This is a genomic window from Micromonospora sp. NPDC049645, from assembly GCF_040675155.1.
Classification (GTDB): Bacteria; Actinomycetota; Actinomycetes; order Mycobacteriales; family Micromonosporaceae; genus Micromonospora.
The window spans coordinates 173,014-286,851 of sequence record NZ_JBFAOI010000006.1; the positions used below are offsets into that span (position 1 = coordinate 173,014).

Here is a 113,838-nt window from a genome sequence, read left to right on the forward strand (position 1 = left end):
GTTGGTGCGGGGCTGGCCAGCGTGCTCGCCTCCGCGGCGCCCACGGTTCCGGCCGGCTGGTTGGCGCACGCCACCAGGGCGGCGGCGGTGAGCGCGGCAACGCCGGCGGCCAGGGCCGCCAGCGCGCCGCGGTTGCGCACCGTCACCTGCGGCCGGTCCGCGCGGTCGCCATCCGCACCCCACCACCCAGCAGCAGGAGTACGCCGGCGCCGGTGAGCACGTACCACCAGGTGTGTACGCCCGTGCCGGCCTGGCCACCGTCGCCGCTGGGCACACCGCCCGGCGCCGAGTGCAGGCCGGTGATGGTCTGGGCCACCACGTCCAGGGTCTTGCCCTCGGCGGAGCCGATCGCGTACACGATCGTGGCGGTGCCCTCCTTCAGGTTGAGGTCCGCCGGGCCGACGGCCACGGTGTCGGTGCCGGCGAGCACCACGTCCGCCTTCACGGTTCCCGCGTCGACGTCGCCCTTCGCCTCGTTCGGGTTGGTGAGGTCCTCGAAGACCGGGGTACCACCGGCGCGCACGTCGACCGCCGGTGCGGCGGCGGTGTGCCGGACGATCAGCCGGGCCTTGCCGGCGTCGACCTTCGAGACGTCGTTCACGAACGGAGTGATCTTCGGCTTGCCGGCGGCGTCGAGGTGCGCGGCGATGCTGATGTTCGCCCCGCCCGGCACCGCCGCGTTGTCGACCTTGAGGATCGCGCTGCCGATCGGCTCGCCCGGCTTGGTGAGCGCGATGTCGTAGTCGCCCTCGGCCAGGTTGAGTGGGCCGGCGACGTCGCCGGGCTTGAAGTTGTCGAGCGTCTTCTTGCCGTTGACGTAGACGTCGACCGGGGTGTCCGGGATGCCGTGCACGACGGAGACCTTCGAGGTGGCGGCGTACGCGGGGCTGGCGGTGAACGCGCCGACGCCGGCGAAGGCCAGTGCGGCGACCGCGCCGCCCGCGGCGACCCGACGGAGGTACGAGAGCTGCATGTCTGCCTCCTGGTGTTTGGTGTTGATTCGTCAGGCTGGCTTGCAGAACGGGTTACGCCGGCTCTCGGACGGGTGGATGCGCACCGGAGGCACTTTTCTTTTCCGGCCCACTCCGCATCCGCAGCGGGCCCCGGCGACGAAGAGCTGGTGAGATGACATCGACCGGGGAAGTGGGGCGGAGACTGTGGCAGCTACAGTCGGGCATGCCCCATCGAAGGCGAGCCGCCCGATGACGGCGCTACGACAGGAACCGGACCCTCCGGTGGACGACCTCGACCGCCGGTTCCGCGCCGGCGACGACGTGGCGCTCCGCGAGGCTTACGACCGTTACGGTCGTGCCGTGCTCCACCTCGCCACGTCCATGCTGGCCAATCGCAGCGACGCCGAGGACGTCACCCAGGCGACCTTCGTCGCCGCCTGGCTGGGTCGCGACACGTTCGACCCGGCCAAGGGGTCGCTGATCGGCTGGCTGCTCGGCATCGGCCGGCGCAAGGTGATCGACCGGATGCGCGCCTCGGCCCGGGAGACCCGGGTGGTGGAGACGGTCCGACAGCTGCCCGAGCCGGCGCAGGTCGAGCAGGACCCGGACCGCGTGGTGGACCGGTTGGTGATCGCCGACGAGCTGGCCCGCCTTCCGGACGACCAGCGACGGATGCTGGAGTTGGCCTTCTACGACGACCTGACACACCAGCAGATAGCCACGGTGACCGGCGTGCCGTTGGGCACCGTGAAGAGTCACATCCGACGCGGCATGGCGAGTTTGAAACGCAGATGGGAGGTGGACGGTGCAGCACCTGGACCACGACCGGCTGGTATTTCTGGCGCTCGGTGAGAGCGAGGCGGACAGCGGGGAGAGCACCCACCTCGGCACCTGCGCGCACTGCCGTACCGAGCTGGCGACCCTTGAGCGGGTGGCGGGGCTGGGCACCGAGACGCAGGGCCTCGCTGACCTGCCCGACCTTCCCGAGCACCTCTGGCAGGGAATCGAAGCCCAGGTCAGGGCCGCCGAGGCCGGGCCGGCGTCGACCGAGACCCGTCGGGTGCCCGCGCAGGCCGGCACCAGGACGCTCGATCAGGCCCCGGTTGTGGCGGTCGAGCCGACCGTGACCCGACTGGACCCGGCCCGCCGGTCCCGCCGGGGGCGCGGTTGGTCCCGGTGGGCGGCCACCGCGGTGACCGCTGCCGCCGCCGCGGCGGTCGGGGTGGTGGGCACCGCCTCCGTGCTCCGATCGGACGATCCGACGCCCGCCCCGACGCCGGCGGTGGTGGCGAGCGCGCCGCTGGCGGCGTACGGGTCGACGCCGCCGGCGGCCACCGGAGACGCCCGGGTTCTCCAGGACGGCCAACTACATCTGCATGTGGCGAATCTCCCGCGCGTCCCGGGGTATTACGAGGTCTGGCTCATCAACCCGACGACGATGGAGATGTTCTCGATCGGCACCCTGGGCGGCGGTTCGGATGCCCTGCTTCCGCTGCCCCCGAATGTCGACCTGCGCAGCTACTCGGTGGTCGACGTCTCCGCCGAGCAGTACGACAACAACACCCGCCACTCCGGCGACAGCCTGTTGAGGGGCACCCTGACGGGCTGATCGGCGGGCCGGCTCAGCTCCCCGGCCCGCCGATCAGCTCCCGACAACGGCAGTGGCCGCCCGTTCCCACGGGCGGCCACTGCTGTCGTCACAGGGTCACTTGCGCTTACGGATCTCCTCGGCGGCCTGCGGGACGATCTTGAACAGGTCGCCCACCACACCGAAGTCGGCCAGCTCGAAGATCGGCGCCTCGCCGTCCTTGTTGACCGCGACGATGGTCTTCGAGGTCTGCATGCCGGCCCGGTGCTGGATCGCGCCGGAGATGCCGAGTGCGACGTAGAGCTGCGGGGAGACCGTCTTGCCGGTCTGGCCCACCTGGAACTGGTGCGGGTAGAAGCCGGAGTCGACGGCCGCCCGGGACGCGCCGACGGCGCCGCCGAGCAGGTCGGCCAGTTCCTCGACCAGCTTGAAGTTGTCGGCGTTGCCGACGCCCCGGCCGCCGGAGACGACCACGCCGGCCTCGGTCAACTCGGGGCGGGAGCCCTTCTGCTCGGCGACCCGCTCGACGACCTTGGCCAGCTTGTCGGCGTCGGTGACCGACACGCTGAGCTGCTCGATCGTCGGGGTGGCCGCCGCCGGGGCGGGGGTGACCGAGTTGGGCCGGACGGTGACCAGCGGCAGGCCCTTGGTGACCTTGGACTTGACGATGGTGGAGCCGGCGAAGGCGACCTGCGTCGCGGTGCCGTCGGCGTCCAGGCCGACCACGTCGGTCAGGATGCCGTTGTCGAGCTTGACGGCGAGCCGGGCGGCGATCTCCTTGCCCTCCTGGGCCGACGCCAGCAGCACGGCGGCCGGCTGCACCCGCTTGACCAACTCGGCCAGCACGGTCGCCTTGGGGGCCACCAGGTAGCCGTCGATCTCGTCACCCTCGGCGGCGTAGATCTTCTCCGCGCCGTACTCGCCCAGTTTGCCGCTGAGCGCTTCGGCGGCGCCGGCGCCGCCGAGCACCACCGCGCTGGGGGTGCCCAGCTCACGCGCGAGGGTGAGCATCTCCAGGGTGACCTTCTTGACGCCGAATTCCTTGGTGGCTTCGACGACGACGAGAACCTCAGACATGTCAGATCCCCCTCTCACACGAACTTCTCGGTGGCGAGGAACTCGACCAGCTTGACGCCGCCCTCGCCCTCGTCAGTGATCTTGGCGCCGCCGGAGCGCGGCGGGCGCTTGGTGTGCTCCACGACGGCGCTGGTGGCACCGTCGAAGCCCACCTCGGCGGGCGCGACCCCGAGGTCGGCCAGGGAGAACGTCTGCACCGGCTTCTTCTTGGCGGCCATGATGCCCTTGAAGGAGGGGTAGCGCGGCTCGTTGATGGTGTCCCAGACGGAGACCACGGCCGGGGTGGAGGCGGTGACGACCTCGTAGCCCTCCTCGGTCTGCCGCTCGACGGTCAACGTGGCGCCGTCGACGGTGAGCTTGCGGGCGCCGGTGAGCGCCGCGACGCCCAGCCGCTCGGCGATCATGTGCGGCATGACCTGGACCCGGCCGTCGGTGGACTCGGCGCCGCAGATGACCAGGTCGGCGTTCAGTTGACCGAGCGCGGCGGCGAGCACCTTCGAGGTGGCCACGGCGCAGGAGCCGTGCAGGGCGTCGTCCAGCACGTGCACGGCCTTGTCCGGGCCCATGGAGAGCGCCTTGCGGATCGACTCGGTCGCCCGGTCCGGACCCATGGTCAGGATGGTGACCTCGCCGCCGTGCGCCTCCTTGATCTTCAGGGCCTCCTCGATGGCGTACTCGTCCATCTCATTGATCACGTTGTTCGCGGAACCGCGGTCGACGGTGTTGTCGTCATTGCGCAGGTTGCGGTCCGCGCCCGAATCGGGCACCTGCTTGACGAGTACGACGATGTTCATCGCGCTTCGACGACCCTCCTGTGTGGTGTTGCGATTCGCTCGCCCGGTCTGGGGCGCAGCGTCGCGCGTCGGTCGACGCCAGGTCAACCGCGGGCTGCTGTGCAGTTGCCCACGGCGCAATGTTACCTGCCAGTAGGTTGCGCTCCCGCAGCACTCAGAGTGACACAACTCACCGACGCGCTGCCGGTCAGGCCGGCTCGGCCAGCGCGACCCGGATCTGGTCGATGGCCGCCGCCTCGGCGGGCGCCACCCCGTCGTGCGCCCGGGCCACCTGGTCCGCCGCCGCCAACACCAACGAGCGGTACGCCTCCACGTCCTGCGGGGACTTCTCGCGCAGGATCCGCACCGCCCGCCCCAGCGCCGGCAGCACCACCGACTCGATCTCCAGCTGCGAGTCCCGCGGAAGCCGCGGCAGCGGGCCGGTGGTGAGCGCCTCCTTCACCGTGCCGCTGGCGTCGGCCAGCGCGCCGGACGCGGCGACGCTCTCCCGGATCACGCCCAGAACTCCCGGGTCGGCGTTGGAGACCAGGAAGACGGCGCCGAAGGCGCCGGTCTTCAGGGTCAGCCGCTCCTCGTCCGTCAACCGCTGTTCCATGATCACGGAGTGTAGACGTACGGGGTCGTGGTGGTGATCGGGACGAGGCCGAGTCGCTCCAGGATCGGCCGGCTGTCGTCGGAGGCGTCGACCTGCAACAGCGTCCGGCCCCGCTGGTCGGCCAGCCGGGCCCGGTAGGTGACCAGCGCCCGGTAGATGCCCTTGCGACGCCACTGCGGCAGGGTGGACCCACCCCAGAGGGTGGCGAAGCCGGTGTTCGCCGGGAACCGCACCCAGCCGGCGCTCACCACCGTCCCGTCCGCCTCGGCCACCACCACCGTGATCGAGTGCGGGTCGGCGTCGATCTCCTTGGCCAGACCCCACACCAGGTGCGAACGGTCCTCCTGCCAGACCTCCTCCTCCATGGCGGCGATCCGTTCCAGGTCCTCCCGGGCGCTCACCTCACGCAGGCGTACCCCCTCGGGGGCGACCGGCAGCGCGGCGGCCAGCGGCGCGACCGGACCGACCACGACGGTCTCCCGGTCCTCCGGCACGAAGCCGGCGGCGCGCAGCCGGTCCCCCAGGTCCGCCGGTTCGTCGTGTTCGTTGAGCTTCCACTCGACCGACTGGCCGCGTTCGCGGAACAGCCGCACCTGCCGGGAGATCAGCTCGTCCAGCGCGTCGCCGGTCAACCCGCCCAGGTCGCGGTAGGTGAGGAAGCCACCGGCGTCGAGCCCGAGGATCCGGACCAGCGGCCCGTCCCGCTCCACCGTCACCCCGGCCGGAACCGGGTCGGGAATCTCCGGGCGGAGTTGGTTGTCGTAGGCGGTCCGCAGCGTGTGTACGTCTAGATCGGTCACCGGCCCAGGCTAAGCGGGAGGGGAAGCGGATAATCGACCATGTGTGGGAGGCGATCAGGCGGTGGTTCGACCCGGCGGAGCTTGGCTCGGTCGGTGAGCCACCGGACTACCGCTTCTCCCTGGCCAACGAACGGACTTTCCTGGCGTGGCTGCGCACCGGCTTGGCGCTGGTCGGCGGCGGGTTGGCCGCCGCGCAGTTCCTGCCACCCCTGCCGATGAGTCACCTGCGGGAGGTGATCGCGGTGGCGTTGCTGCTGCTCGGCGCGGCGGTCGCGATTCGCGCGGTGGACCACTGGGCGCGTACCGAGCGGGCCATCCGGCTCGGTGAGGAGCTGCCCGCGTCCCGGTTTCCCGCCATCCTGGCTCTCGCCGTCGGCGTCGGGGCGCTGCTGCTGGTGGTCGCCGTCCTGCTGCGGGCGGTCGGCGGGCGGTGAGCACCGGACGCGACCCCGGGTTGCAACCGGAACGGACCCGGCTGGCCTGGCGGCGCACCCTGCTCGCGGTGACCGTGGTGACCGCGCTCGCGGTCCGGTTGGCGGCGACGGGCGACCCGACCGGAGCAATGATCGCCGGTGTCACGGTGCTGGTGTGGGGCGCTCTGCTGGTGCTCTGTTGGCCCCGCGGCACCGGCACCGGGCCGGCCCGCACCGGCGGGCGGACACTCCCCCTGGTCACGGTGGGCACCGTGGCGCTCGCGTCACTGGGCGTGCTGCTGGTGCTGCGCGGACTGTGGTGACGCGCGTCCGTGCGCCATGATGGGTGGATGGCCCGGCTGTACGTCCTCCTCTTTCTGGCGCAGATCGTCCTCGCCGTCTGCGCCCTGATCAGCTGCCTCTCCGCCGAGGAGGGCCAGATCCGCGCCCTCCCCCGGATCGCCTGGGTGCTGATCATCCTGTTCTTCCCGCTGGTCGGCTCGATCGCCTGGTTCGTCGTCGGTCGGGAGCCCAGCCCCGGCGCCCGCAAGGGCTGGCCGGGCGGCACCGGCACCGGCGAGCGGCAGCGCCCCCGACCGGTCGCCCCCGACGACGACCCGGAGTTCCTGCGCTCCGTGCAGGAGCGCGCCCAGCAGCAGGACGAGGAACTCTTCCGCCGCTGGGAGGAAGACCTGCGTCGACGCGAGGACGACCTCCGCCGCCGCGACGGTGATCCGCCGCGGGAGGGTGACCGGCCGGAGGTGTGACCGCGCCGCCGCCGACGCGGGGGCGACGGCGGCGGCGGGTGCGACTCAGGCCAGGTTCGACGACCGGGGGTACGCGTCGGTCGGGTCGGTGAGCACGTTCACCAGGTACGGCACTCCGGAGTCGAAGGCCCGCTGGAGCGCCGGGCCCAGATCGGCCGCCTTGGCGACCGTCTCCCCCGCCCCGCCGAGCGCGCTGACCACGGTGTCGTACCGCAGCTCCGGTTGCAGGTCGGCGGCCACGTCGTAGCCGTACATCGCCCGCATCGGGTGCTTCTCCAGCCCCCAGATGCCGTTGTTGCCGACGACGATCACCACCGGCAGCTTCTGCCGGACCAGCGACTCGACGTCCATCAGCGAGAAGCCGGCCGCGCCGTCACCCATCAGCACGCAGATCTGCCGGTCCGGGTGACTGACCCGGGCGCCCATCGCGTAACCCATGCCGGTGCCGAGGCAGCCGTACGGGCCCGGGTCCAGCCAGGTGCCGGGCTGGGCCGGCTCCAGGTACCGCCCGGCGTACGACACGAAGTCACCGCCGTCGCCGATGGTGATCGCGTCCGGGGCCAGCGCCCGGCGCAGCTCGCCGTAGATCCGGGCCGGGCGGATCGGGTCGGTCTCGGCGGCCATCTCCGCGGCGTCCCGAGCCTTCGCCGCGTCCTCGGCGACGCGCAGGTCGGCGATCCAGTCGGCGTGGTCGGCCCGGTCGCCGGAGTGGTCGGCCAGCGCGGAGAGGATCAGGCGCAGGTCGCCGGCGGGGGCGGCGGCCGGCTGCACGTGCGTCGCCCGTTGGCTGGGCGCGTCGACGATGTGCACCACCTTGGCGTCACCGAAGTCGCCGAAGCTGAGCCGGAAGTCCAGCGGAGTGCCCACCACCACGACCACGTCGGCGCCGGAGAGCGCGGCCCGGCGGGCCTTCGCGAACGCCAGTGGGTGCTCCGGCGGGAGCGAGCCGCGGCCCATGCCGTTGGTGAAGACCGGCACCTGCAACGCCTCGGCGGCCTCGCGCAGGGCGGCGACCGCGTCGCCCGCGTACACGTCGGAACCGGCGATGATGACCGGCCGCTGCGCCCCGGCGATGAGCAGCGCGGCGCGGCCGACCTCCTCCGGGTCCGGTGCGACCGGGTCGACGCCGGTCACGGCGGGCAGCTCGGCCTCGGCGACCGAGAAGACCGTCTCCAGCGGAAAGTCGAGGAAGGCCGGGCCGCGGTGCGGGGTGAGCGCCGCGTTGAGCGCGGCACCCACCGCACGCGGGATGTCGTCGGTGCTGAACACCGTCTCGGCGTGCTTGGTGACCGGGGCGACCAGCGGCAGGTGGTCCATCTCCTGGAGGCTGCCGGAGCCCCAGCGGAACGCGGGCGCGCGTCCGCCGAGCACCAGCACCGGAGAGGCGTTGAAGAACGCGCTGGTCATGCCGGAGATGCCATTGGTGACACCGGGCCCGGCGGTGAGCACGGCGAGGCCGGGGCGGCGCTGGAGCTTCGCCACCGCCTCGGCGGCGAAGACCGCGGACTGCTCGTGCCGGACGTCGTAGATCGGGAAGTCGGTCTTGTACGCGGCGTCGTAGAGCGGGAAGACGTGCCCGCCGGACAGCGTGAACATCTCCCGTACGCCGTGCGCGCGTAGGGCCGCGAGCGCCAACTCGCCGCCGTGCCCCTCGATCCGCTCCGTCATGTCGCTCCCATCGTCCGTGGCCGGGATCACAGGTTACCGGCCAGTCACTTGCCGGTCCGATGGTGGTCCCGGCCAGCGGACGCCACCGCTCAGCGGCCGGTGAAGCCCGGCTTGCGCTTCTCCACGAAGGCGGCCATGCCCTCCCGCCGGTCGTCGGTGGCGAACAGCGCGGCGAAGAGCTGACTCTCCCAGGCCAGGCCCGAGTTCAGGTCCATGTCCAGGCCACCGTCGACCGCCAGCTTCGCCGCGCGCAGCGCCTGCACCGGCCCGGTGAGGTACGGAGTGATCAGCGCGACGGCCGTGTCGTACACCTCGGCGGCCGGGGCGACCCGGTCGGCCAGGCCGATCCGCAGCGCCTCCTGCGCGTCCACCATCCGCCCCGACATGATCAGATCCTTGGCGCGGGCCGGGCCGACCAGACGGGCCAGCCGCTGGGTGCCGCCCGCACCCGGGATGATGCCGAGCTTGATCTCCGGCTGGCCGAGCTTCGCGTCCTCGGCGACGACCCGCCAGTCACAGGCCAACGCCAGCTCGCAGCCACCGCCGAGGGCGTAGCCGGTGATCGCGGCGACCACCGGCTTGGGGATCCGGGCGATCGCGCCGAGCGCGCTGGACAGGTTCGCCGCCCGGTCGGCCATGTCCACGTAGGACATCTCGGCCATCTGCTTGATGTCCGCGCCGGCGGCGAAGACCTTCTCCCCGCCGTACACGATGACGGCGCGGACCTCGGGGTCGTCGGTGGCCGCCGTGGCGGCGGCCCGCAACTCCTCCTGCACCTGAGTGTTGAGCGCGTTCATCGGCGGCCGCTCCAAGCGGATGGTGCCGATGCCGTCCCTGGTCTCCAGCCGCACGAACTCGCCCACGCTGCCCTCACTTCCTCGTCGAAGTCGCGTGCCAACCTTACGACCCGGCTCGTTTGGGTAAGTAGTGTGGTGTCAGCCCCGGGAGCGGGAGTCCAGCCATGATCACGTATTACGACGACAGATCGGTGCAGGTCACCTCCACCACCGTCCACGTCGACGGTCGCAGCTACGCGCTCGCCGACATCACCATGATCTGGCACCGCCGGGGCACCCGTTCCTGGCGGGTGCTGGTGGGGCGGGGCGCGATCGGCGCCGCGCTCGCCGGTCCACTGGTCGCGGCGGTGCTCGGCATCGGCCTGGCCGTGTGGCTGCACCGCTCACCCACCGTGACGATCGCCATCGTCGGCGCGTCGGTGCTGGTCGGGTTGGCCGTCGGGCCGGTCGCCGACTTCCTCTTCGAACACCTGGACCGCTCCTACGCCCGGGGCAGCCGGCAACTGGAGATCTGGGCCCGGTGGCGCGGTCATCCGGTGCGCCTGCTGCGCACCGCCGACGCGCTGCGCTTCGGGCAGATCTACCGGGCGGTGCAGCGCGCGGTCGAGCACAGCCAACCGGCCCGCCCCGTCACGCGTCGCTGACCCCGCACCCGACCCCCGTCGCGCACCTATCGACGCGGGCCGAGCCGGGCGCGGGTTGCCCGCCGGTGGTTAGGCTTAGTGATGACCCTCTATTACCGGGACGACGCGGTGCAGGTGACCTCCGAGTCGATCCGGGCGGGCGGTCACGTGATCGCCCTGTCCGACGTGACGTTCGTCTGGCACGCCCGGGGGCAGAAAACCCTTGCCGTACGTGGCCGTGTGCTGGGTCGCGGCGTCCTGGTGCTGCTGCTCTCGCTGCCGCCGCTGGTCGCCGTGGTCTGCGTGCTGTCACTGGCGTGGTCGGCACAGGACCGGGGCAACTGGCAGCTCGCGCTGATCATCCTCGCCGCCTGCGCGGCGGGGGCGTTGGCGCTGACACCGTTCTTGGAGATCCCCCTCGGCTGGCTGGACCGCTCCTACGAGCGCGGCAGCCACGTGCACGAGCTCTGGGTGCAGCACCACGGCCGGGAGGACCTGCTGGTGCGCACCCCGGACGCGCTACGGTTCGGGCAGATCTACCGGGCCGTGCAGCGTGCCGTCGAACAGCAGGGGGACCATTGACGACCACCCGCCGCGGCGAGGCCGTCGCGCTGGCCGGGCTGCTCGCCGCGGCCGGCGTCACCCACCTGGTACGCCCCGGCTTCTACGACCCGATCGTGCCGCGCGCGTTGCCCGGCCCGGCCCGGTTCTGGACGTACGCCAGCGGCATCGCCGAGCTGGCCGTGGCGGCGGCGGTGGCGCACCCGGCCACCCGACGGGCCGGCGGTCGGGCCGCAGCCGGCCTGTTCGTCGCCGTGTTGCCGGCGAACGTGAAGATGGCGGCGGACTGGCGGCACCGGCGTCCGACCAAACGGGCCATCGCCTACGGCCGGGTGCCGATGCAGGTGCCGTTGATCTGGTGGGCGCTGCGGGTCGCCCGCGCCGGCCGTCAGGCCCCCGCCGACGGCGGCGGACGAGCGGTGGCGGCGCGGCCGACGCACACTTGACCCCATGGCGATTCCCCTCCCCACCCCGGCCGCCGTGGTCGGCCTGACCCGCACCGCTCTCGACCAGGCGCTCGGCTCGGCCGCCTCGATGGCTGCCGTGCCCGCCCGCGCGTTCGCGCTGCTGGACGGGGTGGAGGCGTTGCTGGCCCGGATCAACGGCGTGGTCGACCGGATCGAGACGACCCTGGACCGGACCGACCAGGTGGTCGCGAAGGCTGACGCGGTGGCCGACCGGGCCGCCGTCACCGTGGGCACCGCGGCGGAGGCCGCCACCACGGCGGCCGAGCTGCTGACCGCGTACGAGCCGGCGCTGCGCCGGGCCGCACCGATGACCGAGCGGTTCGTCGAGCAGCTCAGCCACGAGGAGATCACCGCCGCGATCCACCTGATCGACGAGCTGCCCAAGCTCAAGGAGCACCTGACGGCGGACATCCTGCCGATTCTGGCCACCCTCGACCGGGTCGGGCCCGACCTGCACGACCTGCTCGACGTCACCCGGGACCTCAAACTGGCCGTGGCCGGCATTCCGGGCCTGGGCATGCTGCGCCGACGCGGCGAGAAGCTGGTCGACGACCCGGCCCTCTGAGCCGCCGCCGACCGGTGCGCCTCAGCAGTCGCAGGTGATCGTCGACCGGGGCGCGGTCAGGTCGTCGACCGGCCGCCGGGTCAGCCCGGCCGCCGTCCGCACCGGCAACCCCTCCCGCACCCAGTACTCGAACCCGCCGAGCATCTCCTTGACCGGATGACCGAGACGGGCGAACTCCAACGCCGCCCGGGTCGCGCCGTTACAACCCGGACCCCAGCAGTAGGTGACCACCGCCGAGCCGGCCGGGACCAGGCCGGCCGCCCGGGTGGCGATCTCGGCGGTGGGCAGGTGCACCGCGCCGGGAAGGTGCCCCTGCGCCCAGGCCGCCTCCCCCCGGGAGTCGACGACCACCAGCCCTGAAGTACCGGCGGACAGGTCGGCGTGCACGTCGCTGACGTCGGTCTCGACACTGAGCCGGGCGAGGAAGTGGGCGGCGGCGGTGGCCGGGGCGGCCGCCGGGACAGCGAAGGTGAAGGTCATACGCCGATCCTGGCGGCCGCCTCCCGTTCAGGGCGAGTGGCGGGAGAGACGTGCTGCGCTAACATCCCGCCATGCCGCCCCGCGCCCAGACCGTCCGGCCGGTCCCCGCGCCCACCGCCCGGCGGTCGGCCGCCGGACACCGCGTCGCTGTGCTCGCGTACCGCGGGATGTCGGTGTTCGAGACGGGCATCGTCACCGAGGTGTTCGGCCTGCCCCGGCCCGAGTTCGACGTCGACTGGTACGACCTGGTGGTCTGCGCCGAGCGACCCGGGCCGGTTCCGGTGGTCGGCGGGGCCAGCCTGCACACCCCGTACGGGCTGGCGGAGCTGGCGGCGGCGCGGACGGTGATCGTGCCGGGCGTACCGGACGTCACCGCCGACCCCTCCCCCGAGCTGGTCACCGCGCTGCGGCAGGCGCACCGCCGGGGCGCCCGAATCATGTCGATCTGCTCGGGCGCGTTCGCGCTGGCGGGCGCCGGGCTTTTGGACGGCCGACGGGCCACGACCCACTGGCGGTACGCGGAGCTGCTGGCGCGGCGTTACCCCCGGGTCGAGGTGGACCCGGACGTGCTCTACCTCGACGACGGCGACCTGCTGACCAGTGCCGGCAGCGCGGCCGGGCTGGACCTCTGCCTGCACGTGATCCGACGCGACCATGGCGCGGCCATCGCCAACGCGGTCGCCCGACGGCTGGTGATCCCACCGCACCGCGACGGCGGGCAGGCCCAGTTCGTGGAGGCGCCGGTGCCCGCCGACCCCGACGACGGCCGCATCGCGGGCAGCATCGACTGGGCGTTGGCGCATCTCGCCGAGCCGCTGACCGTGGCCCAGCTCGCCGGACGGGCGCACATGTCGTCCCGCACCTACCTGCGGCACTTCGCCCGAGCCACCGGGACCAGCCCGATCCGCTGGCTGATCGATCAGCGAATCCGCGCCAGCCTCACCCTGTTGGAGGAGACGGACCTCGCGGTCGAGCACGTCGCCCGTGCGGTGGGCTTCGACACCCCGGTCACCTATCGCCACCACTTCGGCCGGTCCATGCTGACCTCGCCGTCGGCGTACCGTCGGGCCTTCCGCACCGGAGCGGTCAGGCCGGCGTGAGGCCGGTGCGGTCAGGCCGGCGTGAGGCCGGAGCGGTCAGGCCGGCACGTACAGCTCGTCGATCTCGGCGCGTTGCGGTAGCGCCACCGACGCGCCGAGTTTGCGGACGCAGGCGGCGCCGGCCGCCGCCGCCCAGCGCACGGCGTCGACCAGGTCGCGCCCCTCGCCCCACCCGACGGCCAGCGCGGCCGTGAAGGCGTCACCGGCGGCGGTGGAGTCGACCACGTCGACAGGTACCGCCGGCACGTGCACCTCCGCGCCGTCCCGGTCGACGTACCACGCGCCCGCGCCACCGAGCGTGAGCACGGCCCGGGGCGTCAGGTCGAGCAACGCGCGGGGCTCCTCCCGACCTCGACCGGCGAGCGCCTGCGCCTCGCCCTCGTTGACCACCAGCAGGTCCACGGCGGCGAGCAGCTCGGGCGGGAGGTCCCGCGCCGGGGCGGCGTTCAGGATGACCCTGGTGCCGGCGTCGCGGGCGGCCACCGCGGCGGCGGTCACGGTCGGCACCGGGACCTCCAGTTGGGCGACCAGCACATCCGCCGCACGCACCGTGGCCAACTCCTGCTCGGTGAGACCGACCAGCGCGTCGTTCGCGCCGGGGGTGACCACGATGGCGTTCTCCCCCTGGGCGTTGACCATCACCAACGCCACCCCGGAGGTGCCGTAGACCACGCGCAGCTGGCTGGTGTCCACACCGGCCGCGGTGATGCGGGCCTTGAGGGTGACGCCGAAGCCGTCCGAGCCGATCGCGCCGAGGAACGTGCAGGACGCGCCGGCCCGTACGGCGGCCACGGCCTGGTTGGCGCCCTTACCGCCGGGCACCATCACGAAGTCGGTGCCGAGCATGGTCTCGCCCGGTCTCGGCAGCGCGGGCGCCATCGCGACCAGGTCCATGTTGGCGCTGCCCACCACGGCAACCCGGGTCTGCGGCACGGTCGTCTCCGCCCTGTCCGCCGCGCTCAGGCGGCGCGGGCCGTGAAGCGGTCGCCCGACCGCTCGACCACCAGCGGCAGCCCGAAGGTCTTGGAGAGGTTGTCACCGGTCAGCGTGTCGGCGAGCAGGCCCTGGGCGACCACCCCGCCCTCGCGCAGCAGCAGCGCGTGGGTGAACCCGGGCGGGATCTCCTCCACGTGGTGGGTCACCAACACCATCGCCGGGGCGTCCGGGTCGTACGCCAGCTCGGCCAGTCGGGCGACGAGGTCTTCGCGGCCACCCAGGTCGAGCCCGGCGGCGGGCTCGTCGAGCAGCAGCAACTCCGGGTCGGTCATCAGGGCACGGGCGATCTGCACCCGCTTGCGTTCACCCTCGGAGAGGGTGCCGTAGCGGCGTTCGGCGAGGCCACCCACGCCGAGTTGACTGAGCAGCGCCCGCGCCCGTGCCTCGTCGCCGCGGTCGTAGTTCTCCCGCCAGCGGCCGACCACCGACCACGCGGCGGTCACCACCACGTCGCTGACCCGCTCGTCGGCGGGCAGTCGCTCGGCGATCGCGGCGGTGGTGAGCCCGATCCGGGTACGCAGCTCGTTGACGTCGGTGCGGCCGATCCGCTCGCCGAGCACGTGCGCGACACCCGTGGTGGGGTGCAGCCGACCGGCGGCGAGGTTGAGCAGTGTGGTCTTGCCCGCGCCGTTGGAGCCGAGCACGACCCACCGCTCGTCGAGTTCGACGCGCCAGGTCAGGTCCTGTAGGAGGGCGGTGCCAGAGCGGCGTACGCCGACGCCGTCGAGGCTGACCACCAGATCCGGGTCCACGAAAGCGGCGGCAGGCGCGGCGCCGGCAGCGCCGGGGATCAGGTCACCAGTCACCGCACCATCCAACCACGCAGCGACGAGGTGCCCCCCATGGGCGGCACCTCAGCCATAGGGTGAAGCGCCGTGTCGTTGATCACCAAGCCGGGAGGACGGCCGATGCCCCGTCGACGTACGGAGCCGCGCGGATGAGCGCGGTCATTGAGATCGAGGGTCTGCGCAAGACCTTCCACAGCCTGCGCAACGGCCGACGGGTGGCGGTGGACGGGTTCGACCTGCTGGTCGAGGCGGGCCAGGTCCACGGCTTCCTGGGTCCCAACGGCTCCGGCAAGACCACCACGCTGCGGGCACTGCTCGGGCTGGTACGCGCCGACAGCGGGCGGATGACCGTGCTCGGCGAACCGTCGCCGGAGTTGCTGCCCCGGGTGGCGGGCCAGGTCGGCGCCATCGTGGAGAGCCCGCAGTTCTTCGGCAACTTCACCGGTTACCGCACGTTGCGGTTGCTGGCCCGCGCCGGTGGGGTGCCGGTCTCGCGGGTGGACGAGGCGCTGGATCTGGTGGGCCTGCGCGATCGGGGCGACGAGCGGGTAAAGGGTTACTCGCTGGGCATGAAGCAGCGTCTCGCGGTGGCGTCCGCGTTGCTGAAGGACCCGCGTCTGCTCATCCTGGACGAGCCGGCGAACGGGCTGGACCCGGCGGGCATCCGGGAGATGCGGGACCTGATGCGGTCGCTGGCGGCCAACGGGGTGACCGTGCTGGTGTCCAGTCACATCCTGGCCGAGATTCAGCTGATCTGCGACCACGTCACGATCATCTCCCGGGGGCGGCGGGTCGCGGCCGGTCGGGTGGACGAGGTGCTGGCGGGCCACGACCGGCATGAGTTCCTGGTCCGGGTGGCCGAGCCGGAACGCGCCGTGGAGCTGCTGCACGCGGCCGAGCTGACGGCGGTCGTGGATGGCGAGACGCTGGTGGTGAGCGGGGTGAGCGACGCGACGGTGGTCAGTCGGGTGCTCGGCGAGCAGGGGCTGTGGGTGGGTGAGCTGACGCCGCTCCGGCCCGATCTGGAGAGCGTCTTCCTGGAGTTGACCGGCGGCTATGAGCATCCGTCGGTGCCCCGGCAGGTCGACCCGTCGGGGCCGCAGGGTGAAGCTGTGATCGATCTCGACCGGGGAGTGGACGCGTGAGCCTGGTGCGTGCGGAGATGGAGCGGCTGTCGGCGCGTCGCTTCGTGCAGCTCATGGTCGTCCTGTTGGTGTTGGCGTTCGCCGTGACGGCGGCGACCACGTTGGCCGGCTCGCACAAGCCGAGCGCCAGTGAGCTGATCTCGGCGCGGGAGCAGGCCGTCGAGGCGCGCGAGAGCATGGAGGCCAGGCACCAGGAGTGCCTGGCCCGCCAGGAGGGCACGCTCCCGTCCGAGCCGAGCGGCTACTTCCCCGCCGACTGCTCGGAGATCGACCCGATCCGGCAGGACCGGTTGCCGATCGCCGCCGACTATCTGCCGGGTGTGTTCAGTTTCGCCGAGCAGGCGGAGCCGCTGCTCTACTTCCTCATCGCGTTCCTGGTGCTCTTCGGGTTCCTGGTCGGCGCCTCCTACATAGGCGCGGACCTGAACTCCGGCGGCGTGGTGAACCTGCTGCTCTGGCGACCGCGCCGGTTGACGGTGCTCGCGACCAAGTTGGGCACCCTGCTCGGCACGGTCCTGGTCCTGGCCCTGCTGGCGTCGGCGTTCTACCTCGCCACGTTCTGGGTGATCGGGCAGACCGCCGGGTTGGCGGGTCACCTGGACGGCGACTTCTGGCGGTCTCTCGGCGCGGTGCACGGCCGTGGCCTGGTGCTGGTGCTGCTGGCCTCCGCGTCGGGCTTCGCGATCGCCACGCTGGGTCGGCACACGTCGGCGGCGCTGGGGGCGGTGGCCGCGTACGCGGTGGTGTGGGAGTTGGGCGGCCGTCTCGTGCTGGAGATCGTCGACGCCCGCCGGCCGGACCAGCTGATGCTCTCCAGCCACATCGCGGCGTGGCTCAGCGGTGAGACGAAGTTCTTCGACCCGCAGCTCTGTCTCGGCAACTCGGCGGACGGCTACTGCGAGGGCTTCTACAGCCTGACCTGGGGGCCGGCGCTGCTGGTGCTGCTCGGGCTCACCGGCGGGCTGACCGCTGCGGCGTTCGCCGTGTTCCGTCGCCGCGACCTGATCTGAGTCCCGGTGCGTCGGGTCGCCCCACTCGGGCGACCCGACGGACGGGCCCGACCGGCGGGCGGCAAGAGCTTGCAACCTGCGGGCGCACGGTGAAATATTTCTTCACATGACCACCGCGCCGGGTTCAGCCGACGGTGGAGCCGAACACCTCGTCGCGTACGGCGTCCAGGGCGGTGCGCAGCGCGCCGTGCAGGATCGGCTCCTCGGTCAGCCCGGTCGGCACCACCCGGGGCTGGACCAGCGTGATCGCCGCCACCTCGTGCTGCACCCGGTCGGCGAGCGCGGCGCCACCGGCCTGGCCCACCTCGCCGGCGAGCACGACCAGCGGTGGGTCCAGCACCACGCAGGTGCTGGCCACGCCGAGCGCGAGGCGGCGGGCCAGTTCGTCGAGCATCGGGCCCCCGTCGGCACCGGCCGCGACGGCCGCGCGAACCGCCTCGGCGGCGTCGGCGTCCGGGTAGCCGTGCTCGCGGGCCACCGCGCGCACCGAGTCCGCACCGACCAGTTGCTGGAACGCCGGCTTGGCGCGCCGGGAGACGTCGCGCGGAATGGGCGCGCCGGGCACCGGCAGGTAGCCGATCTCGCCGGCCGCGCCGCTGCTGCCGTGGTGCAACCGTCCGCCCAGCATGATCGCCAGGCCGACACCGGCGCCCACCCAGACCAGCACGAAGTCGCCCAACCCCTGGGCGGCGCCGGACTGCGCCTCGGCCACCGCGGCCAGGTTGACGTCGTTCTCGAAGACCACCGGCGTGTGCAGGTCGTCGCGCAGCGCGGCGAGCAGGCCGCTGTGCCAGCGCGGGAGGTTGAAGGCGAACGTGATGTCGCCGGTGCCGGGATCGACCAGGCCCGGCGTGCCGAGCACGATCCGTCGTACGCTGCTCAGCTGCGCCTGGGCGCTGCTCGCCGCCTGCACGACGGCGTTGTGCACCACGCCCACCGGGTCGTCGGTGTCCCGGGTCGACTGCTCCACCCGGCCGATGACCGCGCCGGTGATGTCGGCGCAAGCGGCCACCACCCGGTCCGGCCCGACGTCCACGCCGACCACGTGCGCGCTACCCGGCCGGACGGCGTAGAGCTGGGCGTTCGGCCCCCGCCCGCCGGCCTGCTCGCCGACCCGCGCGACGAGGCCGCGCTCCTCCAACCGTTCGACCAGTTGCGAGGCGGTGACCTTCGACAGCCCGGTCAACTCGCCGAGTCGAGCCCGGGTCAGCGGGCCGCGTTCGAGGAGCAGCTCCAGCGCGGCACGGTCGTTGAGCGCCCGCAACAGGCGGGGGGTGCCGGGCAACCGGGTCGCACTCATGACACGTCCTCTAGTTTTAGTAAACTTTGCTAACTGTAAACCGACCTGCGAACGGGTAGCCGTAGCGTAACGGCCACCGGACAGTGGGACGCTCCGCCGAGTCGGCAGGGCCGACACCACCACCGGTACGACGTTTCGCGCCCGCGGGGCACCGAAGGGGGAAGATCACGTGGGGTTGGATCCAGGACTGCGCCGGCTGGCGCTGGGCACGCTGCTCGCCGCGTACCCCGGGCCGGTCCCGCCGGACTGGGCGGTCGATCTGCTGGCCGACGGGCTTGCCGGGCACACCCTGTTCGGCACCAACGTGCACGACCCCGCCCAGGTGGCGGCGAGCACCGCAGCGCTTCGCGCCGGCCGGTCGGACGCGCTGATCGCCATCGACGAGGAGGGTGGCGACGTGACCCGGCTGGCACACGCCACCGGCAGCCCGTACCCGGGAAACGCCGCTCTCGGCGCGATCGGCGACGTGGCCCTCACCCGCCGGGTCTACCAGTCGATCGGCGCCGAACTGGCCGCGCTCGGCATCACCGTCAACCTCGCCCCCACGGTGGACGTCAACACCGCCGACGACAACCCGGTGATCGGCACCCGGTCCTTCGGCGCCGACCCGGTCCGGGTGGCCGCCCACTCGGCCGCCGCCGTGACCGGGTTGCAGGCCGCCGGTGTGGCGGCCTGCGCCAAGCACTTCCCCGGGCACGGCGCCACCGTCACCGACTCCCACCACGAACTGCCCACCGTGGACGCCGCGCCGAGCCTGCTCCGCCAGCGGGACCTGCCGCCGTTCGCGGCGGTCGTCGCCGCCGGGGCGCGCGCGGTGATGACCGCACACATCCGGGTGCCGGCGCTCACCGGTGCCGATCCGGCCACCTTCAGCCGAGCCGTCCTGGTTGATCTGCTGCGCACCGAGTACGGCTTCACCGGCACCGTCATCACCGACGCGCTGGAGATGAAGGGCGCCGCGGTGGCCGCCGGCGGTGTCGGACCGGCTGCGGTGCGGGCCCTGAGCGCGGGCGCCGACCTGCTCTGCATCGGCGCGAAGGTCGACGCCGAGCTGGTCGAGCGGGTGGCCGCCGAGGTCGTCGACGCGCTCGCCGACGGCCGGCTCGCCACCGCGCGCGTCGAGGAGGCGGCCGGCCGCGCCGCCGACCTCGCCGCCTGGACCCGGGCCGCCGGCCGCTCTCCCGCCATCGAGGACACCGAGCTGGGGTACGCGGCGGCGCGTCGGGCGATCCGGGTGGACGGTCTGCTCACCGGCCTGGACCAGCCACTGGTGGTGCAGCTGCACACCGAGTCGACGATCGCCGAGGGGCGGGTGCCGTGGGGCCTCGGGCCACACCTGGACGGGGTGCCCGAGATCCGGGTGCTCGCCACCGAGACCGACCCGGCCACGCTGCGCGGACTGGCAGGCGACCGTCCCATCGTGCTGGTCGGGCGACACCTGCACCGGCTGCCCGGCGGTCCGGAGCTGATCGCCGACCTGGCGGCCCAGCATCCGGTGACCGTGGTCGAGATGGGCTGGCCGGCACAGTGGCGGCCGGCGGGCGTACGCGCCTTCGTCACCACCTACGGCGCCAGCCACGCCAACGGCCGCGCGGCGGCCGAGGCACTCGGCCTGGCCCGCTGACCCGCACGCTACGTCACTGGGCATGCCCTGCGCGCTGACCGGACCAGCCGCAGGTCAAGTCCACTTTTCGACACTCCGAACCGACAGCTTCAGCCTTGCCCCGAGCCTGTTCGATACGTAGCGTGATCGACACGTAGCGACTCGCCCCCGGCGGGGCCGTTACACCCGGAACCGGGGCCTGGGGGGAGGTTGCGGACCGTGGATCCGGCCCGGGATCCACGGTCCGCGCCCACTGCCCCGCTCAGCGCGGATAGACGCCGTACGCGCGCCAGCCCCGGTCCGGGAAACCGGCCGCCTCGGCCACCCGGGCCGAGGCGTGGTTGTCCCGCTCGTGCAGGTAGGTGGGCACCGCCCCCTCGTCGAGGACCCGCCGCGCGGCCTGGGCCACCAGTCGACGGGCGAGGCCACGCCCCTGGGCGGCCGGCACGGTGCCGATGGCCAACTCGTGCCCGTACGCGTCGTGCCGTTTGATCCCGGCGCCGGCCAGGTAGGCGCCGTCCGGGTCGCGGACCACCAGCACCGGCCGGTCGAAGAGTCGCAGCCAGGGCGGCAGCCCGGGAGCCGTCGACTCGGTCCACTCCCCCACATCGGGCAGCGGCGCGGGTGCCAGGCACCACCGGAAGGAGCCGTCGTGCACGCAGAATTCGGGCCGGCCGACCGCCTCCGGCAGGGCGGCGAGCAACCGGGCCGGCGTACGCCGAACCAACGCGCGGACCGCCTCCACCCGGTCGGGCGCCACGGACAGCACGCCGCTCTTCCCGGTGTCCACGGCGAGCGCGGGGCGCAACCGGCCGTCCCAGGCCGGTTCGGCGCGCCGCTGCGAGGCGACCACGTGCAACCCCGGCCCGGCCGGCCACTGACCGAGCCAGCTGGCCAGGTGCAGGTGCAGGCGCCGGTCGAGCATGCGCACCTCCCCGTCACCCGATTCGTAGATCACCGTACGCCGGACGGCAGGGCCGGGCGCAGGATACGTCAGGGCCAGGTGGGTCAGGGAGGTGGGAACCCGTTGCACGAATCGACCGTCATATGTATTTCCATACCTGGACACCTTTCTTTGGGACGGTAGGCGCATGCCGATTCAGCCGAAAGATCACTACCAGCAGGACCCTGAGCGACTCTGGCAGGTGGCCGAGGCCGTCGGTGGCAATCCGCCGCAGCCGCGCTACCGGAACCCCCGGACCGCCGGCGGCGGAGCCCTGTCCTGGGCCGGGCTGAACAAACTGTCCACCGGCAGCTCCAGTCGACACCGACTCAACACCCACTGACGCACCACCTGTCGTTCAAATGTGGTGCCTTGGCAGCGTCATATTTGGTGTATCTTCGCGGCATGACTCGCATCACGGTGGACGTGAACGACGAATGGCTGGCGGCGGCAAAAGATGTGCTCGGCACCGACACCAAGGTGGCCACCATCAATGCCGCCCTGCACGCGTTCGCGGTCCGCCGGCAGGCCCGCGAGATCGTCGCCGCGTTCGATCAGGTGGAGATGGACTTCTCCGGGTCCGTCGACGCATGGCGCTACGGCGGTGGCCGCGATCTGGACTCGCTCACCGAGCAGGCCCGCGACGCCGAGGCTGCTTGATGGCCGGTCAGATCTACCTCGCGGACACCTCGGTCTACGTTCTACAGGGCCGCCACCCGTCGGTTCGGCGGCGTTTCGAGACGCTCCTGGCCGAGGGACGGCTGGCCGCCTGCCACATGACCAGCCTGGAATACCTCAACAACGCACCCCACCCGAAGGGGTACGAAATCCTCTGGCAGGCACTGCGCGGGGGTCGCTGGATGGACGTGTCCACAGCGGCGATGGACCGCGCCACGGCGGTCCATCGCCTACTCGCGGCCGACGGCCAGCACCGCAATTTCCGGCTGCCCGACCTGATCATCGCTGCGACCGCCGAAGAGCACGGTGCGACGGTCCTGCACTACGACGCCGACTACGACCGCATCACCGCTGTCACCGGCCAGCCCACCGAGTGGGTGGCGCCGAAGGGCAGCCTCTGACGCCCGCGCGAGGCGACACACCGAAGGAGGTCCAGCGGCGGCTTTCGCACACCTGTCGGGTAATTTCTTGTGGTCCGCCAACCCGGCCTACGACAGGAGAAGCTCCGCGCATGGGCAAGAAGACGATCCACGTCTCCGACTTCACCGGCACGGTTCTGCAGCAGGACGCCGAGGTGGTCCGCGTCGTCGTGCTGGAGCACCCGGACCTGGTCGCCGGGCCCGTGCAGTTGGACGCCACCCCCGGCGAGGTGGAGAACATCGACGACGCCGCGCTGGACGTGGCGGTCGTCGAGATCCATGACCGGCACGGTGGCGGCGAGCCCCGCCGGGTGGTGTTGACCGCCAGCGAGTTCGACGCGATGGCCACCGACGTGCCGATGGCGCAGTTGTTGAAGACGGCCGAGCGGGTCCGCCCGCCCAAGGCCCGCAAGAGCGCCGAGAAGATCGACTACGGCACGCTGGAGCACGCCGGCAGGCCGCACCGGGGCCGGGTCACCGAGGAGGAGGCCCGCCTGGTGCGCGAGCAGCTCGACGAGGTCAACAAGCGCCTCGCGGACGCGGGCGTGCGCCAGATCGACCCGACCGATCCGGAGCACGCCCTGCGTTACGGCTTTCCTGAGGCGCCCTGACCTCGGGTCCTCACTGCTTGGCGACGACGGCGGCGAGGGCGGCGGCGAGGTCGGCCTCGACCGCCGCCTTGTCCAGGCCGAGGGTGGTGAGCACGCCCGAACCGTCCTCCTGCTCGAGCAGGGCGAGCAGGATGTGCTCGGTGCCGACGTAGTTGTGCCCGAGGCGCAGCGCCTCCCGGAAGGTCAGCTCCAACGCCTTCTTGCCGCGCGCGTCGTAGGGAATGAGGTCCGGAACCTGCTCGGCCCGGGGCGGAAGGACGGCACCCACCGCCTCCCGCACCGCCTCGGGAGTGGCGCCCCGGCCAGCCATCACCTTGGCCGCCAGCCCGTCCGGCTCGGCCAGCAGGCCCAGCACCAGGTGCTCGGGGCCGATCTCGGCGTTGCCGCTGGCACGGGCCTCCTCCTGCGAGGCCACCACCACGTTGCGGGCGCGGGGGGTGAACCGGCCGAAGCCGGCGTTGGGATCGAGCGCCGCGGTGTCGGTCGCCTTCGGCACGAAACGCTTCTGGGCGGCCTGCTTGGTGACCCCCATGCTGCGGCCGATGTCGGTCCAGGAGGCGCCGGAGCGCCGGGCCTGGTCGACGAAGTGCCCGATCAGGTGGTCGGCGATCTCACCGAGGTGGTCGGCGGCGATGACCGCGTCGGTGAGCTGATCGAGCGCGTCGGTGTGCGCCTTCTTGATCGCCTGGATCAGGTCGTCAAGCTTGACGTTGTTGCTCATCTGAAGAGGATCGGTCATGCGTCAACCATAAGTTGACGCACCGGGTGCGTCAACCCCGAGTTGACGATTGGCCTTCATTCTCGCGTACGTCGCTGGCCGACCGCGCGGCTCGCGGCGTGCTGTGCGGCACCGGCTCCCGTCGCTCCGATCGGGTCCGGCAGCCCGGATACGGTGGGTTCCGGTCGAGTCCGGTCCCCGGCGGAAGGGTGGTCATGCGTCTGCACGTGGGGTGCGCGATGTGGAGCCACCGGTCGTGGCCGGGCAACCGGCTGCCACCCACGGAGCGGCTGCGGCACTACGCCAGCTGGTGCGACGCCGTGGAGGGCAACACCACGTTCTACGCGACCCCGGCGCCGGAGACCGTGGCCTCGTGGGCAGCGCAGACGGACCCCGACTTCCGGTTCCTCCCCAAACTTCCCAAAGTCATCACGCACGAACGTCGACTCGGCGACGTCGGCGAACCGCTGCGTGCCTTCCTGGACGCGATCGAGCCCCTGGGCCCACGCGCCCACGCCCTCTGGATCCAGCTGCCCGGCTCGTTCGCACCCACCGACGTCCCGGCACTGAGCCGTTTCCTGGCGAGACTTCCGGAGTTCCACCGGTACGCGGTGGAGGTTCGCCACCCGGCGTTCTTCACCGACGCCCGCGCGGCCCACCTGCTCGGGGCGGCCCTCGCCGCCGTCTCCGCCGAGTGGATCCCCTTCGACACGACCGCCTTCTTCGCGACACCACCGACCAGCGACGCGGAGCGGGACGCCTGGACCAAGAAGCCACGCGTGCCGCTCCGCCCGCTCGCCCTGACCGACCGGCCGATCGTCCGCTACCTCGGCCGCGACGACCCGACGCGCACGGTCGAGGGGTGGCAACGGTGGATCGACGTGACCGTCACCTGGCTACGCGAGGGGCGCTCGCCCACGATGTTCATCCACACCCCGGACAACGCCGACGCGCCGGTGCTCGCCCGCCGGTTTCACGACGAGGTACGCGCACGCGTACCCGGGCTCGACGCGCTGCCCGAGCCGATCCCGGTCGAGCCGCTGACGTTGTTCTGACCTGAGCCCTACGGGTCGAGCAGCTCGTCGAGGTGGGTCGCCGTGCTGATGAGCGAGAGGTGGCTGAACGCCTGTGGGAAGTTGCCGATCTGCTCTCCGGTCGGCGCGATCTCCTCGGAGTAGAGCCCGAGCGGGCTGCTGTAGGTGAGCATCTTCTCGAAGGTCAACCGGGCGTCGTCGAGCCGACCGGCCAGGGCGAGCGCCTGCACGTACCAGAAGGTGCACATGCTGAAGGTGCCCTCGGTACCAGCCAGGCCGTCCGGCGACGCCCGCGGGTCGTAGCGGTAGACCAGGCTGTCGGAGACGAGTTCGCCGTCGACCGCGCGCAGCGTCGACTCCCACATCGGGTCCAGCGGCGAGATGAAGCCGAGCCCGGGCATGGAGAGCAGCGAGGCGTCCAGGATGTCGCTGCGGTAGTGCTGCACGAAGGCTTGTCGTCCGGAATGGAAGCCACGCGTCATGACCTGCTCGTAGATCGTGTTGCGTTCGGTCGTCCAACGGGTGGTGTCGCCGGGGCGACCACGGCGCTGCGCGAGGCGGATGGCCCGGTCCAGCGCCACCCAGGACATCATCCGCCCGTACGTGAAGTTCTGCCGCCCGGACCGGGTCTCCCAGATGCCGTCCTCGGGCTGGTCCCAGTGCTCGCAGAGCCAGTCCATCAACTCCGCGGTCTTCCGCCACCCCTCGTACGGCGCGATGAGGCCGTTCCGATCGGCGAGTTCCAGCGAATTGAGCGCCTCACCGTGAATGTCGAGTTGCAGCTGGCCCGCCGCGCCGTTGCCGATACGCACCGGGGCCGATCCGCGGTACCCCTCCAGGTGACCCAGCAGTTCCTCGGGTAGATCCGGTGAGCCGTCGATCCGGTACATGACCTGTAGGGGCAGGTCGCCGTCGCGCGTGTCCCGGATGCGCGCGTCCAGCCAGAACAGATACTTCTCGGCCTCGTCGGTGAAACCCAGCCCGAGCAGCGCGTGCACCGAGAAGGACGCGTCCCGGACCCAGGTGTAGCGGTAGTCCCAGTTACGCTGCCCGCCGACCTGCTCCGGCAGCCCCATGGTGGGCGCGGCGACCAGCGCGCCGGTCGGGGCGTACGTCATCAGTTTGAGCGTCATCGCGGACCGCTCGACCATCTCTCGCCAGCGCCCGGTGTAGCGGGACCGACCCAGCCACCGCCGCCAGAAGTCGCGGGTCTCGGCGAGCAGTTGGCACGCCTCTTCGGTGGTGAGCGCTCGGGGCGCGTGCGGACAGGCCGTCTCCAGAACCACCCCGCCCACATCACCCGCGTGCAGGGTGAAGCGGGCCGACACCCCCCGCGCGTCGCGGTGGATGTCGCTCTCCGCCCTGATGTGTCGTTTCCTGTCCTCGAACGGCGTGAGGGTGAGGTTCAGCGTCGGGCTCCGGAAGACATCACCCTCCGGGTGCACCTCCAGGTCGTACGAGTCGCGTGCGTAGTTGAATCCTGGTCGGCAGTCGAAGCGGAACCGCATGCTCCCCCGGACCATCCGGACCAGCCGGATCAACCGGTGTCGGTCGGTGGCCTGCGCACCGGTGACGGGCATGAAGTCCAACAGCTCACCCACACCGTCGGCGCTGTGGAAGCGCGTGATCAGGATCGGCGTACCGGGCAGGTAGAGCTGTTTGCTCGTGTAGTCGACGCCGTCGGGCGAGAGCTGGAAGTGGCCGCCGTTACGGCGGTCCAGCAGCGCGCCGAAGACGCTCGGCGAGTCGAAGCGCGGCGCGCAGAACCAGTCGATCGTGCCGTCCGTGCTGATCAGCGCCGCGGTCTGCAGATCACCGATCAGACCATGTTCCTCGACCGCCGGGTAGCTCTCCACGCTGTCCCCCGCCATCCGTCGTGGCATGGCGGCGACTACCCGGGAATGGACCGAACACACGCGGCGGCTCGCCGTCCATTGCGGAAGCAGACGTTCCGCAATCGTCGATAGCGTCAGCACCAACGACATCGACGAGAGGACAAACCATGAGCCTGCGAGGATTCGCCACTCTGAACATCTGGGCGGACGACGTGGCGGCGGCCACCGCGTGGTACGCGGACTTTCTCGGCGTGCAGGCGTACTTCCTGCGCCCGGGGCCGGACGGACGCCCGGCCTACACCGAGTTCCGCATCGGTGACTACCAGGCCGAGCTGGGCATCATCGATCGCCGGTACGCACCGGCCGGCGCGGCGGCGGGGCCCGGCGGGGTGGTCATGCACTGGTGCGTCGACGACCTCGACGCGACCGTCGAGCGGCTGTTGGCGATGGGCGCCACGGAGTACCAGCCGATCACGGCGCACGGGGACGAGGGGTTCGTCACCGCGGCGGTGGTCGACCCGTTCGGCAACGTGCTCGGCGTCATGAGGAACCCGCACTACCTCGACGTCCTCGCATCGTTGCGGGCAACCTGACCGCGTGGATCAGTCCCACTCGTCCCACTCCGCCGAGCGCCGCACCAGTTGTCCAGCGGGTGAGCCGAATCAGGGTGGGCGTCCGCTCAGTGGGCGGGATTCGGCGTGTGCGGGAGTTTGCCGAGTTGGCGCCAGTTCGTCTCGGCGACGTCGACACCGTAGTGCTTGGCGGCGGCGAGGATGTTCTGGAACGCCAGGTCGCGGTCCTTGTCGGTGACGCCCTGCACCTGGTCGAACCGGGCGATGGCGTTGCGGACGTGACTCGCGTCGGTCATCGGTTCCTTGCGTTCGCGGGGGAACGCGAAGACGGTCTCGGGCAGTTCGCGCTTGTCCTTGTCCGACAGGCCGCCGTGCTTCTCGTGGGGCTTCCAGGTTGCTGTCATCCCCCCGCTGTACCCGCACGCTGCCCGGCAGCACTTCTCCAGCCGACTTTTTTCGGACGACCGCGCCTTCAAGAGATTCAGAAGGGCGCGGACGCCGGGCCCGCGTACTTTAAGGAAGGTTTAAAAACCTTTCGGGTACGGGCGGCGGGCACCTACCATTCGGCGGCCTTGGCCGTTCGGGTCAGCCTGTTGTCGGCTCGTTGGGAGTGACCCGTGTCGTTCGAGAACCCGCCACCGTCCCGTCATCGCCTTCCGGGGTGGCTCGCCCGTAACAGGCTGGGCGTGGCCGCGGGCGGCGCCGTCGTACTCGTCATCGCCGCCGGCGGCGTGTACCTGGGCAACGGCGCGGTGCGACCGGAGCGGTCCAACGCCGCCAACGCCCTCGAATACCCGTCGCCCTCGGCCGGGCGGACCGAGTCGCCGGGCGGGGCGGTGCCGAGCCCCGCGGTCCCGTCGGTCGCCCCGACCCCGTCGGCCGGCGCGACGCCGTCGACCGCCACCTCGCCGAAGATCCCCACGACCGGCTGGATTCCCGTCGACCGTGCGGCCTGGAAGGCGCAGGCCGACGCGTACCGGGCGTTGACGATCGACCCCGTCCCGTCCGGTGTCGGCAACCTCCCGGAGTTCCGGGCCGACTGTCAGTACAGCCATCGGCTGCCGGACGACCCGATCGTCGCACCCGGCCTACCGGGCGCCTCACACATGCACTCCTTCGTCGGCAACAAGGCCGTCGACGCGAGCACCGTCGCCGGGGACCTGACGAAGTTCACGGCCACCTCGTGCAAACCGGTTCAGGACCACTCCGCGTACTGGGTGCCCACCCTCTACGACAACGCGACCGGAAAGCCGGTCGAGACCAGCGGGTTCCGGGTCTACTACCGCTCGCTGGCGAAGAACTCGACCGGCCAGATGCCCATGCCCAACGGCCTGCGGATGATCTCTGGCGACGCCAAGAAGAAGAAGCCGACGCCGCGCGGGGCGACCGGCCAGTTCTACTGCGCCTTCTACGGACCCGGCGACCTCGACGGCGTCGCCCGCAGCACCAACGGCAACTGGCCCATCTGCGGCGGCGACGCGACGCTGCACTTCATGATGCAGTTCCCCGACTGCTGGGACGGCAGGCACCTGGACAGCCCCAACCACAAGGACCATGTGGCGTACGGCCGGGACAACTCCTGCCCGAGCAGCCACCCGGTCCGGATCCCGGCGATCACCTTCGACATCCAGTACCCGGCGAAGGGCACCCCGGCGGGTTACTACCTCTCCTCCGACAAGGAGGGCAAGAGCGCATCGTCGATGCACGGCGACGCGTTCGTGATGTGGGACGTCAACACCATGAACAAGCGCACCAAGAACTGCGTCCAGGGACGCCGGACCTGCGACAACTACGGCTACCAGAAGTAGCACCGGGGCCAGGCCCGTGTCGGCCTGGCCCCGGGGGTCGGGGCGGTCAGCTACGCAGCGTCCACTGCTGGTTCGGGCCGCCGTTGCAGGACCAGAGGATGACCCTGGTGCCGTTGGCGGTGGCGGCGCCATTGGCGTCGAGGCAGAGCCCGGACTGACCGTTCGTGATGGTGCCGTTGGAGTTGACGTTCCACTGCTGGTTGAGCCCACCGTGGCAGTCCCAGATGATGACCGCGGTGCCGTTGGCCGTGCCGGCCCCGGAGGCGTCCAGGCACTTGTTGCCGTAGACGGTCAGCTGCTTGCTGGCGGTCTGGGTCCACCGCTGGTTGTTGGCGTTGGAGCAGTCCCAGAGCTGCACCTGGGTGCCGTTGGTGGTGGCCGAGTTGGGCACGTCCACACAGCGGCCGGACTGTCCACCCACGAGTTGCCCGTTCCCGGTGCCGCTGCCACCGCCCTGCTGCTGCCGGACGATCGAGGTGGACTCGGCCGAGCGGTTGCCCTGTGCGTCGACGACGTAGAGCCGGTACTCGCCCTGGGCGGTCGGCACGGCGATGGACGTGGCGGTGCCGGCCGCTCTGGTCATCGTCGCCCCGGCGGTGAAGGTGGTGGTGCCGTAGGGCGCCAACCAGACCGACCTGGTGGCGTCGCCGACGCTCCGGATCGGGATCGACGCCGTGGCACTGGTGACGAACGTGCTGGCCGGAAGCACGTAGTTCGGCGCGGAGAAACTACTCGCCGGGATGATGTCCCGGTACGCGTCCTCAAGGCCGGAGTTGGCCGCGATGCCGTACGCCGTCGCCGGCCAGACATAGTCGGAGGAGACGAGGATGTCGGCGACCGTGCTGTTCGGCAGGTTCTTGTTCGACACCTTGTTGATCGGGCCGTAGATCTGCGTGATGCTCAGATCGTGCTTCCGACCGAAGTCGTCGGAATTGATCATCCAGGTGACGTTCTTGTCGATGCTCAGGACGTTGTCCCGGAAGGTGATGAACGCCGATCCCTCGTCCGGGTGCAACCCGTACTTGTGGCCCGAGGGAACGCCCTGGAGGTAGTTGTTGGTGATCGTCGTCCCGGGCTGACTCCCGAGCGTGTAGATCGGTGCGGTGTCGCTGAGGCGCTGCACCGTGTCGATGATGTGGTTGTAGCTGATGGTGTTGTTCCGCGCCGTGGTGGTCGGTCGGTTCGGCGTGATCGAGCCGGACGATCCGTCGAAGTTCCACCAGCCCCAGCCGAGGGTGATGCCCGACCACGGAGCCTTCTCGATCCGGTTGCGCTGGATGGTCAGGGTGTCGGCGAAGTACGCCGAGATGGGGCTGTGCCCGTTGAACAGGACGGCACTGTCGTAGAGGTAGTTGTTCTTGATGTCGATGTTCTTCGGCAGCCCCTCGACCTGGGGAGAGTACTTCTCGTTGTTGGTCGAGGTGCCGTCGCCGATGAAGACGTGCTGGGGGTGACCGATGGTGATGGCGGAGCCGGCGACGTCATTCGTGTGATTGCCGATCAGCTGTGAGCCCTGCACATCGTTGACCATGTTGATGCCGTCCGCGCCGGTGTGCTGGATCCGGTTGCGTTGCAGGAGGATCCCGTCGGCGTTCTGCACCTGCACCATGGCGGGCGTGACGTCCACGTTGCGGTAGTAGTAGACGTGGAAGTTGCCCTTGGCGTACACCTGGGCACCGAGGTTGCCCTGCTGCGCCTGCTTGAACGCGGAGCCGGCGACGTTGAACAGGTTCCAGTCGGAGTGCCGCACGGTCAGACCGGAGAAGGTGATGTTGCGTGCGTGGTTGCTCGTCGAGGTGCCGGCGACCCGCAGCATGGTGGTGACGTTGTTCGGCGCGTAGACCGACGCGGTCGCCATGTTCTCGCTGCTGGACTTGTAGTAGTAGACCGTCCGGCTGCCCTTGTCGAAGAAGAACTCGCCCGGCGCGTCGAGGAACTCGTAGGCGTTCATCAGCTTGTGGGTGCCGCCGACCTGGGCGTTGCCGTTGAACGCGCCCTGGGCGATGGCCGCCCCCGGCTGCTGGAACAGGGCGACCCGGTTCGCGCCGTCGGAACTCGTGGTCACCTGACGGACGCCCACGATGGCCGTTGTCCAGGTCGTACCCGTCTCGATCTCGATGTCGTCCTGGTTGCGGGCGATGGCGGGAAAATCGTTGAGGCTGTACTTGGCGCCATCACACTGCGACCCCGACTCCCAGGCCCACGCGGCCTGACCGGCCGTGACGTTGTACGTGCCATAGCACCCGGCTGAACTGATCGTCTTCGACGCCATGTACGCGCGCTTGTCGTTGACGTAGAGCGCCCGCAGCTTGTTGGCGCGGTCGAGCGGCGCTTTCCAGATGTTGCCGCTGTGCTGGGTCCACCCGGTCACCTGGACACCGCCGTCGAGAATCGGCGTCTCGTTGGGGTAGGCGGCATAGGAGACCCGGAACCCGTTCGTGCCGGAGTCGGCGGCGCCGAACTCGACGGCGCTGCTGACCGGATAACTACCGCCGCGTAGATACACGTTGATGTCGCCGGTCATGCCCGCGTTTATCGTGCGGACGACATCCCGTGCGCGTTGAATCGTCTTGAATGGGGACTGGAGTGTGCCGGCGTTGGCGTCGTTGCCGTCCGGGGCGACGTAATAGGTCGCCTGGACCGCCGCCGAGGCCGGCAGTTGATGTGCCAGCACGGCCGGGAGTGTGGCGGCAACCAGAGCCGCCACCGCCAGCAATGACGTTCGAGCGGTGGATACGACTGTCTTCACGTACTGTTCCTCTCATTTGCCGTCAGCCTGGGCCCAACGTGCGTATCGAGCGACTGGCACGGAAACAGCGACGCACGAATGACCGGCGGGAGACCTTCTGTCGCCCCACCACACTGATCTGTTAATCGCCACGAAACCTTGCTGGGAGCGTAGGTCACACGTCTGACGAATGCAACCGGCAATTGGGGGGCGTCTATACCTTAATGACCTCGGATCAGGCATATCGGCCACATTGGCCAGACACCCCCGCCTGCATCGTCCGACGAATCCACGCGGCGGTGACCTGCGCGGGAGGCCGACGACACCGACGGCCCGGGGCCGGGCCGCGATCGGCCCGGCCCCGGGCTCCGGTCACCTGATGGAGAAGTCCGCCAGCCGCAGCGGGGAGTCGAACACCAGGTACACGTCGTGGGTTCCGGCGGCCCGGGCCAGTTCCGCGCTCGTGCTGACGTACCGGTAGTCGTCGCCGGTGCCGGCCACGGTGGCCGTGCCGAGCAGCCGGCCGGTGGGCGACTTCAACCTGATCTGGATGGTGCCGGCACCCGCGCTGGCCTTCGCGACCTTCGCGGTGAAGGTGTGCGCGCCGGCACCCAACGCGGAACCGTCAAAGGAGATCCACTGGCCGGCCGCGGTGGCACCGACAGCCGTACCGCGGGGTTTCGTCTCGTCGACGAGCCGGACTCCCGCGTACCGGTCGAAGTTCTCCGCTCTGGTGGCGCGGGACAGGTCACGGGCCGGGATCGTCTCACCGCGCACCCGGACCGCGCCGCGGGCCCGAATGTCCTCGGCGGACGCCCCGACCATCAGGTCGTAGACGGACGACTCGACCACCCACCGGCTGCGGGTGACGTCCCAGTGCGCCAGGTCGGCGGCGGGCAGGCGCAGGGTCACCGTGCGGGTCTGCCCGGGCGCGAGCCTCACCTGCTGGAACGCCTTGAGCTGGCGGATCGGGGTGGTGTCCCGCGAGGTGCGCTGGTGGGTGTAGAGCTGGACGACCTCCGTTCCGGCCCGGCTGCCCGTGTTGGTCACGTCGACACTGACCGCGATGGTGCCGTCGGCCGCGACCGAGTGGGCACCGGCACGCAGCTGGCCGTACCGGAACCGGGTGTACGACAGGCCGTGGCCGAACGGGTAGAGCGGTTTCGCGGCGCTGTACAGGTACGTCTGCCTGGACGAGATGATGTCGTACTCCAGCAGGTCCGGCGGCAGTTGCGAGTCCGAGCGGTACCAGGTCTGGGTGAGCCGACCGGACGGATTGCGGTCCCCGAACAGCACGTCGGCGATGGCGTGGCCGGTCTCGGCGCCCGCGTGGGTGGTCCAGACGATGGCCGGGACGTGCTCCTGCTCCCAGGTCAGGGTGACCGGGTAGCTGGTCTGGAGCACGAGCACGGTGCGCGGGTTGGCCCTGGTCACGGCCTTGACCAGCGCCTCCTGGCCGGCGCTCAACGCGGTGGAGGTCCGGTCGTGCGCCTCCCGGCCGTTGATGAACGGGTTGCTGCCGACCACCAGCACGGCGGTGTCCGCCGCCTTGGCCGCCGCCACGGCCCGGTCGATGCCGCTGCTGATCACCTCGCGACTGAAGTGGGTCGCGTCAGCCGCCGTGGAGGCGCCGAGCTTGAGCGCGCCGTCGTCGCCGACCGTCACGTACCTCTCGGGGCCGAACCAGCTCTCCTTGGTCTCGTAGCCGACGTAGCGCAGCGCGACCGCGCCGTCGGCCTGCGGTTCCAGCTTGAACTGCTGCTGGACGTACCAGCCGTTCGGCTGCTCGTCGCGGGTGAGGAACGGCCCCCAGTTGTAACCGAGGTAGCGGCCGTTGGCGGCGTTGCGCAACGTCACCACATCCTGCCCCCAGTCGACCACGTCGAACTGGGCGACGAGCGCCGGGGTCGCTCCGGTCCCGAGGACCGGGTCGGCGTCGGTGGTGCCGGTGGCCGAGACGTACCGGCCGGTCGCCGTGTCCTTCAGCGCGATCCGGTCCGCCCCGTCGAGCCCGCTCACCCGGGCCGAGCTACCCAACCGTTCGCGGATGCCACCGAGCGCCGTCACCTGGTAGGGCAGGTCGCCGCCGTACCAGTCCGCGTAGAGGGTGTCGGCCAGCGGGCCGAGCACGGCCACCTTGCGGGTCCGGGCCGGGTCCAGCGGAAGCGCCTGCCGGTCGTTCTTCAGCAGCACCATCGCCTCGCCGGCGGCCTGCCGGGCGAGTCGTTGGTGTTCGGGGCTGTTTATGACATCCGGGGTGATGCCGCCGTACCGGCCGCCGCCCGGATCGAACTCGCCCAACCGGAACCGCACGTTCAGGATCTCCCGGATCCGGGCGTCGATGTCCGCCTCGGTGAGCAGACCGGTGGCGAGCGCCTGCTTGATGGCGGTGATGGTCGGCTGCGCGTTGGTGTCGTCGGTGATGAAGCTGTTGAGGCCGGCCTTGATGATCGCGGCGTTCGCCTCGGCCTGGGTGGCGTAGTACCCCTGGGAGGCGACGAGGTTGTTCGGCGCCCAGGCGTCGGTGACGTTCATCAGCGGCTGGTCGGTCCAGTCGCGTACCACCGTGGCCAGGTCCGGGTCCACCGTGGCCGGACGGCCGTTGACCAGGTTGTACGCGGCCATCATCCCGGTCGCCGCGTCGGCGGCGATGGCCGGTTCGAAGGCGGCGCGGTCGTACTCGTTGAGCACCCTCGGCGGTACGTTGGACGAGGTCACGTCGCGCCGGGCCTCGTTGTTGTAGGCCAGGTAGTGCTTCAGCGTCGGCGCGCTCTTCAGGTGGTTCGGGTCACCGCCGGTCATCCCCGAGCCGTACGCGGTGGAGATCGCCGCGGTGAGCAGCGGGTCCTCGGAGTAGCCCTCCTCATTGCGGCCCCACCGGGGGTCGCGCAGCAGGTTGACCACCGGCGCCCAGAGGTTGAGCCCCCAGACCCGGGGATGCTGCGCGTGGTAGCCGCGCGCCTCGTCACCGACGGCCGAACCGACCTGCCGGATCAGGTCGGTGTTCCAGGTGCTCGCCATGCCCACCGGCTGCGGGAAGACGGTGCCGCGGGCCTTGACCACCGCGCCGTTGTTGTCGATGTCGGTGGACCAGGCGACCCCGTGCAGCGCCTCGGTGCCGGTCTTGAACAGGCCGATGTCCAGCCGGGGGATGGCCGGCTGATACTGGTGCAACCAGGAGATCTTCTCGTCCAGGGTGAGCCGTCCGAGCAGGTCGTCGACCCGGGCGTCCACCGGCAGGTGTGGGTCTCGGAACGGGTAGCTGGGTTCGGCGAGCGCGGTGCCGGGAACGGCCGGTAGGGCCAGCAGGGCGAGCGCGAGCGCGGTGATTCCGCGCCGAAGGCGCCAGTTCCGCATGCGGTTCTCCTCATGTCGTACGACAGACGCCCAGCGGGCGTTGAGACCGGCGTGACCAGGCTCGACACCCGGCTGACGGGCCTGAACGACGAATCGTCGAAGCGCTTCGACGACCCGGCCGCGTCACCACGGCCATGATTGTTGTGATCCGCGCAACTATAGATGCATGCCGATGGATGGGCAACCAGGTCCGCCCCGGATGGGACGCCGTCGAAGCGCCCACGTCACGTCTACCGTGCCGAGTCCCGGCCGACGTTGAGCTGACGCGGTCCGCGCTCAGGTCGCGTCTCTGGCCCGGGTCATCGGGAAGGATGGTTTGGGTAGGTCTGCGACGGCAAGCCGGTCGGCCCGCTCGCGCAGGTGCCGCGCGATCTGGTCGCTGGCCAGGGTGAAGCCGACGGTGAAATCGACGTCGAGGGAGATACCGGTCGCGGCAACGTGATGGTCGGCCTGCTGGCGCAGTTCGCGGGCGAGCGCGTTGCGCCATCGGATCACCTCCTCGGTCAGGTGCGCCCGCTGAGCCGCCACCCGGCTCTGCGTCGCGGCCAGTTGCTCCTCCATCCGTTCGAGACGGTCCAGCGTTTCATCGAGCCGGTCGAGCTCCGGCAGGTCAGCCACGATCGCCCGACCGATGGCGCTCGGGTCCAGGCTCGGGCCGCCGGAGTGCAACGGCTCGATGGCGCTGGTCACGCGGGCCGTCCACTGCTCCTGCCGAGCGTCCCGCTGGCGAGGAAGCGCCGCCACGGCGTCGCGTAGGGCCGCCAGCACCGGGGTGGGTGAATCGACCGGCTCCGCGGTTGGAGAAGTCGTGGCCAGGACGCCGCGACGCAGGTTGCGCTCCGGCATACTCTCAAGCTCCGTCGCCCGATGCGCCACCTGCTTGACGAACCCGGCGTACGCGGCTCGGTAGCCGACCTGGTGTTCACCCTCGCCGGCCACCGGTGCGTGACCGATCCGCTCCGCCTCGCGCCGGAGGGCATCGGCGAGGGTGGTGTCCGGATCACCGATCTCGAGAGCCGGGTCCGGGCCATGCTGCACCAGCTCGCGCAGCGTGCCGAGCAGGCTCTCGGCGTGCTGGCAGCGTTCCCGGGCGCTCGCCATCAGGCCCAACTCCGGCACGGCTTGCCAGACCGCCCAGGCTGCGGCGGTCGCCTCGTCGTCCGGCACCGATGCGTACCGGCGAATCATCTCGCCGATCACGTACACCCGCTCGGGTATGTGCGTGTGCCTCGCCGCCGTCAATCGCCGCAGCAGAGCCATCAGCTCGGTTCGATTCTCCGGCTGGGCCGACGAAAGATCCTCGATCAGCTCCCGCAGGTCAGACGGCCAGGGGGCCGGTGGTCCGCCCGGCCCTGGCCGGCGCAGCGGGTAACACGATCCGCGTCGAAATCGGTTCCACCAACCCATCTGTCCAGCCTTGCACCCCGCACGGATCGCACGCAATGTGTCCGGTTCGAGCGGTCAGGACCGCGCCGGAGAAGTCCGTGCGAGTGATTCGCAGCCGTGGAGGCTGCCCGCTCCCCAGGTGCTCGTGCCCGAGGTAACCGCCGACGATCCGCGAAGATGGCACGAGATCGCGCCGACGACCCATGGCGATCGGGAGTCCGGGTCCGTCCGAGGCAGCCCGGACACCACTGGCCGCCCTCCCGATCGACGACTATGGTGATCATCTATTGAGCGACGTCGGTACGGGGGAACGTATGACTGAGCTTGTTGATGGGTTGCCGAGCCCGAATGGGCTCACCGGCCCGAACGAGTACATCGCCGCCCTCCGCCAGTTGCGGGCGTGGTCGGATCTGTCCTATCGGCAGCTGGCCCGCCGGGCGGAGGCCCTGGGCGAGATGCTGCCAGCGAGTACGACCGCCTCGATGCTCGCCCGCTCGAGCCTGCCCAGGAGCGACGTCGTCGCGACGTTCGTCCGGGCTTGCGGGCTCGACGAGGCGGCGGTCGCCACGTGGGTCACGGCGCGCAACCTGCTCGCCGCCGCATCCACCCAGCCGGCCGCCGCGGCGCCTGTCCCGTACGACGCGTCGCAGCCCGCGTCGCACGGTGGGCCCGTGCCTGCCATGCTGCCCGCCGACATCGCCGATTTCACCGGTCGCGAGGATCAGGTGGCAGCGCTGCACCGGTTCCTGTCGGGCGCGACGAACACCGACCGGCACCACCACGCGCCGGCCATCGCGACGATCAGCGGCATGGGTGGCATCGGCAAGACCGCCCTCGCGGTGCACGTCGCGCACCGGCTGGCCGGCACCTACCCCGACGGTCAGCTCTACGTGAACCTTCGCGGCGCCGACGCGTCGCCGCTGCAGTCCGGCGACGTCCTGGCCCGCTTCCTGCGCGCGCTGGGCGTACCGAACCAGGTGATTCCGGCCGACGAGACCGAACGTGCCGAGCTGTACCGAACCCGCCTCGCCGACCGCTGCGTACTCCTGCTCCTGGACAACGCCGCCACCGAGGAACAGGTCCGACCGTTGTTGCCGGGCACGGCGCGCTGTGCCGTCATCCTGACCAGCCGGGCACGACTCACCGGCATCGAGGGCGCTCGCCGCGTCGACCTCGACGTGTTCCCACCCACCACGGCGATCCGGCTCCTGGCCAGGATCACCACTGACGAGCGGGTGACGACCCAGCACGCGGGGGCCGCGCAGATCGTCAGGTTGTGCGGTGGGCTACCACTGGCGGTGCGCGTCGCCGGTGCACGCCTCGCCGCCCGACCCGCCTGGCACCTCGGACACCTGGCGACGATGCTCGGCGACGAACGACGCCGCCTGGACCAGTTGACCGCCGGCGACCTGGCGGTACGCGCTTCGCTCGCGCTGAGCTACCAGGGCCTCGATCCGACGGCACGGCGGCTGTTCCGACTGCTCGGCCTCTTCGACCTGCCAGACTTTCCGGCCTGGTTCGCCGCGGCCATGCTCGAGTCGACATTGGACACGGGCATCGAGTACGCCGAGACGTTGGTGGATGCACAGCTGCTCACCGCAGCCGACACCGACGTGGCCGGGCAGCAACGCTACCGCCTGCATGACCTGGTACGAATATTCGCCAGGGAACGCGCCGAGGTCGAGGAGACCGACGAGTCGCTTGCCAGCGCCCTCACCCGTGGGTTCGGGGGCTGGCTGGCCCTCACCGAGCGGATGGCTCGACACATCCCGGGGCCGTGCTATGCGGCGATCAGCGGGCCCGGACCGCGCCCGCCCACGGGCTGGGTCGAGCGGCACGCGCCGAGTGTCGACCCGGGCCTGTGGTTCGACGCCGAGCGGTCGGCCCTGCTGTCGCTGATCCGGCAGGCATGTCTGCTCGGCCGTGACGACGTGGCGTTCGACCTGGCCGGCTGCCTGGAGAAATACTTCGACGTACGCGGCATGTACAGCGACTGGGTCGACACCAACACCGAGGTCATGTCGGCGTGCCGTGTGGCTGGCAACCTGCTCGGTGAGGCGGTCATGCTACGCGGCCTGATCGACGTGACCACGTGGATCAGCGACGGTGGTGACGGCGACGCGATGTCCCGATTGCACGACAACGCGTTCCGGCTGTTGGAAATGTTCACCCTGCTGCGGCACGAACACGGCATCTGTGACGCCGCGGTGATGTGCTCCTGGGCGCTCACCGCCGCTGGCGACCACCCCGCCGCGATCACCTACGCCACCGGCGCCCTCCAGTTGGCCGACCAGTCGGAGCACCAGGGCGGCCGGATCCGCGCCCGGTTGGCGTTGTCCATCGCCCTCTACGAGCAGGGGCGGTTCGACGACGCCGCCGCCGGCCTGGTCCACGCGCTCGACGAGGCGCGAGCCCTGGACAATCCTCGCTGGGTCGCCACCGTCCTGCAGTTCGCCGGCATCACCCATCGCCAGCTCGACAACCTCGAGCACAGTCAACGCATGCTCCGCGAGTCGCTGACGATTTCACGTCGCTACGGCGACACCTACACCGAGGTGCTGACGCTGCTCGCGCTGGCTCGGCTCGACCTGCAACGCGGTGATCCGGCCGCGCGCGCCACGGCGGAGATGTCGGTGGCGCTCAGCCGGGAGTACCGCATGGGCCACCACCTCGCCGAGGCGTTGGCGGTGCTGGGCGAGATCGAGTTGGCCGACGGGTTCCCCGCACGGGCGATCGGTCACCTTGAGGAGTCGGTCGCGATCTGGCGCACCCGAGGGTGGCATTCGATGCAGGCCACCGCACTCACGAATCTGGGCAAGGCGTACGCGCAGACCGAGCCGTTGGCCGCGCGAGGGGCGTTCGAGGAGGCCGGGGCCATCCTCACCCGGCTCGGTGACACCGCCAGACTCGCCGAACTCCTCCCGTACATCTCGACGCACGGGACCGAGTGCCGCCAGGAGCCGATGTCACCACGCGTGGGGTGACGTCCGCGTCAACGTGACGGCACCCCGCCGAAGATCGCTGCCGTTCGTCTCGCCAGCTCGGTACGGTCCAGCTTTCCGTTCGGAAGCGACGGCAGGCGGTCGACGGCTCGGAACGCCCTGGGTACCGCGACTGCGGGCAGTTGCCGCAGCAGATGGGTCCTCAGCTTCCCTTCGTCGACGCTGGTCAGGCCGGTGAGGAACGCGGCGACCCGGGACTCGTGTACGCCGATGGCCGCGTCGGTGATCCCGGGAAAGGTGAGCAGAGCGCTCTCGATCTCGGCAGACTCGATACGCATTCCACCCAGTTTGAGTTGATCATCGGCGCGGCCGTGATACCGCAGCAGACCATCGGCACCGAGGCTGACGATGTCCCCGGTACGGTACTCGCGTTGCGCGTTCGCCACCCCGGGCGAGGAGATCACCAGCTCGCCGTCCTGGATGGACACCGACGTCCCGGGAATGGGTCTGCCGATGGGCACGGGGTTTTCGCCAGGGGCACACCTGTGCACCGTGCTCCACACCGTGCACTCGGTCGGGCCGTACTCGTTGTACAGGGCGGTTCCCGGCGCGGCGTCGAAATGCTGCCGAACGAGTTCCGCCGAGCAGGTCTCCCCGGCGACGATCACCGTCGTGAGCGATGCGATCGGTGAACGCAGCAGGAGCCGGTAGAGCGACGGAACCATGAGCGCGTGGGTCGGCTGGTACTCCCGACCGGCGTTCAGAACGGCGGGCAGGTTTGCCGGCCGTTCGCTGGGGATGATGAGTGTCGAGCCGGTGCACAACGTCCAGTAGATGCCGGCCACCGAGCTGTCGAAGGAAATGGACGAGCACAACAGGAAGCGGTGCGGTGGCTCACGGTAATACCCGATCCGGGCTGTGGTGGAGTAGCTCAGCGCTGTCCGGGAGACGGTCACCGCCTGCGGATCGCCGGTCGAGCCGCTGGTGAAGATGGTGTAGGCGTACGGGCCGTCCCGCCAGGGCGCTTCCCCTTCGGGCAGGGTGGCGATCAGGTCCTGGGTGAGGTGGATACGCGCCCCGCTGCGCTGCTTCATCTGCCGCTGCCGTTCAGCGGGAAACGCCGTGTCGATGGGCACGTATCGGGCGCCCGCCCGCAGCACCCCCAGCATCCCGGCGATCGCCCATCGGGACAGCGGGGCGTGCACACCAACGGGCTCCCCCACGGCCACGTCCCGGGTCTTCAGAAAGCTCGCTATGGAGCCCGACACGCGATCCAGTTCCCCGTACGTCGTTGATCCGTGACGGTCGACGAGCGCGACCGTGGCCGGGGTCTCCCGGATGCGGGCCTGGATCATCGCCAACACATCGCTGGTCATCGCGGTCGGCCTAGCACTGGAAGGCTCTTGATGCCGGCGAGCCACGTCGAGCGGACGTGCACGATGTCGCCGGCAAGCTCGAAAGACGAGAACCGTTGAAACATCTCCTCGAAGACGATCCTCAGCGCGAGCCGCGCGAGTGCCGCCCCGATGCAGTAGTGCGCCCCGGCGCCAAAGGCCAGGTGGCGTTGCCCTCGACGGGAGGGATTCAGCCGGTGGGGATCAGGGAAGTAGCGCTCGTCGCGGTTGGAGGAGCCGATCCACAACACCACCGCATCTCCGGCGGCGATCGCCTTTCCGCCGATCGAGGTGTCCCGGGTCGCCGTACGCAGGAAATGCCCGGCGGGTGAGGTCCAGCGGAGCGCTTCCTCCACCGCGCCGGGGATGTGTGCGCGGCGTGCGGCCCACGTCGGGTACTGCCCGGTGCGCAGCAGCTCGGCGAGCGTCGCCGTGGGTACGTGAGCGATGGCCGCCGCGGCTCCCAGAATCAGGCTGTAACAGTTGGCCACCACTCCGCCCGCGCTGATCGGAAGCGCCATCAGCGCGTTCACCAGGTCGCCACGCGGACGCCTCCGGTGTTCCAGCGACAGGTTCAGCAGGTAGGCGAACAACTCGCGGTGGCCCCGGTCGAGGGTCGCCTGAGGGCCCGCTTCGACCGCGGTGTCCGGGTCGTGTTCGGCGACCGACATCGCCACCAGGCGGGCGATCAGCGGCCAGTCCTGGGCCGGGATACCCATGAGCGGCCCGAGGAAGGCCATCGGGAGCGGCGAGATGGCGGTCGCGAAGTCGTAATGTCCCGACAGCGACCCGAGCAGGTTCCGGACATGTTCGCGGACGACGGCAGCGTGTTGCTGGACGGCACGCATCGCCAGTTCACGTTGTAGGGGTCCGCGAATCCGACCATGTTCCGGCGGATCGGTCGCCGAGAACTGCTGCCCCTGGGCCGGCTCCGGTCGGCCGAGCATGTTGAGCATGACGCCACCGGTCGAGGAGAAGGTGGCATGGTCAGACAGCACCTTCTCCGCGCCGTCGAACGTGGAGACGGCCCAGAAGCCTGTGCTGCCGACGGCTTGCCACCGCACCGGTTCTCGCTGGCGCATCGCCTCCCATACCGCGTGCGGGTCGCCGTCGGCGAACAGCGCCGGGTCGCTGAGGTCGACTCGCGCGAGGTCGATGGTGGCCACATCGGTTGACGGGACCAGGTTCATATCGCCGAGACCTCTTCGAGAAGATCGGCGATGGTGGGCCTGAGGAACAGGACCGCCGCGTCGATCTCTATGCCGAACTCCTCGTAGATGTCCATCAGCAGGTCCGCGGCCAGAAGGGAGTCGCCACCGAGGGCGAAGAAGTTGTCCTCGGCGGTGACCGTGGGAACACCGAGCTTCTCGCTCCACAGTTCGATCAGCCGGCCCTGTAACTCAGTTCGCTGCTGCATAAAGGTCTCCCCACGTGTCGACGAACCGCTGGACGAGGGCCCGCATCCCGGACTCGCGATAAAGGTCATCCCGATAGCGCAGGCACACGGTGTAGACGCCGCCGCTTCCGAGCTCCAGCCAGAAGGCGAGCCCGTTGACGGGCAGTACCGGTCCGCCGAGACCCAGACCGGCGGGAATGGTCAACGGCTCGATGCTGTCGTCAGCCGGAACCTGTATCACCTCGAACTGGGCCAGGGCCGGTCCACCGCGGGCGAGGGCGGCGCCGGCAGCCGGCACCGTCTCCACCAGCACCGGGAACGGAATCTCCTGGGCGTAGGCCGTGATGAAGGCCCGCTGCACGGCGGGCAGGTCCGTGGTCGTCAGCCGCACCGGCAACACGTTCATGTAGAGGCCCACGGTGTCCCACTCGGACCGGTCGCGCCCGTAGGTCAGCACCGGGATGATCAGGTCCCGATCCGCGCTCAGCGGCCGAAGAGCCTCGGCGAACGCGGCGAACAGCACCACGAACGCGGTGCTTCGCGCCGCGCGGCCCACCACGTCCGCCTGGGCCACCGTGATATCGGTCCTGATCCGCAACTCCCGGGTGGTCTCGGGCTCGCCGGAGCCACCGTCCGTGGTCAGGGTCGGGACATCGGCGAACGCGTGCTCCCAGAACGGAACGGCCCGCGGCATCCTCCTGAGCTGCTTCACCGACACCTCGTGTCGATAAGACGGGGCCGGAGTCTCGTTACCCTCGAGCACGTCGCGGATCAGGACACGTATCGACCAGGGGTCGGACACGGTGTGGTGCGCCACGAGTAGTAGTTCGCAGCCGTCGACGTACGCCCAGAGCAGGCACGGCGACTCCGGCGGATAGCTCGCCGCCGACGCCGCCGCCCAGACATCGCCGACGTCCGCCAGTGGCACCGGGCCGGCGCCGAGCACGGGATGCCGGGACACGACGGTGTCGAGGCGGTCTTGGAGCCAGTCGAGATCCGGCTTCTCCGGCAGCCGTACGCCGCCAACGGCGGCGAACCGCTCGGCGGGAAGCCCGCTACCGGCCCACGCGAGAATCCGCTGTCCGTACGGCATGTCAGCCAACGTGTATCGCCTCCTCGTTGCGCTTTTCGGCAGTGTCGGCGGGCAGGTCGCGCATCCGGCGCAGAGGTGAGAGAAGCACCCACAGTCCTGAGGCCCACACCCCGGCCGCGGCGATCCACAGGGTCGGACGGACGCCGATCCAGGAGCCCAGCGCGCCGCCCAGGAGCGCGCCCAACGGCATCACGCCGAAGATGACCCACCGCACCGAGGCCGTCATCCGGCCGAGCAGTTCCGGTGGGCAGACCCGTTGGCGGTAACTGATCGATGCGGCGTTGTAGATGGCGAACAGAGCGCTGAGGGCGGCCATGCCGAGGGTGTAGGTCGCCATGCCCCAGCCCGGTTGCGACGCGGGAACGAGCAGGACCAGCCAGCCCAGGCCGAGCGGCGCAGCCCAGATGATCCTCGCCGAGCCCACCACGCGGGCCAGTCGTCCCGATACCAGCCCCCCACTGACGCCGCCGATGGTGATCAGGGCAAGAGTCAGCGCGACCTGCCCCTCGGACAGCTGCAAGACACGCACCAGATACAGCACCGAGAGAGCGAAAATCATCTGGCTGAACAGGTTCAGGGTCGCCGCCGCCGCGACCAGCCTCGGCATGATGGGATGGCGGAACACGAACGAGAGCCCCTCGGCCAGCTCTCGACGGAAGTGCCGGTCGCGCGTCACGGCCCGCGCCGGCTCATCCCGGCGGATCAACAGCAGCGAGAAGGCGTTGCCGAGATATGCCAGGGCATCCAACCCGACAGTTCTCGCGACACCCATCACCGAAATGAGCGCGCCGCCGACACTGTAGCCGGCGATCATCGAGACCGAATAGGTCGTACTCATCTTTCCGTTGGCGTCGAGCAACTGCTCAGCCGGAACGAGGGTCGGCACCAGACTGTGGTGAGCGGTCTCGTAGAGCACGGTGCACACGCCGGACAGCAGCGCGACGATCCACAGCTGCGCCATCGTGACCCAGCCCGACCAGGCGCCCACGGCGACCGTGGCCACCAGCCCGGCCCGCAGGAGGTGGCAAATGATCATGAGAGTTCGTTTCGGCCAGCGGTCTACCCAGACCCCCGCCGGCAGCGAGATCAACAGGTAGGCGACCATCCTCGTCGCGGTCAGCACGCCGACCTCCAACGCGCTCGCCTCGAGAACGGTCACCGCGAGGAGAGGAATGGCGAGCAACGAGATCGCGTCGCCGGTTTCGCTCAACGTCCGCCCCGACCAGAGCACCATGAAATCGCGGTGACGCCACAGGCTCCGACTCATCGTGCCGCCTCGTGCCGCAACGTCGCCGTCATCGAACTCAACAGTCTCTCCAAGTCCTGCCGCTCATAACCCGATCGCATGACACGAAGGGTCAGACTGACCTCAGGAAAGACGCTGGCAATGAGGTAGAAGCTCGGACCGCCGCGGCCTCGTGGCGGCAACCACTCGAACCGGCTCGGTCCCAGACCACCACCGGCTGCGGCATCAACGCCGGGCGGCGGCGAGACGAACGTGAAGAAGCATCCCCGGTCGAGGTCCAGTGGCGCGACCGCGGCGGGGTCCACGATCCCGTGCTGAAGGGCGCGTATCGCGTTTATGTTGGCGTCGGCGGCAACGGCGGCGAACGGGCGTCCCGCGTCTCCGGCGCCGGCGACCGGGACCCACTGCGTCATCGATGAGACAAGGTTTCGCACCGATGGCTCCAACCGGTTCGCGGACAGCAGGAACAGCAGGGGCGAGTCGCCGCCGGCCGCTCCGGCAAGGGCGCGCGAATAGGCCGCGAAAAGCAGATTGGGTAACGTTACTTCGAGTTTCTGTGCGGTTTTCCGCGCAAGGCCGAAGGGGATCCCGGTATGGGCACAGGCCCGCAGAAGGCCGTCGCGCACAATCCCCGCCTCCTGCGGCGCGGCAGCAATCGTCTGTTCGCGATATTCGGCGGCAGCCGCGAGTCTCGCCACGTATGCCGGCTCTCGCTGGCGTGCGGCCAGCCCTCGCGGGGTGGGGGCCGGACGCGTTGCCTGTCGTGATTCGATCAGTGACTGGAAGTCCTGCTGGAGGACCGCCAGGGCCGCGCCGTCGGCAGCAAGGTGGTGGACAACCAGCTGGACCTGGCACGTCAAACCGTCCTTCTGGACGGCCCAGGCCCGCCACGGCGCCTGCTCGGTCAGGTCGAACGGAAGCCGAAGCTGCTCGGCAGCCATGGTCGACCACTGTTCCTGCTCGACAGTTCCCTGGTAGGCGGCTGGAGCGGAGGCGGCAACAACCTGGCGGACGTCACCGGAGCCGCCGGACGCAACATAGTGCGTCCGCAGTGATTCGTGCCGATCCGCGAGCGCGGCGAGCGCCCACCTGACCTTGTCCGTGCCAACGCCTGGTGGCACGGACCAGGCCGGGTTCATGTTTGATTCCCAACGCTGACTGGCGGGGCGCCGCATGGTGTCCTGCCATAGCGACAACTGCCCCATCGTCAGCGGATAAGCATTCTCAGCGTTTCCAGCCACCACGGTATCTCCACAGGAATCGGGGCGGTCGCGGCTGTCACGCCGGCCGCCCCGACCCTACGAGCATGGTTTATGCCGGGACTCAGCCAGCGCAGTTGTCCTTCACCATTCTGTTCACCTCCCCCGCTGCTCCGGATTGGTGTTCGGAACACTGTCGACACTGACATCCGGCGGCGAGCAGCGTCAACGGAAGAGGCCGTACGAGAGTGTCCGAAAGCGTGCGAGACCATACCAGTCGACGCTCGACTATCGTGGTTTCCACACAATGCCGTCACATATCGGCGCTGCTCCTGTTGCGGGGCTGATTGACGGGCTGTCTGACCACTGGGGTTGGCAAACGGTACGCCGAACGGCTACACCGGTAACCGGTAAGGCTGCTCTACGGGAACGGAGCGTTCGCAAACCCGTCGTCGTCGCGTCCGGTCCGGGGTGGCCCGGCAGCAGCCGCTCACGTGCTCGGCGGTGAACTCGCGCGGGTCGTGCCGAGGATCCGCTCAGTTGCCACGTGCGGCGGCCAGTTCACCCATTGCCTCCCGGTACCGAACCTGCGCCCGCTGCGCCTCACCGTGCCAGCCGTGCCCGGTGAGCAGCTCGATCAGTGTGGTGTGCGCGTTCTCGTCGTACGGGTCGAACTGCAATATCTGGTAGAGGAAGCCGACGGCGTCCGCGGTGTCCCCGCCGTCTCGGGCCAGGTCCACCAGGGCCCGTAGTACCCGCAGGTAGGTGGCGCGCGCCTCCTCCCGTACCGGCACGGCCCAGTCGTCGTACGGCTCGTCGCCGAGGAAGTCACCGGTGTAGAGGCGCTGCGCGTCGTCGAGCACGGCTCGCGCCTGGCCGGTCCGGCCCTCCCGGTGCAACCGCAGGCCGTGCTCGACCGCGAGCAGGAAGTCCTCCAGGTCGATGTCGATCCGGACCGTGTCCAGCGCGACGCTGCCCTGTGCCGAGAGCAGGAAGTGATCCGCCGGCATCCGCTTCTCCGGGTCGAGCGAGCCGCGTACGGTGGACAGTGCCACGGACAGCCGGTGGCCCACCTTGGCCGGGTTCTCGTCCGGCCACAGCATCTCGCCCAACTCCTCGCGCGGCACCGGCCGGCCGCGCCGCGCCACCAGGATCCGCAGCAGGTCCCGTGCCTTGCGCGACTGCCAGGTCACCACCTCCCCCGCGCCGCTGGTCACCTCGAACCGCCCGAACGTCCGCACCGCCAACCGGTAGGGCGGGGTGCCGGCGGGCGTCCACTCCACACCGCTCAAAGCCAGTCGGGCGGCGGCGAGCTTGCCGGCGATCCGGTCGTCGGTCGAGGCGCCCGGCAGGACGCCGAGCGCGGCGCGTACCCGGTCCGCGTCGAGGGTGGCCTCGGCTGCCTCCCACAGGGCGAGCGCCTCCCGCCAGGCCCTGCGGGCCGCCGCCGGACTGGTCGCGGCGCTGCCCATCAACTCCAGCGCCTCCGGCAGCAGGGCCCGCTCCTGTAGGCGTCGGGCCGCCTGGGCCGCGAGGCCGGCCAGTTCGGCCGCCTGCTCCGCGTCGCCCGTGGCCAGCCGGGCCCAGCCCAGGGCGAGGTTGGCGACCGTGGAGGTGGGCTCGGCCGCCAGGGCGCGGTCCGCGTACCCGAGCGCGGCCTGCGGGTCCCTGGCCGCTACCAGCCGGGCCAGGCCGGCCAGCGCCGGCACCAGCGCCTGGCGGTCGCCCGCCGCCTCGGCGATCTCGACCGTCTCCTCGTACGCCGCGCCCGCCTGCACGACGCGTCCCCGCCGCCGGTGGATCCCGGCCACGCCGAGCAGCGGGTACGCGACCATCCGGGAGCCGGTACGCCGATACAGCCAGACCGATCGCTCGAACACGGCCAGCGCCTCGTCCAGTCGCCCCAGTCCGACCAGCGCCTCGCCCTCGTTCACCAGGGCCAGCGCGTGCATCGGTACGTGGCCGATCTCCTCGGCCAACCGGGCGCCCGGACGGGCCTCGGCCAGCGCTTCGGCGAACCGCGCGTCGTCGATCAGACGCGACGCGCGATTGGACCTGATCCGGGTCACCTGCACCGCGTCGCGAGCCTCCTCCGCGTAGGCCAGGGCCCGCTCGTAGTGCTCGCCATTACCCTGTGGGTCGCCGGCCAGTTTGGCGTGCAGGGCTCGGGCCACGTGCGCGGCGGCCAGCGCCCCCGGCTCGTTGGCACGGGCCGCCGCCCGCATCGCGGCGTCGGCCGCCACCGTGCACGCCGGCAGGTCCCCGAGCAGCCAGTGCACGGTCGCGGTCCACGAGTACAGCCTGGCCAGGTCCGCGTCGGCGGGGACCCGGCCGCCGGCGGCCGGGTCGGTGCCGGATGGGTCGGTGCCGGATGGGTCGGTGCCGGATGGGTCGGCGTCGCTGGCTGGTCCGGTACCGGCGACACTGCCGGCCGGGTCATCGTCGGGGTCGGGCACCGCCGCGTGGCGGAACACCTCCAGCGCCGCACGCGGGTCCCCGCTGAGGTAGTGCAGGCTGCCCAGCCGCCAGGCGAGCGCCGGGTCGACCGGGCCGGACCGCTCGGCGCGTTGCTCGGTCAGCATGCGCAGCGCCGCCGCGCTCTCGCCCGTGGTGTACAGCGCCTGGGCGTGCAAAAGCCGCAGCGGCTCCGGCCGCCGCGCGGGGGGCAACTCCTCGGTGGCCTGGATCACCGTCGCCGCACCACCGACCGCGAGCACACTTTCGCCACGGCTGGCGAGCAGTTCCACCGCCTCGTCGGTGCGGCCGACGGAGCGCAGCGCCCGTACCGCCGCCAGCGGCAGGTCGTGTCCGGCGTACCAGCCGGCGGCCCGGCCGAGCACGTCGCGTCGCCGCCGGGGGCGCAGGAACGTGGCAAGCAGCGGTACCACCCGGAAGTGGCCGGGTTCGCCGGCGACCCGCAGCAGCCCGGCGCGGCGCAGCGCGTCCACCGTGGTCGCCTCGTGGCCCAGTTCGACCGCCAGGTCCACGGTGAGCGGGTCCAGTTCAGCCGCGTCGGTGAGCAGGGCCATCTCGGCCGGGGAAAGGCTGTCCAGCACCTCCGCCCCGAGGAAGTCGGCCAGCGCGGTGTCCGGCGCGGTGAGCCAGTTCAGCAGGGCACGTTCCGACCCGGGCCGGTCCGGCCGGGTCATCGCCTGGCCGGTGAGGTGGACCAGCGCCGGCCAACCACCCGTCCAGCGCCAGACGGGATGGCCGTCGCGGGCCCCGTACTCGTGCTGGAGCAACGCCTCGACCTGGGGCCGGCTCAACGCCAGCTCCTCCGGCCCCAGCTCGGCCAACAGGCCCCGGGCCCGCCACCTGGCCAGTCCGCCAGCCGCCGGGGTACGTCCGACCACCACCAGCCGACACTGGGCGGGCAAACTCTCGGCGAACGCCACCGCACCGGCCGGATCGACCCGCTCCACCTCGTCGGCGACCAGCCACAGTGGCTCCGTGGTGGCCACCGGTACAGCCTCCGACCTGGTGAGCAGCGACGCGTCGTGCCAGCGCACCGCCACGCCGCGCAGCCGGTCCCGTACCGCGGTGGTCTTGCCGAACCCGGCCGCGGCCGTGACCAGGGTGCACCGCCGGGACAATCGACGGTCGGCGCTGAGCTCCATCCACATCCTCTTCCGCTGTGTCGGCTCCCCAACACCGACCTTTGAGAATAGTTTGAGGCACCTTGAGGATCCGTCGGGAAGCTCATCCCATGCGAATGACGAAACTCCTGACCGCAGCACTCACCACCGCCCTGACCGCCGCCGGCCTCGTGGTCTGCCTCGCCACCCCGGCCGCCGCCGCGCCGGTGACCGACCCGGAGCGCTACTCGGACAGCCCGGTCGGCTTCGGCTGGTACCTGTCGGCGAGCAAGGCCACCATCAACACCTGGGCCAACCAGTACGGCATGCGGGTCACCGGCATCGAGGTGAACGGGCCGGACAACTACACCGCGGTCCTGGTCCACAACTCCGGCACGTACCAGCGCGGGCTGTCCGGCAGCGCGTCTTGGACCACCGACGAGACGGTCGACACACTGCTGGCCAAACTGGGCGACAAGCGCCTGCTCGACCTGGAGCGATACGTGGTGAACGGGCAGACCCGGTTTGCCGCCGCCTGGGTGGACAACCCGGCGAACAACTGGCACAACTACAAGTGGTACGTGAACAGCACGGAGAGCTACATCAACGCCCGGTTGGCCGAGCTGGGCGGCCGGATCATCGACATCGACCATGTCTCCGGTGACCGGTACGACGTGGTGATGATCCCGAACACCGGGGTGGACCAGAAGCAGTCCTGGACCCTGTTCGGCAAGACCATGGCCGAGATCGGCGACGCGCTGGCCCAGCACGACGCCCGGCTGGTCGACGTGGAACGGCACGCCGACGGCACCTGGTCGGCGGTGATGGTCAAGACCGACCTGCCCTACTGGTCCTGGCACCCGAACGCCTCCGCGCAGCAGGTGCTGGAGATGCAGGCGAACAAGGGCCTGCGCCCGATCCACCTGAAGTCGTTCGTGCAGAACGGCGAGACGCGCTACTCGGCGATCTTCGTGGACAACCTGGACCCGGTGTCGATCAAGGCGCGTGACGCGTTGGAGGACGCCATCGGCAACAACCTGCCCAAGCGCGGCTTCTACCTGAAGTCGGTCGACGGCAACACCCACAACTGGCTCAACGCCGACGTCAAGTTCGAGCCGGCGAGCATGCTCAAGGCCCTGCACCACGTGCACGCCATGCGCCGGGTCCACCTGGGCACCGAAGCCCTCGGCAACTCGGTGACCTGGTACCGGAACCCGAGCGCCCCGCTCAACGGGGGGCTCTGCGCGTACCAGGACAACGGCACCCCGATCACCACCCAGCCGGTCGCCGACACCCTGGAGGCACACTCAAGGGCATGATGGAGCAGTCGGACAACCGCATGACCGACGCCATCTACAACCGGTACGGCTCGGCCGCGCTGAACGGCACCGCCGACACCCTCGGCATGGCCGACACCCAGCTCAACCACCGGATCGGTTGCACCTGGGAGGCGGCTGGGCAGGTAAAGGCGTCCAACGAGCTGACCCTGGCCGACGCCGGCAAGCTCTACGAGGCGGTGTACCGGGCGAACTCCCCGTACCTGGGCACCGGTGTCGCCCGCGACAAGTTCACGGAGCTGGCCGACCCCGGTACCTGGATCTTCTCCAGCGTGCTGAAGCAGGAGGCCGATGCGCTCGGCATGAGTGTGACCGACCGCAACGCCTTCGCGGCGAAGATGTGGGGCGCGTTCAAGCCGGGCGGGTACGCCAACGCCGCCGAGGGCGCGACCTGCAACGAGAGCGGCTGCACCGCGCTGCTCATGCGCACCACCGGCGGAGGAATGGTCTCGCTGCCGTACCGGAGCTTCAACGGCGTGGAGACCGAACGGAAGTACGTCTACGGCGCCTTCATCGACGGGGCGATCGACTGCGGCCTGGGCTCGTCGACGGACTGCAGCCAGGAGTCGGCGGCAATGTTCCCGGCGGTCCAGGCGAGCATGGCCGAACTGCTGCGCCCGCACCTGAAGTCCGCACTGGCCAGCTTCATGCCACAGCGCGCGGGCAACTGACCCGCCCGGTACCACCGACCCGGATCGCGTGACCACCACTTGTGGTCACGCGATCGGTCGTTTCCGTCCCAGACGCCACAGCCCGGGCCGGAACCGGCCAGCGCGAGCCGGGGCCGGACGGGTCGAAGACCATCCCGGGCGGTGCCGGTCGCCTCGGAAGCGGCAATCGGGACGTCCGGTTCCCCCACCGTCCCCCCGATCGCCGACCGGCCGATGGAGGAGCGAAGCGTGCCAGCCGACTCCACCTGGCGCTGGGACAGCACACCGCGGTCATAGGGGAATCCCGGCCCGAACGTGGTGGGGTTATGCCTACCTCGCAGACACACCCTGCGCCCATCGACCGCGTGAGGAGGGTTCCATACCGTCGGTGGTGACCTTGACGTTCGAGTTCAGGAGGCACCTGATGACCCGCCTACTACTACCACCGTCGTGGTCGACGGCTGCGACCACGAACTCGCTCGAGGTGCGCGCGTTGACCCGCACCTACGGCGAGGGCGCCGGCGCGGTGGCCGCCCTGGCGGGCGTCGACCTGGCCTTCCCGCGCGGCACGTTCACCGCCGTGATGGGCCCGTCGGGGTCGGGCAAATCGACGTTCCTGACCCTCGCCGCCGGGCTGGAGCCGCCCACATCGGGCCGGGTACTGATCGAGGGTGAGGACGTCACAGACTGGGACGAGGACGCCCGTACCCGGCTGCGCCGGGAGCGGGTCGGGTTCGTCTTCCAGGCGTTCCACCTGATGCCGTATCTGACGGCGGCGAAGAACGTCGAGTTACCGGTGCGGCTCGCCGGGCGACGTCCCAACCGGGCTCGGGTCGCAGACCTGTTGAAGCACGTCGGCCTCGCCGATCGGGCCGGCAACCTGCCGGCCGCGCTGTCGGGCGGCCAGCAGCAGCGGGTGGCGATCGCCCGGGCGCTGGTCACCGATCCGGCCGTGATCCTGGCCGATGAGCCGACCGGGGCGCTCGACTCACGCACGGCCGGTTCGGTGCTCGCTCTACTGCGGGCGTGCGTGGACGCGCTCGGCCAGACGGTCGTGATGGTCACCCACGACCCGGTCGCGGCGGCGTTCGCCGACACGGTGGTGTTCCTGGTCGACGGACGCCTGGCCGGCCGGATGGACCGCCCCACGGCCGAGGCCGTGGCCGGCCAGATGGCACGCCTCGACGAGTTGGTGCCGTTTGGGGCGGTGACGGTCTGATGGGCGGCTACACGACGAAGCTGGCGCTGCACTCGCTGCGGCACCGCCTGACCGCGTTCACGGCCACCTTCATGGCCGTGCTCCTCGGCACCGCGGTGATCGGCTCGTTCGCCACGCTGGTCGAGACGGCCACCGGCCCGATCCCGTCCGCCGACGCCGAGACGCTGATGATCATGGGCGCTGTGGTCGGTGGATGGGGTGCCCTGATCGTGCTGTTCTCGGTGGCGTCGACCGTTGGCATCACCGTGACCCAGCGTGACGCCGAGATCGGGTTGCTGCGCACGATCGGCGCCACCGCCCGGCAGGCCCGCCGGCTCGTGCGCGCCGAGACGCTCGCGGTGTGCCTGGCCGCCTCGGTCGCCGGGGCACTGGTCGCTTTCGTCACCGGACGCGCCCTGCTCGCGGCGGTCGAGTCGAGCGGTCTGATCGACAACGCCGACTACAGTGGCGGGGTGCTGTCGCTGGGGATCACCGTGGGCGGCGTGCTCCTCGTGTGCCTCGCCGCAGCCGGGATCGCCGGCCGGCGCGCCACCCGGGGCCCAGCCTCGGTCACGCCCGGCGAGGAACGCGCCGACGCCGGCCGGATGCGCTGGTGGCGGGTGGCCGGCGCAGTCGCCTTGATCGCCTACGGCGTGTCGATGGCGATCGTCACCGTCACCGTGACGAAGAACTCCGACGACCCGTACGACGCGATGCTGACGTCGGGCTCCAACTCGATCCTGGTCGGCGTCGGCCTCGCCCTGCTGGCGCCGGTGCTGCTGCGCTGGGGATCGTTCGCCCTCCGGCCGGTGCTCGGGCGGCACGGCGCCGAGGCGCACCTCGCGCGCTACAACACGTTCCGCCGGGCGCACCTGCTGGCCGGCGTGCTCGGCCCGGTGATCGTGCTCACGTCGTCGGCGGTCGGCACACTGATGGCGGTCGGCACGGATGGGCGCACGCTGCCCGCCGGCGGATCGGACGACGCCGACACGATCACGCTGCTCAACAACGTCGTCGTCGGCATGCTCAGCCTGTTCGCCGCGATCATGGTGGTCAACGCCTTCGCCGCGGCGATCGCCCACCGGCGTACCGAGCTGCGCCGCCTACGGTTGCTCGGGGCCACGCCCACCCAGGTCGAGCGATCAATCGTGGCGGAGGCAACCGTCGTCGCCGCGGTCGGTGTGGCGCACGGGCTGATCGCCTCGCTCGCCACGATCATCCCGTTCGGGATCGCCCGCGACGAAGGGGTCGTACCCGAAGGTCAGCTCTGGCTGCCGCCTCTGCTGGTGGCCGGCGTCGTCGGCCTCACGCTCGGAGCGGCCCGCGGCGCAGTGCGCCGGGTCGCCCGGTCCGAGCTGGCCGCGTGACGGCGGCAACCGGCCGCCGGGTACGCCTGCTCGCGCCAATCGCGAGCATCCGGCCGGGGCCGGTCGACACGCATGCGCTGGTCGACCGGCTCCGGCTGACGCTCGTGTCGGCCGGGTACGCGCTGGCCGCCGCCCCGGCACTGGCCCTGGCGATCGTGCTCGTCCTGTCCGTGCCGCTCGGGCTGATCAGCGTCGGCTTCCCCCTCGCCCTGGCCGCCGTGCCGGCGGCCGCCGCACTCGCCGGTGTGCACCGGCGGGTCAGCGGTGCCCTGCTGGACACCGAGATCCCGGCCTCCTACGCCGACACGTCCGACCGCAGCCCGCTCGGCCGGCCCGTACGCTGGCTGCGCGACGGCGCCCGGTGGCGCGACGTCGCCTTCGTGTGCTTCTCCGGCACAGGCGGATTCGCCATGTCGCTCCTGCCGCCGGTCCTGCTGGCCGCCCCGGTCCCGTATATCGTCGGGACGATCATCGACCCCGGCTGGCTGTGGGTGCTGCTGGACGGTGCCAGCGGGCTCGGCCTGCTCGTGTGGTGGGTCGTCACCCCGCCGCTGGTGCGCGCCCGAGCGATGACCGAGCGGGCGATCCTCGGCGGGTCACGCCTGGCCGAGCTGGAGCGCCGGGTCGAGCAGGTGATCGAGTCGCGCGGCGAGACGCTCGACCTGTCGGCCGCCGAGATCCGCCGCATCGAACGCGACCTCCACGACGGCGCGCAAGCCCGGATGGCGGCGGTCGGGATGACCGTCGGCCTCGCTGGCAAGCTCGTCAGGAGTGACCCCGACGCCGCCGTGGCCCTGCTCGACGAAGCCCGCCAGACCACGCTCGACGCGCTCGGCGACCTGCGCTCGGTCGTACGCGGCATCCACCCACCCGTGCTCGCCGACCGCGGTCTCGCCGGCGCGATCGAGGCGCTCGCCCTGCCGATCCCGCTCCCGATCACCGTGTCGGTGACCGTCACCGAGCGGCTTCCCGACCCTGTCGAGTCTGCCGCCTACTTCGCCGTCGCCGAATGCCTCGCCAACACCGTCAAGCACTCCGGAGCCACCCGCGCCTACGTGCGTGGCTCCCACGACGGCACCCGGCTGCGGCTCGCTGTCGGCGACGACGGCTGCGGCGGCGCCGACCCGACCGGCTCCGGACTGACCGGCATCGCCCGGCGGCTGGCCGCCTTCGACGGCACGCTCACCGTCGACAGCCCAACCGGCGGTCCCACCGTAGTGACTCTGGAAATCCCATGCCCGACATAGCCGAGTCCGGGATCACGCTCCGGGCAGTCGTGGCGGAGGACCAGGCACTCCTGCGGGTCGGCCTGACCCGCATCCTCGAAGCCGGGGGCATCGTCGTCGTCGAAGCCGTCGAGGATGCGGGTGCCCTGGCGACCGCGCTCACCCGCGACGACGTCGACGTGGCGATTGTCGACGTACGCCTGCCTCCCACGCACGCCACTGAAGGCCTCCAGGCGGCGATCGCGGCCCGCGCGGCCCGCCCCGGCTTCCCCGTCCTCGTGCTCAGCCAATGGGTCGAACCGCTCTACGCCCGCGACCTGCTCGCCTCCGCGGAGGGCGCCGTGGGCTACCTGCTCAAGGACCGCGTCGCCGACGTCGACGCATTCGTCGCAGCCGTCCGCCAGGTTGCCGGCGGCGGCACCGTCCTCGATCCCGAAGTCGTCGCCGGGCTTGTCAGCCGCCGCGTCCGCCCGCTCGACCGGCTCACGCCGCGCGAGCGCGAGGTGCTCACCCTGATGACCGAGGGCCGCTCCAACACCGCGATCGCCGACCGCCTCGTGGTCACTGAAAAGGCCGTCGGCAAGCACATCACCAACATCTTCACGAAACTCGACCTCCCACCCGCTCCCGACGACAACCGCCGCGTCCTCGCCGTCCTTGCCTGGCTCAACGCCAGCTGACCCGCACGCCCACCGATGCCCGGCAATCGGGTGCACTCGCGCGAGCAGCGACCCACGACCTACGCGCCGTTCGTAGCCGAGTCGGCGGAGCCCGACCACACCGACACCAGCAAGGTGATGCGCCGCTTCCTCGACGCCACCCCGGCTGGCGGACCGTGGTCCAGCCGCCCGCCGACGCCTCGGATCTCAACCCGACCGAGAGCGTGTGGTCACAGCCCAAACGCGACCTGGGCACGCTCGTCGCCGGCCCGCCGAGTGCAGTAACTGATCACTCCCTCGCGGTACGTACGTACCGCGAGGGAGTGATCAGAGTAGTGGCAGTGATCAGCGTGATCGGGCCATGCAGGGACAGCCCACCGTGGCGCGGGCATCGGCGGGGACATCCCTCGCCGCGGCCTCGACCTTGGTGAGCATGCGCTCCCGCTCCTCGGCCGAGATAAATCGACCCCGCACCACCACCGCCCGGATCCGCTGGGTGTTGCGGATGTCGTCGAGCGGGTTGGCGTCCAGCAGCACCAGGTTGGCTAGGTTGCCGCGGCGAATCGTCCCCTCGTGGTCCTGCCGGCCGAGGAATCGGGCCGGCTCGAGGGTCGCCGCTTGGAGCGCCTGCATGGGGGTGAGGCCCGCCCGCACGAGCAGCGCCAGCTCATCGTGCAAGGCGAACCCGGGAAAGCAACCAGGCGTGGCACTGTCGGTGCCCGCCAGCATCGGCACCCCGGCCCGGCGCATCTCGTCGACCAGCCGGAGCTGGCGGTCGAAAAGCTCCCGGTGCTGGGCAACCTCGGTCGGACCACGGCCGGCCGCGAACAGCTCGTCCAGCGCCCACCACCATTCCTCGGCCGTGGTGGCCGGCAGGTATTTAAGCCGCTCGTCGGTTCGCGACACCTCGTCGGGCATGGCGATCGCCCGCATTGCGATGAGGGTCGGGACCTGCCTGGACTGGTTGGCAACGAATTCCGCGAAGACCACGGCCGCCTTGTCGGGCTGATAGCTGTGCGCGGCCAGCCAGTTCAACGGATGCACCTGGTTGAACCAGCTGTTGTAGTCACCAGGCTCGATCTGGATCTCGGCGATCGCCCGGCGTATCTCCGCTTCCCGGCTGGAGGTCGAGTACCAGGTCCCCCACATGTGCTCGAGGCTGCGCTGCCCGGCCCGACTGGCCTCGGTGATGGGCACGTTGTCGGGGCAGTGTCCGACGAACGGGACTTGTTGGCGTCGAGCCTCGTCAACGACGGCGAAGTACGCCTCGGGAGACAGTCGTGAGTAGACCTTGACGAAGTCCGCACCGTCCCGGACGACCCGGCGGACCGCCGCTCGCGCCTCCCGTTCGTTGGTCACCTCGATGTACGAGACCGCGTTCAGGCCCGCCCACAGACCCGGAGCGCCGTCGATCAAAGGGCTCGCGATGATGGAGCGTGGGCCCAGCAGGCTGCCGGCCTCGATTCGATCCCGCCATTGGTGGAGATGGTCGGCTCCCGACATCTCGCGCACCGTTGTGATCCCGTTCGCGATGTACAACGGTGGGATGATCGCCTCGTGAACGTCGCTGTGGACGTGCATATCGCACAGACCCGGGATCAGGAACTTCCCCGTGCCATCGACGACCGTCGCACCAGGCGGGACGCGGACATTGCGCCGCCCACCCAGCCCGATGATCCGATCCCCTTGGACGACCACGGCTTGGTCTGGCCTTGACGGCCCCCCGGTGGTGTCGATCACCGTGACCCCGAGGAACGCAATCACGCTTCCCCTCGCCGCACCCGCCGGCGCCGATCGAGTCAGCCCTGTCACCGCGCCAGCGCCCGCGGCCAACCCGGCCCTGAGGACATTCCGACGAGAGATGCTGTGAAGCACTAATTCCTCCTCTGGGTAGATGCCATCACCGTCACCGGTCCCAGGACACCCGCCGGCGAGGGCACCGGCCCACCGACCTCCGCCACCTCCGAAAGCGGCACGCGCCGGGCCAACGCGTCCTGGATCGCGGCGCGCCCCTCGGGCCCGCCGGGGGTCACGAGCACGCCTTCGACCGGCGGCCGCTCGAGTCCTACCGCCTCCTGGAGTTCCTCAGCCCGGGCAAACTCGCTGAACTCTGCCTGCTTGTTCTCGACCATGCCATCCAGCACCACGGTGGTGGCGACAGAGGCGGGCCACAGACCGGTCGCCCACCATGGATGTCGGATGCGCCATCGAGCAACCCGGCTGTCGAATTCAGTCATGCCAGTCATGCTCGTCGAGGTCGGGCGTGACGTCAGTGGGCCTAGCCCCTGGAACGGAGGTGGGATTTACCCCACGGCGGGCGCTGCGGGTGAAGCTGGGGACGACGACCCGGCCGCAGGATCTGCCGGTCGCCGGGCGGCCGGTACGGCTGCTGGCGCGAGCGCCGCTGGTACCGCCCGACTCCGACCTGTCCCCGGAAGTCGTTCGCCGAGTAGGTCACGCAGGTCCTCCCCCGATCCAGGCTGACCAGCCGGTTACGGCAGGCGGCCGAGGTAGCAGTCGCCGACGCTGATCCTGGGCCCCCTTACTCCCACCGGTGCGTGCCGTAGCGCAACGGGACCTTAAGGCTGATCATCTAGTCGCGTCCCACACCCCGGTGGGGGCGATCTCGGCCACCCAGTCCGCGAAGTCGCGGGGCTTGCGGTTCAGGGCACGCTCGACGCCGTCGGCCAATGAGCTGTTCCGGCCGTCGAAGAACTCGGAGATCAGTGTGGCCAGCGGTTCGGCAAATTCGCGCGGGGCACCGTCATTGACGATCGCGTCGGCGAACTGCTCCCGGGTGATCGGCACGTAGCGGAGGTCACGGCCGGTTGCACGGGCGATCTCGGCGACGCCTTCCGCGAAGGTCCACAGTCGGGGACCTGTCAGCTCGTAGCGCTCGCCCGCGTGGCCGTGCTCGGTGATGGCCGCCACCACGACATCGGCGATGTCGTTGGCGTCGATGAACGGGTCGGCGTTGCCACCGGCGGGCAGGGCCAGCACACCGTGGCGCAACGGCTCGAGGAACACGCCCTCGTCGAAGTTCTGGTTGAACGAGGCCGAAGCGACGATCGTCCACTCGACCGGGAGGCTCGTCACGGCGTCCTCGCATCGGACGGCCTCGTCCTGGTTTCGGGCGGACAACAGGACCAGACGCTCAACGCCGGCATCGACCGCCAGCCGGGCCACGGCGGCGATGGCGTCGCTAGCGCCGGGCCATTCGACCTCGGGGTAATACATCAAGTAGGCCGCCTTGACGCCAGCCACCGCACCGGCCCAGGTCGAGGAGTCCTCCCAGTCGAACGGGGGCTCGCCGGCGCGGGAGCCAGCCCGTACCCTCACACCGCGCTCGATCAGCCTCCGGGTCACCCGGCGGCCGACCCGGCCAGTACCACCGAGGACCAACGTTGTGTGCTCGTTCGTTGTCATAGCTGAAGTTTGATGGGCACTCTTTGGACGGTCCATGGCTGAGATCACGGAACACATAATCGATCGTCTACTCTTGGTACGGTGGACGCACTCGCAGGGTTGCTTGAGGGGCCGCGCGCCAGCGGGGCTTTCCTCCTCCGCATCGTGCTGGACCCTCCGTGGTCGATCCGGGTCCAGGACGGGTCGCCGCTATGCCTCGCAGTCATGCTCAGCGGCGAGGCGTACGTCGAGCCCGGCCACGGCGAGCCGGTGCGGCTGCGCCCGGGCGACGTTGCCATCGTCCGTGGGCCGGACCCCTACGTGATGAGCGATGACACGGCGACACCGCCGCAGGTCATCGTGCACCCCGGACAGCAGTGCGTCACGCCCGAGGGCGTCGAGCTGCGCGAGCGGATGGCGCTCGGGGTGCGCACCTGGGGCAGCAACCCGCAAGGGTCGGTGCAGATGCTGCTCGGCGTGTACGAGGAGGTAGGAGCCGTCGGCCAGCGCCTGCTCGACGTGCTGCCGCCGCTGCTGGTCGTGTCGGACGACACCTGGGACTCGACGCTCATCCCGGTGCTCGCCAGCGAGGTCACCAAACAAGGCCCGGCTCAGGGCGTCATGCTCGACCGCCTGCTAGACCTCCTGCTCATCTCAGTGCTTCGGGTGTGGTTAGACCGGCCCGAGACTGAGGCCCCGGCCTGGTACCGGGCCCACACCCACCCGGTTGCCGGCGAGGCGCTGCGCCTGTTCCACGAGGACCCGGCGAACGACTGGACGCTGGCGCGGGTCGCCGCCGAGGTCGGCGTATCACGGGCGACACTGGCCGAATGCTTCCGCAACGCCGTCGGCACCCCACCGATGACATACCTGACCGAGTGGCGCCTGGCCCTCGCCGCCGACCTACTGCGCCAATCCGACGCCACGCTCAACGCCGTAGCTCGACAGGTCGGCTACGGCAGCGGGTTCGCCCTCAGCTCGGCATTCAAACGCGTGTACGGCATCAGCCCGCAGGAGCATCGCGGCGCCGCGCTGGCGCAGTGAACGCGGAAGCCAGGCCGGCCGGCGGCGTCCCGTCCGACAACCAAGTCAGCCGCACGCCGACTAAGGAGAGACGCCAGACTCGCCGCGGGGTCCGTGGCCGCTGAGGGGCGGCTCGAATGAAGCCGAGGGGTCCGTCCGCGTAGACGTTCAGCAGCAGGCGTGGTGTGGCCGCAGCCCAAAGCGAGACCTGATTCGAGGCCGTCCGCATGAAGCGGCGAACCAGCTCAAGCGTTGTCGAGCACGAACGCCCGCATGAGCTTGGCGCACTCGGCCGCGTGCGTCTCCAGCAAGAAGTGCCCGCCGTCGTAGATGTGCGCGTCCATGCGATCGAGGGCGCGGTGGTAGGCGAGGACCTCGTCAACATCGAAGTACGCGTCGCGTCGTCCCCACAGGACCAGCGCCGGCGGCTGGTGGGCCCGATGGTATTCGGCGATCTCATCGAAGCGGGCGACATGGCTGATCCCCTCAGCGCCGCTGACTCCAGCACCACGCCGCTGACTTCGTCAGGACCGGAGGGCTGGCGACGGCCAAGGAATCGTGAAGGGGTGCGGTCAGGATCCGACCTCGACAAGGCAACGTCTGCCGCCTTCGCCCGGCACCTGCCACACCTGCTCGTCCGGCCAGTGGCGATACAACAGCGGCCGCGTGGTCGTGGCGACAACGTTCGGCAGCGGCCCACGAAGCAGGTCGGCCTGCAGTCCTTCCTCCCGCTCGGCATCCTGCGCGATCAGCAGAACCGCCCCGACCGGCACCAGCCGATCCGCACGCCGGTAGTCGCCCAACAGTCCACCCAACCCTGACGCCGGCCGCTCGTACTCGGCGACAACGTCGCCGATCGGGCCACGATCGACGTGTACCAGGAACCGCAGACACCACCCGTCCTGCAGCCAGACGCCGTAGCCGTCGGCCCGAAGCTGCGCCAGGTCGTGCTGGCGCAACCACGCCGAAGTCTCCATCGTCGCCAACCACTGGAACAACTCGCACCGCCCCGGGTTGCGCCGCGACACCTCGACCAACGGCAGGGACAACAGGGCATCCGCCAGACCGGAGGACCGCTGACCCAACCGCAACGGAACCGGCCGACCCGACGCCGTCAGGGCGCGCCGGGGCACGTCGTCCCCTCGGCCGTGATCCCGGTCCGTCCTCCGCCGAGCGCTCGCGGCGCGCAGCCACACCAGATCCCGGTGAGCGGTCAGCCGCGACACCGCGCAGACAAGTCCACGTCCAGCGTCGACGCGGACCCATGCTCGGCCCGGTCCCAACGGCTCCCGAGCACCCCACCGAGCGACCACCCACCACCGCCGTACACGAAAAAGGCCCTGCCCCAGTGTGAACCACCAGGTCAGGACCTTGATCGTTGGTGCGCCGCCAGGGACTCGAACCCCGAACCCGCGGATTAAGAGTCCGCTGCTCTGCCAGTTGAGCTAGCGGCGCTCGTCGGCAACGGAGAGAACATTAGCACCCCTCCTGAGCGGGCTCCAATTCGGTTACCCGGGTCCCCCCTTCGGACGAGCTTTGCCGGCAAAAGCCCCAAACCAACCATCGCCACCAAGATCGGGGCGTGGGTTGCGGCGGCCATGCGGCACGATGTCCGCCAGGTACGCGAGAACAGAGGTGGGCATGGCACGGTTCACGCGAGCCGGGGCGGTGGTGGGCGCTCTGACTCTGGTGGCGTCGCTGGCACTGACTGGGTGCGGCGGCGGCGACGACAAGAAGCCGGAATTCGTTGGCGGGGCGTCATCGGACGCCAGCGCCTCCCCTGACTCAGCCGCACCGTCGACGCCGAGCGCGCCGAGCGGGCCGGCGCTCACGCTGAGCCCGACCGACGGCGCGAAGAACAGGCCGGTGAGCACGGAAATCAGCGCGAAGCTCCCGAGCGGCGGGAAGGTGTCCGCGGTCACCCTGACGGCGGACGGCGGCGGTTCGGTGGAGGGCAAGCTGCGCACCGATGGCTCGTCCTGGGTGCCGTCCGCCCCACTGAAGTACGGCACCCGTTACACGGCCACGGTGACGTCGACCGGGTCCGACGGTACGAGCAGCCAGGGCACCAGCAGCTTCACCACGATGGCCAAGCCGAAGTCGACAATCGGGTCCGGCCTGTACCTGTTCGACGACAAGAGCTACGGGGTGGCCATGCCGGTGGTCACCGAGTTCCACCCGGGCATCCCGAAGAAGGACCGGGCGGCGGTGCAGAAGCGGATGTTCGTCCGCACCGACCCGCCGCAGCCGGGCGCGTGGCACTGGGTCGACAACGGCACGCAGGCTTACTACCGGGCCCCGGAGTACTGGAGGCCGGGCACCACCATCACCGTGCGGATCGCGCTCGCCGGGATGCCGCTGAGCAACGGCAAGTACGGCGACATCGACCGCAAGGCCACGGCGAAGATCGGCCGGGCGTTCGAGATGAAGGTCGACAACGCCAACAAGAAGATGACGGTGCACGAGAACGGCGCGCTGATCCGCACCATCCCGGTGAGCCTGGGCAAGAAGAGCACGCCGTCGTCGAGCGGCACGATGGTCGTGATGGAGAAGAAGGAAGCCACGGTCTTCGACACCCGCGACGACCCGGACCCGGCCAACCGCTACGTGACTGACATCCAGTTCGCCCAGCGGCTCACCTGGGGTGGCGAGTACATCCATGCCGCGCCTTGGTCGGAGCACGTGCAGGGGCGGCAGAACGTCTCGCACGGCTGCGTGAACGTGTCGATGGCGAACGCCAGGTGGTTGTTCGACAAGACCCGGATCGGTGACCCGATCACGATCAAGGGCACCGAACGCAGGATCGCCGCCGGCAACGGCTGGACGGCGTGGAGCCTGAGCTGGTCGGAGTTCATCAAGGGCAGCGCGGTGCCGGTGCCCAAGGGTGGGTCGGGTCCGGCGATCTGAGCCGTCCGTCCGCCTGGTCGCGCCGGCCCGGCCGTTGGCCGGGCCGGCGCGTACCCTTGCATTCCCCGCCGTGCATGGACGGCGCGGCGACCCCTGAGTTTCGGTACGGAGATGAGCCAGGCTCACGAAACGCCGGATAGTAGCAGAATTCGGGCACTATTGGTGGCGTGTTTCGGTTCACCCTCGGCAACCGGGGCCGGCTCTGGCGCGTCAGTAGGAGACGATGGGGCAGCGACCACGACTGTGAGGGAATCATGCGAGCTAGCCAGGACCAGCTGATCAGGCCCGGTGGGCGACGCCGCGTGTTCGCGGCGGGGCTTCTCGCCGTGGCGCTGGCCTTCACCTCCGCCTGCACCGCCGGCGACGGCGGCAAGCCGTCCTCGTGGCACGGCGGCGGGGAGAACCCGGCACCGAAGGCGGCGGCGACGATCAGCGAGCCGGCGGCCGACGCCAAGGATGTGCCGGCGTCCACCGGCATCACCTTCACCACGAAGGACGCCGTGGAGACCGCCGTCGAGCTGAAGGACGCGGCCGGCAAGACGGTCGAGGGCGCCCTCGCCAAGGACGGCAAGTCGTGGTTGCCGGCCGGTGCCCTGGAGTACGGCACGAGCTACACGGCCACCGTCACCGCCACCGGCGACGACGGTCGTCCGGCCACCGCGACCAGCGCCTTCACGACCATGGCCAAGCCGGGCAACCAGGTACGCGTGAGCAGCTTCCTCGGTGACAACCAGGTGGTCGGCGTGGGCATGCCGCTGATCGTGAAGTTCAGCCGGGGCATCCCGGAGGACTACCGCGACGACGTGCAGCGACGGATGACGGTCACCTCGACGCCGGCGCAGGAGGGAATCTGGCACTGGGTCAGCCCCACCGAGATCCGCTACCGGCCGAAGGAGTTCTGGAAGCCCGACAGCAAGGTCTCCTACCGGGTGCAGGCCGGCGGTCTGCCGATGGGTGAGGGTTGGTACGGCCGCGCCGACCTCTCGGTGGACGTCAAGATCGGCGCTTCGCTGGTCATGACGGTGGACAACAAGACCAAGCGGATGACGGTGACCCGCAACGGCTCTGTGATCAAGACCATTCCGGTCAGCCTCGGCAAGAAGAGCACCCCGTCGTCGAGCGGCACCATGGTCGTGATCGAGAAGCTGCGCAAGACGGTCTTCGACACGTTCGAGGAGCTGGGCCCGGAGGAGGGCTACCGCACCAAGATTGACTTCGCGCAGCGGCTGACCTGGGGCGGGGAGTTCATCCACGCGGCACCCTGGTCCGAGGGCCAGCAGGGCAGCGTGAACGTCTCGCACGGCTGCGTGAACGTGTCGATGGCCAACGGCGACTGGCTCTTCAAGAACACCCAGATCGGCGACCCGATCACGGTAAAGGGCACCGAGCGCAAGTTGCAGAACGGCAACGGCTGGACGGACTGGAACATGAGCTGGGACGAGTACGTCAAGGGCAGCGCCCTTCCGTACGAGCCTCCCGCTGACCCGGACACCACCACCCCGGCTCCGGATGGGGCGGTCACCCCGTCTCCCACACCGACCGCCTGAGCCCGTCGGACGAGTGCCCCCTCCTCGGAGGGGGCACTCTCGCGTAGGCCCCTGCTTCGCCCCACAACGACTCAGGCCCCCTCCGAAGAGGGGGCCTGAGCAGTGAAACCAACTGGGTGACTGATGGGAATTGAACCCACGACAACCGGGACCACAACCCGGTGCTCTGCCAACTGAGCTACAGCCACCATGCCGCCGTCGCCCGGTCGATCGCTCCGGGCGGGGTGCGGACCAATAATAGCCACATCGCGGCGCGCCCCGTCCAGCGGGTTCCCTGGTCCCCGGTACGAGCCGGTCGCGGGTCAGAGTTCGGCGGCGATGGCCTTGGCGGTGTCGACATCCGGACCGGGCAGCGGAACGAAGAGCGTGCGCCGGTAGTACTCCAACTCGCGGATGCTCTCCCGGACGTCGGCCAGCGCCCGGTGCGCGAGACCCTTCTGCGGCTGACCGAAGTACACCCGCGGGTACCAGCGACGACACAGTTCCTTGATCGACGACACGTCGATCATCCGGTAGTGCAGGTGCGCGTCGAGGCGGGGCATGTCCCGGGCGATGAAGCCCCGGTCGGTGGCGATCGAGTTGCCGCACAGCGGCGCCGTACGCGGTTCCTTGACGAAGGTGCGGACGTAATCCAGGACCAGGTCCTCGGCCTCGGCGAGGGTGACCGCCGAGCGGCGGACCTCCTCGGTGAGGCCGGACTTTGCGTGCATCGTCTGGACGATCTCCGGCATCCCCTCCAGTGCCTCCTCATCGGCGTGGATGACCACGTCGACGCCGTCACCCAGCACGTTGAGGTCGGGATCGGTGACCAGTGCCGCAACCTCGATCAGTTTGTCCCTGCCGAGGTCCAACCCAGTCATCTCACAGTCGATCCAGACGAGGAGATCAGCCACCGGCACAGCCTACGCGCAGCCCACGCCCCGCGGCTGCGCGCTCTCGGCGGACCGGCCCGCTAGGGTTTCGGGGTGCCAGCAGAACCCGTCGCACCGCCCGCCGTCACCGAAGACGATCCCGGCGGCCGTACGGTCCGTCGTCTGGTCGCGGTGGTGGCTCTCGGCGCCGTGTTGCCAGCGCTGTACCTGCCCGGCCTCGTGCACAACTTCTTCGACCTCAAGATTTACATGTCCGCGATGGACTGGTGGCGCGTCGGCCACCCGCTCTACGACTACGTCCAACCCGACCGGGTGCAGGGCGAGTTGTACTTCACCTACCCGCCGTTCAGCGCGCTGTTGCTGTGGCCGTTCGGTCTGCTGCGGCTCGGCGCCACCGTGACGATCTTCACGGTGCTCACCGTGCTGGCCGTGGTGCTGACCACCCGATGGCTGGTGACTCCGGTGATCGCCCGACACGACCTGCCCCGAACGTTCACCCTGATCGCCGCCGTGCTGCTGGTACTGAGCGTGGAGAGCATCCGCGAGACGATCACCTTCGGCCAGATCAACATGCTGCTGATCGTGCTGATCCTGGCCGACCTGCTGTTCGCGGTGCCGCAGGCGCGGCGCTGGGCCGGGGTGGGCGTGGGGCTGGCGACGGCGCTCAAGCTCTTTCCCGGCATCTTCATCGTGTACCTGCTGGCCACCCGGCGGTGGCGGGCCGCCGCGGTGGCGAGCGTGACGGCCGCGGCGGCGACCCTGCTCGCGGCGGCGATCGCCCCGCGGGACTCGTGGCGGTTCTGGACGCACGAGCTGTGGACCACCGAGCGGGTGGGACGCACCGACATCGTCGGCAACCAGTCGCTGTTCGGCCTGCTCAGTCGGTTCACCGCGCCGGAAAAGCCGGACCGGCTGCTCTGGCTGCTGCTGGTCGCCGTGGTCGCCGGCTACGGGCTGTGGCGGGCCGCCCGCGCCGCGCGGGCCGGCGACCAGTTGACGGGGTTGACGCTGACCGGGCTGGTGGGCTCCCTGGCGAGCCCGATCACCTGGACCCACCACATCTACTGGTTCGTGCCGGCGGTGGTGCTGCTCGCCGACGCGGCGTTGAGCGCCGACCGTCCGGACGAGCTACGCCGCCGCCAGTGGTTGGCCGGGCTCGCGGTGGCGATCGCCGCCCTGACCATCTACGGCGTGGTGACGTTCCAGGCTTGGGGCGTGGCAGCGGTCCGCACTCATGACCCGTTGGACTTCGTCCTGCAGAACACCTACGTGCTGCTCAGTCTGGTGCTACTGGTGGCGTTGCCGGTGCGGTCGGGGCTCGGTGTGGAAAATCGCACCAACTGGACAGACCTCCCGAGTAGCCATGTTCGGCGCTAACCTGTCCTCATCTACCTCAAGCGTCGCTCGGGTAGCACCGATCCCCCGGTGAGGGTGGCCCTCCACGTCGGCAGCGCGGAGGGCCACTCGCCGTTTTCCCTCCGCCACGGGTCAGGCCGGGACCGGCCAACACCGGCCGGACCGCCAACCGGCCGGACCGCCAACCGGTCACACCGTCAACCGGTCACACCGTCAACCGGCGGAGCCGTCAGCCGGTCGGACCGTCAACCGGGCGCGCCGGCACCGGCCGGGCCGTGGCCTCGTCCGGGTCGGGAGGCGGCCACGCCAGACTCAGCGTCACCTCCGGTGGGCGGGGTAGGCGGGACGGCTCGTCCAGGTCGGCGAGGGTGGCCGGCCGCGCCGGCTGCGCGCCGATCGCCGACCGGGGCCGCTCCCGCGCGCCCGAGCCGACCGGAGTGAGTTCCCGGGCCGGCATCGGCGGGGCCGAGTCGGGTTCCCGCGAGCCCAGACCGCTCAGCGAGGTGACCCCGAGCCGGCCGGCGAGCACCGGCACCTGATCCGGTTCGACCACGAAGATCACCTCGCGCGGGCGTACCGGTCGCAGCAGGAGCACCGCCGCGCCCACCATCAGCAGCACGCCGACGGCCAGCAGACCCCAGGTGGCCGGGCCCGTCCAGCCGGCCCGCAACTCGGCGCGCAGGTCCAGGGCCAGGTCGGCACCCCCGTCGGGGCGCATCACCACCAGGCTCATCGGTTCGCCGGCCAAATCCTCCGCGCTCCACTCCAGCGAGCCGATTCCCTCGCGTACCCAGAAGGGCCGACCCAGCGGCGTGACCGGCTCGTCGGCCGTCGCGACGCCCGGGGCGTCGGCGGCCGGTCCGGCCGGGTCCAGCCGGACCGGCAGCGGACCCCGGGCCAGCGCCACCCGGCGGACGGCGGCGTGCGGCACCGCTTCCAGCCAGCCACGCACCTCGACGGTGGGCGCCAAGCCGACGAAGGCGGGGCCGTCCGGGGTGTGGGCGTCCAGTCGCAGCCGGGTCTGGGCGGTACGCGCGAAGGGCGCCTCCTGCCGCAGCAACCGGTCGACATCGGTGACCACGACCGCGTGACCGGGTGTGCGAACCGTTTCGAAGCGGGCGGCGAAGGCCCCACCAGGGTCGGCGTGTCGCCCAACCAGCCACAGCCCGCCACCGGCGAACAGCGCCGGGATTCCGACGACCAACAGCAGCACTCCGGCAATCACCCGCACGAACCGCATCCGCACCGTCCCCTTCCGTAGTCGAACACCCGGCCGACCTTACCGACGTAGCCCGTCTGATCAGGGGATATCCACGGCACGGTCGGCACCGACTCCGGAAAGCGCGCTGGCCCGCCGGATGATCCGGCGGGCCAGCGGGCGTCTCGGGGTCAGGGCTTGGCGACCGGCTCCCGGCGCGTACGCGTGAACGCCAGCCCGCCCAGCACCAGGCCGGCCAGTCCGGCGACGAGACCGGCCACACCGAGGCCGACCGCGAGCCCGTTGCCCTCGTCGTCATCGTCGTCGCCGGTCGTCGCCACGGCCGCCGCACTCGGCGCGGCGGAGCCGGACGGCGCCGCCGCGGCGGCGGCGAGGGTGAGCACCGGCGCCGGGTGCTCCGGCTCCTCGGCGCCCGGCGCCGGCTCGTCGATCCAGCGCGAGATGTTGCCGTCCGAGTAGGTCTGCAGGACCTTGAAGACCATCGAGTCGACCTGCGGCAGCGGGCCCATGGAGACGGGGAACTCCTGGAACTGACCCGGCTTCACGCCCGCGTCACCGGACGCGGTCCAGGTCAGCTTGGAGACCGCCTCGGTGATCGGGCTGCCGTGCACCTCGATCGGCGGGTCCACCTTGCGCTTCTCGACGGCCACCGTCCAACCGGGGACCGGCATGGTCGACACCGAGCCGAGCGGGGCGTTCTCCGGGAGCACCACCTCGAGCTTGACGGTCGACGCGCTGTCGCTCTCGTTGGGCACCCGGAACGCCACCCGGGCGTAGCCGCCCTGGGTCGCCTCCTTCGGGTTCACCGTGACGTGGGCGGACGCCGGTCCGGCGAAGCCGAGCACAGCGGTGGCGGCGGCGGTGAACGCCAGGGCGGCAGCGGCGGTTGCGGTGCGCCGGAATCGGGTCATGGGTTTCGCGAACCTCTCTAACGGATGGGCACGGTGGCGGTCACCGTGGCCTGGTCGATGTCGGTCGTTCGGGCGGTGATCTTCAGTTGCCACTCGCCGGCGGCGGGCAGGCTGATGTCGCCGTAGGCGTGGCTGTCCGTCAGCGGCAGCAACGGCACCTCGATCGGCTCGATCCCGGCCGACGGCAGCGCGGCGGTCGCCTTCCACTCCGCCACCGGCAGTGGTTGGTTGTCCTTGCCGTACGCGTACAGGTGGATCGAGTTGTTGCCCCGCTCGGCCGGGCTCACCTCGACCTCCATGGAGAAGAGCGGGCTGGACAACCGGGTGCTGAACAGGCCGGCCTCGGCCCCGGCGGACGGCCCGGCCACCGCGGTACGGGCCGGCGTGGTCTGCACGAGGGTGGCGGAGAGAGCCAGCACCACCACGGTGACGGCCAACTCCACCAGGACCGCCCGGCGCACCGGCACCGGGCGTTGCGCCGCGACGCGGCTGCGCACCAACTGCCGGGAGTACGCGGCCACGGCGATGACCAGCGCGAACAGCCCGATCTTGGCGAGCAGCAGTCGCCCGTACGTGGTGTCGAAGAGCGCCTGCGGGGTGGCCACCTCGATCAGCGCCTGAACGGTGCCGGCCAGCAGTAGCGCCGAGACGGCGAGCGCCGCCCAACGCGACCAGATCGGCAGGATCGCGCCCAACTCCCGCTCGTCGGCCTGCCGCAGCAGGAAGACGGCGAGCATGAGCAGACCACCCAGCCAGACCGCCATGCTGCCCAGGTGGACCGCGTCGACCACCACCGAGACCGCCGGCGCCGGGGAGGCCGCCGGGTGCCCGGCCAGCGGCCAGGTCAGCAGTGCGGCGCCGCCGAGCACGGCCAGGATGATCGCGTCCGCCCGGCCGGCCGGCCGGGCCAGCAGCGGGCGGAGCAGGAAGACGGACGCCGCCAGCAGGCCGAGTCGGACCAGGTGGGCGGCACCGAAGGCGCTGCCGAAGACACTGCCGAACCCCTCGCCGGTGACCTCGAACAGACCACCACCGGCCGTGTAGGGCACCTGCAACCACAGGTCGGCGAGGGTGGCGAAGGCCACCAGGCCGAGGCCGGTCCAGGCCAGCCGGGTCGGCCCGCGCCGGGAGAGCCGTCGCGGCCAGAGCGCGGCGAGCACCAGCGCCGGCCCGACCAGCAGGACCAGGCCCGCGTAGCCGAGGAAGCGGGCCACCTTCACGGCCGTGCCCACCACCGGGTTGGCGCGGCTGTCCGTGCCCGAGTCGACGGGTGGGGTCGAGGGGGCACCGACCGAGTAGGTGAAGGCCCCGGAGACCGGGTGACTGTCGGCGGAGATCACCCGGAAGCTGACCAGGTAGGTGCCGCGCGCGCCGCCCGGGTCCACCGGGATGGTCACGACACCGCCGCTGAACGACGGTTCGCCCCGGTCGGCCCGGGACCCGTCCGGCGCGATGACCCGGATCTTGCCAGGCACCTTGCGGACCGACTCGCTGAACGTCAGGGTCACCTCGGACGGCCCGCTCGGCACGATGGACGCGGCGGCCGGACTGCTGCTTTCCAGCACCGCGTGGGCGCTGGCCGGGGTGGCTGGCGCGATCAGCAAGGCGACGAGGGTGACCAGGAGGCCGGCGGCTGCGGCCAGCCGGGCGGCCCAGCGACGGGGGGCGACAGTCATGCCGGCCATGGTCGCCGATGGTTGTCCCCTTCGGCGACCCGAGGGGGGTGGTCGCTTCTGCGGTCGCGCGTCATGACCTGGTAGTCGGCCGGTGGTGGGGAAAAGTTCCCGACGTGGCGCAGACCATCCAGGGGTCGAACGACCCTGACGCGCCGCCGGGTGCCGCGTAACCTGGTTTGTCGTGATCCCTGTCCCGCGTGACACCGGTGCCGCCGGTCCGGCCGAGCCGGTCGACGAGGTCGCCCGGGACCCGGCAACCGAGTGGGCGCTGACCGCCCGCGACGGTGACCCGACCGCCCAGGCGGCGTTCGTCCGGCTCACCCAGGCCGAGGTGTGGCGCTTCGCCGCCGCCCTGGTCGACCCGGACAGCGCCGACGACCTGACCCAGGAGACCTACCTGCGGGCATTTCGGGCCCTGCCCGCGTTCGAGGGTCGCTCCAGCGTCCGCACCTGGCTGCTCGGCATCGCCCGGCGGGCCTGCGCCGACCACCTCCGCACGGTCATCCGGCGTCGGCGACTCGACGAGCGTCTGACGGCGAACGCGTACACCGACCGCCCGCACCCGGACCCGGCCGGCCAGCTCGGGGCCGCCGACCTGGTCCGCCGGCTCGGCGCCGAGCGGCGCTCCGCGTTCGTACTCACCCAACTGCTCGGCCTGTCGTACGCCGAGGCCGCCGCCGTCGAAGGGGTGCCGGTGGGCACCATCCGTTCCCGGGTCGCCCGGGCCCGCGACGAGCTGGTCGAGGCGGTCGGCGACGCCCTGACCGGCTGAGCGGGGAACTTCCGACGCGGACGGGACGACAAATGAGCGTGACCGCACCCCCTTCCACCCCGGCCGGCCGTTGGCCCGCGCTCCGGCCCTGGCTCGGCACCGCGGCCCGCCTCGGCCTGGCCGCCGTGTGGCTGGTCGCGGGCGCGTCGAAGGTCAGCGACCTGGCCGCCTCCGGGCGGGCGGTGAACGCGTACCAGGTGCTGCCGTACGACGTGGCGACGGTGATCGGCGCGGCGCTGCCCTTCGTCGAGCTGGCGTTGGGCGTGCTGTTGTTGCTCGGGCTGGCCACCCGGCTCGTCGCCGGGGTCTCCGCCGCGCTGCTGGTGGTCTTCATCGTGGGGATCGCCTCGGCGTGGGCGCGTGGGCTGGCGATCGACTGCGGCTGCTTCGGCAGCGGCGGGCAACTGGCGGCGGGGCAGGCCCCGAGTTACCTCCCGGAGATCCTCCGGGACCTGGGATTCTTGATTCTGGCCGGATTTCTGCTGATCTGGCCGCGTACGCCGGTATCGGTGGACGGGTGGTTGTCCGGGGAACCCGTTGTGGAGGACGAGGATGAGTAGTCGCAAGGGGCAGCGGGACGCCGCTCGGGTGGTCCGCGAGCAACTCGCCCGCGAGCGGCGCCGCCGCCGCACGATCTGGGTCTCCGCCGCCGCGGTCGTCGTCCTGGTCGTCGCCGGCGTCGTCGGCTGGGTCGTCTGGTCCAACCAGCGCTCCGGCGACTTCATCACCCCGCCCGGCGCCAACGCGGCCGGCACCGGCATCGTCACCGGCGGCGGCCCGGTCACCGTCGACGTCTACGAGGACTTCCTCTGCCCGATCTGCAAGCAGTTCGAGCAGACCAGTGGGTCGACACTCGAACAGTTGGTGGCCGAGAACAAGGCGAAGGTGGTCTACCACCCGGTCGCATTCCTGAACCGCTTCTCCACCACCGAGTACTCCACCCGCTCGTCGGCGGCCTCCGGCTGCGCCGCGGCGGGCGGCAAGTACCACGACTACGCCAAGGCGCTCTTCGCCCAGCAGCCGCCGGAGGGCAGCGCCGGGCTCACCGACGACCAACTGATCGACATCGGCGTCGGGGTGGGCCTCGACCGGGCCGCCTTCGCCGGCTGTGTGAAGGACGAGACGTACCGGACGTGGACCGAACACGTCACCGACGACGCCAGCCGCAGCAACGTCACCGGCACACCGACCGTCAGGGTCAACGGTCAGCCCGTCGAGAACCCCACCCCGGACGCTCTCACCGCAGCCGTGGCGGCGGCCGGCAAGTGATCCGTACGCTGCTGGGTCGCGCCGGCCTGGTCGCCGCCGCAGCCGGCCTGGCGACCCTGCTCGGCGCGGCGCCCGCCGCCGCGCACGGCGGGGACGCGCCGGACGGCACCGACTACCGCACCCGGACCACCGGCGTGACCCCGGCTCGGCCAGGGCTGGAGGTACGCGTCATCGAGGCGGGCGCCCGACTGGAGCTGACCAACCGCACCGGCCGCGCCGTCGAGGTCATCGGCTACTCCGGGGAGCCGTACCTGCGCGTCGGCCCGGACGGGGTCTACGAGAACAGCCGCTCCCCCGCCACCTACCTGAACCGCACCATCACCGGGGACACCGCGCTGCCGGCCGAGGCCGACCCGGCCGCCCCACCGTCCTGGCGGCGGATCGCCGACGGCGCCACGGCCCGCTGGCACGACCAGCGCGCGCTCTGGCAGGAGTCCTCGCCACCGGCGGCGGTACGCACCGCCCCCGACCGCGAGCACCGGGTCCGGGACTGGACCGTCCCGCTGCGCGACGGCGCCGACCCGGTGGTGATCGGGGGCACGCTGGACTGGGTGCCGCCGCCGGACGCGTACACCTGGTGGGCGTTGACCGTCGTGGGGCTGCTCGCGGTGGGCGCGCTCGGCCTGGCCGCGGCCACCGCCCCGGCCGGTGCCCGCGCGTTGTCCGCACTGGGCGCGTTGCTGATCGTCGGCGGCGCGCTGGCCGTCGGGTACCCGGTGGGGCGCGAGCTGGACGCGGGCGCCCAGGGTGTGGGCGGGGTGCTGGTCGGGCTGCTGTCCGGGCAGGTCTGGTCGCTGCTCACCGGCGTCGGCGCGATCGCCGCCGGTTGGTACGCGCTGCGCCGTCGCCCGGCCGCCGACTTCGTGGTCGCGCTGGCCGGGGCCTGCCTGGCGCTGTTCGCCGGAGCGGCGAACGCCGCCGTGTTCGCCCGCGCCATCGCCCCGGTGCCCTGGTCGCCGGAGGTCGCCCGGGTCATGGTGGCGGTGCTCCTGATCACCGGCACCGGCGCGACGTTCGCCGGCATCCTCCGCCTGCACGCCGCCTCCCGCGCCACCGCCAGGGCACCGCGGGCGGAGGCCGCGCAGCGCGGGTCTACGCCTGCGGGGTGAAGCCGTAGGGCAGTTCCAGGCGGTGTCTTGTCAGCAGGGCGGTGTCGCGGAGCAGGGTGTTGGTGGGGGCGTCGGCGACGATCCGGCCCTGGTCCAGGATCACCGAGCGCTCGCACAGCTCCGCCGCGTACGGCAGGTCGTGGGTGACCATCAGCAGGGTCACCGGCAGGCCGCGCAGGATCTCGGCCAGCTCACGGCGGGCCGCCGGGTCCAGGTTCGACGACGGCTCGTCGAGCACCAGGATCTCCGGATGCATGGCGAGCACGGTGGCCACCGCCACCCGGCGGCGCTGCCCGAACGACAGGTGCTGCGGCGCCCGGTCCCGGTGCTCACTCATCCCCACCGCGGTGAGCGCCTCGTCGACCCGGGCGGCCAACTCGGCCCCGCGCAGGCCCAGGTTCGCCGGCCCGAACGCCACATCCTCCGCCACGGTGGGCAGGAACAGCTGGTCATCCGGGTCCTGAAAGACGATGCCCACCCGGCGACGCACCTCGGCCAGGGTGGCCCGATCCGGGGTGACCGTCAGCCCGCCCACGTTCACGATGCCCTCGGTCGGGGTGAGGATGCCGTTGAGGTGCAGCACCAGCGTGGTCTTGCCGGCGCCGTTGGGCCCGAGCAGCGCCACCCGGTCGCCGCGCGGCACGGTCAGGTCCACCCCGTGCAGGGCGACGTGCCCGTCCGGGTACGCGTAGCGAACGCCCCGGACGTCCAGCGAGACAGCGGTCTGCACGACTCCGATCATGACAGCACGACGGCGGTGGCGGCGATGGAGGCCGCCAACACCGGCACCGTCGCCGCGACCAGCCACTGGCCGACGCTCGCCGCGCCCTCGCCCTGCCACACGGCGGGCATCCGCCCGGTGTAACCCCGGGACAGCATCGCCAGATAGACCCGCTCGCCGCGCTCGAAGGCGCGTAGGAACAACGCCCCGATCCCGGCGGCGAAGCCGCGCAGCTGCCACAGGAAGCGCGGGTCGTCACCACGGGAGATCCGGGCCACCCGCATCCGCCGCGCCTCGCCGACCAGCACGTCGAGGTAGCGCAGCATGAACGTGGCGATCTGGGTGAGCACCTGCGGGCAGCGCAGCCGGTCCAGCCCCACGATCAAATCCCGGGTGGTGGTGGTCGCGGCGAGCAGCAGCGAGGCGAGCACCCCCAGGGTGCCCTTGGCCAGGATGTTCCACGCCCCGTGCAGGCCGTCCTCGGACAGGCGCAGGCCCAGCACCTCGATCCGGTCGCCGCTGCCGAGGAACGGCAGGGCGACGGCGAACAGCACGAACGGCAGCTCGATCAACGCTCGGCCGAGCAACCAGCGCGGGCCCACCCGGGCCAGCGCCGCCACCGCCGCCACCAGCAGGGCGTACCCGCCGAAGGCCCAGAACGCCTCGCGCGGGGTGGCCACCACGGCGATGGTGAAGACCACCATCGCCACGATCTTCACCTCGGGCGGGAGCCGGTGCACCGGCGAGTCCGACTCGCGGTACAGCACGTGCCCGTGACCGGCACCCATCCGCGTTCCCCTGCTCAGCCGTTGGCGTCGGCGTGGCGCCGGTCGCCGGTCGACGTCGCGGCGTCGCCCTCGGTGGCCGTCGTCGCGTCGCCGTCGGTCGGTGTGGTGCCCCGGCGGCGCAGCAACCAGAACCCGCCGGCCCCGATCGCGAAGGTGACCAGCACCCCGAGCACCCCAGAGAGGCCGGTGGAGACGAAGCTGTTGCCCACGCCCCGTACGCCGTAGTCGGCCAGTGGGCTGTCGGCGAGTTCGTGGTCGCGGGCCTGCTGGGCCGGGCAGCTCCCGCCGACGATGTTGTCGTCGGCGTCGACGGTGCAGCCCTTGAGCAGCGACGAGTCCAGCCCGTCCGGGTGGGACGAGGCGTAGTTGCTGACCACGCCGGCGAGCAGCAGGGCGACCAGCAGGCCGCCGGCCAGGAAGGCCCATTGACGGTTCTTCATCGGACACCTCCGGGGACCGGGACGGCGGGGGCGGCGGGCGCGCGGAGGGAACGCAGCGCGTACACCAGGTCGGGGCGTACCTTCGCGACGGTGAGCACGGTGGTGGCCGTGATCAGGCCCTCGCCGATGCCGATCAGCAGGTGGACGCCGGCCATCGTGCCGGCCAGACCACCCAGGTTGTTACCCAGGTCGGTGGTGCCACCCAGCCAGTACTGCAGGACGAAGCCCTGCGACGCGACCACCACGCTGATCATCGCGGCGACGAACGCGGTCACGGCCAGGCCGGCCCGCGTACGGGGCAGCACCCGCAGCAGCACCGCGATCAGCACGTACGCCACGGCGGTGCCGAGCAGCGCCATGTTCGTGATGTTGAGGCCGAGCATCGCCACGCCGCCGTCGCCGAAGATGAGTGCCTGTACGACAAGCACCACGGCGACGCAGAGCGCGCCGACCCACGGGCCGACCAGCATGGCGGCGAGCGCCCCGCCGAGCAGGTGGCCGCTGACGCCGGCCGTGAAGATCGGGAAGTTGAGCATCTGGACGGCGAAGATGAATGCCGCCACCAGGCCCGCCATCGGGGCCAGCCGGTCGTCCAGGTCGCGCCGGGCGCGCAGCACGCAGGCGGTGAGTGCGGCAAGAGCGAGCGCAGCGAAGACCGCCGCCACGGGACCATCGATGATCCCGTTCGAGATGTGCATCGCCAGTGTCTCCACGCGACCTCCCACGCGTCAGCGGCCCGGCCGGGCCGGCGTGGGTCAGCCTATTTCCCAAGCATCGTTGTTGCCAGAGTCTGGCAACAACGGATGGCCTTGATCACTTCCCGGTCAGCTCCGCCCGCCCGCGTCCCGGTGATCGACTCGCCCTCCTGAAAGCCGGGGCATCCCGGGCCCCTTGATGCCCCGACTTTCAGAACCACGAGTTGACCTTCACGGGCCGACGCGCTCCACCCGGCGACGGCAGTGCCCGCCGGTCCGGCGGTAGGGTCGGGCCATGACCGCGCCCGACCGGCTCTCCCCCGGTGACCCCGCGCCCGAGTTCACCCTCGCCACCGACACCGGTGACCAGCTCTCCCTCGCCGACCTGCGGGGCCGCAAGGTCGTCCTGTACGCCTACCCGGCCGCGATGACCCCGGGCTGCACCAAGCAGGCCTGCGACTTCCGCGACTCGCTCGCCTCGCTCCAGGCCGCCGGCTACGAGGTGGTCGGCATCTCCCCCGACAAGCCGGAGAAGCTGGCGAAGTTCCGTGAGCGCGACGCGATCACCTTCCCGCTGGTCTCGGACCCGGACCGGGCGGTGCTGACCGCCTACGGCGCGTACGGCGAGAAGCAGCTGTACGGAAAGACCGTCACCGGCGTGATCCGCTCGACGTTCGTGATCGACGCCGACGGCAAGGTCGAGCGGGCGCTCTACAACGTCAAGGCCACCGGGCACGTCGCCAAGCTCCGCCGCGACCTCGGCCTGGACTGATCCGCCACAGCGGCCCGCCACCGCGAGGCACACGGTGAGTCACGGCTCTCCCGCTGCCGCACTCCGTGCGGCCGGGGCTCGACACCGGCGCGGCAGGACGCTCTAGACTCAGCGGGTTGGCGGGAGTGGCGTAACGGCAGCCGCGATAGGTTTAGGTCCTATTGTCCGAAAGGGCGTAGGGGTTCGAATCCCCTCTCCCGCACTGGTCAACACAGCCGCGTGCCGACGCGGTGTGGTCGGGCACGCCACGCGCCCGCGGTCGTCGGGCGCGTCAACGTCGCGGGTCGCGGGTCTGGTCGTCGGGTGCATCACTGTCGCGGGTCGCGAGCCTGGTCGTCGGGTGCATCACTGTCGCGGGTCGCGAGCCTGGTCGTCGGGTCAGGATGGCGGGCGTGAGTCTGCGCTTCGTTCTCGACCCCGACCTGACCCCGCGGCTACGCGACGAGATCGTCGACCTCTGGGCGGACGTCAGCAACGCCGGCGGCGCGGTCGGTTTCGTGCCACCGGTCACCGCCGCCGACGTACGCGTCATCGCCGATCCCACCTTCGCCGGCATCGCCGACGGACCGGACCGGCTGCTGGTCGGCTACACCGGGGACCGGCTGGCGGCCATGCTGATCTTTGCTGACAACCGCTTCCCGCTCAAGGCGCACTGGTGTGTGCTGAAGCGGGTGATGGTCCACCCGGACGCCCAGGGCACCGGCTGCGGCGCGGCGCTGATGGCGGAGGCGACCCGGCTGGGCCGGGAGTTCGGCCACGAGGCGTTGCACGTCACGGTCCGCGACGGGCTGGGGTTGGACAAGTTCTACGGACGCCTCGGGTACCGGGAGATCGGCCGCCTGCCCGGAGCGCTGCGGGTGGCGCCCGACGACGACCGCGACGAGATCCTGATGTGGCTTGATCTGACGCAGGCCGACTGAGCGGTCAGCCCGTGCACCACCGGGCGTTCGCCCGAGCCGAACTGGTGGCCGGCGCGTCGGTGGCCGGCGCGCTCGTCCTCGTCACCTCGACCGGGCGGCGGGTCGGCGTCGGCGTGCCGGCGGGTCGGTTGCTCCGCTGGCGGGCCGACGCGGACGGACGCGGCGCCGCCCCGCCGCCGGGTGCGTACATCCGGACCGCGCTGTTCTGCACCTGTCCTGGAGCCATCCGAATGCCGCCGACGGTGACCCGGTTTCCGTACACGTCGGCGACCCGGACCTGGAAGGGGCCCGGCCCGGCGCCGGAGGCGATGAGCCAGTAGTTGTAGTCCTGCCGGACGGCCGACTGCCAGGGGCGGCTGCCGCCCTGCCGGACCTCGACCGAGCGCAGCGGGTTGCCGTGGTTGCCGACGCGTACGGCGAACCACCACTGCGACGCGCCCTCCTTGATTCGGAAGGTGAGCGGTCCGGGCAGCGGCGGGTCGACCACCGCGCGGTAGGTGACCGGTACGAGACCCTGCACCGGTTCGGCGATCCGGGCGAACGCCTCACGGGACAGGTCGAGGTGGCCGGGCTCGCACTCCGGGCACTGGTCCATGATGAGCACCCGGACGGTGCCCTTCGGGCCGACCACTTCGAGGAAACCACCGCAGGCGGCACCGGCGGAGTATTCCGTCGGGCCGAGCGCGACGTAGAGCCGGTTGGCCGGGGCCGCCGGGTTCGAGCAGTTGCCGCCGGTGCCGTTCGAGTCGTAGAAGGTCGCCTTGCCGCTGTGGGTCGCGGTGCCGGTGGGCGGCGCGGCGGCGAGCGTCCGACCGGCGGCGCAGGCCGGGGTGGAGCCGGAGCGCAGGGTGAGGGTGAGCCCGAGTGTCGCCGCGAGGACGGTGACACCGGCCGCGATCAGCCACGGCTTCGCGCCGGACGACGGCGCGGGCCGGTCCTGCGCAGGATGGTCCAGGTCGATGGTGATGTCGACAGCGCTTCCATCCGTCACGACGGCGATGGTGCCGGACCCGGCCGCGCAGCGACAAGCGGGCTAAGCCAAAGCTAAGACAGCATCGACGGACGGTGATCGGAGCGTGCGGATTGCCGGTCGGCGCCGCGGTCAGGGCGCGATGACGACCGACGCCGCGGTCAGGGCGCGATGACGACCGACGCTGCGGTCAGGGCGCGATGACGACCGACGCTGCGGTCAGGGCGCGATGACGACCGGCGCGCCCACGGCCACCGGCCCACTGTCCATCGGCACGAGGTTCAGTCCGAAAAGGAGTTTCTGCCGAATGTTGCGGTGCCGGCCGAGGGTGCGCAGCGGCTCCTTCGTGCGTACCCCGGTCTCCTGGTCGGTGGTGGTCACCACGCAGCGGTCGCACGGCCCGGCGGCGCGGAACCACCGGTCGCCGATGCGCATCGACCGGCCGACCCAGTCGTCCTCGGCCCAGGCCGGCGCGCCGCCGACCACCAGGTTGGGTCGGAACCGGGTCATCGGCACCGGCTCCTCCCCCGCCTCGGCCAGCCAGTCGTTGAGAACGTCGAGCGAGGCGGTGTTGGCCAGCAGGAGCGGGTAGGCGTCGGCGAAACTGACCTGGTCGCCGGTGTCGTGTTCGCGGTCGCCGGCGGCCAGGTGGCGGGTCGGCTGGGCCAGCCAGACCAGCCGGACCGGTCGGCCGAGCAGGGTGCCGAGCCAGTCGTCGGCCGCCGGGCCGGCCGGCAGCGCGGGGACCGGGAAGGTGCGGCTGCGAAAGGTACGCACCCCGACCGGTTCACCGGCGGACGGCTCCGGCACGTCGAGGTCGGGCTGCCCCTCGGCGCGCAGCGACAGCCCTCCGGGACGAACCGCGGCCCGCAGGCCGACCAGCCGGGTCGTGTCCCGCTGGGTGACGCCGACACCGTCGGCGTCCACCACCATCCAGCGCCGGTCGCCGGCCAGGCCCCACGGCTGCACCAACGCGCCGTCGTGGTCGAGCCGGTGACAACCCTTGACCGGGTACGTGTGAATCGAGGTCAGCCGCACCCGGCTACCATGCCACGCCGATCCCGTCGCCCGGGTACCAGTGGTTCGCCGGGCTCTCCCGGTAGGCGAGGAACCGCCGGCCGGTGCGTTCGGCGTGCTCGGCGAGCACGTTGGTGCTGGTGACGTTGTCGGTGAGCAGGAGCGCGCCGGGCGCCAGCTTGGGCTCGACGGCGTCGAACTCACGCTTCTCGTGGGCACGGCTGTGGTCGCTGTCGTGCAGGAAGAGGTCGACCGGGCGGTCCAGCGCGCCGATCGACGCGATCGAGTCGCCGATGACCAGGTCGACGACCTCCGACCAGGGCGCGACCCGGGCGAGGTAGCCGGCCTCGGGGTTGATGTCCAGCGAGGTGACCCGGCCCGGGTGCCCCTCCTGCGCGTTGCGCAGCAGGGCCGCCGCCAGGACGACGCTGCCGAGTCCCTTGTCGACACCGGTCTCGACGATGTGAGCCGGGCGGGTGGCCCGGACGATGGCGTACCAGCCGATCCGCCGGGCGTAGCGAATCTCCCTGTCGGCGAGGCGACGCCGGTCGGAGGCGGCGATCGCGGCCAGGAGGTGCTGGCGGAGGGTGTCGTCCGACTCGATCTCGCCGAGGTATGCCCGTACCTGTTTGACGGGGATGTCGCAGACCACGCTGACGAACCAGGCGAGGTGGCCACGGCTCAACGGGGTCAGGTCGTACGTGTAGTTGTGATGCTCGCGCGACGTCAGCAGCCAACGCGCCGAGCGACGCAGCACCTTCGCGTCGTGCCGTGCGATGGTGCGAAACCTCTTGGGAAAGGCGGCAATCGGGGCGAACGGGGTACGTGCGATGGCCCGGCGGAGTTCGATGCGATCCACGAGTGCCGTTGTAGCAGCAATCGGGAGGCAACGGGAAGGCCATCGCAAAAGCCGTTGGTGGCATTGTCCCCAACCCCCCTTGCGGGCCCGCAGAATAAGCCCTTGAAAGCGCTCCCGGGCCGGCGTTACCGGTCGTCCGCCCGAACACAGGGTCGGGTTCGCCGCGCCGGTTGGCACCCTGCGATAACCGAAAGGACGAGGGTGCGCAACAGGCACGGGCAATCAGTAGCATCGCCCGCATGTCTGGTGCTCAGCGGTACACCGATGCCGACACCGAATTCGTCGATCCACACGCAGTCGACCCGTACGAGGATGTCCCGACCGGGGGCAAGCGGCGACGTCGTGGCCCTCGTTGGCGTCGCGTCCTGATCACCTGCCTGGTGGTCGTGGCGATCCTCGGCGGCGGCGGCATGATCGGTGGCGCCCTCTATCTGCGCTCCGTCGAGAAGGACATCGACCGGGTCGACGCCTTCGCCGACGTTCCCGAGGAGGGACGTCCGCAGGCGGTGGCGGGCGGCGCGATGAACATCCTGATCCTGGGCAGCGATTCCCGCGACCCGGACAGCACGGGCGGCTCGCGCACGGACACCATCATCGTCGCGCACATCCCGAAGGACCGGTCCAGCGCGCAACTCGTCTCGATCCCCCGGGACACCTGGGTGAGCGTGCCGAAGGCGAAGAACGGGGAGCACGGCGGACGGGACGCGAAGATCAACGCGGCGTACGCCTGGGGTGGCGTTCCGCTGATGGTGCAAACAGTCGAATCGTTCACCACGGTGCGAATCGACCATGTCATGATTGTCGACTTCGCCGGTTTCAAGGAAATCATCGACGCCCTCGACGGCGTCAACATCAATGCGGAGAAGTCCTTCACCTCGATCCACCCGCCGTTCCGCAAGTTCGAGCAGGGAATGCAGCGGATGGACGGCGAGACGGCCTTGGACTACTCCCGCCAGCGCAAACAGTTCGCCGACGGCGACTTCGCGCGCATCCGGCACCAGCAGCAGGTCATCAAGGCCATCCTCGACAAGGCCGTCTCCGGCGGCATCGTCACCAACCCGGGGCGGCTCAACTCCTTCGTCAAGGCGACCTCGAGCGCCGTGTCGGTGGACGAGAACATGTCGCTGGTCAGCATGGCGACAGACCTGCGGAACCTGCGCGGCCGTAACCTCACCTTCGTCACCAGCCCCACGAAGGGCACCGGTCGGGTGGGCAGCGAGAGTGTCGTCTTCGCGAACAACGAGAAGGCAAAGACCTTCTACGATGCCGTACGCCGGGACTCCGTCGACGAAATTCTCGCCAGTTCCAAGTAACACACCAGGTCGGCGGTCGGTTCGTCGACCGCAACCTTGTCTCGCACCACGGACCGGCCAGGTCAGTCGGTTCTCACGGGGAGGTCCATAATGTCCAGTCAGCCTGCCATGTGGCATCGGCCGGTCCCGGCCGCCGACCGCGACGGCACCGCCATGACCGCCCAGGGCGACGGTGAGGGGGACGACGAGGGGAGCCAGGGCGGGAGTCGCCCTCCCGCCTTCGAGTCCCCGGTCTTCCAGCCCTCGGCCTTCCAGCCCCCGGCCTTCCAGCCCCCGGCCTTCCAGCCCCCGGCCTTCCCCTCGCCCGTCGACCGGCGCTCCACCGCACCGGCACCGGCGCCGGCGCCGGCAGCTGAAGAGCCCCAGCCTCGCGCCGGCCTGGACACCACCGCCGTCCTCCCGTACGCCAGCTCGCGTGCCTCGACCCGGACCCGATGGCTGCGGGCCTGGATGATGACCGCGCCGGTCGACGTGCTGGCGTTGTTGACGCCACTGCTGGTCACCCAGCAGTACTGGCGCGGAACGCTGGCCATGACGGTGCTGACGGTGATCATCTTCGCCAGCGGTGGCCTCTACCGGGCGCGCCGGCACGTGAGCTTCCTCGACGAGGTGCCGAGCCTCTGCGGGCGCCTGCTGGCCGCGGCCTCAGCCGTCGCCATCGTCGCGGCGATGCGGCACGAATCCGCCGAGTACGTCTTCGGCTTCACCCGCGGCGTCGCCGCGTCGGCCGGGCTGGTCATCCTCGGACGGGCCGTGACCCGCGAATTCGCCATCGTCGCCCGCAAGCGCCGGTGGGTCGAGCACAACACCATCATCGTCGGCAGTGGCCCCACCGCCGTGGAACTCGCCCGGCTCCTGCGCCGCTACCCCCAGTACGGTCTGCGCTTCGTGGGTTGTGTCGACACCCCGGACGGCCCGTCGGCACTGCCGCTGATCGGCTCCCTCGACGACCTCGACAGTCTGGTCCGGCTGCGCGAGTGCGACGTGGTGATCGTCGCGGACGCGAACTGCTCGGAGACCGCGCTCATGGAGCTTCTGTCCCGGCCCCGGACGGCGGAGTGCGACCTGTGGGCGGCCACACCCCTCTGGGGGTCCCGTTCACACGGCGACCACATCGGCGCGGTCCCGGTCGTCAGCATCGGCGACATCACCCTCTCCGGCCCGCAGTCGGCGCTCAAGCGCGCGTCGGACATCGCGTTCGCCACGGTGGCGCTGCTGCTGCTGAGCCCGGTGCTCCTCGTCTGCGCGGTCGCCACGCTCATCGACGGCGGCCCCGGCATCTTCTTCTACCAGGAGCGGATCGGTCGGCACGGTCGACCGTTCAACATCATCAAGTTCCGGTCCATGCGTCCCGTCGACGAGCACGAGTCGCAGACCAACTGGTCCATCGCCAACGACCGCCGGGTCGGACCGATCGGCCGGATCATGCGCAGGACGTCCCTCGACGAGCTTCCGCAGCTCTGGAACATCCTCCGGGGTGACATGAGTGTGGTCGGGCCCCGGCCCGAGCGTCCCTACTTCGTGGAGAAGTTCTCGGCCGAATACCCCCAGTACGCGATGCGGCACCGCGTCCCGGTCGGACTCACCGGCCTGGCGCAGGTCAGCGGGTTGCGCGGCGACACCCCGATCTCCGACCGGGCGCGCTTCGACAACTACTACATCGAGAACTGGTCCCTCTGGCTCGACGTCAAGGTGGTGCTCCGTACGGTGACCGAGGTGTTCCGCGCCGGCGGCCGCTGATCCGCCCACGCACCGAGACACCGCCGGGTACGGCCGACGACCGTACCCGGCGGTGCGCCGGTCGTACCCCCAACGCATGGAGAACGCAATGCCGAACGTATCCGTCGTGATCCCCACCACGGGCCGCCCCAGCATCGCCGACGCGGTGCTCTCCGCCCGCTCCCAGCAGGGCGCATCCGTACACATCGTGGTGGTCTGTGACACCCCGGAGGTGCCGCAGACGGTGCGGGACCTGGGACGGCACATCGACCAGGTGGTCTGCACCGGCGGCGGCCGGCGCGGGTCGTACGCCCGCAACCTCGGGGTTTCCCATGCCATCCCGGGCAGCCATGTCGCGTTCCTCGACGACGACGACACCTGGCTGCCGACCAAGCTGGCGGCACAGGTGCCCGCGCTCGAACGGGTTGCGGCAGCCGGGTTCCGCCCCGTCGTGTCGTCCCGGATCCTGCAGCGCAAGGACGGCGCCGAGCCGCTCGCGGCACCGGCCCCCGCCGAGGTGATCCCCGACGGCATGCTGCCGGAGGACTACCTGTTCCGCCGCCGTCACCTCGGCATCGGCCGGCAGTCGCTGCCCACGTCGACGCTGTTGACGACGTACGAGTTGGCGACCGAGTGCCGCTGGGACGAGACGCTCCCCCGGCACCAGGACTGGGACTGGCTGGTCCGGGTCGCCCGGCTGCCCCGGGTGAAGATCGTCCAGGTGGAGGAGGCGACGGCCGTCTACACGGTCGGCAGCCCCGGGTCGATCTCGGCCGGCGCGGACTGGCGTACCTCCTGGCACTGGGCCCGGCGCTGGGAGGGAGTGTGGGCGCCGGGAACCTTCTCGGACTTCATCGCGGCCCAGACCCTCCGCTACGCTCTCCAGGCCCGAGACCGGGAAGGCGTACGGGAGATGGTGCGGGCGATCCGCCGCAACTCCCCACCGTCCGCCCGGAACGCGGTGCTGGCGGCGCTCGGGCTGGTGCCCCGGTCGACCCTCGAACGGGTCGCCATGCGCAAGTCGAAGGCCCCCAGCAGCCCCACTCGACCGCTTGAGAGCGAACGGCCACACTGATGCGTCTGCACTTCGTTCTGCCGCAGCTCGAACCCCTCTACGGCATGGAGCTGGCGGCGGCGCTGCTGATCCGCGGCCTCCAGGCCCAGGGCGTCGAGGTCTCGGCAACCGTCGTGTCCCGGGGGGTGCCAGCCGAACTGGCCGACCTGGCCGTCGACACCCTGGGCCTCGGTTCCCGGATCACCCGGTTGATGGAGGCCGTTCCGCCCCTGCGGCGGCGGCTACAGAGCCTGGCACCGGACGTCCAGATCGTGGCCAGCGGCCTGTGGGGCAGCGTGCCCGTCGGTGCCGCCCTCGCCGGATCCGGCCGCAGCTACGTCGCCTGGGAGCACTCGCTGCTGCCCGAACGACTACGGATCGACCGACGGGTGCGGACGCTCGCCCGGTTCTCGCGGCTCAAGGGGTTGCGCCCACGGCTCGTCGTCGCCGTCTCCAACGGCGTCGCCCGCACGGTCCAGCAGCTCGCGCCGGGGCAGCCGGTGGTCACCATCACCAACCCGATGCCACCTCGGCCATTCGTCGCACCCCGCGAGGTGGTGGACCACCGGCGGATCAACCTCCTCACCACCGCCGCCTTCCGCCCGTACAAGAACCACTCGTGCGCCCTCTCGGCGCTGGCCCTGCTGCCGGAGGCGTACCACCTCACTCTCGCCGGTGACGGTGAGGAGCGGGATCTGCTGCACGCGAAAGCCCAGGAACTGGGCGTGCAACACCGCACCTCATTCCTGGGGCGGGTGCCGGGCGTCGCGCAGCTGCTTGCCGAAGCTGACCTCCTGGTGCATCCGTCCCGTGCCGAGACCTTCGGCTTCAGCCTGGTCGAGGCCGCCGAGGCGGGACTACCGGTGGCGGCCCTCCCGGTGCCCGCGCTGGACGAGATGATCCCGACCTTCGTGCCGGGCGCGTTGGCGGCGGACACGTCGCCCGCCGCCCTCGCGGACGTGGTGCTCCGGTTGACCGGCGCCCAGCGGCCAACCCTGGCCGACTTCGAGAAGTCCTGGCATGCCCGCTGCGCGGCACTGGATCCCGCCGAGGTCAGCCGCCAGTGGGTGGAGGCGTTGAACCGGTGAGTACGCCCCCCGCCGCGGTCGGCTCCATCGAGCCGACCGCGCCGCGGCCACGGTCGCACCGGCGTCCCCCGAGCGGACGCGACACCTTCCTGAAGCGATCCGGGAAGTTCTTCACCGGCACGCTGCTCCGGACCCTCGCGCAGGGCGTGCTGTTCGTCCTGCTGGCCCGGGAGATGTCGATCGACACCTACGGGTTGTTCGTCGGCGTCACCGCCCTCGTCGCCGTGGTCTCCCCATTCGCGTCCGCCGGGGCACCGAGTCTGATCTTCCAGAGCTACGCCGAGGCGCCCCGCGAGTGGGCCCGGCACCTCACGCGGGGCCTGGTCCTGACCGTCGTCTTCGGTGTGGGCGCGACCGTGTTGGTCAGTGCGGCCGGCGTGGCGATCTGGGGTGACGAGGTCCGCGCGGTCGACATGCTGTGCCTCGCTGCCGCCGACCTCGTGGCCTGGCGACTCATCGAGGCGGTGGCCGCGTCGGTGCAGGCCCGGGGCAAGGTCTTCGTCGCCTCGGTCATCCCCGCCCTGCTACACGTGTTCCGGCTGATCGGTGCGCTGGCCCTCGCCGCGGCGGACGAGCCGATCTCCCTGCGTGACTGGGCCCTCACCGCGCTGGCCGTCTCCGCCGTGGTCTGCCTGGTGGCGACCTGGTACGGGTTGCGCGGCGGCGGAGGTGGTTCCTGGTCCCTCGGGCCGGCGCTCGGCCAGGCCCGCAGCGGACTGCTGTTCGCCGTCGGTCTCTCCGCTCAGACGGTCTACAACGACATCGACAAGGTCATGCTGTCCCGGATCGGCACCACCGAGGCGGCGGCGATCTACGCCGCTGCCTACCGGGTGGTGGACTTCGCGTACACGCCGGCCCGGTCGATGTCCGCGGTGGCCTACCCCCGCTTCTTCGAGGTCGGCCGCGAGGGCCCCCGGGCGGCGCTCGGGCTCGCCCGTCGCCTGCTGCCCCGCTTCCTGATGTTCAGCGTGCCGAGCAGCCTGCTGCTGGTCGCGATGGCCTGGACCATGCCGCTGATCTTCGGACCGGAGTACGAGGCGGCGACCCTGGCGCTACAGGGCCTCAGCGCGATCCTGGTTCTCAAGTCGATCCACTACCTGGCCGCGGACGCCCTCTCTGGAAGTCGGCTCCAAGGCCGTCGTACGGTATGCCAGATCGCGGTGGGCGTCGTCAACGCAGGGCTCAACGTGTGGCTCATCCCCGCCTACGGATGGCAGGGTGCGGTCGTGTCGAGCCTCCTGTGCGACGCCCTGCTCGGCATCCTGCTGTGGGGGTGCCTCGTCATTGCCCTGCGGCGACACCCGCACCACGATGCCGTCGTCGAACCGGCGGCGGCACCTGACCGAGAAAGGGTCTGACGTGACCACCATCTTCGGTGTCCTACTGACCGTCGGTGGCGTTGCGGTGGCTCTGTGGTTGATCCGAACACGGCGGTCCGTCGCCGCCGCCTTCGGTGACCCCGCATCGGCGGTCGCCCTGGTCGGATTCGCGGTGCTCACCAACGCGGCCCCGGCTCTCGTCGGCAGCCACAGCTCCGCGCTGATCGGCGTGCTGGTGGTCGCCCTGCTGGCCTGGCTGGTGCTCTCGGGCCGCGCTGTCCTCCGCGGCCCGTCCGACCTGTGGCTGCGGATCTCGTTGGCGATGGCCGGCGGTCTACTCGTCTGGTGTGCCCTCATCGACGTCGTCACCGGCAGCGGGATCTACGGGTCACGGTTGCCGGCGTACGCGGCGGCCGGGCTCCTGTTGCTCGCCGTCTGGCTGATGGCCGCCCGCACCGCCGTGAACGTACGGGCGATGGCGTACACCGGGCTGGCGGTCCTGGTGCTGCTGACCATACCGACCGCGGTGTACGGGCAGTCGTGGCGCGCCTGCACCGGCGGGAAGCTGGAGAAGTGCTCGGTGGCCGGGGCGCTGTTCAAGAGCTTCTACAACTCGGAGAACTACGCGGCCATGCTGGCCTCGTTCACCCTGGTCGCCGCGTTCTGTGCCATGCGCCGCGCCGAACTGGTGGCGACGGCGTCGTTCTGCCTGCTCGTGATCGTCGCCACCGGCTCCCGCACCAGCTACCTGGCCGTCGGGGCGGTAGCCGTCTGGATGCTTGGCGCACTGCTCGTGCAGCGCCTGCGACCGAGCCCGCGGATCCCCTTCGCGCTCTGCGTGGCACTCGTCGTCGGGGCGCTGACCGCCGCCACGTACCTGATGTGGAGCGCGTCGAAGACCACGCTGAGCAACCGCGGCAACATCTGGGTCGCCGCCCGCGAGTACCTCAGCGGGCGGGAGGCCGTCGGCGTGGGCGTCTCGAAGTGGTACTACCTACAGGACGTCGGGCAGGCTCCGACCCACTTCTTCCACTCCGGGTACGTCCTGGTCATCTTCTCCGGCGGGCTGGTCGCGCTGACCCTGTTCGGTTTGTGGATGGCCACCCTGCTGCACCGCAACGTCGAGGACGGGCACGCCTTCACCGGCAAGGCACCGCTGGTACTCCTCGTCGTCTACTCGTTCACCGAGGTCGTCTGGAACCCGCTGTCGGTGGACGGGTTGACCTGGATCGTCGTGCTGCTGGCCCTCACCGTCTCGGTGTCCGCCGCCCCGGCCCGCACCCCGGCGCCGGGGCCGGTGGAGCTGGCGGAGCGGCCGGCGCCACTGGCCGGGCTCCGGCGCCTCATCGGCCGGCAGGACAGCCGGGTCGCCGCCTTCGACTGAGCTCCCGCGTGGCGGGAGCCGGATCGGGCTCGTCCCCCGATCGCTATCCCGCGGCCACCGGAAGCCCCTGGAAGGCCAGCAGGCCGACCCCGGTGGCGTTGACGCACCAGGGCCCGGCGTCGCCGCGGTAACTCACCCCGGTCGCGCCGTCGGCCGGACCGGACAGGTTCAGCACGAGCCGCCCTCCCTCGCGGTACTCGACCCCGGTGACCGTGGCGGTGCTGCCGTCGATCGTGAAGTCGGTGCCCGCGCCGACCTGGACGGTCAGCGGGTCGAGGCTGCGGAGCTGGATCACCACCTGGGTTCGCCGGGCGTCGGTGAAGGCGGCCGACCGCGGGTTCGGGGCGGACACGCCCTCGCCGGGGCCGCGGTGGATGTCGCGGGCCAGCACGGCGAACGCCTGATCCCCCAACTCGCGGTAGCCCCCCTCCCAGGCGAAGTGGCACCCCTCCCGACCCGAGAGGGCGGTGGTCGACAGCAGCGTCACCTTCAGGGTGTCGGCCATCCGCCGTTGCGCCTCACGCAGCGGACCGCCGGAGGTGTCACCGCACGGTGAGCTGCCCACCTGCACGACGTAGTACCGGGCGCCTCCGTCGACCCGCAAGCCCACCTCCCGACGCCAGTCGGTCAACAACGCGGTGAACCCGGCGACGTGCCCGGCGGCCTTGTTGTTGTCGGCCTCACCCTGGTACCAGAACACTCCGCGTACCTCGCCGATGACGTTGGCGGCGGTGAGTCGCTGCCGCAGCCGGCCGTAGTTGGTGCGCAGGTCACCGGGGTTGCCGTCGTTGCGCTGGAAGAACGACACCACCTTGCTGCTCTCCGCGCCGTTGAACACCGCCACCGGCACCTGGTAGGTGTCCATCAGTCGATGGGCCGCGCGAATCCCCCACTGGCCGACCGAGCCGGGCTGCCGGACCGTGCCGGAGACGGCATAGTTCCAGGTACGGTCCGCGCCGGACAGGCCCCGGTCCCCGGTGGTCGAGCCGAAGCTGCGGATGTACGGGGACTCCTCGCCGATCGACGAGCCCCGTTGACTGGCCGCGACCGCGTTGGACTGGCCCTGGATGACGTACACGTCGCCGGAGACCACACCCTCCCACAGGGCGGCCCGCCGGGCGACGCCGTCGCCGAGCACGTGCAACTCGAACCGGTACTCCCGCAGCGCGGCGCTGATCCGCTGCCGGAACGCGAACTCGCCGCGAGCCCCGACGGGCACCGTCTCGTCCCAGCCGTCAGCCCCGCTGACCACCTTGAGGCGTACGGCGCGCACCCGTGGGTCGGTCGCCCTGCCCGACACCGGCACGACCGCGCCGCCGGCCGCGTCCCGGGGGTACAGCTGGCGATCCCGGGGGTGCTGGCTGACGGTGAGCACCGACGCGCGGGCGTAGGTCGTCAGCCGACGCTGGGTGTACGTACCGGCGTTACCGGCGATCGTCCAGTCGGGCTGCCCGGTGGGGGCGGTCCCGATGCCCACCGACAGCGGCTGGTCGTTCGAGGTGAAGCCGTTGACCGCGAGGACCGTCTGCGGGGCGACCGTCGCCGGGCGGGTGGCCGCGACCAGGTGCACCTGGAAGGAGCCGTACCCGATCGACGCGTACACGTCGTCGTCGGCGTCGTAACGGTCGGCGAGGCTGCCGGGGACCTGGCCGGAGCTGGCTGGCCCGTACTTGTGCGGCCACATCTCCAGATAGCCGGTGAGACCGGTGCCGGTGGCCAGGCCCGGCGCGTTGGTGGCGACCTCCAGGTCGGCGACCCGTTGCCGGACGATCTGGTCGGCCCGGGTGGGCAGGCCGAGACGTCGGGCGTCGGTCGTGAACGGCGCCATGGCGGTCCACACCCACTGCGTGCCGGTGGGGCCGGTCAACTCCAGGCAGTAGCCGATCCGGTCGAACCCGCCGGCCACCGCGCCGGCCCGGTCGAACGAGGGGGCGAGCGGCCTCTTGGGGTCGTTGCGCTCGGGCAGGTCGAGCGCGTTCACCGGGGTGAATCCGGCCATGCCGTGCGCGTTGGCGGCACAGGCGGTGCCGTCGATGGGCGCGGCGGGCGGCGGGGTGTCCGCGTCGGCTGCCGACCAGGCCGCGTCCGGCGCGCCGGTCCTCGACGGTGACCAGCCGAGCACGGGGACGGCCGCCAGGAGCAGGACGACCACTCCGAAGCCGATCCAGGCCGGCCGGGGCACCGATCGGAGGCGAGCCCATGGAGGGCGGGGACGAGACACCCGGGGAACCTCCACAGTGTGGGCAGCGTGTCGTGCCCCAGATTAGGCGATGCGTCGTACCCGACGACGCCGGCACGACGCCCCGGCAGAACCGGTGCCGATCCGGGGCGGAGGTCGGTCCCGCTGTCTGAAATGATTCCGGCCATGGCCGCAACGAGCACGACAACGGTGTCGGGCAACCGCTCCGCCGGTGTCGACCTCCTCCGGATCGTCGGAATCGCCGCGGTGGTCGTGGGCCACGTCTGGAGCGACAGCCTGACCCGCGCGTCCATCTACACCTGGCACGTGCCGGTGTTCTTCGTCCTGACCGGCTACTTCTGGTCGCCCGGTCGACCGCTCGGTGGGGAGCTGCGCAAGCGCTGGACGACGCTGGGCGTGCCCTACGTGGTGTGGTTCCTCATCCTGGTCGCGGCACTGCTCGCGGCGGACGCCGCGACGGGCCAGGTCGCGGCGGGGACGTTCGGTGACGCGCTCTACGGCGGCACGGCCGCGGTGCGACCGTTCTCCGCCTTCTGGTTCGTCTCGGTGCTCCTCATCGCGGCGGTCGCGTTCCGGTGGCTGGAGCGGTTCCCCGCCGCGGTCGCCTGGGCGGTCGCGGTGGTGGGCCTGGTCACCGCGTACCTCGCTCCCGGCGTCGTCACGGCCGGCCCGCTCGGGCTGTTCCTGGTCCCGGCGTGCCTGGTCTTCGTGTTGGCCGGGCGGCTGCTGCGCCGGATGCGTCCGCGCCTTCCGGCCAGTGCCGGTGCGGCGTCACTCTCGATCGGCGTGGGGTTCGTGCTCCTCGGCCTGAACCGGGACCTTGACCTCAAGGCCGGCAACTTCGGCTCCCCGGTGCTGGGGGTGCTGACCGCGATCCTGATCAGCGTCGGTCTCATCCGGCTCGCCGAGGAGCTGGACCTGCGCATCGGTGTACGGGCGTCGCGGGTGATCAGTCGACTGGCCGGCTGCGGCATCGCCGTCGTGCTCAGTCACGCGGGCATCCTGTGGGTCCTGAAGACGCCGAGGTCCGGCGGGGTGGTCGACCTGGTTGCCGCGCTGGTGGTCCCGTGGGTGTTCGCGTGGATCGTCATCGGCACGCCGCTGGGCCCGTGGTTGACCGGCACCCGGGTCGGCGCTTCCGCGCGGGCCGCCAGCGCGCTGGCGCCTCGACCGGGCGCCGCGCAGACGCGTTAGTAACGGCTGTTGCGCCGCCGGGCCAGGAGCATCGCCACCGCCACCACGATGGCGACCGCGAGCGCGCCTCCGGCCGCGGCGATCACCGGCACGGCCCAGCTCGACCCACCCGAATCGTCGCCGGGCCCCCGGCTGTCGACGGCCGCCTGTCGGTACGACTGGGCCAGCAGGTTGGTCGGGGAGTTCCGCGCGGCCTCGTCGAACCGGGCGATGGCGGTCGACTCGTCCCCGGCGAAGTACGCGTCGAGGCCACTGCGGTACTGGTTGTCGGCCTCGCCGAGGGCGTTGCTGACACCGGCGGCCTGGAGCAGGGCGGTCATGGCGGAGACCGGGGCGACGAGGCGGTTCGCCTTGTCGGGCCGCAGCAGGTCGTTGTCCAGCATGCCGACCACCCGGCCGCTCGGGTCGATGGCGACCCCGCCCCGCGAATAGAGCCCGAGATCCTCGTTGATGCGGTACGGGTTCAGCGGCGTCGAGGTGTCGACACCGGTCACGGTCACCGACTTCGACAACACCGTGTAGGTGGCCGCCCGGAAGCTGGTGTCCGTGGTGCCGTAGCCCAGGACGAGCAGGGACGTCTCCGCGCTGATGCCGGCCGAGGTGTTCAGCTCCGACGTGGGCAGGTTCTTCTGCTCCAGCTTCACCAGGGCGATGTTTCCCGCCTCGATCGGCAGGGCCCGGACGACGGCGCCGGGAATCGCCGGGCTGTCCGTCACCTCGCCCTTGGCGATGTTGAGTTGCCCGTACAGCCGGGACTCCGGCTTGTCGGCGGCCTGCAGACCGGTGAAGACCGAGGTGCCGACCCGGGCACGGGTGTAGGTGCTGATGTCCTTGGCCTGCAGGCTGCCCTCGGTCACCAGCCGGTTGGCCACGGCGTTCAGGGCACCCCCGACCAGGAGGTCCGGGGTGGGCTGCACGCACTGGCTGTTGCTGAGGACGTATCCCTCGTGTTGGACGACGACGCCACTACAGCGCCGGCTGAAGGTCACCGGGGCCTTGTTCAGCAGGGCGCCATCGGCCTTGTTGCGCACGTACCCGGTGAACATCACCTCCATGAAGACCATGGACGGCCCGGCCACGGCCAGCGCGTGCTCCTCGGGGCTGCGCAGGGCGGCCTGGGCCCAGGGCTTGAGGCCGGGGGCGAGCGGGGTCGCGGCGGGGAAGCCGCTGGAGGCGGCGGTGGGTGGGGGGTCCGGCTCGCCGGGCTCATCGGAGCTGAGGGCGTAGATGCCGGCGCCGCCGCCCACCACGGCCACCAGGGCCAGCGCGGCCACCCCGGCCCAGAGGCCGGTACGCCGCTTGGGCGGCGCCGAGGGCTTGATCCGACGCACCGCGCCGGGGTACGGGTCGAACGGGGGCACGTCGGCCGGCGGGCCCGAGACGGTGGCCGGCATCGGGGCGACCTCGGGGCCGGTCGGACCGGCGACGGGCGAGGCGGGTGCGCTCGACGCCGGTGCGGCCGAGACGGGATGTGTCTGCGCGGAGGGCTGGTTCGGGATCGCGGCCGACTGCACCGCCCACGGGGCATGCGGCATGTCGACGACCGGTTGCGGCACACCCGACACGGGCTGCGGCACACCCGACACCGGTTGCGGCACACCGGACACGGGTTGCGGCACACCCGACACGGGTTGCGGCACACCGGACACCGGTTGCGGAGGAGCGGAGACGGGCCGGGGCGCGGCGGGCACCGGCTGGTACTCCACGCCGAGCGCGCGGAACAGCTTCTCCGGGGCGGGTCCGGCCTCGGCGGCGTACGCCACCCAGGGCGCGGCGGCCGAGAAGTCGGCGTACGTGATCGGGGGACCGTCGGGGGATTGGGCGAGCGCGTTCGCGACCTCGGCGAACGCCTCGCGCCAACCGGGGGCGGCGGCGACGGTCGCGTCCAGCACGGCCACGCTCACGAAGCGACCCTGCTCGTCGATGGCGGCCCAGGCCTTGCCCACCGGTGAACCGCCCAGCAAGTGGGTGAACCTGTAGGGGCCTTCCGGCTGCATGCCAACTCCTCCGCTAGACCGCCAGGCGCATGGTACCGACCGGTGCCACGGTCAGTCGCCCGGCGGTCACCCGTCCATTCGTCGTCGCCACTACCTTCTGCTGATCAGGACCACTGGCTCCGATCCGGACGTGACGCGTTGCACGCGGTACCCGGTGAGCGCCGCCTGCCACACCGGCTCACCGGGGTGGGTGTACGTGGGCCCATCGTCACGATCAGGAAATGGGACGTGCGCGGGTCGAGCAGGGGGTAGATCCCCGCGACACCCGGCCCGATGGCCGCCACCGGCGGCAGGAGGACGGCGATTGCCGGGGCGGCGGCTCCGCGTCGGAACAGGGTGAGGACGCCGAGCACCAGCAGCGCGGTGATGGCCGGCAGTGGTGCGCCGAGCAACGGCGGCAGGGCGTTGACCTGACCCGAGGTGGTTGTCTATGAAAGTTTCTATGCATAGAGTCAGCTCATGAATGAAGGAGCTGTCGCGGCACCCGCTGACCGGGTGCTCGACCTGTTCCAAGGGGTGCGACTCACCCCCACGCAGCGCCGGATCGCGCACTGTCTGGTGCAGCACGCCCCCGGCGTGGCGTACCTGTCCGCCGCCGAGGTCGCCGAGTTGGCCGGGGTGAGTCAGCCGTCGGTCACCCGGTTCGCCGTGGCGCTCGGCCACGACGGCTACCCGGCGCTGCGCCGCCGGCTGCGGGACCTCACCGGCTCGGCACCGGGCGGGTCGACGGACGCCGGCAACGAGCTCCAGCAGGCGGTACGCGCGGAGATGGGCAACCTGGACCGCCTGGCCGGTCAACTCGCCGACCGGGACCGGATCGCCGAGATCGGGCGGTTGCTCGCCGAGAGTCGCCCACTGCCGGTGCTCGGCCTGCGCGCCGCCGCGCCGCTGGCCGCGTACTTCGCCTACTTCGCCGCCAAGGTGCACCCGGACGTGCGGGTCCTCGACGACGGCGGCAGCCTGCTCACCGACCGCCTGGAGCAGGCCGCCGAGGCCGGCGCGTCCGCCGTGCTCGCCTTCGTGCTGCCCCGCTACCCCCGGGAGACCCTGGACGCGCTGCGCGACGCCCGCCAGGCCGGGTTGACGGTGGTGGCGATCACCGACTCGCCGGTCAGCCCGGCCACCGAGCACGCCGACGTGGTGCTCGCCGCGGCCGTCGGCGCGCAACTCGTCTTCGACCTGCACACCGCCCCGATGACCCTGGCCATGGTGCTGTTGCAGGCGATCTGCGACGCCGCGCCGGCCGACACCCAGCGCCGACTGGAGGCGTTCGAAGCCTCCGCGGCCCGCCGACAGTTGTTCCTCGGTTGACCGGAGGAGAACCAGAGATGACCCAGCCGATCCGTGCCGCACGGGGCAGCCAGCTCACCACCCGCGGGTGGCAGCAGGAGGCCGCCCTGCGGATGTTGATGAACAACCTCGACCCCGAGGTGGCCGAACGCCCCGACGACCTGGTGGTCTACGGCGGCACCGGCAAGGCGGCGCGGGACTGGCCGTCGTACCACGCGTTGGTCCGCACGCTGACCGACCTGCGCGAGGACGAGACGATGCTGGTGCAATCGGGCCGGCCGGTCGGGGTCATGCGCACCCACGAGTGGGCGCCCCGGGTCCTGCTGGCCAACTCGAACCTGGTCGGCGACTGGGCGACCTGGCCGGAGTTCCGCCGCCTCGAACAGCTCGGCCTGACCATGTACGGGCAGATGACGGCCGGTTCGTGGATCTACATCGGCACGCAGGGCATCCTCCAGGGCACCTACGAGACGTTCGCGGCGGTGGCCGCCAAGCTCGCCGGCGCCCGCGGCGACGGGCAGGGGTCGAGCGGCAGCACCCTGGCCGGCACGCTGACGTTGACCGCCGGCTGCGGCGGAATGGGCGGCGCGCAACCCCTCGCGGTCACCATGAACGGCGGCGTCTGCCTGATCGTGGATGTCGACCGCACCCGGCTCGACCGCCGGGTGCACGACCGCTACCTGGACGAGGTCGCCGACTCCCTGGACGACGCGATCGGTCGGGTCCGCGCGGCGAAGCGGGAACGTCGGGCGTTGAGCGTCGGCGTGGTCGGCAACGCCGCCGAGGTCTTCCCGGAGCTGCTGAGCCGGGGCGTCGAGATCGACATCGTCACCGACCAGACCAGCGCGCACGACCCCCTGGCGTACCTGCCGGTGGGGGTGGAGCTGGCCGAGGCCCGGGACTACGCCGCCGCGAAGCCGGCCGAGTTCACCGACCGGGCCCGCGCGTCGATGGCGAAGCACGTCGAGGCGATGGTCGGCTTCCTCGACGCCGGCGCCGAGGTGTTCGACTACGGCAACTCGATCCGGGGTGAGGCGCAGCTCGGCGGCTACCAGCGCGCCTTCGACTTCCCGGGCTTCGTGCCCGCGTACATCCGGCCGCTGTTCTGTGAGGGCAGGGGGCCGTTCCGGTGGGCGGCGCTCTCCGGCGACCCGGCCGACATCGCGGCCACCGACCGGGCCATCCTCGACCTGTTCCCGGAGAACGAGTCGCTGGCCCGGTGGATCAAGCTGGCCGGTGAACGGGTCGCCTTCCAGGGCCTGCCGGCCCGGATCTGCTGGCTCGGCCAGGGCGAACGGGACAGGGCGGGCGTGCGGTTCAACGACATGGTCGCCTCCGGCGAACTCTCCGCCCCGGTGGTGATCGGCCGGGACCACCTGGACACCGGCAGCGTCGCGAGCCCCTACCGGGAGACCGAGGGGATGGCCGACGGCTCCGACGCGATCGCCGACTGGCCGCTGCTCAACGCCCTGGTCAACACGGCCAGCGGCGCCTCCTGGGTGTCCATCCACCACGGCGGCGGCGTGGGCATCGGTCGGTCGATCCACGCCGGGCAGGTGTGCGTGGCCGACGGCACCGCCCTCGCCGGCCAGAAGATCGAGCGGGTGCTCACCAACGACCCGGCGATGGGCGTCATCCGGCACGTCGACGCCGGCTACGAGAGCGCCCGCGAGGTCGCCGACCGCACCGGGGTCCGGGTGCCCATGACCGAGGGTGGCAACTCGTGACGGACCACCTCGCCGGCCGGTTCCGGGCGCTGTGGGACGAGATCGCGCCGATCGGGCGGGACGCCGACAGCGGCGGCTACCTGCGGTACGCGTTGACCGAGCCGGAGCGGGAGCTGCGAGCCTGGTTCCGCGCGCAGGCCGAACACCGCGCCATGCCGGTCACCGAGGACGGCAACGGCAACCTCTTCGCCCACTGGGGTGACCCGGAGGCGCCCGACGCGGTACTCACCGGCAGCCACTTCGACTCGGTGCCGCACGGCGGGGCGTACGACGGGCCGCTCGGCATCGTGAGCGCGTTCCTCGCCGTGGACGAGCTGCGCGCGGCCGGCGTCACCCCGGACCGCCCACTGGTGCTGGGTGCGTTCGTCGAGGAGGAGGGCGCGCGCTTCGGCGTACCGTGTCTGGGGTCGCGGCTGCTCAGCGGGGCGCTGCCGGCCGACCGCGCGGCCGGCCTGCGCGACGCGGCCGGGGTGAGCTTCGCCGAGGCGCTCGGCGACCGGCCGGCGGGCGCCCGACCGGAGTTGCTGGGCCGGTTCGGGGCCTTCGTGGAGTTGCACGTCGAGCAGGGCCGCGCGCTCGTCGACACGGACGCGCCGGTCGCGGTGGCCAGCGCGATCTGGCCGCACGGCCGGTGGCGCTTCGACGTCGTCGGCGAGGGCAACCACGCGGGCACCACCCGGATGGCCGACCGGCGCGACCCGATGCTCACCTACGCGTTCACGGTGCTCGCGGCCAACAAGGAGGCCCGGCTGCGCGGGGCGCACGCCACCGTGGGCCGGGTCGCCGTCGAACCCAACGCCACCAACGCCATCCCGTCGAAGGTGACCGGCTGGCTGGACGCCCGCGCCGCCGACCCGGAGACGCTGACCGGGCTGGTCGACGCGGTGCGCGGCAAGCTCGCCGAGCGGGCCCGCCGCGACGGTACGACGGTGACCGTCACCGAGGAGTCGGTGACCCCGGTGGTCGCCTTCGACGGAGGGCTGGCCAAACGGCTGGCCACGCTGCTCGACGCCCCGGTGCTGCCCACCGGCGCGGGGCACGACGCCGGGGTGCTCGCCGCGCACCTGCCCACCGCGATGCTCTTCGTGCGCAACCCGACCGGCGTGTCGCACTCCCCCGCCGAGACCGCCACCGACGACGACTGCGCCGCCGGGGTGCGGGCGCTGGCCCGGGTGCTTGAGGAGCTGACATGCCGGTGACACCGACCCGCTGGCTCGCCGAGTACGCCTGGCTTCCCCAGCACGCCGAACCGACACCCGACGTGCTCATCGAGGTCGACGGTGGCCGGATCAGCGCGCTCACGCCGCTGCTCGGGGCCGGCGGACCGGCCGCCGGGGTCGAGGTGCTCAGGGACGCCACCCGGCTGCCCGGCCTGACCCTGCCCGGCCTGGCAAACGTGCACTCGCACGCCTTCCACCGGGCGCTGCGCGGGCGTACCCACGGCGGGCGCGGTGACTTCTTCACCTGGCGCGAGCAGATGTACGCGGTCGCGGACCGGCTGGCCCCGGACACCTACCTCGCCCTGGCCCGGGCCGTCTACGCCGAGATGGCGCTCGCCGGGATCACCTGCGTGGGCGAGTTCCACTACCTGCACCACCGGCCGGACGGCGGCGCGTACGACGACCCGAACGCGATGGGCGAAGCACTGGTCGAGGCCGCCGCGCACGCCGGAATCCGGCTCACCCTGCTGGACGCCTGCTACCTGAGCGCGGGTGTGGACGGCCGACCTCTCACCGGGCCGCAGCGGCGCTTCGGCGACGGCGACGCGGCCCGCTGGGCCGAGCGGGCCGCGGCGTTCCAACCGACGGACCCGCACGTCCGGGTCGGCGCGGCCGTGCACTCGGTGCGGGCCGTCCCGGCCGACCAGTTGCGCACGGTCGCCGACTGGGCCAGCCAGCGGCAGGCGCCCCTGCACGTGCACCTCTCCGAGCAGCCCGCCGAGAACGACGAGTGCCGGGCCGTGCACGGGCGCTCGCCCACCGCGCTGCTCGCCGAGCACGGTGTGCTCGGGCCGGGCACCACCGCCGTACACGCCACCCACCCGACCAGCACGGACCTGACCCTGCTCGGCGACAGCCGGACCGGTGTGTGCCTCTGCCCGACCACCGAACGGGACCTCGCCGACGGCATCGGTCCGGCCCGGCTGATGGCCGACGCGGGCATCCGGTTGAGCCTCGGCAGCGACAGCCACGCCGTGATCGACCTGTTCGAGGAGGCCCGGGCGGTGGAGCTGGACGAGCGGCTGCGTACCCGTCGACGCGGCCACTTCGCGCCGCCCGACCTGCTGACCGCGGCCAGCGCCGCCGGGCACACCGCGCTGGGCTGGGCCGACGCCGGGAGGATCGCGGTGGGCGCCCGCGCCGACCTGGTGACGGTCCGTCTCGACACCCCCCGCACCGCCGGGGCGCCGCCGGTGGGCGCGTTCTTCACGGCTTCCGCGGCGGACGTCGAGCAGGTCATGGTGGACGGCCGGGTGGTCGTGGCCGACGGCCGGCACCTGAGCGTCGACGTGCCGGCCGAGTTGTCGGCGGCCATCGAGGCGGTGCTCCCCTCGTGAACAGTCTGCTGGTCGACAACATCGGGGAGCTGGTCACCAACGGCGCCGGCGAGGGCCCGCTGGGCATCCGCCGCGACGCCGCCGTGCTGGTCGAGGAGGGCCGGGTGGTCTGGGTCGGGCCGTCCGCGCACGCGCCGGCCGCCGACCGCCGGGTCGACGCCGGTGGGGCCGCCGTGCTGCCCGGCTTCGTGGACAGCCACGCCCACCTGGTCTTCGCCGGGGACCGGGCCACCGAGTTCGCCGCCCGGATGGCCGGTCAGCCCTACACCGGCGGCGGCATCCGGACCACGGTCGGTGCGACCCGGGCCGCCACCGACGCCGAGCTGCGGGTCACCGTGCGCCGGCTGCGCGGGGAGGCGCTGCGCCAGGGCACCACCACCATGGAGATCAAGAGTGGGTACGGCCTGACCGTCGCCGACGAGGCCCGCTCGCTGCGGATCGCCACCGAGACCAGCACCGAGACCACCTTCCTGGGTGCCCACGTGGTGCCCGCCGAGTACGCCGACCGCCCCGACGACTACGTCGGACTGGTCTGCGGGCCGATGCTGGCCGCCGCCGCCCCGTACGCGAAGTGGATCGACGTGTTCTGTGAGCGGGGCGCCTTCGACGTGGACCACGCCCGCGCCATCCTGGCCTGCGGGCAGGCCGCCGGGCTGGGCGTCCGGCTGCACGCCAACCAGCTCGGCCCCGGCCCCGGGGTGCGGTTGGGCGTGGAACTGGACGCGGCCAGCGTCGACCACTGCACCCACCTCAGCGACGCCGACGTGGCCGCGCTCGCCGACACCGCCCGCAGCGACGGATCGGGCACCCGCACCGTGGCGACCCTGCTGCCCGGCGCGGAGTTCTCCACCCGCTCGCCCTACCCGGACGCCCGTCGACTGCTCGACGCCGGTGTGACCGTGGCGCTGGCCACCGACTGCAACCCCGGCTCGTCGTACACCTCGTCGATGCCGTTCTGCGTGGCCCTCGCGGTCCGCGAGATGCGGATGACCCCGGCGGAGGCGGTCTGGGCCGCCACCGCCGGTGGCGCGCGGGCGCTGCGCCGCGACGACATCGGTGTGCTCACCCCCGGCGCGCGGGCCGACCTCGTGGTCCTCGACGCGCCGTCGCACCTGCACCTGGCCTACCGGCCCGGTGTCCCCCTGATCCGCCAGGTAATACGCAACGGAGTTCCGCAATGACGAACGTGACCATCCAGCCCACCGGGATCACCGCCGACGACGTGCTCGCGGTGGCCCGCGGCACCGCCACGGTCGTCCTCGCCCCGGCCACCATCGACGCGATGGCGACCAGCCGGGCCATCGTGGACGGCATCGAGTCGTCCGGTCGTCCCGTCTACGGGGTCTCCACCGGGTTCGGGGCGTTGGCCAACACCTTCATCGCCCCGGAGCGGCGCGCCGAGCTGCAACACGCGCTGATCCGCTCGCACGCCGCCGGGGTGGGCGCCCCGATGCCGCGCGAGGTGGTCCGGGCGATGATGCTGCTGCGGGTCCGATCCCTCGCCCTGGGCCGCTCCGGGGTCCGGCCGCTGGTCGCCGAGGCCCTGGTCGACCTGCTCAACCACGACATCACCCCGTGGGTGCCGGAGCACGGCTCGCTGGGCGCCTCCGGCGACCTGGCGCCGCTGGCGCACTGCGCGCTGGTGCTGCTCGGCGAGGGCTGGGTGCTCGGCCCGGCCGGTGAACGGCAGGACGCGGCCGACGCGTTGACCGCCGCCGGGCTCAAGCCGATCGAGCTGGCCGCCAAGGAGGGGCTGGCGCTGATCAACGGCACCGACGGGATGCTCGGCATGCTGCTGCTGGCCATCCACGACGCGGCGCACCTGTTCGCCATGGCCGACGTGACGGCCGCGCTGGCCATCGAGGCGATGCTCGGCTCGGAACGGCCGTTCCTGCCCGAGCTGCACGCGATCCGGCCGCACCCCGGTCAGGCGGCCTCGGCGGCGAACATCCACCGACTGTTGCAGGACTCCCGGGTGATGGACTCGCACCGCGACGACCTGGCGCACGCCGTGCAGGACGCGTACTCGATGCGGTGCGCACCGCAGGTGGCCGGCGCGGCTCGGGACACCCTGGACTTCGTCCGCACGGTCGCGGCCCGGGAGCTGGTGTCCGTCGTGGACAACCCGGTGGTGTTGCCGGACGGCCGGGTCGAGTCGACGGGCAACTTCCACGGCGCGCCGCTCGGCTTCGCCGCGGACTTCCTCGCCATCGCCGCCGCCGAGGTGGGCGCGATCGCCGAGCGGCGGGTGGACCGGCTGCTCGACGTCACCCGCTCCCGGGAACTGCCGGCGTTCCTCTCCCCCGACGCCGGGGTCAACTCCGGGCTGATGATCGCCCAGTACACGGCCGCCGGGATCGTCGCCGAGAACCGTCGGCTGGCCGCGCCCGCGTCGGTGGACTCGCTGCCCACCAGCGGCATGCAGGAGGACCACGTCTCGATGGGCTGGGCGGCGGCCAAGAAGCTGCGAACCGTGCTGGACAACCTCACCAGCCTGCTCGCGGTGGAGTTGCTGGCCGGCGTACGCGGCCTGCAACTGCGTGCCCCGCTGGAGCCGTCCCCGGCCGGCCGGGCGGCCGTCGCCGCGCTCGGCGCGGCAGCCGGCGAACCCGGCCCGGACGTCTTCCTCGCCCCGGTGATGGAGGCGGCCCGCGCCGTCGTCGCCGGGCCGCAGTTGCGCGCCGCCATCGAACGAGAGGTCGGCGCGCTGAGCTGACCTGGTCAGGTCGCTGTCGTCCGTCGCGGGTCAGGCGACGGACGACAGCATCTCGCACTGGTCAGGCGGCGCGCGGCGGAACCTCGCGCCGGTCAGGCGGCGGGCGGTAGCACCTTGGCGATCAGCTTCGCCAGCTCGCGCAGGGCCTTGCCCCGGTGGCTGATCGCGTCCTTCTCCGCCGGGGTCAGCTCGGCGTTGGTCCGGTCCTGCCCGTCGCCCAGGAAGATCGGGTCGTAGCCGAAGCCGCCATCACCGCGCGGCGCGCGCAGCACCCGCCCGGACTGTCGGCCGTCGACCAGGTGCTCCTTGCCGCCCGGCAGCACGAGCGCCACCGTGCAGACGAACGAGGCCGCCCGCTGCTCGTCGGGCACGTCGGCGATCTGGTCCAGCACCAGTTGAAGGTTGGCCCGGTCGTCACCGTGCCGGCCGGACCAGCGGGCGCTGAACACCCCCGGCATCCCGTTGAGCGCGTCCACCGCGAGCCCGGAGTCGTCGGCGATGGTCGGCAGCCCGCTCTGCCGGAAACCCTCCCGCGCCTTGATCAGCGCGTTCTCGCCGAAGGTCAGGCCGGTCTCCGGCAGCTCCGCGTACTGCTCGACGTCGTCCAGCCCGAGCAGGGCGATCCGGTGCGCGCCGAGCGCGCCGTCCAGGATGCGCTGAAGTTCGACCAGCTTCTTGCGGTTACGGGTGGCGAGCAGGACCTTGTTCATGCTGGTTCACCTCTGTTCGCGACTGCGGGGCTCGCAAGCTCACTCCTCGCGCTCACCGCGACACCTCTGTTCGCGACTCCGGGGCTCGCAAGCTCACTCCTCGCGCTCACCGCGACACCTCTGTTCGCGACTGCGGGGCTCGCAAGCTCACTCCTCGCGCTCACGCGAGTGCCTTCCGCTGGGCTTCGGCCAACTCGGCGCAGCCGGCGACGGCCAGGTCGAGCAGGGCGTCGAGCTGGTCGCGGGCGAACACGCCCGCCTCACCGGTGCCCTGCACCTCGACGAAGTCACCCGCACCGGTGCACACCACGTTCATGTCCACCTCGGCGGCGACGTCCTCCTCGTAGCAGAGGTCGAGTCGGGCCTCTCCGGCGATGATCCCCACGCTGACCGCGGCCACCGAACGGTGCATCACCTTCTCCGGCTTGCCGGCCAACGCCTTGCGGGCGGCAAGCCAGCCCACCGCGTCGTGCAGCGCGACGTACGCGCCGGTGATCGCGGCCGTGCGGGTGCCGCCGTCGGCCTGGAGCACATCACAGTCGAGCACGATCGAGTTCTCGCCGAGCGCCTTGAGGTCGATGCTGGCCCGCAGGCTGCGGCCGATCAGCCGGGAGATCTCGTGGGTGCGCCCACCGACCCGACCCTTGATGCTCTCCCGGTCGGAGCGGGTGTTGGTGGCGCGGGGCAGCATCGCGTACTCGGCGGTCACCCAGCCGAGCCCGGAGCCCTTGCGCCAGCGGGGCACCCCCTCGGTGACGCTGGCCGTGCAGAGCACCCGGGTGCCGCCGAACTCGACGAGCACCGAGCCCTCCGGATGGGTGCTCCAGCCACGGGTCAGGGTCACCGGTCGAAGTTGAGAGGGCCCTCGCCCGTCAGGTCGCGCCATGCCTGCACCCTATGCGGTGCGGCGATCCACCTCGCTCCGGGTGCCCCGAGGCGCGTCCGCGCCGTGCACACCGAGGAACCCGGCGACCGCCGCCGGCCAGCCGAACTCCTCGGCCCGCGCCCGGGCCGCACGCCGCCGCTGCGCCTCCGGCCGGGCCACCAGGCGGGTCACCGCCGCCGCCATCGACACCCCGGAGCCGTACGCGGCCAACCCGGCCTCGCCCACCACCTCGGGCAGCGCGCTGGCCGCGTTGACCACCACCGGTGTGCCACCGGCCAGCGCCTCCAGGCCGGCGAGACCGAAGGTCTCCACCGGGCCGGGTGCCAGCACCACGTCCGCGCTGGCCAGCAACGCGGCCACCGCGGCGCGGTCCGGCAGGAAGCCGGTGAAGGTGACCGGCAACCCCGCCGCCCGGCGGGCCAGCGCCCCACGCAACGGGCCGTCGCCGGCCATCACCAGCACCGCCGGTACGCCCGACCGGCGCAGTTCGGCGAGGGCCTGCACGGCCAGCTCGGGCCGCTTCTCCGGGGACAACCGCGCGCAGTGCACCAGCAGCAGCTCGGTGGAGTCGGCGTACCGCTCGCGCACTCGCGGGTCGGCCCGGTGCGGGGAGAAGGTGTCCAGGTCCACCCCGAGCGGCACCAGGTCCACGTTGCGGGCGCCGATCCGGTCGAACTCCTCGGCGGCCCATCGGGTCGTGCAGACGATCCGGTCGTACGCCCGGCTGGTCGCCCGGTTCAGACGGTCGGCGGTCGGCCGGCGCAGCGCGTCCGGCACACCCCACTGCCCGAGCAGCCCGGTCAACGACTCGTGCGACACCATTACCGACGGCACCCCGTGCGCCCGGGCCCACCGGCCCGTCCAGCGCAGCGACGACCGGTCGGAGACCTCCAACCGGTCCGGTGCCAGGTCGGTGAGGAGCCGGGCCAGCCGACTCCGGCCGGCCAGGATCCGGTAGCCGCCGCTGCCCGGCAGCTCCGGTCCGGGCAGGGTGATGACCCGCCCCCACGGGTGGGTCTCGTCGGCGGCCCGCCGGCCGGGTATCACCAGCACCGGCTCGTGCCCGGCCGCCCGGTAGCCCGCGCCGAGATGCCGCAACGCGGTACGCAGGCCGCCGGAGCGTGCCGTCACGAAGTTTGCGAGCCGTACGATCCGCAGCCCGCCGCCGGCCCCGGTCACGACGCGGCCGGCAGGCCGACGGTGGCTGCCACGGCGCGTACCGCGTGGTAGTGCCCGATCAGCTCGTCGCCGACGGCCGCCCAGCTGCGGCGACTGACCGCGACCCGGGCGGCCAGCCCGTAGGCCCGGCGCCGGTCGGCGTCGCCGGCCAGCTCGGCCACCGCCGCGGCCAGCGCGTCCGCGTCGTTCGGCGGCACCAGCAGCCCGGTCACACCCTGGTCGACCAGGTCCACCGGGCCGCCGCTGGCCGGTGCCACGACCGGGACCCCGGAGGCCAGCGCCTCCTGGATGGTCTGACCGAACGTCTCGTGCGGTCCGGTGTGCACGAACAGGTCCAGGCTGGCGTAGAGCCGCGCAAGGTCCTCGCCCTGCTGCACGCCCAGAAAGGTCACCCCGGGCAGTTCCCGGGCCAACTGGCGGCGGGTCGGGCCGTCACCGGCCACCACCACCCGCACGCCGGGTAGCCGGGACGTCGCCGCCAGCAGCTCCACCCGCTTCTCCGCGGCGAGCCGGCCGACGTAGCCGACCAGCAGCTCACCGTCGGGCGCCAACCGGTTCCGCAGCGCCGCACACCGCTTGGCCGGGTCGAAGCGAACGGCGTCCACGCCGCGACGCCACAACCAGATCCGCTGCACCCCGTTGGCGATCAGGTCGGCCGCGGCCCGGGTGGAGGGAGCGAGGGTACGGTGCGCCGAGTTGTGGATCTCGCGGATCCGGCGCCACGCCGCCGCCTCGCCCCAACTGACCCGGTACGCCCGCGCGTACGCGGCCACATCGGTCTGGTAGACCGCCACCGTGGGCAGCCCGTGCCGGCTGGCCAGCGTGGCCGCCCGTGCGCCCAGGATGAACGGACTGGCCAGGTGGACCACGTCCGGCGCGGCCGACAGCAGCGCCCCGGTCAGTCGGGTGGTGGTCGGCACGCCCAGCCGGAAACCCTGGTAACGGGGCAGCGGCACGCTGGGGATGCGCACCACCGGGTAGGGCAGCCGGTCGATGCCCGGCCGGCCGGCGGGCGGGGCCGGCGCGATGACCACCGGCTCGTGGCCCCGGTCGAGCAGGTGCTCCGCCGTCCGCACCACGGAGTGCGCGACGCCGTTCACATCCGGTGGGAACGACTCGGTCACGATGGCGATCCGCATGCCCACACCGTGCGGGTGCCACGGGTGCGCCAGACGACCGGCCGCTGACCGGCCGGCGAACAGTACGGCACAACACTGCGGCCCGGCCTCGCGAACCGGACGTGCCGTCAGATGTCGTAGCTGGCGCCGGGCCGGACCACCTCGAGCGGCCCGGTGTACGCGGAGGCAGCCGACTCCAGCGTGTGCGCCTCGCTGCCCCAGGCGGGCACCAGGTGGGTGAGGAGCAGCCGGCCCACCTCTGCCTTGGTCGCCGCCTCACCGGCCTCCCGACCGGTCAGGTGCAGATCCGGTGGATTGTCCATGCCGTCGAGGTAACTGGCCTCGCAGAGGAACACGTCGGCGCGCTGCGCCAACCGCAGCAGCGCCTCACACGGCGCGGTGTCCGACGAGTAGCACAGCGAACGACCCTCGTGCTCCAACCGCACGCCGTACGTCTCCACCGGGTGGTTGACCCGGTCGACGGTGACCGTGAACGGGCCGATCGGGAACGTGCCCGGCTGGAGCGCGTAGAACCGGTAGACGTCCTCGACCGAACCGTCGTCGCCGTACGCGGCGCTGAGCCGGTCCGGCGCGCCGGCGGGCGCGTACACCGGCAGCGCCGGGTAGGGGCCGTCCGGGGCGTATCGGCGCACCACCACGTACAGCACGGCGTCGAACATGTGATCGCAGTGCAGGTGGGTCAGCAGGATCGCGTCCGGGGCGTGCAACCCCGCGTACCGCTGGAGGCTGGACAGCGAACCCGAGCCGAAGTCGACCAGGAGCCGAAAGCCGTCGGCTTCGACCAGGTAGGCCGAGCAGGGCGACTCGGGGCCAGGAAAGCTGCCGGCGCTTCCCAGAACGGTCAGTCGCATCGAGTGGTCTCGCTGTCACTATCAGTAGCAGCCGAGCCGGCGATCGTCCCGGCCATGATCTCTACCGACGCGTACGCCACGCTGCGCAGCCTACGCTGGCGTACCCGGCGGCAAGAATCATCCAACGGAAGTTGTCACGAACGTGACACCCGTTCGCGGTACGCCGGGCAGCGAACGGGCCGTCGACACAGGTCGACGGCCCGTAATCGCGAAGACCGGATCGGTCAGGCCCAGAGCTGCCCCTCCAGGGCGTCCTCGGCATCGGCGAGAGTGCCGCCGTACGCGCCGGTGGAGAGGTACTTCCATCCGCCGTCGCACACCACGAAGGCCACGTCGGCCCGCCGGCCGTCGCGCACCGCCTCGTGCGCCACCGCGAGCGCGGCGTGCAGGATCGCACCGGTGGAGAACCCGGCGAAGATGCCCTCCACCTCCACCAGTTGGCGGGTGCGCAACACCGCGTCCCGGGTGCCGACCGAGAAACGCCGGGAGAGCACCGAGGCGTCGTAGAGCTCCGGCACGTACCCCTCGTCGATGTTGCGCAGGCCGTAGACCAGCTCGCCGTAGCGCGGCTCGGCGGCCACGACCTGAATGCCCTCGACCTTTTCCCGCAGGTAGCGCCCGGTGCCCATCAGGGTGCCGGTGGTGCCGAGCCCGGCCACGAAGTGCGTGATGCTGGGCAGGTCGTGCAGCAGCTCCGGCCCGGTCGTCTCGTAGTGCGCCCGCGCGTTGGCCTCGTTGCCGTACTGGTAGAGCATCACCCAGTCGGGGTGCTCGACGGCGATCTGCTTGGCGGTGGCGACCGCCTGGTTGGAACCACCCGCCGCCGGCGAGAAAATGATCTCGGCGCCGTACATCCGGAGCAGCTGGACCCGCTCGGTGGAGACGTTCTCGGGCATCACGCAGACCAACCGGTAGCCGCGCAACTTCGCCACCATCGCCAACGAGATGCCGGTGTTGCCGCTCGTCGGTTCGAGGATGGTGTCACCCGTCCGCAGCCGGCCAGCCTCCTCCGCCGCCCGCACCATGAACAGCGCCGCGCGATCCTTGATGCTGCCGGTCGGGTTGCGGTCCTCCAGCTTGGCCCAGAGCCGCACCGGAGGAGCCCCGTCGGGCACCGTCGGGGAGAGTCGGGGCAGGCCGACCAGCGGCGTACCCCCGCAGGCGTCGAGCAGACTGTCGTACCGCGCCATGGCGGCCGACCTCAGCGAGCCGCGACGGCGCCGCGGGCGACGCTGTGCGAACTGATCGCCGCCGCCGCGGCGCTGTGCGAACTGATCGCCGCCGCCGCGGCGAAGCCGAACGCGCCGCCGGCCACGGCCGGCAGGATGGTGACGCTGTCACCGTCGGAGAGCTTCGCGTCCAGCGCGCCGAGGAAGCGGACGTCCTCGTCGTTCACGTAGACGTTGACGAAGCGGTGCAGCGCGCCGGCGTCGGTGATCAGACGGCCGCGCAGGCCGCCGTGCCGGGAATCCAGGTCGGTGAGCAGGTCGGCGAGCGTGTCGCCGGTGCCCTCGACGACCTTGGCGCCGCCGGTGTAGCTGCGCAGGATGGTGGGGATGCGAACCTCGATGGCCATGATGTCGAACTCCTCGATCGGGTGTGCCTACGGTGACGGGACGAGACGGGTGCGGCGCTGACGGGTCAGCGGCCGGAACACTCGTAGTCGACCGTCGCCGGGCTCTGCCCGAACATGTAGGACTGGACGGCGTGCGGATCGACGCCGGCCTCCACGACACGGACCGGCTCCTCGGTGACCACGCCGTCGACGATCCGGAACGACCGGATCTCCTCCGAGTCGGGTTCACGGGTCGAGACGAGCAGGTAGTGCGCCCCCGGCTCACCGGCGAACGAGACATCCGTCCGCGACGGGTACGCCTCGGTGGCGGTGTGCGAGTGGTAGATGACGACGGGCTCCTCGTCCCGGTCGTCCATCTCCCGCCACACGCGCAGGTGCTCCATCGAGTCGAACTCGTAGAAGGTCATCGACCGCGCGGCATTGTCCATCGGAATGTGCCGGGTCGGGGTGTCGCTGCCGACGGGACCAGCGACCACGCCGCACGCCTCGTCGGGGTGATCCCGGCGCGCGTGGGCGACGATCGCGTCGATGATCGACCGGTCGATGCTCAGCACGTGCACCAGCCTAACGCCTGCCGAGCACGGGCCGAAGTGGCGCCGGTCACCCTTAGTCGATCAAGGCGTTGAGCAGCGACTCCTGTAGATACCCGAGATAGGCGTAGACCGACAGCTGGAACACCCGGCTGGAACCCGGGTCCTCGGCGACCGCGTCGTCCAACTCCTCACCGAGGTCGGTGCCGTCCTTGATCTCCAGCCGGACACCCATCGCGAGCCGGGCGTCGTTCAGCGCCCGCAACCACGCCTCGGCCGCCTCGGCGTCCAGCCGCACCTCACCACCGGCGTCGTCCGGCAACGCGGCCAGGATCGCCCCCGCCTGATCAATCTTCGCGGTCTTCAGGTCGCCCTCGGTGTAGCGGCGGAACTCGGCGGTGCCCGGCGCATCCTGCGGATAGACCGCCGGAAAGAGCCGACCGACGACCGGGTCGGTGTGGTCGAAGCCATCGGTGAGCAGACCCACCACCTCGGAGGCGACCTTGCGCAGCACCCGCACCTCGTCGACGGCGAACACGGCGACGTAGCGCCCGGCCTGGCGATGGAACATGCTCATGACCTGTCCACCGTCGCCCACAGCCCGTACGCGTGCAGCTGCGACGCGTCGTGCTCCATCCGCTCCCGGGCACCGGTGGAGACCACGGCACGGCCCTTGTGGTGCACGTCCAGCATCAGCTGCTCGGCCCTCTCCCGGCTGTAGCCGAAAAGCTTCTGGAAGACCCAGGTCACGTACGTCATCAGATTGACCGGGTCGTCCCACACGATCGTCACCCACTGCCGGTCGGACGCCGGCACCTCGTCAGTGTCCGGCGTCTCGACCGGTGCAACCTGCGGAGCCGCCATGCCCCCCATCGTGCCACCGGTTTCCCGGAACCGAGGAACCGGAACGCCGGCCCGGCGCGGATCACCCACCCCGGACCCTCCGGAACCGCCCCGCACACCGTCGGATCCGCGGTGTGGCGCGGACCCGGACCGGGTGGTGGGCGCGCCGTCAGGCGAGCAGGATGCCGTGGTCGACTGCATCGGAGAGCACCGCGCCCAGCGAGAGGCGGATCACCTCGAACCGTCGGGAGACCTCCCTGGACAACCCCAACTCGACCTCACGCACGGCCCGCTGGGACCAGGCCCGCGCCGCGTTGTGGTCGTCGTTGCCGGGCGTACGCCACTGCTGCCAGCACCCGCCGGAGAGCGCCACCGCGACCGGCGGGAGCACCTCGTCCCGGGACGCCGACGGATAGCTGGCGACGGCGTCGATCGCCTCCGCGCCGGTCAACCCGGCCACACCGGCGGTGCTGGTGATCAGCAGCACCTTGTCCACCTCGTGGCCGGGCCGGTGGTCGGCCAGGCCGTACCGAACGGCGGTGGCGATCCGGCGGCGCACGCCTTCGGTCGGCGGCGCACCGAGCACCCGGGACGCGACATCGGCCACGATGCCACGCACCGCCTGATCGCACTGGGCGGTGGCCAACAGCGACAGCGCGGCCATCTCCCGGTCCAGGAGGTCCGGTAGGCCGGCGCACCCGACTCCGAACACGATCTCCTGAACGGCCCGCAGGTGGATGTTCGCCAGCTCCAGGGCCAGGTGCTGCCGGATCCGCTGAGCACAGGAGCGGGTGTGGCGGTCGAGCCGTTCGGACCAGTCGCCCGGATCGGCGGCCACCGCGACCCGGCCCTGCTGGCCCGGCAACACCGGTGGGTCGACGCTGGCCCGCTGCAACCCCTCACGCGACGCCCAACCCACCAGAGCCCGGCGCAGGTCGGCGGCCGAGTCGGCCCCGTCGACCGGGAACCACCGCGCACCGGCCAGCGCCGGCACCGCGGCCAGGAGCGCCGCCCGATGCGCCTCCACGGTCACCGCGACCGCGTCCACCTCGGCCTCCGCACCAACGGCCGGCGGGACGGACGCCCCCGCGTCCTCCGTAGTCGCCGCGCCGTCGGCCGACGGCGCCCAACCCGCCGCGCCGGGGGTGACCGCGAAGACGACCTCCACCGAGGTCGGGGCGACCTCGGCGAGCAGGTTCAGCTCAGCGGCGGTGAACGCCTGATCGGCGGCGATCACGAAGAGCAGTGCGCCGGCCCGGCCCGCCGCTTCGAGCAGCACCCGGGTGCCGGCCACGCCCAGGGCGGCGGTGTCCGGAACATCGATCAGGGTGAAGTGCCGCAGCAGAGGCTCGGGCACACTCAGCTCGACCCGTCGGGGCGGACGGGCCAACGCCGGGCCGGCGGCGTCCCGGTCCGCGCCGTACGAGTGCGGCTGGCGGTAACCCGGCACGAACGCCGCCCGGGTGGGCACCTTGGCGTTGCGCACCACCAACCAACTGCCGGCCGGCACGGTGAGCATGACCGGGTCGAGCCCGAGCAGGGTGGCGAGCACGGCACGCCGCTCGGCGCCGGCCGGGCCGACGGCGACCACACCGAGCGGCTCCTCCGGGCTGGGGCCGGACACGCCGATCCGGGTGGGGAGCGGGCCGCAGGTGGGCAGGTCGGTTGGGCCGGCCATGTCGTCCGGCGAGTCGACCGAGGGGAGAGGGCCCTGCTTCATCAGGTGCCTCCCGTTGCAGGTGGCCGGGGGTCCGGCCGCGAAAATTCCGGAACGTCGACCCGGATGTCGGAAGAGTACGTGCGGGCCGACGACCGGGCGGAACACCTCGAATACTCAGCGGTAATTGTGCGGTTACTCAACTTCGCACGGTGACGGTACGGGCGCGGACGGATTTCGATCGATATGCTGCGCGAATGAGTCGATGGGAGTTCGTCGGCCGGACGGATGAGCTCAACCGCCTGCTGGCGGCGGTGACCGGCGAGGCCGGCCGAGGGCTCTTCTTCAGCGGCAGCGCCGGCATCGGCAAGAGTCGGCTGCTGCGCGAGGGCGTGGGCGCGTTGCCCACCGACCGGTTCGCGATCTGGTCCATCGCCGCCAGCGCCACCACCGCGGCACTGCCGTTCGGCGGGCTGGTCCAGGTCCTCCCCGCCGAGCAACCCCAGGGCCTCTCCCCCGCCGGCGTCCTGCGCTGGGCGCTCAACGTTCTGCAACAGCAGGCGGCCGGCCGACGGATCGTGCTCGCCATCGACGACGCCCACCTGCTCGATCCGCCCTCGGCGGCACTCGTGCATCTGGTCGCCCGCTCGGAGAACGCCACAGTGGTCGGCACCCTGCGCGACGGTGAACAGATCCCGCTGCCGATCCGGGCGCTCTGGACCGACGACCTGGTCGAGCACGTCGAGCTGACCCCGATGCCGCAGGCGGAGACCGCCGGTCTGCTGGCGGCGATCCTGGGCGGCCCGGTCGACGCCGGCTCCGCCGACCGGCTCGGTCGGTTGTCGGCGGGCAACCCGCTGCTGCTGCGTGAGCTGGTGCACGCAGCCAACGGCAGCGCCGAGTTGAAACGCACGTACGGGATCTGGAAGTGGACGGGGCGACTGGAGTTGGCGCCCAACCTGACCGACCTCATCGACACCCGGGTCGGCAAGCTCACCGACGGCGTTCGGGCGGTGGTCGAGTTGGTCGCGTTCGGCGAACCACTCGGGCTGCACCTTCTCAAGCAGGCCGCCAACCAGTCGGACGTGGAGACCGCCGAGGAACGCGGGCTGATCACCGTGGTTCAGCACGACCGGCGCACCAACGTCCGGCTGGCTCACCCGCTCTACGGCGAGGTGATGCGCCGTCGCTGCCCGGTCAGCCGCACCCGGCGACTTCAGGCAAGCCTCGCGGAGCTGCTCGAGCAGGTGGGCAAGCGCCGCCGCGACGACCTGCTGCGGGTTGCCGTCTGGCGACTCGACTCGGGCACCGCACAGGACCCGGCCCTGCTGCTGGACGCCGCGGTGCAGGCATTCACCCGCTACGACGTGCCGTTGGCGACCCGCCTGGCGCGTGCCGCGCTGGACGCCGAGGGCGGCTCCGACGCGGCGGAGCTGCTGGCCACCATCCTGATGTTCGCCGACCGACCCGAGGAGGCGATCAACGTCCTCGACGCGGTCACCCCCGAGGCCGGCGACGAGCGGCGACTCTGCCGCTGGCTGACCGTGCGCGGTATGGTCAGCTACTGGGGGCTCAGTCGGGAGTCCACGGTGGAGGAGATCGCGAGCCGGGCCGAGCAGCTCAGCGATTCCGCCGACCGGTCCCGGGTGCACGCCTTCGAGGCGATCATGCGGCTGCACCGAATGGACACGGCCGCCGCGGTGCGGCTCAGCCAGCGCGTCCTGGACCGGCCGGCGGCCGGCGTCGCCGCCCGCGAGCTGGCCCGTTCCACCATCGCGTACGTCCAGGCCGCACAGGGCGAGCTGAGCCGCAGCGGTACGGCGATCGCCCAGGTGCACTCGGCCGCGGCCAGCTGGCGCACCGACATGCCGTACCTCCAGTTGGCCCTGGAGCTGGCCCGGGGCACCCGGCTGATGCTCACCGGTGACCTGGCCGGGATCGACGCGATCGTCGCCGACGAGTTCGCCGACCTCGCCGGGGAGGGCGACTTCCGCCTCGGCACCGGCTACCTCGCCATCCTTCAGGCGTACGCGGCCCGGCTGCGGGGGCAGAGCGACGCCGCCATGCGGACCTCGCTGGGTGCCTGCGCGGTGCTGGCCACCAGCCGGGTCTACGCCGGCCTGGCCCAGGCCGAGCGCGCCCAGTCGGCGGCGTTGCGCGGTGACGCCGCACAGGCGGTTGCGGCGATGGCCGAAGCCGA

The 113,838-nt window shown here is 71.4% G+C and carries 105 protein-coding genes, 3 tRNA genes and 1 pseudogene (2 of these 109 cut by a window edge); 52 read left to right on the forward strand and 57 right to left on the reverse strand.

The window, feature by feature from the left end; translation table 11 throughout:
- Window positions 1-146: the start of a class F sortase gene (locus tag AB0J33_RS16295; RefSeq protein WP_363614210.1), read on the reverse strand. Its footprint begins 508 nt before the window's first position; 146 of the gene's 654 nt are visible here — the first part of the coding sequence; it begins with the start codon at window positions 144-146; its stop codon lies beyond the left edge, outside the window.
- Window positions 143-973 carry a DUF4397 domain-containing protein gene (locus AB0J33_RS16300; RefSeq protein WP_363614212.1) on the reverse strand — a complete coding sequence of 277 codons (831 nt, stop codon included), beginning with the start codon at window positions 971-973 and terminating at the stop codon, window positions 143-145. The genes AB0J33_RS16295 and AB0J33_RS16300 overlap by 4 nt, the downstream gene beginning before the upstream one ends.
- A 229-nt stretch (window positions 974-1,202) precedes the next feature.
- Here AB0J33_RS16300 and AB0J33_RS16305 point away from each other — a divergent pair, with 229 nt between their 5' ends.
- On the forward strand, window positions 1,203-1,805 hold the full coding sequence (locus tag AB0J33_RS16305; RefSeq protein WP_363614214.1) for a sigma-70 family RNA polymerase sigma factor: 603 nt from the start codon (window positions 1,203-1,205) through the stop codon (window positions 1,803-1,805).
- Window positions 1,759-2,562, forward strand: coding sequence for an anti-sigma factor (locus AB0J33_RS16310; RefSeq protein WP_363614216.1), 804 nt, complete (start codon window positions 1,759-1,761; stop codon window positions 2,560-2,562). Before AB0J33_RS16305 ends, AB0J33_RS16310 begins: the two co-directional genes overlap by 47 nt.
- Before the next feature lie 96 nt (window positions 2,563-2,658).
- On the opposite strand, the gene AB0J33_RS16315 is transcribed toward AB0J33_RS16310, so the two are convergent.
- From AB0J33_RS16315 to AB0J33_RS16330, 4 genes are all read right to left on the reverse strand, one after another.
- Window positions 2,659-3,618, reverse strand: coding sequence for an electron transfer flavoprotein subunit alpha/FixB family protein (locus AB0J33_RS16315; protein WP_363614218.1), 960 nt, complete (start codon window positions 3,616-3,618; stop codon window positions 2,659-2,661).
- Between the two features lie 14 nt (window positions 3,619-3,632).
- A complete protein-coding gene (locus AB0J33_RS16320) occupies window positions 3,633-4,412 on the reverse strand; it encodes an electron transfer flavoprotein subunit beta/FixA family protein (protein WP_363614220.1) in 780 nt (259 codons plus the stop codon).
- 187 nt (window positions 4,413-4,599) lie between these two features.
- Window positions 4,600-5,013 carry a hypothetical protein gene (locus tag AB0J33_RS16325; protein ID WP_363614222.1) on the reverse strand — a complete coding sequence of 138 codons (414 nt, stop codon included), beginning with the start codon at window positions 5,011-5,013 and terminating at the stop codon, window positions 4,600-4,602.
- The gene (locus AB0J33_RS16330) at window positions 5,010-5,807 is read right to left on the reverse strand and encodes a GNAT family N-acetyltransferase (RefSeq protein ID WP_363614224.1); all 798 of its coding nucleotides are present in this window, start codon (window positions 5,805-5,807) and stop codon (window positions 5,010-5,012) included. The genes AB0J33_RS16325 and AB0J33_RS16330 overlap by 4 nt, the downstream gene beginning before the upstream one ends.
- 41 nt (window positions 5,808-5,848) lie before the next feature.
- Here AB0J33_RS16330 and AB0J33_RS16335 point away from each other — a divergent pair, with 41 nt between their 5' ends.
- The 3 genes from AB0J33_RS16335 to AB0J33_RS16345 are packed head-to-tail and all read left to right on the forward strand — an operon-like array spanning window position 5,849 to window position 6,987.
- Window positions 5,849-6,241 (forward strand): DUF202 domain-containing protein, encoded by a 393-nt coding sequence (locus tag AB0J33_RS16335; protein ID WP_363614226.1) that lies wholly within the window; start codon window positions 5,849-5,851, stop codon window positions 6,239-6,241.
- Window positions 6,238-6,543: a DUF202 domain-containing protein gene (locus AB0J33_RS16340; RefSeq protein WP_363614228.1), complete on the forward strand. Its 306-nt coding sequence runs from the start codon at window positions 6,238-6,240 to the stop codon at window positions 6,541-6,543. The genes AB0J33_RS16335 and AB0J33_RS16340 overlap by 4 nt, the downstream gene beginning before the upstream one ends.
- 27 nt (window positions 6,544-6,570) lie before the next feature.
- Complete coding sequence (locus AB0J33_RS16345; protein ID WP_363614230.1) at window positions 6,571-6,987, forward strand: PLD nuclease N-terminal domain-containing protein; 417 nt, start codon at window positions 6,571-6,573, stop codon at window positions 6,985-6,987.
- Window positions 6,988-7,032: 45 nt separating this feature from the next.
- Here AB0J33_RS16345 and AB0J33_RS16350 read toward each other — a convergent pair whose 3' ends face one another.
- Window positions 7,033-8,655, reverse strand: coding sequence for an acetolactate synthase (locus AB0J33_RS16350; protein ID WP_363614233.1), 1,623 nt, complete (start codon window positions 8,653-8,655; stop codon window positions 7,033-7,035).
- A gap of 89 nt (window positions 8,656-8,744) precedes the next feature.
- Window positions 8,745-9,518, reverse strand: coding sequence for an enoyl-CoA hydratase-related protein (locus AB0J33_RS16355; RefSeq protein ID WP_363614235.1), 774 nt, complete (start codon window positions 9,516-9,518; stop codon window positions 8,745-8,747).
- A gap of 98 nt (window positions 9,519-9,616) precedes the next feature.
- Between AB0J33_RS16355 and AB0J33_RS16360 the strand changes: the two genes are divergently transcribed.
- From AB0J33_RS16360 to AB0J33_RS16375, 4 genes are all read left to right on the forward strand, one after another.
- On the forward strand, window positions 9,617-10,096 hold the full coding sequence (locus tag AB0J33_RS16360) for a DUF6232 family protein (protein ID WP_363614237.1): 480 nt from the start codon (window positions 9,617-9,619) through the stop codon (window positions 10,094-10,096).
- A gap of 81 nt (window positions 10,097-10,177) precedes the next feature.
- The gene (locus AB0J33_RS16365; RefSeq protein ID WP_363614239.1) at window positions 10,178-10,657 is read left to right on the forward strand and encodes a DUF6232 family protein; all 480 of its coding nucleotides are present in this window, start codon (window positions 10,178-10,180) and stop codon (window positions 10,655-10,657) included.
- The gene (locus AB0J33_RS16370; protein ID WP_363614241.1) at window positions 10,654-11,082 is read left to right on the forward strand and encodes a hypothetical protein; all 429 of its coding nucleotides are present in this window, start codon (window positions 10,654-10,656) and stop codon (window positions 11,080-11,082) included. Before AB0J33_RS16365 ends, AB0J33_RS16370 begins: the two co-directional genes overlap by 4 nt.
- A 4-nt stretch (window positions 11,083-11,086) precedes the next feature.
- Window positions 11,087-11,668 (forward strand): hypothetical protein, encoded by a 582-nt coding sequence (locus AB0J33_RS16375; protein WP_363614243.1) that lies wholly within the window; start codon window positions 11,087-11,089, stop codon window positions 11,666-11,668.
- A 21-nt stretch (window positions 11,669-11,689) separates the two neighbouring features.
- On the opposite strand, the gene AB0J33_RS16380 is transcribed toward AB0J33_RS16375, so the two are convergent.
- The gene (locus AB0J33_RS16380) at window positions 11,690-12,148 is read right to left on the reverse strand and encodes a rhodanese-like domain-containing protein (protein ID WP_363614245.1); all 459 of its coding nucleotides are present in this window, start codon (window positions 12,146-12,148) and stop codon (window positions 11,690-11,692) included.
- Window positions 12,149-12,219: 71 nt separating this feature from the next.
- Between AB0J33_RS16380 and ftrA the strand changes: the two genes are divergently transcribed.
- Window positions 12,220-13,248 (forward strand): transcriptional regulator FtrA, encoded by a 1,029-nt coding sequence (gene ftrA, locus AB0J33_RS16385; protein WP_363614247.1) that lies wholly within the window; start codon window positions 12,220-12,222, stop codon window positions 13,246-13,248.
- Between the two features lie 36 nt (window positions 13,249-13,284).
- Here the strand turns inward: ftrA and AB0J33_RS16390 are convergent, their stop codons facing one another.
- Together AB0J33_RS16390 and AB0J33_RS16395 are read right to left on the reverse strand one after the other, a co-directional pair.
- Complete coding sequence (locus AB0J33_RS16390; RefSeq protein WP_363614249.1) at window positions 13,285-14,181, reverse strand: ribokinase; 897 nt, start codon at window positions 14,179-14,181, stop codon at window positions 13,285-13,287.
- A 26-nt stretch (window positions 14,182-14,207) separates the two neighbouring features.
- On the reverse strand, window positions 14,208-15,050 hold the full coding sequence (locus AB0J33_RS16395) for an ABC transporter ATP-binding protein (RefSeq protein WP_363614251.1): 843 nt from the start codon (window positions 15,048-15,050) through the stop codon (window positions 14,208-14,210).
- Between the two features lie 131 nt (window positions 15,051-15,181).
- Here AB0J33_RS16395 and AB0J33_RS16400 point away from each other — a divergent pair, with 131 nt between their 5' ends.
- The gene (locus tag AB0J33_RS16400; protein WP_363614253.1) at window positions 15,182-16,177 is read left to right on the forward strand and encodes an ATP-binding cassette domain-containing protein; all 996 of its coding nucleotides are present in this window, start codon (window positions 15,182-15,184) and stop codon (window positions 16,175-16,177) included.
- Complete coding sequence (locus AB0J33_RS16405) at window positions 16,174-17,187, forward strand: ABC transporter permease subunit (RefSeq protein ID WP_363614255.1); 1,014 nt, start codon at window positions 16,174-16,176, stop codon at window positions 17,185-17,187. The genes AB0J33_RS16400 and AB0J33_RS16405 overlap by 4 nt, the downstream gene beginning before the upstream one ends.
- A gap of 124 nt (window positions 17,188-17,311) precedes the next feature.
- On the opposite strand, the gene AB0J33_RS16410 is transcribed toward AB0J33_RS16405, so the two are convergent.
- Window positions 17,312-18,487, reverse strand: a complete 1,176-nt coding sequence (locus tag AB0J33_RS16410) for an ROK family transcriptional regulator (RefSeq protein ID WP_363614257.1) — start codon at window positions 18,485-18,487, stop codon at window positions 17,312-17,314.
- Between the two features lie 169 nt (window positions 18,488-18,656).
- On the opposite strand from AB0J33_RS16410, the gene AB0J33_RS16415 reads away from it, so the two are divergent.
- Entirely contained in the window at window positions 18,657-20,111 is a 1,455-nt protein-coding gene (locus AB0J33_RS16415; RefSeq protein ID WP_363614259.1) for a glycoside hydrolase family 3 N-terminal domain-containing protein, read from the forward strand.
- A 241-nt stretch (window positions 20,112-20,352) separates the two neighbouring features.
- On the opposite strand, the gene AB0J33_RS16420 is transcribed toward AB0J33_RS16415, so the two are convergent.
- On the reverse strand, window positions 20,353-21,015 hold the full coding sequence (locus AB0J33_RS16420; RefSeq protein ID WP_363614261.1) for a GNAT family N-acetyltransferase: 663 nt from the start codon (window positions 21,013-21,015) through the stop codon (window positions 20,353-20,355).
- A gap of 166 nt (window positions 21,016-21,181) precedes the next feature.
- Here AB0J33_RS16420 and AB0J33_RS16425 point away from each other — a divergent pair, with 166 nt between their 5' ends.
- From AB0J33_RS16425 to AB0J33_RS16440, 4 genes are all read left to right on the forward strand, one after another.
- On the forward strand, window positions 21,182-21,376 hold the full coding sequence (locus AB0J33_RS16425) for a DNA repair protein (protein ID WP_363614263.1): 195 nt from the start codon (window positions 21,182-21,184) through the stop codon (window positions 21,374-21,376).
- Between the two features lie 62 nt (window positions 21,377-21,438).
- Window positions 21,439-21,693 (forward strand): type II toxin-antitoxin system VapB family antitoxin, encoded by a 255-nt coding sequence (locus tag AB0J33_RS16430; RefSeq protein WP_363614265.1) that lies wholly within the window; start codon window positions 21,439-21,441, stop codon window positions 21,691-21,693.
- A complete protein-coding gene (locus tag AB0J33_RS16435; RefSeq protein ID WP_363614267.1) occupies window positions 21,693-22,112 on the forward strand; it encodes a PIN domain nuclease in 420 nt (139 codons plus the stop codon). Before AB0J33_RS16430 ends, AB0J33_RS16435 begins: the two co-directional genes overlap by 1 nt.
- Window positions 22,113-22,222: 110 nt before the next feature.
- Window positions 22,223-22,741, forward strand: a complete 519-nt coding sequence (locus AB0J33_RS16440; protein ID WP_363614269.1) for a hypothetical protein — start codon at window positions 22,223-22,225, stop codon at window positions 22,739-22,741.
- Window positions 22,742-22,751: 10 nt separating this feature from the next.
- Here AB0J33_RS16440 and AB0J33_RS16445 read toward each other — a convergent pair whose 3' ends face one another.
- Window positions 22,752-23,480, reverse strand: a complete 729-nt coding sequence (locus AB0J33_RS16445) for a Clp protease N-terminal domain-containing protein (protein WP_363614271.1) — start codon at window positions 23,478-23,480, stop codon at window positions 22,752-22,754.
- A gap of 218 nt (window positions 23,481-23,698) precedes the next feature.
- Between AB0J33_RS16445 and AB0J33_RS16450 the strand changes: the two genes are divergently transcribed.
- Window positions 23,699-24,514 (forward strand): DUF72 domain-containing protein, encoded by an 816-nt coding sequence (locus AB0J33_RS16450; RefSeq protein WP_363614623.1) that lies wholly within the window; start codon window positions 23,699-23,701, stop codon window positions 24,512-24,514.
- An 8-nt stretch (window positions 24,515-24,522) separates the two neighbouring features.
- Here the strand turns inward: AB0J33_RS16450 and AB0J33_RS16455 are convergent, their stop codons facing one another.
- Entirely contained in the window at window positions 24,523-26,349 is a 1,827-nt protein-coding gene (locus AB0J33_RS16455; protein WP_363614625.1) for a glycoside hydrolase family 15 protein, read from the reverse strand.
- A 146-nt stretch (window positions 26,350-26,495) separates the two neighbouring features.
- On the opposite strand from AB0J33_RS16455, the gene AB0J33_RS16460 reads away from it, so the two are divergent.
- The gene (locus AB0J33_RS16460; protein ID WP_363614273.1) at window positions 26,496-26,921 is read left to right on the forward strand and encodes a VOC family protein; all 426 of its coding nucleotides are present in this window, start codon (window positions 26,496-26,498) and stop codon (window positions 26,919-26,921) included.
- Between the two features lie 86 nt (window positions 26,922-27,007).
- Here the strand turns inward: AB0J33_RS16460 and AB0J33_RS16465 are convergent, their stop codons facing one another.
- Window positions 27,008-27,304 (reverse strand): DUF6582 domain-containing protein, encoded by a 297-nt coding sequence (locus tag AB0J33_RS16465; protein ID WP_363614275.1) that lies wholly within the window; start codon window positions 27,302-27,304, stop codon window positions 27,008-27,010.
- 213 nt (window positions 27,305-27,517) lie between these two features.
- On the opposite strand from AB0J33_RS16465, the gene AB0J33_RS16470 reads away from it, so the two are divergent.
- On the forward strand, window positions 27,518-28,708 hold the full coding sequence (locus AB0J33_RS16470; RefSeq protein WP_363614277.1) for a DUF1996 domain-containing protein: 1,191 nt from the start codon (window positions 27,518-27,520) through the stop codon (window positions 28,706-28,708).
- A gap of 46 nt (window positions 28,709-28,754) precedes the next feature.
- Here the strand turns inward: AB0J33_RS16470 and AB0J33_RS16475 are convergent, their stop codons facing one another.
- The 3 genes from AB0J33_RS16475 to AB0J33_RS16485 all read right to left on the reverse strand — a co-directional run bounded on the left by AB0J33_RS16475 (window position 28,755) and on the right by AB0J33_RS16485 (window position 36,053).
- Complete coding sequence (locus tag AB0J33_RS16475; RefSeq protein WP_363614279.1) at window positions 28,755-31,382, reverse strand: ricin-type beta-trefoil lectin domain protein; 2,628 nt, start codon at window positions 31,380-31,382, stop codon at window positions 28,755-28,757.
- A 426-nt stretch (window positions 31,383-31,808) separates the two neighbouring features.
- Window positions 31,809-34,793, reverse strand: a complete 2,985-nt coding sequence (locus AB0J33_RS16480) for a glycoside hydrolase family 3 C-terminal domain-containing protein (RefSeq protein WP_363614281.1) — start codon at window positions 34,791-34,793, stop codon at window positions 31,809-31,811.
- A 276-nt stretch (window positions 34,794-35,069) separates the two neighbouring features.
- Window positions 35,070-36,053: a hypothetical protein gene (locus AB0J33_RS16485; protein WP_363614283.1), complete on the reverse strand. Its 984-nt coding sequence runs from the start codon at window positions 36,051-36,053 to the stop codon at window positions 35,070-35,072.
- 440 nt (window positions 36,054-36,493) lie between these two features.
- Here AB0J33_RS16485 and AB0J33_RS16490 point away from each other — a divergent pair, with 440 nt between their 5' ends.
- On the forward strand, window positions 36,494-39,163 hold the full coding sequence (locus tag AB0J33_RS16490) for an NB-ARC domain-containing protein (RefSeq protein WP_363614285.1): 2,670 nt from the start codon (window positions 36,494-36,496) through the stop codon (window positions 39,161-39,163).
- Window positions 39,164-39,171: 8 nt separating this feature from the next.
- Here AB0J33_RS16490 and AB0J33_RS16495 read toward each other — a convergent pair whose 3' ends face one another.
- From AB0J33_RS16495 to AB0J33_RS16525, 7 genes are all read right to left on the reverse strand, one after another.
- A complete protein-coding gene (locus tag AB0J33_RS16495; RefSeq protein ID WP_363614287.1) occupies window positions 39,172-40,497 on the reverse strand; it encodes an amino acid adenylation domain-containing protein in 1,326 nt (441 codons plus the stop codon).
- On the reverse strand, window positions 40,494-41,705 hold the full coding sequence (locus AB0J33_RS16500; protein ID WP_363614289.1) for a cytochrome P450: 1,212 nt from the start codon (window positions 41,703-41,705) through the stop codon (window positions 40,494-40,496). Before AB0J33_RS16500 ends, AB0J33_RS16495 begins: the two co-directional genes overlap by 4 nt.
- Window positions 41,702-41,932 carry a phosphopantetheine-binding protein gene (locus tag AB0J33_RS16505; protein WP_363614291.1) on the reverse strand — a complete coding sequence of 77 codons (231 nt, stop codon included), beginning with the start codon at window positions 41,930-41,932 and terminating at the stop codon, window positions 41,702-41,704. The genes AB0J33_RS16500 and AB0J33_RS16505 overlap by 4 nt, the downstream gene beginning before the upstream one ends.
- Window positions 41,916-43,004 (reverse strand): condensation domain-containing protein, encoded by a 1,089-nt coding sequence (locus AB0J33_RS16510; RefSeq protein WP_363614293.1) that lies wholly within the window; start codon window positions 43,002-43,004, stop codon window positions 41,916-41,918. Before AB0J33_RS16510 ends, AB0J33_RS16505 begins: the two co-directional genes overlap by 17 nt.
- Before the next feature lies 1 nt (window position 43,005).
- Window positions 43,006-44,271, reverse strand: coding sequence for an MFS transporter (locus AB0J33_RS16515; RefSeq protein WP_363614295.1), 1,266 nt, complete (start codon window positions 44,269-44,271; stop codon window positions 43,006-43,008).
- Window positions 44,268-45,494, reverse strand: a complete 1,227-nt coding sequence (locus tag AB0J33_RS16520) for a condensation domain-containing protein (RefSeq protein WP_363614297.1) — start codon at window positions 45,492-45,494, stop codon at window positions 44,268-44,270. The genes AB0J33_RS16515 and AB0J33_RS16520 overlap by 4 nt, the downstream gene beginning before the upstream one ends.
- A gap of 491 nt (window positions 45,495-45,985) precedes the next feature.
- A complete protein-coding gene (locus AB0J33_RS16525; RefSeq protein ID WP_363614298.1) occupies window positions 45,986-49,066 on the reverse strand; it encodes a BTAD domain-containing putative transcriptional regulator in 3,081 nt (1,026 codons plus the stop codon).
- 95 nt (window positions 49,067-49,161) lie between these two features.
- Here AB0J33_RS16525 and AB0J33_RS16530 point away from each other — a divergent pair, with 95 nt between their 5' ends.
- From AB0J33_RS16530 to AB0J33_RS16555, 6 genes are all read left to right on the forward strand, one after another.
- Complete coding sequence (locus AB0J33_RS16530) at window positions 49,162-50,343, forward strand: hypothetical protein (protein ID WP_363614299.1); 1,182 nt, start codon at window positions 49,162-49,164, stop codon at window positions 50,341-50,343.
- Window positions 50,340-51,032: a serine hydrolase gene (locus AB0J33_RS16535; protein ID WP_363614300.1), complete on the forward strand. Its 693-nt coding sequence runs from the start codon at window positions 50,340-50,342 to the stop codon at window positions 51,030-51,032. The genes AB0J33_RS16530 and AB0J33_RS16535 overlap by 4 nt, the downstream gene beginning before the upstream one ends.
- 403 nt (window positions 51,033-51,435) lie before the next feature.
- Window positions 51,436-52,230: an ABC transporter ATP-binding protein gene (locus AB0J33_RS16540; RefSeq protein ID WP_363614302.1), complete on the forward strand. Its 795-nt coding sequence runs from the start codon at window positions 51,436-51,438 to the stop codon at window positions 52,228-52,230.
- Window positions 52,230-53,576, forward strand: a complete 1,347-nt coding sequence (locus AB0J33_RS16545) for an FtsX-like permease family protein (protein ID WP_363614304.1) — start codon at window positions 52,230-52,232, stop codon at window positions 53,574-53,576. Before AB0J33_RS16540 ends, AB0J33_RS16545 begins: the two co-directional genes overlap by 1 nt.
- Window positions 53,573-54,823, forward strand: coding sequence for a histidine kinase (locus tag AB0J33_RS16550; protein WP_363614306.1), 1,251 nt, complete (start codon window positions 53,573-53,575; stop codon window positions 54,821-54,823). The genes AB0J33_RS16545 and AB0J33_RS16550 overlap by 4 nt, the downstream gene beginning before the upstream one ends.
- Window positions 54,811-55,482, forward strand: coding sequence for a response regulator transcription factor (locus AB0J33_RS16555; protein WP_363614308.1), 672 nt, complete (start codon window positions 54,811-54,813; stop codon window positions 55,480-55,482). Before AB0J33_RS16550 ends, AB0J33_RS16555 begins: the two co-directional genes overlap by 13 nt.
- 324 nt (window positions 55,483-55,806) lie before the next feature.
- Here the strand turns inward: AB0J33_RS16555 and AB0J33_RS16560 are convergent, their stop codons facing one another.
- The 3 genes from AB0J33_RS16560 to AB0J33_RS16570 all read right to left on the reverse strand — a co-directional run bounded on the left by AB0J33_RS16560 (window position 55,807) and on the right by AB0J33_RS16570 (window position 58,887).
- Window positions 55,807-57,225, reverse strand: coding sequence for an amidohydrolase family protein (locus AB0J33_RS16560; RefSeq protein WP_363614310.1), 1,419 nt, complete (start codon window positions 57,223-57,225; stop codon window positions 55,807-55,809).
- Between the two features lie 110 nt (window positions 57,226-57,335).
- Window positions 57,336-57,698, reverse strand: coding sequence for a hypothetical protein (locus AB0J33_RS16565; RefSeq protein WP_363614312.1), 363 nt, complete (start codon window positions 57,696-57,698; stop codon window positions 57,336-57,338).
- A gap of 352 nt (window positions 57,699-58,050) precedes the next feature.
- Window positions 58,051-58,887 (reverse strand): NmrA family transcriptional regulator, encoded by an 837-nt coding sequence (locus tag AB0J33_RS16570; protein ID WP_363614627.1) that lies wholly within the window; start codon window positions 58,885-58,887, stop codon window positions 58,051-58,053.
- 81 nt (window positions 58,888-58,968) lie between these two features.
- On the opposite strand from AB0J33_RS16570, the gene AB0J33_RS16575 reads away from it, so the two are divergent.
- Complete coding sequence (locus tag AB0J33_RS16575; RefSeq protein ID WP_363614314.1) at window positions 58,969-59,910, forward strand: AraC family transcriptional regulator; 942 nt, start codon at window positions 58,969-58,971, stop codon at window positions 59,908-59,910.
- 551 nt (window positions 59,911-60,461) lie between these two features.
- On the opposite strand, the gene AB0J33_RS16580 is transcribed toward AB0J33_RS16575, so the two are convergent.
- Both AB0J33_RS16580 and AB0J33_RS16585 read right to left on the reverse strand, forming a co-directional pair.
- Window positions 60,462-60,866 (reverse strand): hypothetical protein, encoded by a 405-nt coding sequence (locus AB0J33_RS16580; RefSeq protein ID WP_363614316.1) that lies wholly within the window; start codon window positions 60,864-60,866, stop codon window positions 60,462-60,464.
- A gap of 402 nt (window positions 60,867-61,268) precedes the next feature.
- Window positions 61,269-61,344: transfer RNA gene (locus AB0J33_RS16585), tRNA-Lys, on the reverse strand.
- Window positions 61,345-61,530: 186 nt separating this feature from the next.
- Between AB0J33_RS16585 and AB0J33_RS16590 the strand changes: the two genes are divergently transcribed.
- Window positions 61,531-62,796, forward strand: a complete 1,266-nt coding sequence (locus tag AB0J33_RS16590; protein WP_363614318.1) for an Ig-like domain-containing protein — start codon at window positions 61,531-61,533, stop codon at window positions 62,794-62,796.
- A 254-nt stretch (window positions 62,797-63,050) separates the two neighbouring features.
- Complete coding sequence (locus AB0J33_RS16595; RefSeq protein WP_363614320.1) at window positions 63,051-64,343, forward strand: Ig-like domain-containing protein; 1,293 nt, start codon at window positions 63,051-63,053, stop codon at window positions 64,341-64,343.
- Between the two features lie 115 nt (window positions 64,344-64,458).
- Here the strand turns inward: AB0J33_RS16595 and AB0J33_RS16600 are convergent.
- Both AB0J33_RS16600 and orn read right to left on the reverse strand, forming a co-directional pair.
- Window positions 64,459-64,531: transfer RNA gene (locus tag AB0J33_RS16600), tRNA-His, on the reverse strand.
- A gap of 114 nt (window positions 64,532-64,645) precedes the next feature.
- Entirely contained in the window at window positions 64,646-65,242 is a 597-nt protein-coding gene (orn, locus tag AB0J33_RS16605) for an oligoribonuclease (protein ID WP_363614322.1), read from the reverse strand.
- A gap of 66 nt (window positions 65,243-65,308) precedes the next feature.
- On the opposite strand from orn, the gene AB0J33_RS16610 reads away from it, so the two are divergent.
- Complete coding sequence (locus AB0J33_RS16610) at window positions 65,309-66,592, forward strand: glycosyltransferase 87 family protein (RefSeq protein ID WP_363614324.1); 1,284 nt, start codon at window positions 65,309-65,311, stop codon at window positions 66,590-66,592.
- A 382-nt stretch (window positions 66,593-66,974) separates the two neighbouring features.
- Here the strand turns inward: AB0J33_RS16610 and AB0J33_RS16615 are convergent.
- The 3 genes and pseudogenes from AB0J33_RS16615 to AB0J33_RS16625 all read right to left on the reverse strand — a co-directional run.
- Window positions 66,975-67,274: pseudogene (locus tag AB0J33_RS16615) on the reverse strand (hypothetical protein); the annotation flags it as partial.
- Window positions 67,275-67,960: 686 nt separating this feature from the next.
- Window positions 67,961-68,701: a YcnI family protein gene (locus tag AB0J33_RS16620; protein ID WP_363614326.1), complete on the reverse strand. Its 741-nt coding sequence runs from the start codon at window positions 68,699-68,701 to the stop codon at window positions 67,961-67,963.
- Between the two features lie 17 nt (window positions 68,702-68,718).
- Entirely contained in the window at window positions 68,719-70,386 is a 1,668-nt protein-coding gene (locus AB0J33_RS16625; protein ID WP_363614328.1) for a copper resistance protein CopC, read from the reverse strand.
- Between the two features lie 172 nt (window positions 70,387-70,558).
- On the opposite strand from AB0J33_RS16625, the gene AB0J33_RS16630 reads away from it, so the two are divergent.
- Genes AB0J33_RS16630 through AB0J33_RS16645 form a run of 4 tightly spaced genes read left to right on the forward strand, consistent with a single transcriptional unit; the run spans window position 70,559 to window position 73,527 of the window.
- Complete coding sequence (locus AB0J33_RS16630; RefSeq protein ID WP_363614330.1) at window positions 70,559-71,149, forward strand: sigma-70 family RNA polymerase sigma factor; 591 nt, start codon at window positions 70,559-70,561, stop codon at window positions 71,147-71,149.
- Window positions 71,150-71,181: 32 nt separating this feature from the next.
- Window positions 71,182-71,709, forward strand: a complete 528-nt coding sequence (locus tag AB0J33_RS16635; RefSeq protein ID WP_363614332.1) for a MauE/DoxX family redox-associated membrane protein — start codon at window positions 71,182-71,184, stop codon at window positions 71,707-71,709.
- A complete protein-coding gene (locus AB0J33_RS16640; RefSeq protein WP_363614334.1) occupies window positions 71,702-72,418 on the forward strand; it encodes a thioredoxin domain-containing protein in 717 nt (238 codons plus the stop codon). The genes AB0J33_RS16635 and AB0J33_RS16640 overlap by 8 nt, the downstream gene beginning before the upstream one ends.
- Window positions 72,415-73,527, forward strand: a complete 1,113-nt coding sequence (locus AB0J33_RS16645) for a hypothetical protein (RefSeq protein ID WP_363614336.1) — start codon at window positions 72,415-72,417, stop codon at window positions 73,525-73,527. Before AB0J33_RS16640 ends, AB0J33_RS16645 begins: the two co-directional genes overlap by 4 nt.
- On the opposite strand, the gene AB0J33_RS16650 is transcribed toward AB0J33_RS16645, so the two are convergent.
- From AB0J33_RS16650 to AB0J33_RS16665, 4 genes are read right to left on the reverse strand one after another with little or no spacing between them, the layout of a single operon-like run.
- Entirely contained in the window at window positions 73,511-74,269 is a 759-nt protein-coding gene (locus tag AB0J33_RS16650; protein ID WP_363614338.1) for an ABC transporter ATP-binding protein, read from the reverse strand. The two genes, AB0J33_RS16645 and AB0J33_RS16650, sit on opposite strands and share 17 nt — an antisense overlap.
- Window positions 74,266-75,036 (reverse strand): cobalt ECF transporter T component CbiQ, encoded by a 771-nt coding sequence (gene cbiQ / locus AB0J33_RS16655; RefSeq protein WP_363614340.1) that lies wholly within the window; start codon window positions 75,034-75,036, stop codon window positions 74,266-74,268. Before cbiQ ends, AB0J33_RS16650 begins: the two co-directional genes overlap by 4 nt.
- Window positions 75,037-75,050: 14 nt before the next feature.
- Window positions 75,051-75,476 (reverse strand): PDGLE domain-containing protein, encoded by a 426-nt coding sequence (locus AB0J33_RS16660; RefSeq protein WP_363614342.1) that lies wholly within the window; start codon window positions 75,474-75,476, stop codon window positions 75,051-75,053.
- Window positions 75,473-76,189 carry an energy-coupling factor ABC transporter permease gene (locus AB0J33_RS16665; protein WP_363614344.1) on the reverse strand — a complete coding sequence of 239 codons (717 nt, stop codon included), beginning with the start codon at window positions 76,187-76,189 and terminating at the stop codon, window positions 75,473-75,475. Before AB0J33_RS16665 ends, AB0J33_RS16660 begins: the two co-directional genes overlap by 4 nt.
- A 277-nt stretch (window positions 76,190-76,466) precedes the next feature.
- Between AB0J33_RS16665 and bcp the strand changes: the two genes are divergently transcribed.
- From bcp to AB0J33_RS16680, 3 genes are all read left to right on the forward strand, one after another.
- Window positions 76,467-76,943, forward strand: a complete 477-nt coding sequence (bcp, locus tag AB0J33_RS16670; protein WP_363614346.1) for a thioredoxin-dependent thiol peroxidase — start codon at window positions 76,467-76,469, stop codon at window positions 76,941-76,943.
- A gap of 119 nt (window positions 76,944-77,062) precedes the next feature.
- Window positions 77,063-77,145, forward strand: a tRNA-Leu gene (locus AB0J33_RS16675).
- 181 nt (window positions 77,146-77,326) lie between these two features.
- Window positions 77,327-77,863 (forward strand): GNAT family N-acetyltransferase, encoded by a 537-nt coding sequence (locus AB0J33_RS16680; protein WP_363614348.1) that lies wholly within the window; start codon window positions 77,327-77,329, stop codon window positions 77,861-77,863.
- 4 nt (window positions 77,864-77,867) lie between these two features.
- On the opposite strand, the gene AB0J33_RS16685 is transcribed toward AB0J33_RS16680, so the two are convergent.
- From AB0J33_RS16685 to AB0J33_RS16695, 3 genes are all read right to left on the reverse strand, one after another.
- Window positions 77,868-78,854, reverse strand: a complete 987-nt coding sequence (locus tag AB0J33_RS16685) for an expansin EXLX1 family cellulose-binding protein (protein ID WP_363614350.1) — start codon at window positions 78,852-78,854, stop codon at window positions 77,868-77,870.
- A gap of 198 nt (window positions 78,855-79,052) precedes the next feature.
- Window positions 79,053-79,871, reverse strand: a complete 819-nt coding sequence (locus tag AB0J33_RS16690; RefSeq protein ID WP_363614352.1) for an MOSC N-terminal beta barrel domain-containing protein — start codon at window positions 79,869-79,871, stop codon at window positions 79,053-79,055.
- Between the two features lie 4 nt (window positions 79,872-79,875).
- Complete coding sequence (locus AB0J33_RS16695; protein ID WP_363614354.1) at window positions 79,876-80,709, reverse strand: class I SAM-dependent methyltransferase; 834 nt, start codon at window positions 80,707-80,709, stop codon at window positions 79,876-79,878.
- 410 nt (window positions 80,710-81,119) lie between these two features.
- Between AB0J33_RS16695 and AB0J33_RS16700 the strand changes: the two genes are divergently transcribed.
- From AB0J33_RS16700 to AB0J33_RS16725, 6 genes are all read left to right on the forward strand, one after another.
- The gene (locus tag AB0J33_RS16700) at window positions 81,120-82,022 is read left to right on the forward strand and encodes an LCP family protein (RefSeq protein ID WP_363614629.1); all 903 of its coding nucleotides are present in this window, start codon (window positions 81,120-81,122) and stop codon (window positions 82,020-82,022) included.
- A gap of 90 nt (window positions 82,023-82,112) precedes the next feature.
- Window positions 82,113-83,762, forward strand: coding sequence for a sugar transferase (locus tag AB0J33_RS16705; RefSeq protein WP_363614356.1), 1,650 nt, complete (start codon window positions 82,113-82,115; stop codon window positions 83,760-83,762).
- An 88-nt stretch (window positions 83,763-83,850) separates the two neighbouring features.
- Complete coding sequence (locus AB0J33_RS16710; protein ID WP_363614358.1) at window positions 83,851-84,816, forward strand: glycosyltransferase family A protein; 966 nt, start codon at window positions 83,851-83,853, stop codon at window positions 84,814-84,816.
- Window positions 84,816-85,883 (forward strand): glycosyltransferase, encoded by a 1,068-nt coding sequence (locus tag AB0J33_RS16715; protein WP_363614360.1) that lies wholly within the window; start codon window positions 84,816-84,818, stop codon window positions 85,881-85,883. Before AB0J33_RS16710 ends, AB0J33_RS16715 begins: the two co-directional genes overlap by 1 nt.
- A complete protein-coding gene (locus AB0J33_RS16720) occupies window positions 85,880-87,241 on the forward strand; it encodes an oligosaccharide flippase family protein (RefSeq protein WP_363614362.1) in 1,362 nt (453 codons plus the stop codon). Before AB0J33_RS16715 ends, AB0J33_RS16720 begins: the two co-directional genes overlap by 4 nt.
- 1 nt (window position 87,242) lies before the next feature.
- The gene (locus tag AB0J33_RS16725) at window positions 87,243-88,586 is read left to right on the forward strand and encodes an O-antigen ligase family protein (protein WP_363614364.1); all 1,344 of its coding nucleotides are present in this window, start codon (window positions 87,243-87,245) and stop codon (window positions 88,584-88,586) included.
- A gap of 43 nt (window positions 88,587-88,629) precedes the next feature.
- Here AB0J33_RS16725 and AB0J33_RS16730 read toward each other — a convergent pair whose 3' ends face one another.
- Window positions 88,630-90,768 (reverse strand): sialate O-acetylesterase, encoded by a 2,139-nt coding sequence (locus AB0J33_RS16730; protein ID WP_363614366.1) that lies wholly within the window; start codon window positions 90,766-90,768, stop codon window positions 88,630-88,632.
- 183 nt (window positions 90,769-90,951) lie between these two features.
- Between AB0J33_RS16730 and AB0J33_RS16735 the strand changes: the two genes are divergently transcribed.
- Entirely contained in the window at window positions 90,952-91,980 is a 1,029-nt protein-coding gene (locus AB0J33_RS16735; protein WP_363614368.1) for an acyltransferase family protein, read from the forward strand.
- Here the strand turns inward: AB0J33_RS16735 and AB0J33_RS16740 are convergent.
- Window positions 91,977-93,977, reverse strand: coding sequence for a trypsin-like peptidase domain-containing protein (locus AB0J33_RS16740; RefSeq protein ID WP_363614370.1), 2,001 nt, complete (start codon window positions 93,975-93,977; stop codon window positions 91,977-91,979). The genes AB0J33_RS16735 and AB0J33_RS16740 overlap by 4 nt on opposite strands.
- A 104-nt stretch (window positions 93,978-94,081) precedes the next feature.
- The gene (locus AB0J33_RS16745) at window positions 94,082-94,369 is read right to left on the reverse strand and encodes a hypothetical protein (RefSeq protein ID WP_363614372.1); all 288 of its coding nucleotides are present in this window, start codon (window positions 94,367-94,369) and stop codon (window positions 94,082-94,084) included.
- Window positions 94,370-94,436: 67 nt separating this feature from the next.
- On the opposite strand from AB0J33_RS16745, the gene AB0J33_RS16750 reads away from it, so the two are divergent.
- From AB0J33_RS16750 to hutH, 6 genes are read left to right on the forward strand one after another with little or no spacing between them, the layout of a single operon-like run.
- The gene (locus tag AB0J33_RS16750) at window positions 94,437-95,288 is read left to right on the forward strand and encodes a MurR/RpiR family transcriptional regulator (protein WP_363614374.1); all 852 of its coding nucleotides are present in this window, start codon (window positions 94,437-94,439) and stop codon (window positions 95,286-95,288) included.
- A gap of 17 nt (window positions 95,289-95,305) precedes the next feature.
- On the forward strand, window positions 95,306-96,994 hold the full coding sequence (hutU, locus tag AB0J33_RS16755; RefSeq protein WP_363614376.1) for a urocanate hydratase: 1,689 nt from the start codon (window positions 95,306-95,308) through the stop codon (window positions 96,992-96,994).
- Complete coding sequence (locus AB0J33_RS16760) at window positions 96,991-98,193, forward strand: allantoate amidohydrolase (protein ID WP_363614378.1); 1,203 nt, start codon at window positions 96,991-96,993, stop codon at window positions 98,191-98,193. The genes hutU and AB0J33_RS16760 overlap by 4 nt, the downstream gene beginning before the upstream one ends.
- A complete protein-coding gene (locus AB0J33_RS16765) occupies window positions 98,184-99,551 on the forward strand; it encodes a formimidoylglutamate deiminase (protein ID WP_363614379.1) in 1,368 nt (455 codons plus the stop codon). The genes AB0J33_RS16760 and AB0J33_RS16765 overlap by 10 nt, the downstream gene beginning before the upstream one ends.
- Entirely contained in the window at window positions 99,548-100,732 is a 1,185-nt protein-coding gene (hutI, locus tag AB0J33_RS16770; protein ID WP_363614381.1) for an imidazolonepropionase, read from the forward strand. The genes AB0J33_RS16765 and hutI overlap by 4 nt, the downstream gene beginning before the upstream one ends.
- Window positions 100,729-102,267 (forward strand): histidine ammonia-lyase, encoded by a 1,539-nt coding sequence (gene hutH, locus AB0J33_RS16775; protein WP_363614383.1) that lies wholly within the window; start codon window positions 100,729-100,731, stop codon window positions 102,265-102,267. The genes hutI and hutH overlap by 4 nt, the downstream gene beginning before the upstream one ends.
- Window positions 102,268-102,359: 92 nt before the next feature.
- On the opposite strand, the gene rdgB is transcribed toward hutH, so the two are convergent.
- The 11 genes from rdgB to AB0J33_RS16830 all read right to left on the reverse strand — a co-directional run bounded on the left by rdgB (window position 102,360) and on the right by AB0J33_RS16830 (window position 111,701).
- On the reverse strand, window positions 102,360-102,977 hold the full coding sequence (gene rdgB, locus AB0J33_RS16780; RefSeq protein WP_363614385.1) for an RdgB/HAM1 family non-canonical purine NTP pyrophosphatase: 618 nt from the start codon (window positions 102,975-102,977) through the stop codon (window positions 102,360-102,362).
- Between the two features lie 160 nt (window positions 102,978-103,137).
- Complete coding sequence (rph, locus tag AB0J33_RS16785) at window positions 103,138-103,863, reverse strand: ribonuclease PH (RefSeq protein WP_363614387.1); 726 nt, start codon at window positions 103,861-103,863, stop codon at window positions 103,138-103,140.
- A gap of 9 nt (window positions 103,864-103,872) precedes the next feature.
- Window positions 103,873-105,021 (reverse strand): glycosyltransferase, encoded by a 1,149-nt coding sequence (locus tag AB0J33_RS16790; RefSeq protein ID WP_363614631.1) that lies wholly within the window; start codon window positions 105,019-105,021, stop codon window positions 103,873-103,875.
- A gap of 17 nt (window positions 105,022-105,038) precedes the next feature.
- Window positions 105,039-106,181, reverse strand: coding sequence for a glycosyltransferase family 1 protein (locus AB0J33_RS16795; RefSeq protein WP_363614389.1), 1,143 nt, complete (start codon window positions 106,179-106,181; stop codon window positions 105,039-105,041).
- 107 nt (window positions 106,182-106,288) lie between these two features.
- A complete protein-coding gene (locus AB0J33_RS16800) occupies window positions 106,289-107,032 on the reverse strand; it encodes an MBL fold metallo-hydrolase (RefSeq protein WP_363614391.1) in 744 nt (247 codons plus the stop codon).
- Between the two features lie 224 nt (window positions 107,033-107,256).
- Window positions 107,257-108,222 (reverse strand): pyridoxal-phosphate dependent enzyme, encoded by a 966-nt coding sequence (locus tag AB0J33_RS16805; RefSeq protein WP_363614393.1) that lies wholly within the window; start codon window positions 108,220-108,222, stop codon window positions 107,257-107,259.
- An 11-nt stretch (window positions 108,223-108,233) separates the two neighbouring features.
- A complete protein-coding gene (locus tag AB0J33_RS16810; protein ID WP_363614395.1) occupies window positions 108,234-108,608 on the reverse strand; it encodes a MoaD family protein in 375 nt (124 codons plus the stop codon).
- Window positions 108,609-108,673: 65 nt separating this feature from the next.
- Window positions 108,674-109,162: a M67 family metallopeptidase gene (locus AB0J33_RS16815; protein ID WP_030487200.1), complete on the reverse strand. Its 489-nt coding sequence runs from the start codon at window positions 109,160-109,162 to the stop codon at window positions 108,674-108,676.
- Window positions 109,163-109,214: 52 nt separating this feature from the next.
- A complete protein-coding gene (locus tag AB0J33_RS16820; RefSeq protein ID WP_196921330.1) occupies window positions 109,215-109,715 on the reverse strand; it encodes a DUF2017 domain-containing protein in 501 nt (166 codons plus the stop codon).
- Complete coding sequence (gene clpS, locus AB0J33_RS16825) at window positions 109,712-110,002, reverse strand: ATP-dependent Clp protease adapter ClpS (RefSeq protein ID WP_088946433.1); 291 nt, start codon at window positions 110,000-110,002, stop codon at window positions 109,712-109,714. The genes AB0J33_RS16820 and clpS overlap by 4 nt, the downstream gene beginning before the upstream one ends.
- 148 nt (window positions 110,003-110,150) lie before the next feature.
- Window positions 110,151-111,701 (reverse strand): hypothetical protein, encoded by a 1,551-nt coding sequence (locus tag AB0J33_RS16830; RefSeq protein WP_363614398.1) that lies wholly within the window; start codon window positions 111,699-111,701, stop codon window positions 110,151-110,153.
- A gap of 194 nt (window positions 111,702-111,895) precedes the next feature.
- Between AB0J33_RS16830 and AB0J33_RS16835 the strand changes: the two genes are divergently transcribed.
- Window positions 111,896-113,838, forward strand: the 5' portion of a protein-coding gene (locus tag AB0J33_RS16835; RefSeq protein ID WP_363614400.1) for a LuxR C-terminal-related transcriptional regulator. The gene runs 736 nt beyond the window's last position; only the first 1,943 of its 2,679 coding nucleotides appear in the window; the start codon lies at window positions 111,896-111,898; its stop codon lies beyond the right edge, outside the window.

Coding starts and splice junctions, on each gene's coding strand:
- AB0J33_RS16300 (WP_363614212.1), bottom strand. CDS start 973: ATGCAGCTCTCGTACCTCCGTCGGGTCGCCGCGGGCGGCGCGGTCGCC.
- AB0J33_RS16305 (WP_363614214.1), top strand. CDS start 1,203: ATGACGGCGCTACGACAGGAACCGGACCCTCCGGTGGACGACCTCGAC.
- AB0J33_RS16315 (WP_363614218.1), bottom strand. CDS start 3,618: ATGTCTGAGGTTCTCGTCGTCGTCGAAGCCACCAAGGAATTCGGCGTC.
- AB0J33_RS16320 (WP_363614220.1), bottom strand. CDS start 4,412: ATGAACATCGTCGTACTCGTCAAGCAGGTGCCCGATTCGGGCGCGGAC.
- AB0J33_RS16345 (WP_363614230.1), top strand. CDS start 6,571: ATGGCCCGGCTGTACGTCCTCCTCTTTCTGGCGCAGATCGTCCTCGCC.
- AB0J33_RS16350 (WP_363614233.1), bottom strand. CDS start 8,655: ATGACGGAGCGGATCGAGGGGCACGGCGGCGAGTTGGCGCTCGCGGCC.
- AB0J33_RS16360 (WP_363614237.1), top strand. CDS start 9,617: ATGATCACGTATTACGACGACAGATCGGTGCAGGTCACCTCCACCACC.
- AB0J33_RS16365 (WP_363614239.1), top strand. CDS start 10,178: ATGACCCTCTATTACCGGGACGACGCGGTGCAGGTGACCTCCGAGTCG.
- AB0J33_RS16375 (WP_363614243.1), top strand. CDS start 11,087: ATGGCGATTCCCCTCCCCACCCCGGCCGCCGTGGTCGGCCTGACCCGC.
- AB0J33_RS16380 (WP_363614245.1), bottom strand. CDS start 12,148: ATGACCTTCACCTTCGCTGTCCCGGCGGCCGCCCCGGCCACCGCCGCC.
- ftrA (WP_363614247.1), top strand. CDS start 12,220: ATGCCGCCCCGCGCCCAGACCGTCCGGCCGGTCCCCGCGCCCACCGCC.
- AB0J33_RS16400 (WP_363614253.1), top strand. CDS start 15,182: ATGAGCGCGGTCATTGAGATCGAGGGTCTGCGCAAGACCTTCCACAGC.
- AB0J33_RS16410 (WP_363614257.1), bottom strand. CDS start 18,487: ATGAGTGCGACCCGGTTGCCCGGCACCCCCCGCCTGTTGCGGGCGCTC.
- AB0J33_RS16420 (WP_363614261.1), bottom strand. CDS start 21,015: ATGCTCGACCGGCGCCTGCACCTGCACCTGGCCAGCTGGCTCGGTCAG.
- AB0J33_RS16425 (WP_363614263.1), top strand. CDS start 21,182: ATGCCGATTCAGCCGAAAGATCACTACCAGCAGGACCCTGAGCGACTC.
- AB0J33_RS16430 (WP_363614265.1), top strand. CDS start 21,439: ATGACTCGCATCACGGTGGACGTGAACGACGAATGGCTGGCGGCGGCA.
- AB0J33_RS16435 (WP_363614267.1), top strand. CDS start 21,693: ATGGCCGGTCAGATCTACCTCGCGGACACCTCGGTCTACGTTCTACAG.
- AB0J33_RS16440 (WP_363614269.1), top strand. CDS start 22,223: ATGGGCAAGAAGACGATCCACGTCTCCGACTTCACCGGCACGGTTCTG.
- AB0J33_RS16445 (WP_363614271.1), bottom strand. CDS start 23,480: ATGACCGATCCTCTTCAGATGAGCAACAACGTCAAGCTTGACGACCTG.
- AB0J33_RS16450 (WP_363614623.1), top strand. CDS start 23,699: ATGTGGAGCCACCGGTCGTGGCCGGGCAACCGGCTGCCACCCACGGAG.
- AB0J33_RS16460 (WP_363614273.1), top strand. CDS start 26,496: ATGAGCCTGCGAGGATTCGCCACTCTGAACATCTGGGCGGACGACGTG.
- AB0J33_RS16465 (WP_363614275.1), bottom strand. CDS start 27,304: ATGACAGCAACCTGGAAGCCCCACGAGAAGCACGGCGGCCTGTCGGAC.
- AB0J33_RS16480 (WP_363614281.1), bottom strand. CDS start 34,793: ATGCGGAACTGGCGCCTTCGGCGCGGAATCACCGCGCTCGCGCTCGCC.
- AB0J33_RS16485 (WP_363614283.1), bottom strand. CDS start 36,053: ATGGCTCTGCTGCGGCGATTGACGGCGGCGAGGCACACGCACATACCC.
- AB0J33_RS16490 (WP_363614285.1), top strand. CDS start 36,494: ATGACTGAGCTTGTTGATGGGTTGCCGAGCCCGAATGGGCTCACCGGC.
- AB0J33_RS16495 (WP_363614287.1), bottom strand. CDS start 40,497: ATGACCAGCGATGTGTTGGCGATGATCCAGGCCCGCATCCGGGAGACC.
- AB0J33_RS16500 (WP_363614289.1), bottom strand. CDS start 41,705: ATGAACCTGGTCCCGTCAACCGATGTGGCCACCATCGACCTCGCGCGA.
- AB0J33_RS16505 (WP_363614291.1), bottom strand. CDS start 41,932: ATGCAGCAGCGAACTGAGTTACAGGGCCGGCTGATCGAACTGTGGAGC.
- AB0J33_RS16510 (WP_363614293.1), bottom strand. CDS start 43,004: ATGCCGTACGGACAGCGGATTCTCGCGTGGGCCGGTAGCGGGCTTCCC.
- AB0J33_RS16515 (WP_363614295.1), bottom strand. CDS start 44,271: ATGAGTCGGAGCCTGTGGCGTCACCGCGATTTCATGGTGCTCTGGTCG.
- AB0J33_RS16525 (WP_363614298.1), bottom strand. CDS start 49,066: ATGGAGCTCAGCGCCGACCGTCGATTGTCCCGGCGGTGCACCCTGGTC.
- AB0J33_RS16530 (WP_363614299.1), top strand. CDS start 49,162: ATGACGAAACTCCTGACCGCAGCACTCACCACCGCCCTGACCGCCGCC.
- AB0J33_RS16535 (WP_363614300.1), top strand. CDS start 50,340: ATGATGGAGCAGTCGGACAACCGCATGACCGACGCCATCTACAACCGG.
- AB0J33_RS16540 (WP_363614302.1), top strand. CDS start 51,436: ATGACCCGCCTACTACTACCACCGTCGTGGTCGACGGCTGCGACCACG.
- AB0J33_RS16545 (WP_363614304.1), top strand. CDS start 52,230: ATGGGCGGCTACACGACGAAGCTGGCGCTGCACTCGCTGCGGCACCGC.
- AB0J33_RS16555 (WP_363614308.1), top strand. CDS start 54,811: ATGCCCGACATAGCCGAGTCCGGGATCACGCTCCGGGCAGTCGTGGCG.
- AB0J33_RS16565 (WP_363614312.1), bottom strand. CDS start 57,698: ATGACTGAATTCGACAGCCGGGTTGCTCGATGGCGCATCCGACATCCA.
- AB0J33_RS16570 (WP_363614627.1), bottom strand. CDS start 58,887: ATGACAACGAACGAGCACACAACGTTGGTCCTCGGTGGTACTGGCCGG.
- AB0J33_RS16580 (WP_363614316.1), bottom strand. CDS start 60,866: ATGGAGACTTCGGCGTGGTTGCGCCAGCACGACCTGGCGCAGCTTCGG.
- AB0J33_RS16590 (WP_363614318.1), top strand. CDS start 61,531: ATGGCACGGTTCACGCGAGCCGGGGCGGTGGTGGGCGCTCTGACTCTG.
- AB0J33_RS16595 (WP_363614320.1), top strand. CDS start 63,051: ATGCGAGCTAGCCAGGACCAGCTGATCAGGCCCGGTGGGCGACGCCGC.
- AB0J33_RS16620 (WP_363614326.1), bottom strand. CDS start 68,701: ATGACCCGATTCCGGCGCACCGCAACCGCCGCTGCCGCCCTGGCGTTC.
- AB0J33_RS16625 (WP_363614328.1), bottom strand. CDS start 70,386: ATGGCCGGCATGACTGTCGCCCCCCGTCGCTGGGCCGCCCGGCTGGCC.
- AB0J33_RS16635 (WP_363614332.1), top strand. CDS start 71,182: ATGAGCGTGACCGCACCCCCTTCCACCCCGGCCGGCCGTTGGCCCGCG.
- AB0J33_RS16640 (WP_363614334.1), top strand. CDS start 71,702: ATGAGTAGTCGCAAGGGGCAGCGGGACGCCGCTCGGGTGGTCCGCGAG.
- AB0J33_RS16650 (WP_363614338.1), bottom strand. CDS start 74,269: ATGATCGGAGTCGTGCAGACCGCTGTCTCGCTGGACGTCCGGGGCGTT.
- cbiQ (WP_363614340.1), bottom strand. CDS start 75,036: ATGGGTGCCGGTCACGGGCACGTGCTGTACCGCGAGTCGGACTCGCCG.
- AB0J33_RS16660 (WP_363614342.1), bottom strand. CDS start 75,476: ATGAAGAACCGTCAATGGGCCTTCCTGGCCGGCGGCCTGCTGGTCGCC.
- bcp (WP_363614346.1), top strand. CDS start 76,467: ATGACCGCGCCCGACCGGCTCTCCCCCGGTGACCCCGCGCCCGAGTTC.
- AB0J33_RS16680 (WP_363614348.1), top strand. CDS start 77,327: ATGGCGGGCGTGAGTCTGCGCTTCGTTCTCGACCCCGACCTGACCCCG.
- AB0J33_RS16700 (WP_363614629.1), top strand. CDS start 81,120: ATGATCGGTGGCGCCCTCTATCTGCGCTCCGTCGAGAAGGACATCGAC.
- AB0J33_RS16705 (WP_363614356.1), top strand. CDS start 82,113: ATGTCCAGTCAGCCTGCCATGTGGCATCGGCCGGTCCCGGCCGCCGAC.
- AB0J33_RS16710 (WP_363614358.1), top strand. CDS start 83,851: ATGCCGAACGTATCCGTCGTGATCCCCACCACGGGCCGCCCCAGCATC.
- AB0J33_RS16715 (WP_363614360.1), top strand. CDS start 84,816: ATGCGTCTGCACTTCGTTCTGCCGCAGCTCGAACCCCTCTACGGCATG.
- AB0J33_RS16735 (WP_363614368.1), top strand. CDS start 90,952: ATGGCCGCAACGAGCACGACAACGGTGTCGGGCAACCGCTCCGCCGGT.
- AB0J33_RS16740 (WP_363614370.1), bottom strand. CDS start 93,977: ATGCAGCCGGAAGGCCCCTACAGGTTCACCCACTTGCTGGGCGGTTCA.
- AB0J33_RS16750 (WP_363614374.1), top strand. CDS start 94,437: ATGAATGAAGGAGCTGTCGCGGCACCCGCTGACCGGGTGCTCGACCTG.
- hutU (WP_363614376.1), top strand. CDS start 95,306: ATGACCCAGCCGATCCGTGCCGCACGGGGCAGCCAGCTCACCACCCGC.
- AB0J33_RS16765 (WP_363614379.1), top strand. CDS start 98,184: ATGCCGGTGACACCGACCCGCTGGCTCGCCGAGTACGCCTGGCTTCCC.
- hutH (WP_363614383.1), top strand. CDS start 100,729: ATGACGAACGTGACCATCCAGCCCACCGGGATCACCGCCGACGACGTG.
- rdgB (WP_363614385.1), bottom strand. CDS start 102,977: ATGAACAAGGTCCTGCTCGCCACCCGTAACCGCAAGAAGCTGGTCGAA.
- rph (WP_363614387.1), bottom strand. CDS start 103,863: ATGGCGCGACCTGACGGGCGAGGGCCCTCTCAACTTCGACCGGTGACC.
- AB0J33_RS16795 (WP_363614389.1), bottom strand. CDS start 106,181: ATGCGGATCGCCATCGTGACCGAGTCGTTCCCACCGGATGTGAACGGC.
- AB0J33_RS16800 (WP_363614391.1), bottom strand. CDS start 107,032: ATGCGACTGACCGTTCTGGGAAGCGCCGGCAGCTTTCCTGGCCCCGAG.
- AB0J33_RS16805 (WP_363614393.1), bottom strand. CDS start 108,222: ATGGCGCGGTACGACAGTCTGCTCGACGCCTGCGGGGGTACGCCGCTG.
- AB0J33_RS16810 (WP_363614395.1), bottom strand. CDS start 108,608: ATGGCCATCGAGGTTCGCATCCCCACCATCCTGCGCAGCTACACCGGC.
- AB0J33_RS16820 (WP_196921330.1), bottom strand. CDS start 109,715: ATGAGCATGTTCCATCGCCAGGCCGGGCGCTACGTCGCCGTGTTCGCC.
- clpS (WP_088946433.1), bottom strand. CDS start 110,002: ATGGCGGCTCCGCAGGTTGCACCGGTCGAGACGCCGGACACTGACGAG.
- AB0J33_RS16830 (WP_363614398.1), bottom strand. CDS start 111,701: ATGAAGCAGGGCCCTCTCCCCTCGGTCGACTCGCCGGACGACATGGCC.